The organism is Filomicrobium sp. (assembly GCF_025698805.1).
Classification (GTDB): Bacteria; Pseudomonadota; Alphaproteobacteria; order Rhizobiales; family Hyphomicrobiaceae; genus Filomicrobium; species Filomicrobium insigne.
This window is the reverse complement of record NZ_JAILWT010000005.1, coordinates 1-115,343: the sequence shown is the minus strand read 5'-3', so window position 1 is coordinate 115,343 and position 115,343 is coordinate 1. Positions and strand designations below refer to the sequence as shown.

Annotated in this window: 107 protein-coding genes, 2 tRNA genes and 2 pseudogenes (1 of these 111 running past the window's edge); 50 read left to right on the top strand and 61 right to left on the bottom strand. The window is 56.7% G+C overall.

The annotated features are described in order from the left end of the window. The 8 genes in view from K5845_RS14045 to cysG are tightly spaced (at most 60 nt apart) and all read right to left on the bottom strand, a layout consistent with a single transcriptional unit that may run on beyond the window. On the bottom strand, positions 1-560 hold the 5' portion of the coding sequence (locus K5845_RS14045; RefSeq protein WP_197540881.1) for a sulfite exporter TauE/SafE family protein. It extends 190 nt beyond the left edge of the window; the window shows 560 of its 750 coding nt (coding positions 1-560); it begins with the start codon at positions 558-560; its stop codon lies off the left edge, out of view. Between the two features lie 39 nt (positions 561-599). Then, positions 600-2,102, bottom strand: coding sequence for a GTP-binding protein (locus K5845_RS14040; RefSeq protein ID WP_287959276.1), 1,503 nt, complete (start codon positions 2,100-2,102; stop codon positions 600-602). A 1-nt stretch (position 2,103) separates the two neighbouring features. Beyond that, positions 2,104-3,009, bottom strand: coding sequence for a sulfate adenylyltransferase subunit CysD (cysD, locus tag K5845_RS14035; protein ID WP_046476965.1), 906 nt, complete (start codon positions 3,007-3,009; stop codon positions 2,104-2,106). A gap of 60 nt (positions 3,010-3,069) precedes the next feature. Continuing rightward, positions 3,070-3,852, bottom strand: coding sequence for a phosphoadenylyl-sulfate reductase (locus K5845_RS14030; protein WP_090230551.1), 783 nt, complete (start codon positions 3,850-3,852; stop codon positions 3,070-3,072). Next, positions 3,833-4,369 carry a DUF934 domain-containing protein gene (locus K5845_RS14025; RefSeq protein WP_090230553.1) on the bottom strand — a complete coding sequence of 179 codons (537 nt, stop codon included), beginning with the start codon at positions 4,367-4,369 and terminating at the stop codon, positions 3,833-3,835. The genes K5845_RS14030 and K5845_RS14025 overlap by 20 nt, the downstream gene beginning before the upstream one ends. 2 nt (positions 4,370-4,371) lie before the next feature. Continuing rightward, on the bottom strand, positions 4,372-6,066 hold the full coding sequence (locus tag K5845_RS14020; RefSeq protein WP_287959275.1) for a nitrite/sulfite reductase: 1,695 nt from the start codon (positions 6,064-6,066) through the stop codon (positions 4,372-4,374). Between the two features lie 19 nt (positions 6,067-6,085). Next, on the bottom strand, positions 6,086-6,352 hold the full coding sequence (locus K5845_RS14015) for a DUF2849 domain-containing protein (RefSeq protein ID WP_287959274.1): 267 nt from the start codon (positions 6,350-6,352) through the stop codon (positions 6,086-6,088). Then, complete coding sequence (gene cysG, locus K5845_RS14010; RefSeq protein ID WP_160298683.1) at positions 6,345-7,811, bottom strand: siroheme synthase CysG; 1,467 nt, start codon at positions 7,809-7,811, stop codon at positions 6,345-6,347. Before cysG ends, K5845_RS14015 begins: the two co-directional genes overlap by 8 nt. Positions 7,812-8,314: 503 nt before the next feature. Between cysG and K5845_RS14005 the strand changes: the two genes are divergently transcribed. Next, positions 8,315-9,370, top strand: a complete 1,056-nt coding sequence (locus K5845_RS14005) for a Fe(3+) ABC transporter substrate-binding protein (RefSeq protein WP_046476971.1) — start codon at positions 8,315-8,317, stop codon at positions 9,368-9,370. Positions 9,371-9,440: 70 nt separating this feature from the next. Here K5845_RS14005 and K5845_RS14000 read toward each other — a convergent pair whose 3' ends face one another. Both K5845_RS14000 and argB read right to left on the bottom strand, forming a co-directional pair. Then, a complete protein-coding gene (locus K5845_RS14000; protein ID WP_082101012.1) occupies positions 9,441-10,202 on the bottom strand; it encodes a pyrimidine 5'-nucleotidase in 762 nt (253 codons plus the stop codon). 71 nt (positions 10,203-10,273) lie between these two features. Next, entirely contained in the window at positions 10,274-11,191 is a 918-nt protein-coding gene (gene argB / locus K5845_RS13995; RefSeq protein WP_046479954.1) for an acetylglutamate kinase, read from the bottom strand. Between the two features lie 243 nt (positions 11,192-11,434). Between argB and K5845_RS13990 the strand changes: the two genes are divergently transcribed. Beyond that, on the top strand, positions 11,435-13,279 hold the full coding sequence (locus tag K5845_RS13990) for a Clp protease N-terminal domain-containing protein (protein WP_046476973.1): 1,845 nt from the start codon (positions 11,435-11,437) through the stop codon (positions 13,277-13,279). Between the two features lie 11 nt (positions 13,280-13,290). On the opposite strand, the gene yihA is transcribed toward K5845_RS13990, so the two are convergent. The 4 genes from yihA to rpmH all read right to left on the bottom strand — a co-directional run bounded on the left by yihA (position 13,291) and on the right by rpmH (position 16,552). Next, positions 13,291-13,914, bottom strand: coding sequence for a ribosome biogenesis GTP-binding protein YihA/YsxC (gene yihA, locus K5845_RS13985; protein WP_046479955.1), 624 nt, complete (start codon positions 13,912-13,914; stop codon positions 13,291-13,293). Positions 13,915-13,967: 53 nt separating this feature from the next. Beyond that, entirely contained in the window at positions 13,968-15,800 is a 1,833-nt protein-coding gene (yidC, locus tag K5845_RS13980) for a membrane protein insertase YidC (protein WP_046476975.1), read from the bottom strand. A gap of 149 nt (positions 15,801-15,949) precedes the next feature. After that, the gene (gene rnpA, locus K5845_RS13975; protein WP_287959273.1) at positions 15,950-16,360 is read right to left on the bottom strand and encodes a ribonuclease P protein component; all 411 of its coding nucleotides are present in this window, start codon (positions 16,358-16,360) and stop codon (positions 15,950-15,952) included. 57 nt (positions 16,361-16,417) lie between these two features. After that, positions 16,418-16,552, bottom strand: coding sequence for a 50S ribosomal protein L34 (rpmH, locus tag K5845_RS13970; RefSeq protein ID WP_076605281.1), 135 nt, complete (start codon positions 16,550-16,552; stop codon positions 16,418-16,420). A gap of 401 nt (positions 16,553-16,953) precedes the next feature. Here rpmH and K5845_RS13965 point away from each other — a divergent pair, with 401 nt between their 5' ends. The 5 genes from K5845_RS13965 (at position 16,954) to K5845_RS13945 (ending at position 22,122) form a co-directional block, all read left to right on the top strand. Further along, the gene (locus K5845_RS13965; RefSeq protein WP_287959272.1) at positions 16,954-17,937 is read left to right on the top strand and encodes a DUF547 domain-containing protein; all 984 of its coding nucleotides are present in this window, start codon (positions 16,954-16,956) and stop codon (positions 17,935-17,937) included. Beyond that, positions 17,934-18,740 (top strand): TVP38/TMEM64 family protein, encoded by an 807-nt coding sequence (locus K5845_RS13960; RefSeq protein WP_287959271.1) that lies wholly within the window; start codon positions 17,934-17,936, stop codon positions 18,738-18,740. Before K5845_RS13965 ends, K5845_RS13960 begins: the two co-directional genes overlap by 4 nt. Next, a complete protein-coding gene (locus tag K5845_RS13955) occupies positions 18,727-20,265 on the top strand; it encodes a dihydrolipoyl dehydrogenase family protein (RefSeq protein ID WP_287959270.1) in 1,539 nt (512 codons plus the stop codon). The genes K5845_RS13960 and K5845_RS13955 overlap by 14 nt, the downstream gene beginning before the upstream one ends. 8 nt (positions 20,266-20,273) lie before the next feature. Continuing rightward, entirely contained in the window at positions 20,274-21,839 is a 1,566-nt protein-coding gene (locus K5845_RS13950; RefSeq protein ID WP_287959269.1) for a sensor histidine kinase, read from the top strand. Between the two features lie 206 nt (positions 21,840-22,045). After that, positions 22,046-22,122, top strand: a tRNA-Arg gene (locus K5845_RS13945). Positions 22,123-22,675: 553 nt separating this feature from the next. Here the strand turns inward: K5845_RS13945 and K5845_RS13940 are convergent. The 4 genes and pseudogenes from K5845_RS13940 to K5845_RS13925 all read right to left on the bottom strand — a co-directional run. Beyond that, positions 22,676-23,653, bottom strand: a pseudogene (locus K5845_RS13940) (recombinase family protein); the annotation flags it as partial. 41 nt (positions 23,654-23,694) lie between these two features. After that, positions 23,695-24,006 carry a hypothetical protein gene (locus tag K5845_RS13935; protein ID WP_287959268.1) on the bottom strand — a complete coding sequence of 104 codons (312 nt, stop codon included), beginning with the start codon at positions 24,004-24,006 and terminating at the stop codon, positions 23,695-23,697. A gap of 123 nt (positions 24,007-24,129) precedes the next feature. After that, the gene (locus K5845_RS13930) at positions 24,130-24,480 is read right to left on the bottom strand and encodes a hypothetical protein (protein ID WP_287959267.1); all 351 of its coding nucleotides are present in this window, start codon (positions 24,478-24,480) and stop codon (positions 24,130-24,132) included. Then, positions 24,473-26,149, bottom strand: a complete 1,677-nt coding sequence (locus K5845_RS13925) for a type IV secretory system conjugative DNA transfer family protein (RefSeq protein ID WP_287959266.1) — start codon at positions 26,147-26,149, stop codon at positions 24,473-24,475. The genes K5845_RS13930 and K5845_RS13925 overlap by 8 nt, the downstream gene beginning before the upstream one ends. Here K5845_RS13925 and K5845_RS13920 point away from each other — a divergent pair. The 4 genes from K5845_RS13920 (at position 26,149) to K5845_RS13905 (ending at position 32,945) form a co-directional block, all read left to right on the top strand. After that, a complete protein-coding gene (locus K5845_RS13920) occupies positions 26,149-27,150 on the top strand; it encodes a hypothetical protein (RefSeq protein ID WP_287959265.1) in 1,002 nt (333 codons plus the stop codon). The genes K5845_RS13925 and K5845_RS13920 overlap by 1 nt on opposite strands. Before the next feature lie 110 nt (positions 27,151-27,260). Then, positions 27,261-28,169 carry a hypothetical protein gene (locus K5845_RS13915; protein WP_287959264.1) on the top strand — a complete coding sequence of 303 codons (909 nt, stop codon included), beginning with the start codon at positions 27,261-27,263 and terminating at the stop codon, positions 28,167-28,169. A 608-nt stretch (positions 28,170-28,777) separates the two neighbouring features. After that, positions 28,778-30,658: an ATP-binding protein gene (locus tag K5845_RS13910; protein WP_287959263.1), complete on the top strand. Its 1,881-nt coding sequence runs from the start codon at positions 28,778-28,780 to the stop codon at positions 30,656-30,658. A gap of 19 nt (positions 30,659-30,677) precedes the next feature. Beyond that, entirely contained in the window at positions 30,678-32,945 is a 2,268-nt protein-coding gene (locus K5845_RS13905; RefSeq protein WP_287959262.1) for an ATP-binding protein, read from the top strand. Between the two features lie 185 nt (positions 32,946-33,130). On the opposite strand, the gene K5845_RS13900 is transcribed toward K5845_RS13905, so the two are convergent. The 4 genes from K5845_RS13900 to K5845_RS13885 all read right to left on the bottom strand — a co-directional run bounded on the left by K5845_RS13900 (position 33,131) and on the right by K5845_RS13885 (position 35,590). Then, complete coding sequence (locus K5845_RS13900) at positions 33,131-33,310, bottom strand: hypothetical protein (protein ID WP_287959261.1); 180 nt, start codon at positions 33,308-33,310, stop codon at positions 33,131-33,133. Positions 33,311-33,571: 261 nt separating this feature from the next. Further along, positions 33,572-33,853, bottom strand: coding sequence for a hypothetical protein (locus tag K5845_RS13895; RefSeq protein WP_287959260.1), 282 nt, complete (start codon positions 33,851-33,853; stop codon positions 33,572-33,574). A gap of 22 nt (positions 33,854-33,875) precedes the next feature. Then, positions 33,876-35,180, bottom strand: coding sequence for a relaxase/mobilization nuclease domain-containing protein (locus K5845_RS13890; RefSeq protein ID WP_287959259.1), 1,305 nt, complete (start codon positions 35,178-35,180; stop codon positions 33,876-33,878). Next, positions 35,177-35,590 carry a hypothetical protein gene (locus tag K5845_RS13885; protein ID WP_287959258.1) on the bottom strand — a complete coding sequence of 138 codons (414 nt, stop codon included), beginning with the start codon at positions 35,588-35,590 and terminating at the stop codon, positions 35,177-35,179. The genes K5845_RS13890 and K5845_RS13885 overlap by 4 nt, the downstream gene beginning before the upstream one ends. Positions 35,591-36,069: 479 nt before the next feature. Between K5845_RS13885 and K5845_RS21280 the strand changes: the two are divergent. The 6 genes and pseudogenes from K5845_RS21280 to K5845_RS13860 all read left to right on the top strand — a co-directional run. Continuing rightward, positions 36,070-36,207: pseudogene (locus tag K5845_RS21280) on the top strand (competence protein CoiA family protein); the annotation flags it as partial. A gap of 39 nt (positions 36,208-36,246) precedes the next feature. After that, positions 36,247-36,858 carry a competence protein gene (locus tag K5845_RS13880; protein WP_502814142.1) on the top strand — a complete coding sequence of 204 codons (612 nt, stop codon included), beginning with the start codon at positions 36,247-36,249 and terminating at the stop codon, positions 36,856-36,858. A 124-nt stretch (positions 36,859-36,982) separates the two neighbouring features. Continuing rightward, positions 36,983-39,763, top strand: coding sequence for a class I SAM-dependent DNA methyltransferase (locus tag K5845_RS13875; RefSeq protein WP_287959256.1), 2,781 nt, complete (start codon positions 36,983-36,985; stop codon positions 39,761-39,763). 74 nt (positions 39,764-39,837) lie between these two features. Further along, positions 39,838-41,550, top strand: coding sequence for a DUF262 domain-containing protein (locus K5845_RS13870; RefSeq protein ID WP_287959255.1), 1,713 nt, complete (start codon positions 39,838-39,840; stop codon positions 41,548-41,550). Beyond that, a complete protein-coding gene (locus tag K5845_RS13865; protein ID WP_287959254.1) occupies positions 41,547-43,610 on the top strand; it encodes a DEAD/DEAH box helicase in 2,064 nt (687 codons plus the stop codon). Before K5845_RS13870 ends, K5845_RS13865 begins: the two co-directional genes overlap by 4 nt. Continuing rightward, positions 43,603-44,790, top strand: a complete 1,188-nt coding sequence (locus K5845_RS13860; protein WP_287959253.1) for a GIY-YIG nuclease family protein — start codon at positions 43,603-43,605, stop codon at positions 44,788-44,790. Before K5845_RS13865 ends, K5845_RS13860 begins: the two co-directional genes overlap by 8 nt. A gap of 324 nt (positions 44,791-45,114) precedes the next feature. Here K5845_RS13860 and K5845_RS13855 read toward each other — a convergent pair whose 3' ends face one another. Then, positions 45,115-45,687, bottom strand: coding sequence for a terminase small subunit (locus tag K5845_RS13855; protein WP_287959252.1), 573 nt, complete (start codon positions 45,685-45,687; stop codon positions 45,115-45,117). Between the two features lie 375 nt (positions 45,688-46,062). On the opposite strand from K5845_RS13855, the gene K5845_RS13850 reads away from it, so the two are divergent. Together K5845_RS13850 and K5845_RS13845 are read left to right on the top strand one after the other, a co-directional pair. Beyond that, positions 46,063-47,199: an AAA family ATPase gene (locus K5845_RS13850; RefSeq protein ID WP_287959251.1), complete on the top strand. Its 1,137-nt coding sequence runs from the start codon at positions 46,063-46,065 to the stop codon at positions 47,197-47,199. Next, positions 47,199-49,427 carry a S8 family peptidase gene (locus tag K5845_RS13845; RefSeq protein ID WP_287959250.1) on the top strand — a complete coding sequence of 743 codons (2,229 nt, stop codon included), beginning with the start codon at positions 47,199-47,201 and terminating at the stop codon, positions 49,425-49,427. The genes K5845_RS13850 and K5845_RS13845 overlap by 1 nt, the downstream gene beginning before the upstream one ends. Before the next feature lie 265 nt (positions 49,428-49,692). Here K5845_RS13845 and K5845_RS13840 read toward each other — a convergent pair whose 3' ends face one another. The 8 genes from K5845_RS13840 to K5845_RS13805 all read right to left on the bottom strand — a co-directional run bounded on the left by K5845_RS13840 (position 49,693) and on the right by K5845_RS13805 (position 57,395). Beyond that, on the bottom strand, positions 49,693-49,998 hold the full coding sequence (locus tag K5845_RS13840; RefSeq protein WP_244512366.1) for a hypothetical protein: 306 nt from the start codon (positions 49,996-49,998) through the stop codon (positions 49,693-49,695). A 217-nt stretch (positions 49,999-50,215) separates the two neighbouring features. After that, complete coding sequence (locus K5845_RS13835) at positions 50,216-50,899, bottom strand: Fe2+-dependent dioxygenase (RefSeq protein WP_046476981.1); 684 nt, start codon at positions 50,897-50,899, stop codon at positions 50,216-50,218. 117 nt (positions 50,900-51,016) lie between these two features. Then, positions 51,017-52,111 carry an FAD:protein FMN transferase gene (locus tag K5845_RS13830; protein WP_287959249.1) on the bottom strand — a complete coding sequence of 365 codons (1,095 nt, stop codon included), beginning with the start codon at positions 52,109-52,111 and terminating at the stop codon, positions 51,017-51,019. After that, positions 52,108-52,977, bottom strand: coding sequence for a DUF4198 domain-containing protein (locus K5845_RS13825; protein WP_090227186.1), 870 nt, complete (start codon positions 52,975-52,977; stop codon positions 52,108-52,110). Before K5845_RS13825 ends, K5845_RS13830 begins: the two co-directional genes overlap by 4 nt. Before the next feature lie 17 nt (positions 52,978-52,994). After that, entirely contained in the window at positions 52,995-53,510 is a 516-nt protein-coding gene (locus tag K5845_RS13820) for a DUF2271 domain-containing protein (protein WP_046476986.1), read from the bottom strand. 14 nt (positions 53,511-53,524) lie between these two features. Beyond that, positions 53,525-54,160 (bottom strand): PepSY-associated TM helix domain-containing protein, encoded by a 636-nt coding sequence (locus tag K5845_RS13815; RefSeq protein ID WP_287959248.1) that lies wholly within the window; start codon positions 54,158-54,160, stop codon positions 53,525-53,527. After that, positions 54,157-54,930 carry a tetratricopeptide repeat protein gene (locus K5845_RS13810; protein WP_090227183.1) on the bottom strand — a complete coding sequence of 258 codons (774 nt, stop codon included), beginning with the start codon at positions 54,928-54,930 and terminating at the stop codon, positions 54,157-54,159. The genes K5845_RS13815 and K5845_RS13810 overlap by 4 nt, the downstream gene beginning before the upstream one ends. 71 nt (positions 54,931-55,001) lie before the next feature. After that, the gene (locus K5845_RS13805) at positions 55,002-57,395 is read right to left on the bottom strand and encodes a TonB-dependent receptor (RefSeq protein ID WP_287959247.1); all 2,394 of its coding nucleotides are present in this window, start codon (positions 57,393-57,395) and stop codon (positions 55,002-55,004) included. 257 nt (positions 57,396-57,652) lie between these two features. Between K5845_RS13805 and K5845_RS13800 the strand changes: the two genes are divergently transcribed. Both K5845_RS13800 and K5845_RS13795 read left to right on the top strand, forming a co-directional pair. Beyond that, the gene (locus tag K5845_RS13800) at positions 57,653-58,243 is read left to right on the top strand and encodes a rhodanese-like domain-containing protein (protein ID WP_046476991.1); all 591 of its coding nucleotides are present in this window, start codon (positions 57,653-57,655) and stop codon (positions 58,241-58,243) included. 220 nt (positions 58,244-58,463) lie between these two features. Continuing rightward, positions 58,464-60,497, top strand: a complete 2,034-nt coding sequence (locus tag K5845_RS13795; protein ID WP_287959246.1) for an O-linked N-acetylglucosamine transferase, SPINDLY family protein — start codon at positions 58,464-58,466, stop codon at positions 60,495-60,497. Positions 60,498-60,512: 15 nt separating this feature from the next. On the opposite strand, the gene K5845_RS13790 is transcribed toward K5845_RS13795, so the two are convergent. From K5845_RS13790 to phnC, 8 genes are all read right to left on the bottom strand, one after another. Then, the gene (locus K5845_RS13790) at positions 60,513-61,256 is read right to left on the bottom strand and encodes a glycosyltransferase family A protein (RefSeq protein ID WP_052743698.1); all 744 of its coding nucleotides are present in this window, start codon (positions 61,254-61,256) and stop codon (positions 60,513-60,515) included. Between the two features lie 362 nt (positions 61,257-61,618). Beyond that, positions 61,619-62,968, bottom strand: a complete 1,350-nt coding sequence (locus K5845_RS13785; RefSeq protein WP_287959245.1) for a sensor histidine kinase — start codon at positions 62,966-62,968, stop codon at positions 61,619-61,621. Between the two features lie 339 nt (positions 62,969-63,307). Beyond that, entirely contained in the window at positions 63,308-64,669 is a 1,362-nt protein-coding gene (locus K5845_RS13780) for a fatty acid desaturase family protein (RefSeq protein WP_046476993.1), read from the bottom strand. 230 nt (positions 64,670-64,899) lie between these two features. Beyond that, positions 64,900-65,757, bottom strand: a complete 858-nt coding sequence (locus K5845_RS13775) for a LysR family transcriptional regulator (protein ID WP_287959244.1) — start codon at positions 65,755-65,757, stop codon at positions 64,900-64,902. Between the two features lie 29 nt (positions 65,758-65,786). Then, positions 65,787-66,779: an NAD(P)-dependent oxidoreductase gene (locus K5845_RS13770; protein WP_287959243.1), complete on the bottom strand. Its 993-nt coding sequence runs from the start codon at positions 66,777-66,779 to the stop codon at positions 65,787-65,789. Positions 66,780-66,789: 10 nt separating this feature from the next. Continuing rightward, positions 66,790-67,593, bottom strand: coding sequence for a phosphonate ABC transporter, permease protein PhnE (gene phnE, locus K5845_RS13765; RefSeq protein ID WP_046476997.1), 804 nt, complete (start codon positions 67,591-67,593; stop codon positions 66,790-66,792). 6 nt (positions 67,594-67,599) lie between these two features. Beyond that, positions 67,600-68,472: a phosphate/phosphite/phosphonate ABC transporter substrate-binding protein gene (phnD, locus tag K5845_RS13760; protein ID WP_046476999.1), complete on the bottom strand. Its 873-nt coding sequence runs from the start codon at positions 68,470-68,472 to the stop codon at positions 67,600-67,602. A 29-nt stretch (positions 68,473-68,501) separates the two neighbouring features. Further along, entirely contained in the window at positions 68,502-69,263 is a 762-nt protein-coding gene (gene phnC / locus K5845_RS13755) for a phosphonate ABC transporter ATP-binding protein (protein ID WP_287959242.1), read from the bottom strand. Positions 69,264-69,478: 215 nt separating this feature from the next. Here phnC and K5845_RS13750 point away from each other — a divergent pair, with 215 nt between their 5' ends. After that, complete coding sequence (locus tag K5845_RS13750) at positions 69,479-70,948, top strand: AMP nucleosidase (protein ID WP_502814140.1); 1,470 nt, start codon at positions 69,479-69,481, stop codon at positions 70,946-70,948. Between the two features lie 10 nt (positions 70,949-70,958). On the opposite strand, the gene K5845_RS13745 is transcribed toward K5845_RS13750, so the two are convergent. Further along, a complete protein-coding gene (locus K5845_RS13745; RefSeq protein ID WP_287959241.1) occupies positions 70,959-71,414 on the bottom strand; it encodes an SRPBCC domain-containing protein in 456 nt (151 codons plus the stop codon). 51 nt (positions 71,415-71,465) lie between these two features. Here K5845_RS13745 and K5845_RS13740 point away from each other — a divergent pair, with 51 nt between their 5' ends. Together K5845_RS13740 and K5845_RS13735 are read left to right on the top strand one after the other, a co-directional pair. Next, positions 71,466-71,795 carry an ArsR/SmtB family transcription factor gene (locus K5845_RS13740; protein WP_046477006.1) on the top strand — a complete coding sequence of 110 codons (330 nt, stop codon included), beginning with the start codon at positions 71,466-71,468 and terminating at the stop codon, positions 71,793-71,795. Positions 71,796-71,836: 41 nt separating this feature from the next. Then, positions 71,837-72,319, top strand: a complete 483-nt coding sequence (locus tag K5845_RS13735; protein WP_483099028.1) for a GFA family protein — start codon at positions 71,837-71,839, stop codon at positions 72,317-72,319. Positions 72,320-72,343: 24 nt separating this feature from the next. Here the strand turns inward: K5845_RS13735 and K5845_RS13730 are convergent, their stop codons facing one another. Continuing rightward, the gene (locus K5845_RS13730) at positions 72,344-73,081 is read right to left on the bottom strand and encodes a DUF4336 domain-containing protein (RefSeq protein WP_287959240.1); all 738 of its coding nucleotides are present in this window, start codon (positions 73,079-73,081) and stop codon (positions 72,344-72,346) included. Between the two features lie 430 nt (positions 73,082-73,511). Between K5845_RS13730 and K5845_RS13725 the strand changes: the two genes are divergently transcribed. Continuing rightward, positions 73,512-75,110 carry an OpgD/OpgG family glucan biosynthesis protein gene (locus K5845_RS13725; protein WP_287959239.1) on the top strand — a complete coding sequence of 533 codons (1,599 nt, stop codon included), beginning with the start codon at positions 73,512-73,514 and terminating at the stop codon, positions 75,108-75,110. Between the two features lie 90 nt (positions 75,111-75,200). Here the strand turns inward: K5845_RS13725 and K5845_RS13720 are convergent, their stop codons facing one another. Further along, the gene (locus K5845_RS13720; protein WP_046477017.1) at positions 75,201-76,349 is read right to left on the bottom strand and encodes a putative sulfate/molybdate transporter; all 1,149 of its coding nucleotides are present in this window, start codon (positions 76,347-76,349) and stop codon (positions 75,201-75,203) included. A gap of 283 nt (positions 76,350-76,632) precedes the next feature. Between K5845_RS13720 and K5845_RS13715 the strand changes: the two genes are divergently transcribed. From K5845_RS13715 to K5845_RS13705, 3 genes are all read left to right on the top strand, one after another. Continuing rightward, positions 76,633-77,559, top strand: coding sequence for an ABC transporter ATP-binding protein (locus tag K5845_RS13715; RefSeq protein WP_287959238.1), 927 nt, complete (start codon positions 76,633-76,635; stop codon positions 77,557-77,559). Then, the gene (locus K5845_RS13710; RefSeq protein ID WP_090227153.1) at positions 77,556-78,317 is read left to right on the top strand and encodes an ABC transporter permease; all 762 of its coding nucleotides are present in this window, start codon (positions 77,556-77,558) and stop codon (positions 78,315-78,317) included. Before K5845_RS13715 ends, K5845_RS13710 begins: the two co-directional genes overlap by 4 nt. 72 nt (positions 78,318-78,389) lie before the next feature. Then, positions 78,390-78,465 (top strand) — tRNA-Arg (locus K5845_RS13705). A gap of 75 nt (positions 78,466-78,540) precedes the next feature. Here the strand turns inward: K5845_RS13705 and ppk2 are convergent. Then, positions 78,541-79,470 carry a polyphosphate kinase 2 gene (ppk2, locus tag K5845_RS13700; RefSeq protein WP_287959237.1) on the bottom strand — a complete coding sequence of 310 codons (930 nt, stop codon included), beginning with the start codon at positions 79,468-79,470 and terminating at the stop codon, positions 78,541-78,543. A 307-nt stretch (positions 79,471-79,777) separates the two neighbouring features. On the opposite strand from ppk2, the gene K5845_RS13695 reads away from it, so the two are divergent. From K5845_RS13695 to K5845_RS13675, 5 genes are all read left to right on the top strand, one after another. Then, positions 79,778-80,380 carry a 2-hydroxychromene-2-carboxylate isomerase gene (locus K5845_RS13695; protein WP_287959236.1) on the top strand — a complete coding sequence of 201 codons (603 nt, stop codon included), beginning with the start codon at positions 79,778-79,780 and terminating at the stop codon, positions 80,378-80,380. A 180-nt stretch (positions 80,381-80,560) separates the two neighbouring features. Beyond that, positions 80,561-81,016 (top strand): ATP-dependent zinc protease family protein, encoded by a 456-nt coding sequence (locus K5845_RS13690; protein ID WP_197540882.1) that lies wholly within the window; start codon positions 80,561-80,563, stop codon positions 81,014-81,016. 55 nt (positions 81,017-81,071) lie between these two features. Continuing rightward, positions 81,072-81,977, top strand: coding sequence for a 30S ribosomal protein S6--L-glutamate ligase (gene rimK, locus K5845_RS13685; RefSeq protein ID WP_046477038.1), 906 nt, complete (start codon positions 81,072-81,074; stop codon positions 81,975-81,977). Positions 81,978-81,980: 3 nt separating this feature from the next. Continuing rightward, on the top strand, positions 81,981-83,018 hold the full coding sequence (locus K5845_RS13680) for a succinylglutamate desuccinylase/aspartoacylase family protein (protein WP_287959235.1): 1,038 nt from the start codon (positions 81,981-81,983) through the stop codon (positions 83,016-83,018). A 24-nt stretch (positions 83,019-83,042) separates the two neighbouring features. Further along, complete coding sequence (locus K5845_RS13675) at positions 83,043-83,453, top strand: (R)-mandelonitrile lyase (RefSeq protein WP_046477046.1); 411 nt, start codon at positions 83,043-83,045, stop codon at positions 83,451-83,453. Between the two features lie 4 nt (positions 83,454-83,457). Here the strand turns inward: K5845_RS13675 and K5845_RS13670 are convergent, their stop codons facing one another. From K5845_RS13670 to K5845_RS13655, 4 genes are read right to left on the bottom strand one after another with little or no spacing between them, the layout of a single operon-like run. Next, positions 83,458-84,102, bottom strand: a complete 645-nt coding sequence (locus K5845_RS13670) for a histidine phosphatase family protein (protein WP_287959234.1) — start codon at positions 84,100-84,102, stop codon at positions 83,458-83,460. A gap of 44 nt (positions 84,103-84,146) precedes the next feature. Continuing rightward, a complete protein-coding gene (locus K5845_RS13665) occupies positions 84,147-84,632 on the bottom strand; it encodes a hypothetical protein (protein WP_287959233.1) in 486 nt (161 codons plus the stop codon). Between the two features lie 18 nt (positions 84,633-84,650). After that, positions 84,651-85,031, bottom strand: a complete 381-nt coding sequence (locus tag K5845_RS13660; RefSeq protein WP_210184001.1) for a DUF6152 family protein — start codon at positions 85,029-85,031, stop codon at positions 84,651-84,653. A gap of 49 nt (positions 85,032-85,080) precedes the next feature. Then, positions 85,081-85,836: a dienelactone hydrolase family protein gene (locus K5845_RS13655; RefSeq protein WP_287959232.1), complete on the bottom strand. Its 756-nt coding sequence runs from the start codon at positions 85,834-85,836 to the stop codon at positions 85,081-85,083. A 186-nt stretch (positions 85,837-86,022) separates the two neighbouring features. On the opposite strand from K5845_RS13655, the gene K5845_RS13650 reads away from it, so the two are divergent. From K5845_RS13650 to K5845_RS13640, 3 genes are all read left to right on the top strand, one after another. Beyond that, positions 86,023-86,178, top strand: coding sequence for a DUF3309 family protein (locus K5845_RS13650; RefSeq protein ID WP_197540907.1), 156 nt, complete (start codon positions 86,023-86,025; stop codon positions 86,176-86,178). 43 nt (positions 86,179-86,221) lie between these two features. Next, complete coding sequence (locus tag K5845_RS13645) at positions 86,222-87,136, top strand: hypothetical protein (protein ID WP_287959231.1); 915 nt, start codon at positions 86,222-86,224, stop codon at positions 87,134-87,136. A gap of 232 nt (positions 87,137-87,368) precedes the next feature. Then, positions 87,369-87,932: a type 1 glutamine amidotransferase domain-containing protein gene (locus tag K5845_RS13640; protein ID WP_170832413.1), complete on the top strand. Its 564-nt coding sequence runs from the start codon at positions 87,369-87,371 to the stop codon at positions 87,930-87,932. Between the two features lie 16 nt (positions 87,933-87,948). On the opposite strand, the gene K5845_RS13635 is transcribed toward K5845_RS13640, so the two are convergent. Beyond that, complete coding sequence (locus K5845_RS13635; RefSeq protein ID WP_287959230.1) at positions 87,949-88,935, bottom strand: glutathione S-transferase family protein; 987 nt, start codon at positions 88,933-88,935, stop codon at positions 87,949-87,951. A gap of 253 nt (positions 88,936-89,188) precedes the next feature. On the opposite strand from K5845_RS13635, the gene K5845_RS13630 reads away from it, so the two are divergent. Continuing rightward, positions 89,189-90,472: a GTPase family protein gene (locus tag K5845_RS13630; protein WP_287959229.1), complete on the top strand. Its 1,284-nt coding sequence runs from the start codon at positions 89,189-89,191 to the stop codon at positions 90,470-90,472. Then, entirely contained in the window at positions 90,469-92,043 is a 1,575-nt protein-coding gene (locus K5845_RS13625; RefSeq protein WP_287959228.1) for a GTPase family protein, read from the top strand. Before K5845_RS13630 ends, K5845_RS13625 begins: the two co-directional genes overlap by 4 nt. 60 nt (positions 92,044-92,103) lie before the next feature. Here the strand turns inward: K5845_RS13625 and K5845_RS13620 are convergent, their stop codons facing one another. From K5845_RS13620 to K5845_RS13610, 3 genes are read right to left on the bottom strand one after another with little or no spacing between them, the layout of a single operon-like run. Beyond that, positions 92,104-92,511: a hypothetical protein gene (locus tag K5845_RS13620; protein ID WP_046477063.1), complete on the bottom strand. Its 408-nt coding sequence runs from the start codon at positions 92,509-92,511 to the stop codon at positions 92,104-92,106. A gap of 21 nt (positions 92,512-92,532) precedes the next feature. Beyond that, entirely contained in the window at positions 92,533-92,763 is a 231-nt protein-coding gene (locus tag K5845_RS13615; protein ID WP_052743706.1) for a glycine zipper domain-containing protein, read from the bottom strand. Positions 92,764-92,820: 57 nt separating this feature from the next. Continuing rightward, the gene (locus K5845_RS13610; RefSeq protein WP_046477065.1) at positions 92,821-93,111 is read right to left on the bottom strand and encodes a DUF883 family protein; all 291 of its coding nucleotides are present in this window, start codon (positions 93,109-93,111) and stop codon (positions 92,821-92,823) included. Positions 93,112-93,334: 223 nt separating this feature from the next. Here K5845_RS13610 and K5845_RS13605 point away from each other — a divergent pair, with 223 nt between their 5' ends. Both K5845_RS13605 and K5845_RS13600 read left to right on the top strand, forming a co-directional pair. After that, positions 93,335-93,838: a DUF883 C-terminal domain-containing protein gene (locus K5845_RS13605; RefSeq protein WP_046477067.1), complete on the top strand. Its 504-nt coding sequence runs from the start codon at positions 93,335-93,337 to the stop codon at positions 93,836-93,838. A 66-nt stretch (positions 93,839-93,904) separates the two neighbouring features. After that, positions 93,905-95,062 carry an AI-2E family transporter gene (locus K5845_RS13600; protein ID WP_052743707.1) on the top strand — a complete coding sequence of 386 codons (1,158 nt, stop codon included), beginning with the start codon at positions 93,905-93,907 and terminating at the stop codon, positions 95,060-95,062. Positions 95,063-95,107: 45 nt separating this feature from the next. On the opposite strand, the gene K5845_RS13595 is transcribed toward K5845_RS13600, so the two are convergent. Together K5845_RS13595 and K5845_RS13590 are read right to left on the bottom strand one after the other, a co-directional pair. Further along, on the bottom strand, positions 95,108-95,575 hold the full coding sequence (locus K5845_RS13595; RefSeq protein ID WP_046477068.1) for a DoxX family protein: 468 nt from the start codon (positions 95,573-95,575) through the stop codon (positions 95,108-95,110). 129 nt (positions 95,576-95,704) lie between these two features. Continuing rightward, positions 95,705-96,409, bottom strand: coding sequence for a pirin family protein (locus K5845_RS13590; RefSeq protein ID WP_046477070.1), 705 nt, complete (start codon positions 96,407-96,409; stop codon positions 95,705-95,707). A 125-nt stretch (positions 96,410-96,534) separates the two neighbouring features. Here K5845_RS13590 and K5845_RS13585 point away from each other — a divergent pair, with 125 nt between their 5' ends. Next, positions 96,535-97,440 carry a LysR family transcriptional regulator gene (locus tag K5845_RS13585; protein WP_046477072.1) on the top strand — a complete coding sequence of 302 codons (906 nt, stop codon included), beginning with the start codon at positions 96,535-96,537 and terminating at the stop codon, positions 97,438-97,440. A gap of 24 nt (positions 97,441-97,464) precedes the next feature. Here the strand turns inward: K5845_RS13585 and gcvT are convergent, their stop codons facing one another. From gcvT to K5845_RS13570, 3 genes are all read right to left on the bottom strand, one after another. Beyond that, positions 97,465-98,643 (bottom strand): glycine cleavage system aminomethyltransferase GcvT, encoded by a 1,179-nt coding sequence (gcvT, locus tag K5845_RS13580; protein WP_090227122.1) that lies wholly within the window; start codon positions 98,641-98,643, stop codon positions 97,465-97,467. 358 nt (positions 98,644-99,001) lie between these two features. Next, positions 99,002-100,573: an inorganic phosphate transporter gene (locus K5845_RS13575; RefSeq protein ID WP_287959227.1), complete on the bottom strand. Its 1,572-nt coding sequence runs from the start codon at positions 100,571-100,573 to the stop codon at positions 99,002-99,004. 70 nt (positions 100,574-100,643) lie between these two features. Further along, entirely contained in the window at positions 100,644-101,063 is a 420-nt protein-coding gene (locus K5845_RS13570; RefSeq protein ID WP_046477076.1) for an NUDIX hydrolase, read from the bottom strand. 353 nt (positions 101,064-101,416) lie between these two features. On the opposite strand from K5845_RS13570, the gene K5845_RS13565 reads away from it, so the two are divergent. The 5 genes from K5845_RS13565 (at position 101,417) to K5845_RS13545 (ending at position 109,287) form a co-directional block, all read left to right on the top strand. Further along, positions 101,417-101,698: a hypothetical protein gene (locus K5845_RS13565; protein WP_046477078.1), complete on the top strand. Its 282-nt coding sequence runs from the start codon at positions 101,417-101,419 to the stop codon at positions 101,696-101,698. Between the two features lie 267 nt (positions 101,699-101,965). Beyond that, positions 101,966-103,096: an efflux RND transporter periplasmic adaptor subunit gene (locus tag K5845_RS13560; protein WP_052743708.1), complete on the top strand. Its 1,131-nt coding sequence runs from the start codon at positions 101,966-101,968 to the stop codon at positions 103,094-103,096. 14 nt (positions 103,097-103,110) lie between these two features. Then, positions 103,111-106,245, top strand: a complete 3,135-nt coding sequence (locus K5845_RS13555; protein WP_046477080.1) for an efflux RND transporter permease subunit — start codon at positions 103,111-103,113, stop codon at positions 106,243-106,245. A 417-nt stretch (positions 106,246-106,662) separates the two neighbouring features. Continuing rightward, positions 106,663-107,115, top strand: coding sequence for a nucleoside diphosphate kinase regulator (rnk, locus tag K5845_RS13550; RefSeq protein WP_046477082.1), 453 nt, complete (start codon positions 106,663-106,665; stop codon positions 107,113-107,115). Positions 107,116-107,499: 384 nt separating this feature from the next. Further along, positions 107,500-109,287: a potassium/proton antiporter gene (locus K5845_RS13545; RefSeq protein ID WP_090227115.1), complete on the top strand. Its 1,788-nt coding sequence runs from the start codon at positions 107,500-107,502 to the stop codon at positions 109,285-109,287. Positions 109,288-109,353: 66 nt separating this feature from the next. Here K5845_RS13545 and K5845_RS13540 read toward each other — a convergent pair whose 3' ends face one another. The 4 genes from K5845_RS13540 to K5845_RS13525 form a co-directional block, all read right to left on the bottom strand. Beyond that, positions 109,354-109,770: an autotransporter outer membrane beta-barrel domain-containing protein gene (locus K5845_RS13540; RefSeq protein WP_287959226.1), complete on the bottom strand. Its 417-nt coding sequence runs from the start codon at positions 109,768-109,770 to the stop codon at positions 109,354-109,356. Continuing rightward, positions 109,767-110,429 (bottom strand): hypothetical protein, encoded by a 663-nt coding sequence (locus K5845_RS13535; protein WP_287959225.1) that lies wholly within the window; start codon positions 110,427-110,429, stop codon positions 109,767-109,769. The genes K5845_RS13540 and K5845_RS13535 overlap by 4 nt, the downstream gene beginning before the upstream one ends. After that, the gene (locus K5845_RS13530) at positions 110,401-110,703 is read right to left on the bottom strand and encodes a hypothetical protein (protein ID WP_287959224.1); all 303 of its coding nucleotides are present in this window, start codon (positions 110,701-110,703) and stop codon (positions 110,401-110,403) included. The genes K5845_RS13535 and K5845_RS13530 overlap by 29 nt, the downstream gene beginning before the upstream one ends. A gap of 266 nt (positions 110,704-110,969) precedes the next feature. Continuing rightward, a complete protein-coding gene (locus K5845_RS13525) occupies positions 110,970-111,389 on the bottom strand; it encodes a DUF2267 domain-containing protein (RefSeq protein WP_090227103.1) in 420 nt (139 codons plus the stop codon). A gap of 518 nt (positions 111,390-111,907) precedes the next feature. On the opposite strand from K5845_RS13525, the gene K5845_RS13520 reads away from it, so the two are divergent. Next, positions 111,908-113,167, top strand: a complete 1,260-nt coding sequence (locus K5845_RS13520; RefSeq protein WP_287959223.1) for a site-specific integrase — start codon at positions 111,908-111,910, stop codon at positions 113,165-113,167. Here the strand turns inward: K5845_RS13520 and K5845_RS13515 are convergent. Further along, on the bottom strand, positions 113,061-113,282 hold the full coding sequence (locus tag K5845_RS13515; protein ID WP_244466778.1) for a helix-turn-helix domain-containing protein: 222 nt from the start codon (positions 113,280-113,282) through the stop codon (positions 113,061-113,063). The genes K5845_RS13520 and K5845_RS13515 overlap by 107 nt on opposite strands. 80 nt (positions 113,283-113,362) lie before the next feature. Here K5845_RS13515 and K5845_RS13510 point away from each other — a divergent pair, with 80 nt between their 5' ends. The 3 genes from K5845_RS13510 (at position 113,363) to K5845_RS13500 (ending at position 115,320) form a co-directional block, all read left to right on the top strand. Beyond that, positions 113,363-113,857, top strand: a complete 495-nt coding sequence (locus K5845_RS13510; RefSeq protein ID WP_287959222.1) for a hypothetical protein — start codon at positions 113,363-113,365, stop codon at positions 113,855-113,857. A gap of 110 nt (positions 113,858-113,967) precedes the next feature. Next, positions 113,968-114,405 (top strand): hypothetical protein, encoded by a 438-nt coding sequence (locus K5845_RS13505; protein ID WP_287959221.1) that lies wholly within the window; start codon positions 113,968-113,970, stop codon positions 114,403-114,405. A 561-nt stretch (positions 114,406-114,966) separates the two neighbouring features. Next, positions 114,967-115,320 carry a MobC family plasmid mobilization relaxosome protein gene (locus tag K5845_RS13500; RefSeq protein ID WP_287959220.1) on the top strand — a complete coding sequence of 118 codons (354 nt, stop codon included), beginning with the start codon at positions 114,967-114,969 and terminating at the stop codon, positions 115,318-115,320. The last annotated feature ends 23 nt before the right edge of the window (positions 115,321-115,343 follow it).

Sequence of the window (115,343 nt, the reverse complement as noted above, 5' to 3'; positions counted from 1 at the left end):
GCTGAAATCACGGCCGTCACGAAGAACTCGACCAAGTTCACCGAACCTATTGCGTAACGGGCTTCAGCCCCACGGCCGATGAGCGTCGTCGCAACCATCGGACCCCAACCACCGCCGCCGACCGCGTCGAGGAAACCTCCGAAGAAGCCCAATGGAAGAAGATGCCGATGCCCGATATTGCTGCGGGAACGAGCGTTACGTGCCGCCCGCAAAATGATCAGCACGCCAAGGATGAACAAATAGACGCTGATATACGGCCGGATCACATCGCCGGGCACTTCCGACAGCAGATATGCGCCGAGCGCTCCCCCGATCATTCCAGGCAGAGCGAGCCGCCGCACCAGCCGCCAATCGATGTTACCGACCCGCCAGTGAGCGATACCTGAAGCTGCGGTGGTGAACGTCTCCGCAGCATGCGTACACGCACTTGCCGTCACAGGAGGAACGCCCGCACTGAGCAAAACACTGGTCGAGACGATCCCAAATGCCATCCCGATGGCACCATCGACCATCTGCGCCACAAATCCGATCGCGACGTAGATCAGGATGTCTTCCCACACGGCGGCACCCTGCGATGTTTCTGCGCGGTAGCTAGTGACCTAGACGTCTATTGACGTCTTCACGCCGGCAGCCCTCAAAATGAGAGCGACCTCGGCTGCGCGTCGTTTAAATTCCGCGCGATCCTCGGCGCTACTGCCAAGATCGCGGCAAAGTCCGGCCGCCAGCCGCGTACTGTCGAGAACGAACTGCGCGCCGGAACTACGCTCGGCTTGACCGAAAGGTTCCAATACGATTCCGCCAGCGACCGATGCCCCAGTGATAGCATCGACGATCATAAATGCACCGGTTTCGCAATTCTCTGTAAAAGCGTCGAGAACAACAGGACGTCCCAACGCGATCTTCGCAACCGCGATGTCGTTCGTCGTGCACACGGCGCTAGGGCGGACTGTCAGCGTCTCAAGGTCCATCAACGCCGCAAGCTCAACGCTATCGATGGGCACCAGATCCGTAGCGGTCCGCAAGAGATAACCGGCGTTCGCATCAAAAGATTGCTCCGCCAGCCAGACAAACTGGGCAGTCAAACCATCGGCGCGAGAAGGCGGCGCAACAGCTGCTGCAAGAACGTGTCCACGCGCGACGTCGATATCCCTATCGAGCCCGATAACCACCGCCCGTCCGGGCTCAGCCGATGTGAGTTCACCATCGAAGGTCGCGATGCGTTGGACCCGCGCACGTTTGCCGCTCAGAACGTCGACGACTTCATCGCCGATCTCGACGCGACCGGAACTGATCGTACCCGCCAACCCCCGAAAATCTCGACCATCACGCAGCACCATCTGCACCGGCATACGGAATGCGCCCGCGACAACTGCAGCCCGTGGCGGCAAAAAATTTAAATGCTCCAGCAAAGTCGGCCCGCGATACCATTCCGTCCGCGCTGACCGCGTCGCGACATTGTCGCCGCTGACCGCAGCAACCGGAATGCTTACCGCGTTCTGAAATCCAAATCGCAACGTCAGAGCACGAAACTCTTCTGCGATTTCGTCGAAGACAGACTGCGACCAGTCAACGAGGTCCATCTTGTTGACGGCGAGGATGACGTGCTTGACGCCCATAAGATCCAAAATGGCAGCATGCCGTCGCGTTTGCGGCTTAACACCGTGACGCGCATCTGTAAGCATGATCGCAACGTCGGCATGACTGGCGCCGCTCGCCATATTCCGCGTGTACTGCTCGTGGCCCGGACTATCAATAATGACGAAGCGCCGCTGGTTTGTGTCAAAGGTTCGCCACGCAATATCTATCGTGATGCCCTGTTCGCGCTCGGCGGCAAGACCATCGACAAGGCGGGAGAAATCAGGCCCAGCGCCCGCGCTTTCCGCTCTGCGTTCGATCATCTCTCGCTGATCGATAGCGAGATCCGATGCATCCCAAAGCAATCTGCCGATGAGCGTCGACTTACCGTCATCAACCGAACCGCAGGTCAGGATGCGCAAACTTTCATTTGGTGCCGCACCGAGCACTTTCTCGGCAGCGAACTCAGACACAACCGGTGCGCCCGTCTTGGCGGGGTCGTCCGGCGTCAGCTCCGAAGCATGCATCTCAGAAGTACCCTTCCTGCTTCTTTTTCTCCATCGCACTGGCTTGATCGTGATCGATCAACCGCCCTTCCCGCTCAGACGTCCGCGCTGAAAGCGTTTCGGCAACGACCGCCTCCATCGTCGTAGCAGTTGAGGGAACTGCGGCCGTCAGCGGCCAGCAGCCCAGCGTGCGGAACCGAACGCTGCGCAATTTCACCTGTTCGCTCGGTAAAAGCGGCATCCGATCATCGTCGAGAACCAAGATCTGGCCGTTGCGCTCAATAGTGGGCCGCTCTGCCGCCAGATAGAGTGGGACAACGTCGAGCTTCTCGCGCAGCAGGTAGCGCCAGACGTCTTTCTCCGTCCAGTTGGAGAGCGGGAAGACGCGAACCGTCTCACCCATGCCAAGTCGCCCGTTCAGCAACCGCCACATCTCAGGTCGTTGCCGTCGCGGATCCCAGCGATGTCCGGTTGAGCGAAATGAAAAGATGCGTTCCTTCGCACGGCTCGCTTCTTCGTCGCGCCGCGCTCCTCCGAATGCGGCATCAAACCCATGAAGGTCGAGCGCCTGCTTCAGCGCCACCGTCTTCATAATGTCCGTGTAAACCGATGGCGTATGGTCGATCGGATTGATGCCCTGCGCCACACCATCCTGGTTGGTATGTACGAGAAGATCGAGTCCGTACTTCTTCGCAGTCGCATCCCGGAACGTGATCATGTCGCGGAACTTCCACGTCGTATCGACGTGAAGCAGTGGAAACGGTGGAACCTGCGGCCAGAACGCTTTGCGCGCGAGATGCAGCAGAACCGTGGAATCTTTTCCGATAGAGTAGAGCAGAACAGGCTTACGGAACTGTGCCGCAGCCTCGCGGAAAATATGAATGCTTTCCGCTTCGAGCAAATCAAGGTGTGAAATAGGCGCTGTCATACCGACGACTTCTTTCCTGACCGAAGAGCGAAAAAATTTCGAACAACCGGCAACGACCGGCTAGCAGGTCGTGGGCGCCGGCTTCTCCTGGGAAGGGAGGCGGGCAGGTCGCGAATGCAGACCACACTCCTTGCCGTCTTCGTTCTCCCACCACCAGCGTCCGGCACGGATATCCTCACCCGGCTTGATGGCGCGCGTGCACGGCTGACACCCGATAGAGGGAAACCCACGCGCGTGAAGCGTGTTTACTGGGATCGAATTGTCAGAGATGTAAGCTTCCAAGCGATCCAGAGACCAATCCGCGATTGGATTGATCTTGATGAGATTCATCGCACCATCCCAAGAGGCGAATGACACCTCATTGCGGCCTTGGGATTGCGAGCGGCGTAGTCCCGTAACCCAGGCCGCAGCCCCGGCGAGAGTTGCCGCAAGCGGACGCACCTTGCGAACGACACAGCAGGCTTTTCGAGCATCGATCGACGTTCTGAAACCGAACACACCGTCACGCGCAATAAGCTCTTGGGTCTCGCCGGCATCCGGCGAGACCATCCGGATCATCTGCCCATAGCGCAACTGACTGGCGTCCAGCGTCTCGAGCGTTTCCGGAAAGTGGCGACCGGTGTCCAACATGAAGACATCGAACACTCGTTGTTCGTGTGCGATTGCATGAAGGACCGCCTGATCCTCCAATCCGAGACTGGTGGAGAAGCTGATACGTCCTTCAATCGCCCGGCCGATAAATGCGATCCGCGCCTCTAGGGTCTCGAGCTTTCCAATATCGGCATCGAGTTTGGCAACCGAAACCGATTCCGGTGCCCTCCGTTCAAGCTTGACCTGCACCATCGTTTTGCTCCTGCGCAACCTGGCGTGACGCTTGAGAAGGACGAACTACGGTTGAATACCTGCGACTGCCGCCGACTGGACGCTGATAACTCAGCGCTAGTCCCGGCAAATACCCACGCCCCAACGCCGCGATCGTCGGCCCATGCGTAATCTCGAAGGCATCGAACCCACACCGCAACATCAACGGGATTTGGTCGAGAAGAACGTCACCCGTCGCGCGGATCTCACCTTTGAAAGCATGACGTTCCCGCAACGCACGGGCCACTGAATAGCCGCGTCCATCCGTAAACTTGGCAAACGTGATGACGATGAGCGGCGCGTCCACCAGACCGTCAGCAATGACGTCGGGCTCTTCGCCTGCGCGCAGGATGACGCCAACATTGCCAGTCCTGAGCTGCGGCTCGGAACGCCACCGTTCAAGTGAAACTATGACATGCGCTCCGCGATCCGCGACTTCATCGTCGCCGAGCACCCGCCAGGTATCATCGACAAAGGCTCCACCTCGATAGATCGGCATTCTCAAGCCTCCTGTAATTGTTTGCGAGACGAAGCTCCGGAGTTGGGCGCTCCATAAAGCGCCTCCTTGAACGGAGCCTGGCCAATACGACGGTAGGTCGCGAGGAACACCTCGCCCTCACGGCGATGCGCGCGATACGTCGCAACAATGGTTTCAATTGCATCCGGCACAGCTTCAGCCGGGAAGCTTGGACCGAGGATGGTGCCAACCTCAGCGTCATCGCCCGGGCTACCGCCGAGCGTGATCTGATAGTGTTCGGTACCCTTCTTATCGACGCCCAGAATGCCGATATTGCCGGAGTGGTGATGACCACAGGCATTAATGCAGCCAGAGACATTCAGCCGAAGCCGGCCGATATCTTCCGCCACACTCTGATCGGCGAACCGCTTCGCAATCTCCAGCGCCACCGGAATCGATCGCGCATTGGCAAGGTTGCAATAGTCGAGACCCGGGCACGAAATGATATCCGTAATGAGCTCGTAATTGCCCACGGCGACTCCCGCAGCAACGAGCCCGTCATACACTTTGACGAGATCGACGAGCGCGACATTGGGCAGAACCAAATTCTGCTGATACGTCACGCGGATTTCATCGTGGCCATATGCACGCGCCAGCGCTGCCACAGCCTCCATCTGATCGGCCGTTGCGTCACCGGGAACCTTACCCGGTTCCTTCAAGAGAATGTTGACGATGACATGCCCGGCAACACGATGCGGCAGCACATTGTTCCGCACCCAGGAATCGAACGACGCATCTTCACGCCGTCGCTTCTCGACGCCTGCGTCGGTGATCGGTCCGGGAACCAAAGGCAACGGGGCAAAGTAGGCCGCGATACGGTCGTATTCCTCTTGCGGCAGATCGATACTGACATGATCGATCTTCGACCATTCCTCCTCGACCTGGCGGCGGAATTCCTCAATGCCTAGCGCTTTGACGAGAACCTTGATGCGGGACTTGTAAAGATTATCGCGGCGACCGTGCAGATTGTACACGCGCATAATCGCTTCGAGATAAGACAGAAGTTGCTCCTTCGGCAGGAAGCTCCTCAGCTCGTCCGCAACGTAGGGCGTCCGTCCCTGGCCGCCGCCGACATAAATCGCAAAACCGGTTTCGCCACCTTTCCCTTTCACGATGCGCATGCCGATGTCGTGATACAGGATCGCCGCCCGATCTTCCGCGGCACCTGTAATCGCGATCTTGAACTTGCGCGGCAGGAACAGGAACTCGGGATGTACGGTCGACCACTGGCGAATGATCTCGGCCCAAACGCGAGGGTCTTCGATCTCGTCGATAGCGACACCGGCGTAAGGGTCCGTCGTCGTATTGCGGATGCAGTTTCCGCTCGTCTGGATCGCGTGCATATCGACGTCAGCCAGCAGATCCAGAACGTCAGGCGTCTCTTCAAGCCTCGCCCAGTGGAACTGAATGTTGGTGCGCGTCGTGAAGTGCCCGTATCCACGGTCGTGCTTGCGCGCGATACGCGCGAGCTGCTCGAGCTGTCGCGCTGACAGCACGCCATATGGAATAGCGACACGGAGCATGTACGCGTGAAGTTGAAGATAAAGACCGTTGTGCAGTCTCAGTGGCCGGAACTGCTCCTCCGAAATTTCACCCGCCAGCCGGCGTGCCACCTGGTCCCGGAACTGCGCCGTGCGGCTCCGGACAAAAGCCGCGTCGAATTCATCGTAGCGATACATCGCCAATCTCCTCTTGGCGTCAAACGGATGGGCCGAGCGCGGCGCGAATGCGCTCACGCACGGAACGTGGCTCGGGACGTCCATTGACAAGCTCGACGTCCATGGCGTAGACGGAAATCACACGTTGAGACTCCACGTCGCGCTGTGCCGTCTTCTCAAGCTCGGAAAGTTCGTCCTTGTCCTTCGCGACCGTCGCATCACCGATTTCGCGAACCCAGTTGTTGAGGCCTGCGAAGTAGACGACATCGCCTGTCCGCAGCAGGTTGGCGGTTATGATGTTAGGCATGAGCGAAATCCCCCTGAGAACGTATTGAAAGCACCGGCTGAAACTGAGGATCGATCTCTGCTGCGATCCGTTCGACGGCGCCCGCCGGGGTTAGACCGGCAATTTCCCCGACGATCAGAATCGCAGGTCCGCTCAGAGCAAGCCGCTTGGCATCATCAGCGACAACATCAAGTGACGTAGCAACGCGCCGCTCATTGGCATGGCTTGCGCGCTCCACCGCCATCACCGGAGTAGCCGGCGACCAACCCGCATCGATAAGCGTTTGCGCCAAAGCACCGGCAGTTGCCACGCCCATGTAAACAGCGAGCGTGTTGCTCCCTTCACCGAGAGCCCTGAAGTCGACGTGGTCGAAATTCGCCGCCCCATCCCCGGCAGAGTGGCCGGAGATAAAAGTCACCGAGTGCGAGATATCGCGGTGGGTCAAAGGAATTTGCAGGGAGGCCGCGGCCGCTGTGGCTGCCGTGATCCCAGGCACGACCTCGCAGGCAATGCCGGAAGCCCGCAGCGTATCCACTTCCTCACCCCCACGTCCGAAGATAAAGGGGTCACCACCCTTCAGGCGCACAACCGTCTTTCCGGCCTTGGCGTGTGTGAGAATGAGGGCATTGATCTCAGCCTGCGTTTTCGAATGGCGGCCCTTCGCCTTGCCGACAGGAATGATCTCAGCCTCACGACGCGCATGTTCGAGAACGCCCGTTCCCGCCAGGTTATCGACTAGGATCACGTCTGCGGCCTTAAGCGCACGGACCGCTTTGAGTGTCAGCAGTTCCGGATCACCAGGCCCGGCACCAACAAGGATGACCCGGCCTACGCGAGGTGCCGTTGTGTCTTCTTTGTCGAGTTCGGCTTCGATGCGACGAACACCCTCAGCTTCGTCGCCCGCCAGGATCGCAGCAGAAGCAGGCCCGCTGAAAACCCGGTCCCAGAACACGCGGCGTTGCACGCCAGGCCGCAGTTTCTGCGCGACACGATCACGGAAATCACCCGCAATTCTCGCAAGCGAACCCAGCTGCGGAGAAAGCTCTTGCTCGAGCCACGCGCGCAGTCGTGTCGCCAGCACTGGGGCATCGCCTTCCGTACCGATCGCAAATGTCACCGGATACCGATCAACGATTGCAGCCAGCGAGAATGAGCAAAGCTCGGGCCGATCCGGAACGTTGACCGGAACGCCGATTTCGCGAGCGAGATGCGAAATACGCGCATCTTCTGCATCGTCTTCCGTTGCGGAGATGACGACCGGACGCCCGCGCAACGTCTCCACATCGGGTACACCGCTAATGCGCTCCGCTCGTCCTTCGGCAACGAGCTTGGCAATGCCCGGAACAACACGATCCGCCGCGAAGAGGACGCGGTTAGCCCGCTTCAAAAGCAGCCGGGCTTTCACAAGGGCCAGCTCGCCACCTCCGACGATCAAAGGTGGGGTACGCCCCAATTCCACAAATATCGGAAATCCAGCCATGCTCAGATCACCCCGAAACAGGTTGCAGAGACCTCTACCAACCGGACTGACTGGCCCGATTCCGTGCGCCTCCTTCGTTACGGGGAACATAAGGAAATTATTTTCCTCGTGATACCACTCAAATCAAATAAACATAGAAATTCATTTCTATATGCGCGTTGTGAAGGAAAATACTTCGATACCCCACAATGAGAGAAACGGGTTGCTCATGCGTATGGTGCCGTGCAACGCCGTTGCCGGAGCTCACGCATGATTATGATGATGCAGGAGCAAAAAGAGCCGCGATTTCATCGCTTAACGCGTCAGTTGCAACGTGTCCTTGGAAAGCCGTATCGCGCCTCGCAAAGGCAACCGACAACGTGGGATGCAGCCGTAATATTGACTTGACAGATCAACAATACTTCCTGTCTTCTGTGTCCCACATGTGGCCCCTTTCCGGAGCCGCGTCGTTCAAAATTTTCAAACGAAAACGGGGCCTTGACCCCCGTTGATTGGAGCACGTCATGACCATCAGCCGTGCCGCATCTTGCGGCGTCGGTGCGCTGGCGACGATCATTTCCGTCGCCGCCGCCAGCTTCTCTCCCGCCATCGCCGCAGATGAAGTCAACATTTACTCTTATAGAGAACCCGGCCTTATTGCCCCGCTCCTTAAAGCCTTTACAGACAAGACAGGCATCAAGCCGAACGTTGTCTACGCCAAGGACGGTTTGATCGAACGCGCGGCTGCCGAAGGCGCGAATTCCCCATTCGACGTTCTTCTCACCGTCGACATCGGTCGTCTCACAGAAGCCGAAGACAAGGGCATCACCCAGGCGATCAGCTCCGACACCGTTAAAGCCAATATCCCCTCGACCTACCTCGACCCGCAGGGCCACTGGGTAGGCCTCTCTAAGCGCGCACGCTTCGTTTACGCCTCCAAGGATCGCGTAAAGCAGGACAGCATCACATATGAAGAACTGGCCGATCCGAAGTGGAAAGGAAAGATTTGCGCACGCTCAGGTCAGCACCCCTATAACATCGCGCTGCTCGCCTCGATCATCGCGCATTCCGGCATTGAAAAGGCAGAAGCCTGGGCAAAGGGCGTGAAGGAAAATCTGGCGCGCAAGCCTGCCGGCGGTGACCGCGATCAGGTGAAGGGCATATATTCTGGCGAATGCGATCTGGCCATCGGCAACAGCTACTATATGGCTGCGATGCAAACCAACACGAAGAAGCCTGAACAGCAGGAGTGGGCGAAGTCGGCCAAGATCCTGTTCCCGAACGCCGATGATCGCGGCACCCACGTCAACATTTCCGGCGCAGTTCTGGCTAAGCACGCACCCCACAAAGACGCAGGCGTAAAGCTCATTGAGTTCCTGACGTCGGAAGAGGGACAGAAAATCTACGCCGAGATCGTGAACGAATATCCGCTCAAGGAAGGCGTGCCGATTTCTGAGCGCGTCGCGAGCTGGGGAACCCTCAAACCTGACAAACTCCCACTCGAGGAAATCGCCAAGCATCGCGCTGAAGCCTCGGCCATCATGGACCGCGTTGGCTTTGACGCCGGCCCAGGCGCGTAACAGGCAACGCCCTTCTCTTCCTTCCTGAAAGTCGAAACCCGCCGCTCATTTGTGGCGGGTTTTTTCGCGCCTATTTGAATTTGATGCCTTGAAGAAACCCGCACAGGTCCCGGGTCAAGTGATGCACATGTTCAGGTAGCTCCTGCCAAGTCTTCACCTTGAGCTGCGCGGGATGATCCACATAGTCCGAATGCACCAGAACGGTCGTCATCCCCAGCGCGTGTGGCGCTTCAAGATTGTGGGGCATGTCTTCAAACATCGCTGATTGTTCGGAGCTAACGCCGTGTCGCCGCACCATGCGATCGAAAGCTTCGGCTTCCGGTTTGGGCACGTACTCACACGTTTCGATCGAACAGATATCTTCGAACTTGTCGAGAACCCCGAGTTTCCCCGCAACGCGTTCGGCGTGACGGCGCGACCCGTTCGTGAAAATGAGTTTGCGGCCAGGCAACCGTTCGATAGCCTCAGCAAGATCGGGGCATTCCGGCACGCAGGTGAGATCGATATCGTGGACGTAATCAAGGAAAGGCCCCGGCTCCATTCCGTGCACTTGCATCAGCCCGGATAGCGTTGTGCCGAATTGCCGATAGTAGCTCTTCTGCAAATGACGCGCGTACTCAAAGGGCACACCAAGCTTCTTGGCAATGAACAAGCCCATGCGCTGATCGACTTGGTCGAACAGATTGCATTCCGCCGGATAAAGCGTGTTGTCGAGATCGAAAACCCAGATAGCGGTACGATCAAACCCGCGGCGCGCATCTGAAACCACTTGAGGCTTCACACGAACGTCCTCTTCGTTAGAGGTCGCCGGCATATTGTCCTTCTCCGCCATCGCAGATCACGACTCCAAGACACAAACCACCTCACGGCTCAAATCAAAACAGCCGCCACTTTGGTTTGCATTCAGATCCTATTTTCTTGTCCAACGAGCGTTCCAATTCCGTGCTCGGTAAACAACTCAAGCAACACGCAGTGCGGCACCCGCCCATCGATAATGACGACCGCCTCGACACCCGCCTCAACGACCTCAATACAGCCCTCGACCTTCGGGATCATGCCACCCGAAATCGTACCATTCCGAATGAGTTGCCGCGCCTCGTCGACCGAGAGAGACGCGACGAGGTTTTTATCCTTGTCGAGAACACCCGCCACGTCAGTCAGCAACAATAGGCGTTTGACCTTCATCTTGGCCGCCAGCGCAGACGCAAAGCTGTCAGCGTTGATATTAAGCGTCTCACCGCTCCGCGAGAGGCCCACAGGGGCAATGACGGGAATGAGGTCCGAATTCGAAATGACATCCACGATATGCGGATTGACCTCAACCGGATCGCCCACATAGCCGATATCGACAGCCTGCATCAGATTGGATGTCGGATCGGGTATTTCCGTGATGCGTTCGGCAATCATCAGATTGGCATCCTTGCCGCAGATTCCAACCGCCTTGCCGCCTTGCTGATTGATCGCTGACACAATCTCTTTGTTGATCGCGCCCGCCAAAACCATCTCCACGACTTCAACTGTCGGCTTGTCCGTTACACGCAGGCCATTCACGAAGCTCGATTGGATAGCAAGCTTATCCAGCATCCGTGCGATTTGCGGTCCGCCGCCGTGTACGACGATGGGATTTACGCCTGACTGCTTCAGATAGACGATATCCTGGGCAAACGCCTGCGACAGCGCCGCATCCCCCATCGCATGCCCGCCGAACTTGATGACGACGTACTGCTCATCGTAGCGAATCAAATGCGGAAGAGCCTCGGCAAGAATACGCGCCTGGACATGGGCGCTAATTCCACCGTTTTCGTAGTCTTTCCCCACCATTTTTTGCGGCTGCGACATCTTATCTGACATGGTCTTGAACGGTCCGTTGCAGTTCGATATTGACTAAAATGCAGCCGCTGAAATCGTAATCCGCCGCCGCGTGTGTGAGTTATCCTACGCGGGACTTATATCCGTGCCGAAGCCTGCGACAACGGATTTCCCTCACAATCGGTTGCTAATAGCGCTAAGACACGGTGCGAGGGGCATCGGCTGCTGCGATGAGCGGCTGGTTGGGAGAAGGGCATGACAGCGCCGTTCGTTGAGAGTTTGGGACCTATTCCGATGTCACCGACGTTGGCGTCTACGCTGGCTCGGGCGGCAAATTATGCCCAATCTCAACAACATATCGAAGTTACACTTGAACATTTGTTGCTGGCTCTAACCGAGGATGACGATGCTTGTATCGTCATGACGTCTGCCGGCGTCAACCTCGACCAGCTCAAAACGGATGTCTCAAATCACGTCGGACGCATAGAAAACCGGCTTCCGACGGACCATCCTGGTACCGCCGCTATATCAGACGAGCTCCGGCGTATCCTCAATGCCGCTGCAGCCGCAGCCAGCGGCCGTCGCAATGACATAAACGGCGGAATCGTGCTCGCTGCGATCATTGGTGACGCCAACAGCAGCGCTGCCGGGCTGTTACAAGCCCACGGGCTGACCTTCGGTGCGGCAATTGAAGTGGTCAAACAGCGGTTTGGCCCCGAAGCCGAAACCCAGCGACAGCAACCGCACCCTACACCACGTCCGGCCCCTCCACAGCCCGAGCAAAGCAACCGTCAGCAATCGGACGCTGATTCCTTCCTGGCCGACGCGCGCTCGCGCGTAGAGCACCGCCGCGGGGGACCACCCTCTCCGGAAGGCGAAGCTCAATTTAACGCGCCACCCAGCCCTGCGCCTCAACCACAACCAGCGCCGGCGCCCGTTAAATCCCCCGCCCCCGAACCGCAACCCAACTTCGGCGCCCCGGCACCCGGCGAACAAACGCCCGCTGCTCCCCCTACGGCGCGGCCCTCACCGCAACCAGCCCCTGCGACGCGAGATCCACACCCGCAGCAACAGCCCCCACTACCTCAACAATCTCAACCCGGCCAGGCTTGGACGCCACCGCCCTCGCACGCGCAGCCTCAGTCGCAACCGCGGCCTTATCGCGCGCCCCCTCCCCTGAGCCCTGACGTTGGTATGCGGCCACCGCCACCGACGGGTCCGTTTCGTACAGAAACCGATCCTGCTCCCAACCCTCAACATCGTCCAGGAGGGGCTAGGCCTCCCGTGCCCGCAGGTTCTCCTGCGCCCGGGCCATCACATCAGCAACGTCCTGCACCAGCAGGAGCACAGGCCAGACCGCAAACGCCACTTCCTTCTGTGGAGGAAGTTTTTGGTGGTCCTCCGACCGCAGAGCTCGAACGCGCGCAGACGACAGCGCGCCGGCAAGGCGGAGCTGACCGGGCTCCAGCCCCCGCACAGACCTCACAAAAAGCCGCAGCGCAGAACCGGGCAGGCAGCGCACCGGCTAAGAAGCGCCGCCGCGCCCGCACTGATAGCGTGCAGGCAGGCCAGCTTATCGAAAACATTCCGCGTATTATGCGCGTCGCCCTCCCCTCGCTGGTGGAAGCGCGGATCGCCAAATCCGAAGTTAAGAACCTCGCCGATGGCATGATCGGCGAAGGAGCCGCCTATCGGCACGATGTTCTCATTACGCGCGCCATGTCTGTGAGATTGCGAGCACCCGATGGCGGCTTCTTTATAGAAACCTCATCCCCCGAAACGCAGTGGATCGAGAACGCGCTCGGCTTGATGGCGGATGACTACGCAAGCTGGCGTTGGACAGTGACTCCAAAGGCGAGGGGCCGGCGCCGCCTTCAGCTGATCGTTTCCGCGCGCACCGTTGGTGCAGACGGGCTTGCAGCCGAGACAGCACTACCCGACCAGATTGTCGAAATCAGAGTGCGCACCAATTATGCACGGACTCTTACGATCTTATTCGGGTGGCTCGCGGCAGCCGTGGCAGGCGGCATTCTCGCACGCTTTGGCGAGGAGCTGTGGACGTCAATCAGCGGCTTCTTGAAAACGCTTGGCGGTCCGTAAGCGCGTGACCGTCAAGCAATCAGCCCTGCGATCGTAGCCTTGAGCTCAGCCATTCCCTGACCCTTCTCCGCCGACGTCGCAAGCACGTAAGGAAACGCCGCCGGATGGGTTCTGAGTTCACCCAGCGTTGTCTCAGTCAGCGCCTCTAGCTTGAACGGATTGATCTTATCGGCCTTGGTGAGCACGACCTGATAGCTGACAGCTGACGTGTCCAGCATCCGCATTAGCTCTTTGTCGATCGCCTTGATCCCGTGACGGCTATCAATAAGCACAAACACACGCTTCAGCGTTGGACGGCCTCGTAGATAGTCTTTGATCAGGTCCGTCCAGGCTTCAACCTTCTCCTTCGGAGCCTTCGCAAAACCGTATCCGGGCATATCGACGATGCACAGCGGCACGCGCTCGCCCGCATCAGGAGCAAAAATATTCAGCTCCTGCGTTCGCCCAGGCGTGTTTGACGTGCGCGCCAAACCCTTCTGACGCACAAGCGCGTTGATAAGGCTCGATTTACCCACATTGGAACGCCCGGCAAAGGCGATTTCCGGGATGTCCGCCGGGGGCAGGTGCTCTAATCCGACGACACCTTTGACGAACCCCCACGGCAGCTCGAAGAGCCGCTCACCGGCAGCGAGCATCTCCTTGGAAAATTCAGGTTCCACAGCTCACAACCGCCTGGGCGGCTCTCCCCTTATTCGCTCTTTCGCCCGCCGGGAACCAACGATCGCACTGACAGCAATGTCTTCTTGATATTTCCCATCAACGGCACCTCGACGCCTTGCCGCTTCATAATCAGATACTGCTGTGCCAGCGACAGAACGTTGTTCCAGGCCCAATAGATCACGAGCCCTGCCGGGAACGTGGCAAGCAGGAACGTGAACATCACCGGCATCCAGTTGAAGATCATCTGCTGGGTCGGATCAGGCTGCGCAGGGTTGAGCTGCATCTGCAGCCACATCGTCACGCCCATGATGAGCGGCCAAGCTCCGACATGCAGGAACTCGGGCACCATGAACGGCAGCAATCCGAACAGATTGAACACCGACGTCGGATCAGGCGCGGAAAGGTCCTGAATCCAGCCAAAGAACGGCGCATGGCGCATATCGATGGAAACGAACAGCACCTTGTAGAGCGCGAAGAACACCGGGATCTGCAAGAGGATAGGCAGACAGCCAGCCAGAGGATTGATCTTCTCCTTCTGGTAAAGCGCCATCAGCTCCTTTTGCTGCCGTGCTTTGTCATCCGGGAAGCGCTGCCGCATTTTTTCCATCTCGGGCTGCAGCTTCTTCATCTTGCCCATGGACTCGTAGGCCTTGCTGGCCAGCGGATAAAACGCCGCCTTCACGATGACCGTCACCGCAAGAATAGCCAGGCCAAAATTGCCAAGGTGTTTGTAGAGCCAGTCGAGCAGGTAATAGAGCGGCTTGGTAATGAAGTAGAACCAGCCCCAATCGACAAGATAGTTGAACTCCAGAATACCGAGATCGGCCTCGTATCGATCGATCGTCTGGACTCGCTTCGCACCGGCAAACAAGTGCCCGCTCACGTTCGCTGAGCCTCCGGCCGCGACCGTAATGGCAGACCGCATATAGTCAGCCTGAAAAGCTTCACGCTGCGTATCGGTCCTCTGATTAACGGCCCGCATATTTGCGGTGTACGGCACCGATTGATCGGGCACGAGTGTCGCGGCCCAGTACTTGTCCGTGAAGCCAAGCCAGCCACCGGTCTTATCCGTGAACTTCTTGGCGCCGCCCTCTTCCAGCGCACCCGAATAGGTGATCTCGTTCAGACCGGCCTCACCGACCCAGCCGATGAGACCTTCATGCTGAATGAAGAAGCCTTCAATCTTGGGCGTACCGTACCGGTAGATGCGCGCGTACGGATGCAGGGTAATGTCACCCGACGTGTTGTTTTGAACCTCGTCGACGATCTTGAACATGTACTCGTCGTCGACCGAGATCGTGCGCTTGAAAACGAGTCCCTCGCCATTGTCCCAGGTCAGGGTGACCGGAGTTTCGTGCGTAAGCTTCGCACCCTCTGGAGCGGTCCATACGGTATCCCGTTGCGGAAGTTTGAACGTTGAACCGGCCGCCGCTGGAATCCACCCATACTCGGCAAAATAGGCCCGTGATGTATCCGCAGGCGCGAACAAAACCACGTTGGGGCTGCTGGGGTCGACAGTCTCGTGATATTTGACGAACGTCACATCATCAATGCGACCGCCAAGAAGTCCGATTGAGCCCTTGAGCGATGGCGTCGCGAGCGGAACGCGACCGGCCGCCGGAGCCGTCCCCGCACCGCCACCAGGAACTTGCGCAACACCAGAACTACCAGCGGCGGGTGCTACGGGCGCCGCCGGCACCTCACCCGTCTTCGTCGGCTTCTGTGTCTCACTGTGCTCGACAGCAGGTTGCTGTGGCGGCTTGGGTGGCGGGAAGAAAAACTGCCACACCAGCAGTACAGCCATCGACAAGACAATAGCTATGATGAGGTTGTTGGAATTATCCGGTTTTTGGCTGAGCATCAGGGCCTCGACTCGCGGGGTCACTCTGGCCGGGCCGCGATCGTTCGGCAAATTACGAACGAAGTCTAGGCCGACCGTGCATATTGGCTGACGGTATCCGCCATCACCGACTTCAGCGCAACCGTGACATATCGGTCATCGCGTGGAATTTAACTCACAGGGCCTCTTGGACGCTTTGAACTCCCACGCCCATCCACCGAACTCATCACACGGTTAACCCGGATGAAAGCCTGCTCCAGATCACCACAAAGACTTGCGAAAGACCTCGTCTCCGCACTCGATCGCGCTACAAGCACATAATCACAATCGGAACGCGCGCAACGTGGTGCCAGTGCGTCTACCGCGGCCTTTAAGCGTCGGCGTATCCGATTGCGAACAACAGCCGAGCCCAATTTCTTTGTCGCTGTGAACCCGAAACGGGCAACGTCGGATTCTGCACCGAAAACGGTCCGGGCTCGCCCGGGTGTACGCGGCTTAGCCTCTAGCACAAACGCCGGAGTCGCCCAGCGCGCTCCGCCGCGTATACGTAAGAATTCCGAGCGCTTCTTGAGCGTCTCCACAGCTTCCAAACTTTAGATCGACGGAGCCGCACACGCTCGGTGTCGCATACGGACAGATTATGCGGAAAGACGCTTGCGGCCCTTCGCGCGCCGACGGGCGAGAACCCGCAGGCCACCCTTAGTAAGCATCCGCTTGCGGAAACCGTGGCGGCGCTTGCGAACCAGCCGGCTCGGTTGATATGTGCGTTTCACGTTCTCGTCTCCACCACGTCAAGCCGGTTGCGCGCGCAAAAGGGCGCAAGCCAGCCGAAAAATCTGATTGATAGCGCTTCAGCCGCAGCCAAAGCTGAGCGTCTCCACAAACGCCCACGAAGGGCTGAAGGCGGGAATTGGCCGCTTATAGGGGTGGCCCCGGCTAAAGTCAATCGTCACGACGACGGCAAATGCAGGTACGCGCCGCGCCAAACACTCGATAGCATGCGGCCCAACAGCGACCATCCAGCGACGTCGCATTCAGCCATCACGTACAATCACGAAGTAATATCAAATATCACGACTGATTGAGATACCATTTTCTTTTCAACTGAACTTAGTCATCTAGAATTCAAAACGGATCAAACTAAGAAGACTCCGCGAGAAGCTCGAAAAGCACCATGTATCGAAGAGTTATTTACCAAAGCTCACATCTGGCGGTGCACTCCTTCACCGAACAATCCGGCACGAAACGTGGCCAGCGACGCGCGATTTTGCGTGCGTCGCTTTTCATCATCCCGGCAATAGTTGGCCTGGCCCTGAAAACAACTGACACCGCCGCAGCGCAATCGATTACGCAAAGCTTCGCGGTTCATGACCGGAATGCAAAAGCCCGGGTCGACCACACAGCCTGGTCGATGCTGCTTAAAGAATTTCTCGTCGAAGGCTCCGACGGGATCAATCGCATTGCCTACGGGCCATTCAAGGAAACCAAACACTCCAGCCTCAAAAGCTACGTTAAAAGCCTGGAACGGATTGATCCCCGGACGTTGAGCCGACCAGAACAGTTTGCCTATTGGGTCAACCTGTACAATGCCAAGACTGTCGATGTCGTCCTGGACAAGTATCCCGTGGCGTCAATTCGCGACATCTCTATATCGCCGGATCTTCTGGATTTGCTGAAGCAGAGTGTTGGCGCTGGTGGACCTTGGAAAGCAGAAATCCTAACAATCGCCGGAGTTGCATTGTCACTCGACAACATAGAGCACGATATCCTGCGCCCGATCTTTAAGGACCCACGCATCCACTACGTAGTCAATTGCGCGTCATACGGATGCCCCAACCTGCCAAGCGAGGCACTCACCTCTGCCAACCTCGAAGCTCAATTGGACGCAGGCGCCAAGGCCTACATCAATCATCCACGCGGTTTCCAAATCACGTCCGGCCAAGTGACGGCGTCATCCATCTATCAATGGTTTCAAGCTGATTTCGGCGGAAACGCTGAGGCGGTTCTGCTGCATGCTTCCAAATATGCGGAGCCAAGCCTTAAAAACAGGCTCCGAGGCATTACGACAATCGACAGTTACCGATACGATTGGTCACTCAATGACGCGGCACCGGCCAGCGGTAACGGGGCTAGCTCTCAAGGGGTGACCGCGCGATGAAATGCTCAGATGGCCAATGCGCTGACGTTCCTACACCACCCAAAGGCAAATGGCGCAAATGGCTACCGCTCATCGCGATCATCGCTCTCATGGTGTTCGTCTTTGCCATGGGCTGGCACGAGCATCTTTCCTTTAAGACGATTGGGCTGAATTACGAGCGTCTTATGGACTTTATCGAGGCCAACTTCGCCACCGCGCTCTCGATCTATGTTCTCGCTTACATCGTTGTCGTCGCGCTCTCGTTGCCAGGCGGACTGATCATGACCCTTGCCGGTGGGCTTTTATTCGGCTGGGTAATCGCGGCACCAGCAACGATATTCGGCGCAACCGTTGGAGCGACTATCATTTTCCTCGCCGCGAGATCCTCTCTGGGTGAGGCACTCGCCGCCAAGGCGGGACCGTGGGTCTGCAAATTGAAGAACGGCTTCCAGGAAAATGCCCTGTGCTATCTCTTATTCTTGCGGCTCCTGCCGGTGTTCCCCTTCGTCGTTGTCAATGTGGTGCCCGCGCTGCTAGGCGTGCCTCTCGGCACATATATCCTCGGGACACTTCTCGGCATTATCCCCGGCACCTACGCATTCTGCGTCGCCGGTGCCGGACTGGGGAGCGTCATCGACGCGCAAAATAGGATTTACAGAGATTGTCTCGCAAATAACCCGGAAAATGCCTCAGCCTGCCCGTATACGGTTGATACGTCCGCTCTAGTGACCAAGGAACTCCTGTTAGCGTTTGCACTCCTTGGTATCGTGGCGTTAATTCCGGTGATCATCAAAAAATGGAGCAAGCGCAATGCCGCCGTCTGATCCTTCCACCGCCGCTTATTCCAACCAGCTCGGCGTTGGCTCGGACAATCATGCGGGCGCGGGCAACGGTGGTAGCGCAGATGTCACGACGAAAGGTGCCCCGACTGATCTTCTTCAATGTGACATTTGCATCATTGGCGCGGGCTCCGGTGGCCTATCGGTTGCAGCCGCCGCTGCGGCCTTCGGCCAGAACGTCGTTCTGATAGAAAAGCACAAGATGGGAGGCGACTGCCTCAACTACGGGTGTGTGCCGTCTAAAGCATTAATCGCGGCTAGCCGTCGTGCGCACATGATCCGCACCTCGGCACAGTTCGGGGTCATGGCAAGAGACCTGCAAATCGATCCCGAAGCGGTCAGCGAGCACATCAAAGGTGTTATTGCCGCAATCGAGCCCAACGACTCGATCGAGCGCTTCACCGGTCTGGGCGTTCGCGTGATCACCGCCGCTGGTCATTTCACCGATAAGTCGACAGTTTCAGCCGGCGGCTACCGTATTAAAGCGCGCCGTTTCGTCGTCGCCACCGGATCGTCCCCGCTCGTCCCGAACATACCGGGCCTTAGCGAAGTCCCCTATTTCACGAACGAAACGATCTTCGACAACGGCACACACATCGACCACCTCTTGATTATCGGAGGTGGCCCGATCGGGCTGGAACTCGCACAGGCCTATCGAAGGCTTGGCAGCAAAGTCACGGTGCTCGAAGCCGCAAGAGCGATGGCCAAAGATGATCCGGAGATGAGCAAGATCGTTCTCGATCATCTCCGCGAAGAAGGCATCGATATCCGAGAGAAAACGAGCGTCGAGGAAGTCGACACCAGGTTCCGCAACGTCACCCTTACCTTGAAAAAGGGAGACAGCACCGAGGTTATCGAGGGCAGCCACCTGTTGATCGCAACCGGCCGCAGGCCCAACGTCACAGATGTCGGCCTCGAGACCGCGGGTATCAAGTACTCAGACAAAGGGATCAAGGTGAACCGCGGGCTGGTCACTTCAAACCGTCGCGTTTACGCCATCGGCGACGTCATAGGAGGTGCTCAGTTTACGCACATGGCGAATTATCATGCAGGCATTGTCATCCGGAAGGCCCTCTTCCGTCTGCCTGCAAAAACTGATGCCAGCCTCATTCCCTGGGTAACCTTTACAGATCCTGAATTGGCCCAGGTCGGCCTTCAGGAAGAAGACGCCGCCAAAAAACACGGCAAAGTAAACGTGCTGCGTTGGCCCTATCATGAGAACGACCGCGCCCAGGCGGAACGCGCAACAGTCGGTCATGTTAAGATTGTCACAGACAAATCCGGTCGCATTCTCGGCGCCAGCATCGTGGGCGAACAGGCTGGCGAACTAATCCAAATGTGGGCCTTGGCGATTTCCCAGAAGATGAATATCAAGGCAATGACAGGTTGGATCTCCCCCTATCCGACCTTAAGCGAGATTAACAAGCGCGCTGCCTACAAGTTCTACTCCAAGGCGCCATCAAGTCCGCTCATTCGGAAGGCAATCGGATTCCTCGCTAAATTCGGCTAAAAGGGGGCGTGAAGAAAGCCTCTGAGGACCGAACCGTATTGCAGCGTCACGCCAGCCATAGCGATGATGAGAACGTGGGAGAGGAGCTCTCTCCCGCGCGTATTGCGATTCAAAACGGACTGACAGCCCCGAAACAGGCTTGGCTGAAGCTAGGCCTGCCGATGAAGCTTCTGGTTTTAACCGTGATCTTCGTCATGCTGGCTGAAGTCCTCATCTTCGTCCCGTCAGTCGCCAATTTCCGCGTGAACTGGATCAACGACCGATTGATGGCCGCGCATTTGGCAGCCCTGGCTGCCGATGCAGTCCCGGGTGGCAATATTCCCCCACCGTTGCGCGAGGAATTGTTGACGACAGCCGAGGTGCAAGCGGTCGCATGGCGGCGCGATGGCCGCCGCCGTCTCGTTTTGCCGCCGAGAGCACCCCTAGCTGTTGACGCCCACTTCGACCTGCGCAGCCGACCCGAGTTAGGCACATCACATGAGATCTTGGTCCGGCTCGGTTTGATTGGCGACGCGCTGAGAGTTTTTGTGGGCTCCGGCCAGCGCACACTCCGCGTCATCGGCCCTCTGGGCAATAACGCCGACGACTTCATCGAAGTCGTCATGCCCGAAAAGCCTTTACGGGCCGCAATGTATCGCTTCGGCCTCAACATCCTGGGGCTGTCAATCATAATCTCCTTCGTGACCGCAGCCATGGTCTACATTGCGCTCTCACGCCTGCTCGTTCAGCCAATGATGCGCATCTCGCGCAACCTCGTGCGATTCAGCGAGAATCCAGAAGACCAGAGCCGCATTATCGTCGCGTCCGAACGCAACGACGAAATCGGCACCGTCGAGCGCGAACTCGCGGACATGCAGCAACAGCTTACGCAATTGCTCCGTCAGAAAAATCGCCTAGCGCAATTGGGACTGGCCGTGAGCAAGATCAATCACGACCTGCGCAACATGCTGGCCAATGCACAACTGATCTCCGACCGCCTCAGCGCCCTACCCGACCCGACGGTGCAACGGTTCGCCCCGAAGCTGATTGCCTCGCTCGATCGGGCCATCAATTTCTGTAACGACACGCTGAGGTTTGGCCGTGCACAGGAAGCCGTTCCACGCCGCGAATTGCTGCTGGTGAAGTCAATTCTCTCCGAGGTCGGCGACAGCCTCCTCCTGCCGCGCGAGAACTGCATCGCCTGGGAGATGAGCATTACGCCGGCGACCTTGCGGATCGACGCCGACCGCGAACATCTCTACCGGGTGCTGAGCAACGTCTGTCGGAACGCCGTACAGGCCCTGGAGTCCGCAGAAGGAGACCGTTCAGGCGGGCGCATTTCCGTGAAGGCCTGGCGCGACGGGCGCAAAGTTGTCCTGGACGTGGAAGACAATGGCCCCGGCATCCCCCCTCGTGTCCGGGAGACACTGTTCCAGGCCTTCCGGTCCTCGCAGCGCATCGGCGGCAGCGGATTGGGCCTGTCCATCGCAACGGAACTGCTCGCCAGCCACGGCGGAACAATACGGCTGTTGGAAACCGAATCTGGCACGACATTTCGCATCGAGATCCCCGATCGAAGCCCCCACGAACTTTGAGCCTGGAACGACGTTAAATAAAGCGCCTGCGGCATATTTTCCGGCGACCCGCCACGCCCTTTGCGGACCGGCGTTTTCGCCAAATCCCATTCCTGTAGGATTATTGGCCGAAGCGCTTGCACTCCCGATCGCAAACCATTAGAAGATGCGCTTCTGCGGCGGTTCAATCCGTCCGCCAGCCATCCGTCGCAACGCGATAGGCTTTAGCACCGGTAGCTCAGCTGGATAGAGCACCAGACTACGAATCTGGGGGTCGGGAGTTCGAATCTTCCCCGGTGCGCCATCTCGCTTTTAGGGGGTGGAAAATCACCTAATATCCTGAATGGAAAGGATAAATTAGGTGTTCGAAGTCCTTCGATCCGGCTGTATGCCAAAGGCTCCAGAAACGCCAGTCTAAGGACGGTTTTCTTGCCGATCAAATCGGCATTCATCCATATTTTCCAAGGACTTGAAAGAAAATGGAGTGCGTGTTCGAACGACTCCTCCCAGGTCATGCGCGGTTTGCCGTTCGCGGCGAGCTTTTCCTGCGCCAGAGCCTTTTCCCGCTCCAGTTTCGTGATGCGCTTTTCAAACGCGGCGATCACCGCTGAGCTATCGGTCTCAACCATGCGGTCGAGCGCCGTCTCGATCTTCTTTTCGATCTCGATGACGTTGGCCTTCAGATGCTTCGTGGCGTGCTTCGCCTGCGCGAGGCGCATGTCCCAGGCATCCTTGAACATGGCCTTTGCCAGCTTGAACAGGTTCTCGGACGGCTCCAGACGCTCCAGAAGGCCCTCGAACGAGCTTTCCAGCTCCTCGCGCTTGATCGACTTGCGATAGCTCTCGCAGCCCTTGGTCGGGCATAGATAATAGGGGTATTTTTGGTTCTTGCCCTGCGACCAGCAGGCGGTCAGCGGCTTCTGGCAATCGTCGCAGAGGATGAAACCTCGCAGCGGGAAGTCCGCATTGATATCCTTGCGCGCCGGAGCCTTGGCCGTGCCATTGAGGCGCGTCTGTATCTTCTCGAAGGTCTCGAAGCTGATTAGGCCCTCGTGCTTGCCCTTGCGCAGTGTGACGCCCCAGCCTGAGGATTCAATGTACCCGGCATAGACGACGCGCGTTAGCATGTCGGTGATGCGCTGATTACGGATTTCGCCGTTCGGCAAGTCTTTCGGGAAAGACGGCTGACGCTCCAGAAAGCGTTTCACTTCGACCTGCGTCTCGAAGCGCCCGGAGGCATAGCCTTCCAGCGCTTCTTGCAGGACGGAGGCATTCGGCTCATCGCGCACGAGGATTTTGCCATGCCCGCTTTCGCGCTCATAACGATAGCCGACCGGAGCCTGATGCACCCAATAGCCATTTTGCATGCGCGCACGCATGCGGTTGACGGTCTGCTCGCCGTTCTTCTGGCGCTGGTGCTGGGAAACGGAAGCGAGAAGGTTCTCGACAAGCTGAGAGTCGGAATCTTCGCCGAATTCGATAGAGGGGCTGACAAGGACGCCACCGGCATCGCCGATCTTCACCCGTAGCTCAAAATGCGCCATCAGCCCGCGCGCAAGGCGGCTGATGTCGTCGATAATGACCGCGTGCGGTTCTTTGCGGTGTTGGGAGAGGAAAGCCAGCATCGCCTGCATGCCGGGGCGAGACGTCAGGCTTCCTGAGCTATCATCGCGGAAGACTTCAACAACCTCATAGCCCTTGTACTTGGCGAACTCGCGGCAGCGCGTTTCCTGGGAGCCGAGGCCGTCGCCGCGCACGGTCTGTTTCGTGCTCGACACGCGGCAATAGATGACGGCCTTGCTGATATCCTGCTCTGGTGTCTCGTGTATGTTCATGTCTGCCTCCAGTCCGCCCTTCATGTTCAAGGGGCTGGAATCTAAGTGTTTTCAGGTTCCTCTAAAGGCTTCGATTTTACCTGATCGAAGCCTCCTTTTGCGCACGGACAGGACTCTTCCGAATCTTGTCCACATACTTCTTGCAGGGGATGAACGCCGAAGCCGAGGTCTACAAAGGCAACCATGATAGACCAGATCGCCTGAAGGAACTCCTCTTTCTGTTCTTCACTCAGGTTCGGATCGTCGAGATACGCCTGATACTTTTCCACATCCACAGTAACGATAGGCCGTGCTGACGCATCGAAACGACCGGAGAGATTGCGGTTACCGCCATTCGTGTTATCACCCAACATATCGCACCCCTTCTATAATTTTACTACTAAATGTAGTAGTCGATCAAATTCTACATCCTTCGATAGTCTGTCTGAGACCACTCCACTCCTTTTGAATCCGTTTGAGTCCGCTTCGACCCGCCGTCATTCTTCGGCGAGCTTGTCCCAATCGGGCGGGATGAGTTTAAAGAGACCGCAAGCCTCGCTTCCGACCGGCACGACCACGCGCCGCCCCTGGAAGCCGTGGTAGATGCAATAGTTGAAGGACTGGCACGGCTGGCCCGAACGTGTCGGATAGCGGCACTGATACTCGCTGCCGATATGCGGCGTGCCGACATTGCAGGCGAACCAGATACCGCCGAGAAGCATCAGAACGCGCGGACGCTTGAGCGCCGCCACCGTCAAATCCCAAGGCGCATCGAGAATGCGCAGTATGATATGCGGGCGCTTGTGCGGCTTCTTCGTACCAGTGACCTTCACATCGTAGTCATTCATGGCCGTTGTTCCTCTTGCTATAAGTCAGCCGCAAATGCGGCCTTGGCTGCGGATAGTCGCCTTCGACGGGATTGCGCGCGGCCCAACCCGCCCAAGGCGAGACGAACCAGAAGGGCAGACGCTGCGCGCGGATCGGCGGCAGCGCCTTGATGAGCAGAAGCTGCTCGTCTCCCCCCATGAGGCGGATTTCATCGGGCGACATGAGCGGCCTGCCGGTCTCGCCGAGGCTTTCGCCGATCTCGTCGTCTTCAGTGCGTCCGAGATTGAAATTGCGGGCTTTGACCGTGCGCTGGCCGAGCGCCGCTGAGAGCGTTTTCGCAAGCTGGTCGTCCTGCACGGCGAAGAACTGCTTCACTTCGGCCTGCGAGAGCACGGTGCGCGCGGTGTACGGGCCGTAGAGCCGGATCAGCTCCGATAGCTCCTGCACGAAGGCCCAGACGCGCACGCCGAGGCCGGGAAGTGCGGTCAGGCTTTCGGCGAGCCCTGCAAGCTTGCCCATGTTGGCGAACTCATCGAGGACGAACAGCACTTCGCTTTGCCCGGAGGATCGCGCAACGGCGGCGATAGCCTGCCGCGTCACCAGACCGAGCCAGGCTCCGTGCGTGGCGATCCGATCCTGCGGGATCACGAGATAGACGCTGGCCTTGCCTTCCTTCAGATCACGGAAATCAACATCGGAGCCGCTGACCGCCGCGCCGAGGAAGCCAACCGGATCGAAGATATCGAGCGCCTGGATCGCCCCTTGCCGGAAGTCGGCAAACTGATCGGGGTTGCCTTCGAGTTGATAAGCCAAGTCCTGGCCCAGATCGGCGACCATGCCGAACAGCGCATCGGAAGCGGTCATCTGATCGACCAGCCTCTCGATGCGCTTGGTGCTGGACAGCACGCGCCACATCTCCGGCAGCGTGCAGGTGGCCGGAGCGCCGCGCGTGGCCAGATGCAGCATGACAGCGCGCAGGATGGTGCGCGCACCTTCGCGGAAATAGCGGTTCCGGGAATCTTCCGGCTCCGGCAGGAGTTGGAGCGCGAGCGCCTTGGTTTCGTCGGCAACGCCCCGGATCAGCGCCGGATCGTTCGCCGCATCGAGCAGGGGCTGCAACGGATTGCAGCGATGCTGCGGCAGGCCGTGCAGGCCCCAGGGGTTCAGCACATAGACCTTCTGGCCGAGACGTTCGGCGCGGTGCGCCGCCGTCACTGCCGCCAGCTCGCCCTTGGGATCGGTGACAAAGACTGAGCCCTGGAAGTGCAGCAGGTTCGGAATAACGACATTGATGCCCTTGCCCTGGCGAGCGGGAGCAGCCGTCAGCAGGTGCGCCTTGCCAGAATAGAACAGCGGCTGGCCATCCAGCACGCCGAGATATAGCCCGCGCGGATCGCACAGGCCCACCGCCGCGCAGTCGCCGAGCGTGGCAAAGGCCGCGCCGCCGAAGGTGCCGGAAGGCAGCTCGGCCAGCTTGCGCTTCGCGCGCTGTTGCCAGAGCTTGAGATAGCCGCCGACGCCGATCAGCATGGCCGTCGCGCCGATAAACTGGAAGACGCCGAGATAGAGCTGATCGGCGGCGTTAAGGTGCGCGCCATTCTCCGGCCCTGCGGCAAACGCCAGTATAGCCGCACCGATCAGCAGATTGCCGAGCGGTGCTCCCGGTTTTTGCTTGTTCTGGCCCGACATTGGACTTCCCCTACAGCGCGTTCGATGAAGGAAAAGCTGGTGATGCTGGAAAACCCGAAACAGAAAGGAAAGCGAATTTCTTCATCCGCATTTTTCGTGCAAAGCTCCGCACTGATGCGGAGATTTGCAGATTCGGATGCGTGATGCCCTGGCAGGAAACGGACGAGCATAACAGGCGGCTGCACGAGGCCCTGAGCGAACTTGCCGCCGAGAAGGGCGCGCTGGTGCGCCTTGCCGGGGCGCTCAATGCCGACCCGCGCGCTACCGCGACCGATACCACCCGAAGGGGCGGGCAGCATCAGGACAGAAAAGACCTGATCGCCGCCTCGACATTGGCGCGATGGCAGCAGGAAGGGCTTGCGCGCCTCACAAACGCGCAATCGCACAAGAAACGCATTGTCTTCGAGTTCCTGGAACGCTCCGAGAGCTTTCGCACGTCGATCTACAACCCGGCCCCCGACCTGCCGGAAGGCTTCGCCGCCTTCATCGCCGCGCAGCAGAAAACGCTATCGCAGCTCCGATTCAGTCGTCTCAACAATCTCGACGGTACATACCGCCTCTATCCCCGCGCCTGGACGACCCCGGCACGGCGGGATCGCGTGCTGATTTCCCGCCTCATCATCACGACCGTGGGCGGGCTGACCCGCTATCGCGAGGAACAGACCTACCGCGACGAGGCGCGCGGCGGCATCCTGATCGAGGAAGCCGACGAGGGGCTGGTCTTCAACTCCGGCACCAATCTCTTCCTGTTCGGCTTCGGCGAGGAGGAGCCCCGCGTGAAGTTCTACGCCATCCACGCCTGGCGACCGATGGTCGATGGAAACAGGCCGGTGCAGGAGCTGCGTGGCACGGTGATCGCGGTTGCCTGGGAAGGCCCGCATACGGGCTATAGCTTCGTGGCTTATCGGGCTGAAGATCCTGAGTTTGCGCCAGAGATCGTCCCTGCGAGCGTTGTTGATTCCGAAGTTCGCGAGTGGATTGGCTGTGACACAAATATATAGGCTCTTTGCGGCTTGAATTAGATGTACAGGAATATGTTCCTTGTGAAGCTGAACTCGTGACGCTGCTATGTTGAAGTCAAATAGCTAGCTTGGCAGAGAAGGAGAGAATATTGGGCAGAAGCATTCGCGCCTTCGCACGATGGGAGCCGCACGATAAGTCAACATGGGCGTTCCAAGTGTACCGCAAATATAATAGAGAGCTTTACAGAATCATAGAGGCGCATCGTGCATCGGTATTCTATACGTATCGCCAACTAAAGTGCGCAGGTGCAAATTGGTCTGACCCTATATCTCAAGCATTTCCGGGATGCCCTACGGGCGTCGACAATTTCGATAGTCTCCAATCGTGGTCCGATGGCTTCAACGATTTTGATAACTGGGTAAACCTCAGCAACGTCACGACGATTGCCTCCAATCTCGAAACGTATTTGGCATCTGTCGTTTCGTTAGCCATCATGTCGGACCCAAGCGTTCTTATCGGTGCTCCTGCGAAGTCTATCGATGGAGCATATGTGCTTAAGCATGGCTCAGGACCAAGAACCAATCTTGAAGAGCATGTGACAGCATGTACTAGGGGTGATTGGAGTGCACGACTTTCAGCCATGGAGCGGCTCTTTGGGGCTCTTCCCAAGAAAATCAAAAGTCACCATAGCGAATTGGAAACTGCACGGAATGTCCGGAATCGTTTCGGGCATGCTTTTGGTAGGGATATTGAGGCATCTAGAGCACACGGTCAGATAGAGATTGCTCCAATGGAGAAAGTAAGTCGACAAACCGTGGCGCGCTTGGGGGCTGCGGCTTGGCGTTTTGCTCAAGCGACGGACGAATTCCTGCTGCATCACCACATCGGTGACTTCGAAGCCGTAAGCTATTACGCGAAGCTTTATCCCGCGAAACTCGCGTCAGTCGCGCGAGGACAGAGGGCGGTAGATTTCAAGAAAGAAATAGGAAAATTTGGAGCCGGGTTAAGAGGAAAAGCGTATTGTCGAGGGCTGGTTGACTACTGGGAATCGCTTTAACTCACTGCCTCTTACCAAGCCTACGCCTCTCCTGTTTCATGATCTGCCGAAGATCTACAATCCGCAAGATGTGTTTTGTAGTACAAAACCATCTTGGCAAGGGGGCCGCTGCGCGCCCCCGTTGCATCCCCCAAGCCGTGGCTCTTCCAGGGCATTTAACCCATTCCAGAACCATCAGACCGTATCGCCGGTCAATCACTCGCGGGAGACTTCGCTCTCCCTGCACCCATCGACTTGAGGGCGTTCCTGCCCCCAAGGCCCCAGAACATTTCATGGAGACCATGAAGGGAGCATTCGCGCTACCCTTCCTTGGAACCATCCCACCGAGCAGGAGCCTTCGAGCCCCTTGCATCCCTGACCAACCGTCCGCCGATTGGATGCCGCCAGCGCATCGCCGCTGAACCCGACCGGGCGGCAGCTTAGGTGTGGGCGAATTGTTCTTTGTGGTTGATTGGCCGAACTCTAATATTCTATTTTTGTTCTCATATGTTCTATGCTTTTGCCGTCGCAGGCCCTGCAGGGCATTCACCGCGGACTTAGCGAGGACGGGACAAAGTGGTTTCGCCGAAGTATCCAATCTTCGATTCTTACGCTCTGGGGGGCGGGCAATGCGACTAATCGGTGTAACAATAGAGAATTTTCGGTGCTACGAGAGCCCCGTTAGCGTTCGGTTTGACGATCTGACGGCGCTTGTTGGTCGTAACGATGTCGGCAAGTCCTCGCTAATGGATGCGCTTGCCATTTTCTTCGAGGCGGCTACGCCGGATAAGGATGACGCGTGCAAGTCGGGTAATCCGAAAGCAATGCGCATTACCTGCGAGTTCGATCAACTCCCGGCGCATCTTGTCGTGGACACCGACTTTCCAACAAGCCTAGCAGCCGAGCACTTACTCAGCCCTCGACAAACATTGATACTCCGGAAAACCTACAATGGTTCTCTGGCTACGCCGAAACCCTCGGCCATTGAAGCTATGGCTCTCCATCCAACGGCGGCAGGATACAATGACCTACTCACCCTAAAGAAGTCTGATCTGGCCTCACGGGCGGCCGAGTTGGGGATTGATCTTCAGGGAGTCGATAAACGGATCAACTCTGCAGTGCGCGGAGCAATTTGGGAGTGTTGTCCCGATCTCGAACTTGCAGAGGTTTCGGTGCAACTTGAAGAAGAAGGTGGTAAGCAAGTTTGGGCTGCATTGCAGCCCTACTTGCCGACCTTCGCGCTCTTTAAATCGGACCGCGCCAGCACCGATCAGGATGCAGAAGCGCAAGACCCACTTAAGGCGGCCATCAGGGAGGCCGTCAAGGCTGTCGAACCGAAATTGCAGGAAGTGCAGGAATATGTTGAAGCCGAGGTGCGGAAGATTGCTGCCGCAACCGTCGAAAAACTGCGCGAAATGGATCCTTCCGTGGCCGAAACACTTGATCCGGTAATCTCCACCAAAAAATGGGAAAGCCTATTTTCTACTAGCATCACTGGAGACGAAGGCGTTCCGCTGAACAAGCGTGGAAGCGGCGTCAAACGCTTGGTACTTTTGAATTTCTTTCGCGCAAAGGCTGAGGCTGATGCTCTGAAAAAAAGTGCGGGTTCAATCATCTATGCCATAGAAGAACCAGAAACGAGTCAGCATCCACGCAACCAGCGACTCCTTCTAACCGCACTACGTGATCTGGCGAGCGGCGAGGGCAGGCAAGTCATTCTCACCACTCACACACCAATGCTGGCGCGCTACCTACCGGCGAGCGACCTACGCTTTATTGAGCGCCGCGATGACGGAACAAGGCAAGTGAGTGAAGGCCATCCGGACATATTGGATAGGATTGCGGCATCCCTCGGCGTTCTTCCCGATCACAACGTCAAAATCTTCGTGGGCGTGGAAGGGCCGAATGACATCGCCTTTTTGAGAGGCATCGCAAAAGTCTTGCGCAACGCAGGTGAGGATGTCCCCGATCTAGACCGCCTCGAACTTGATGGGGAGCTAATTTTCATACCGCTTGGAGGCAGCAACCTAGCTTCCTGGGCTTCGCGTCTAAAGCACCTAAACCGCCCGGAATTCCATATATGCGACCGCGATAATCCGCCGCCGGACGAACCCAAGTATGCTGCGCACATGGCAGAAGTTAACAATCGGGATGTATGCAGAGCGGTAGCTACGCAAAAACGCGAAATGGAAAATTACCTGCATCACGAGGCCGTGCAAGAGGCATATCAGCAAAACGGTCATGCTATCAACTTAGCGCAGCCGTTTGGCGATTTCGACGATGTGCCGACCATCGTTGCACGAGCTGTTCACGTAGCGAATGGTGACGAACCTTGGGACGAGCTATCCGAAGAAAAGCGACGCAAGAAGGAATCCAGGGCGAAGTCCCAGCTCAACAATGCCGCCGTAAGGGTAATGACGGCAGAGCGCTTGAATACGACTGATCCGGCTGGTGAGATTAGGAACTGGTTCGTGACTATCAACCAGATGATGGCCGAGGTGAACCAATAGAGCGACGTTCGGCGGCCATATGCTAAATCTCGAAAATCTATCGTCTATCGATTTTGAAGAGCTTTGCCGTGATCTGGCTGGCGCTGAACACGGGTGTCGTTTCACAGCATTTGGGCCTGGACCGGACGGCGGAATTGATGGTCGGCATTCGGCTGGCGACGGTGCGATCATCCTACAATGCAAGCATTATGCTGGCTCGACTTTCTCCAAGCTTAAATCCGCCCTAAAAGCAGAAGTCAAAAATGTCTGCGCTCTTAAACCTAAGCGCTATCTATTCTTTACCTCTCAATCTCTGACTCCGGCAAAAGCCACGGAATTGGCATCCATCTTGGATGAATATCTTTTGTCGCCAGATGATATTTGGGGGCGTCAGGATATTGAAGCGGCTTTGAAACGCAATCCAGAAATCGTGAAGGCTCACATCAAGCTTTGGCTAACGAATACCGCAGTCTTAGAGCGTGTTCTGCACTCCGGTTTGGAGGCTTTTACGCAGGCTACCAAAGACGAAATTCGAGACGAGCTACGTGTCTATGTAACCAATCCAAGTCTGACCGAAGCAGCAAAAAAACTGGAAGAAGAGAAGGTATTGATTATCTCCGGTGCGCCGGGAGTAGGCAAGACCACTTTAGCCAAAATGATAACCTATCAATATCTCAACAATGGCTGGAGGTTCTATGCCATCAATTCCCTTGATGAAGGTTTTGCGAAAGTCGAGGATTCACGCCCAACTATCTTCTTTTTTGATGACTTCCTAGGCCGTATTGAGCTGGATAAACAGTCCCTTTTGCAAAGAGACACCGCATTGGCGACTTTCGTTAAGCGAATCCGCAGATCGAAGAATGCGCGGTTTGTACTGACGACCCGCGCGCATATTTTTGAGGAGGCACGCCGTATTTCCGATCATGTCGATGACCGGAGACTACAGTTGTCGAAATATCTCCTGGACGTAGGTAAATATACCAGGCGTATCAGATCGTACATTTTGTTTAATCATCTGACTGCCTCCGAACTTACCGAAATGCATTTTAATGCGCTTCTTCATGACGATTGGCTAAAAAAAATCGTTGACCATAGGAATTATAATCCCCGCGTGATCGCATCAGTGTCAAGCGAACTAATCGGAGATGTAGAGCCTGACGAGTATCCCGGACATATTTATCGTGCTCTGCAAGACCCAGACCTGATATGGAGTAAGCCGCATCGCGCCTTAAGCATAAGTGCAAAAAATCTGCTCGTAGCGTTGTATTTCGGAGGGCCGTTCGGTCAGGACATAGATGAACTTCGCATCAATTTCCTTGCAATGCACCATACCGTTTGTTCACACTACGGCCACACGGCAACACCGGACGATTTTGAAGAAACTTTGCGTTCGCTCGAAAGCGGATTTATCGTCATTAGCGGAAAGCAAGTTGACTTCGTTAATCCGTCGCTGTCGGATTACATGAAGAGCTACTTGACTGAGCATAATTTTCTTGCGCTTCTCCCTTCTGGTGTGCGGCGGGCCGAATGGGCGCAAAATTATTGGTCCCACGTAAAGGCGCAGTTTAAAGCGCGCCCGGAGATTTTAAGGCAGCTCGCCAATGCGTTCGTAGAGTATTTGCCTAGAATTGAAGCTACACCCACAGAGAAACACGAGGTCCGAAATGGAACTCGGTACACGACTCGAGACGACATCTCTATGACAGACAGGGTGTATTTGCTTCTCGATTGGTGGGAAGCCACTGCTCAAGATATGTTTCTCCAGAGGGCCTTTGATCTCCTAACATCTGGAGCGTTGGAATTGCGGGCTTGGGCCGATGGACGCGATCTGCCCGGACTCCATTGGCGCGTATATAATTTCGTGCCGAGCGATCATCCGCTGTACGAAGGCCTGTTGCTGCATATCGAAAAGCATTTGCTACAAATTATCCGTGGCTATCCTCCAACGGACGAATTGGTTTCGATCATTGAAGCTGTGAACGAGCATATGGCTTCAATGGATATCACGGAACTTGACGCTGCTATCGATCGGGCCGTTCGCTTTGAACTTGAGGAAACTGCCGATGCAATCAGCCACCTCGACTCGGAAGATAGCTTATCCGAACAATCGGAACATGTTGATCAGCTCGCAGCATTGACAGGACGCAGTCCTGAAAAGGCAAAAAAGGTAATTGCGGAACGCATCGGTGAAATCGAGCAGCGGGATTATTCCGCGCATCAGCCAAGCCTATCATCAAGGTCCTATGGGTCCGAGGATCGCTTTAGCGATGCAGAACTGAAAAGCCTGTTTTCCAGTCTTCTGAGTTGACGACGCGCCATACAAAGGCACTCATCAATGTTCATGGGCGTCTTTGCCAACTGCGGACATTCCGCTAAGCGCCACAGATAGATAGGCAAATGCACCGGGCGTGCCTATCGACCGATATGCATGACGAAGCTACTCTGAAGCCTGAACGGTAGTATGCGGCTGGCCGTCAAGCCAGCCGCACCGGCTTAGAGCCGTGGAGCGCGAGACGCCAACTCATGCTCAATGTTGCGAATGGACTCCAGCGCATCGTGGCGCTCTTGCGAGCCGCAGGCGGCGCGGTTGAAGGCGCGTTTTGCCTCTCCGAGCAGACCGTGCAATTCGGCGGTGCCGCGTGCTGCCGCTTCAAAACGTGAGACGAGTTTCATCGTATCCTCCTTCGCTTCAAGGAGACCCCGAACCACTCAGGGCCTTTCGGCCCCGGCACACATCATCGGCCTGGGAAGGCCTGATGGTTCGGGATCGGATTGAGACGGACAGGAAGATTCAAAAACGAGACGCCCTCACGGATTGAGGCGTGCAGCATCGCGCGCGGCAGGATTGTCAAAGGGTGGTGGGGAGCGAGACGAGGCTTCGCCCCGCGCCGGATGCGCGAGGCCGGTGCCACAGAGCTGTAGCCTAGACGTACATCAATGGATTTGTTGCGGCAGGACAGTTACCACACGCACAAAGCCGGGATCGTCGATGATGACAATTTCGTATCGGTACTCAGAGCCGATGCAATATTCCTCCATCAGGAAGCGCCAGACCTCGCCCCAAAAGGCCCGCCCCGATTTTGTTGGCCAGTGCGTCATGCGCCATTCGACCTCGCCAATCGGGGAAAGGTTGGCCCTTTCACAAGCGGTCTCCAGTGTCCGGGCGGTGTCATAGACACGGCGTGGCACATATGTAGTCCAGTCCGGATTTTTCATCTCAGGCTCCTTTCAGCTTTCGTCATTCCATGCGCGGGCTGCGCGTTCTCCTGCGCCTGCCGGAACGGCTGCGGCCCTCGCGTTCTGATTTGTTGTCTTCGCGCTCGCGTTCCGGCGCGGCCATGTCGTGGTAGCGGGTGATGTCCTGGCGGAGGAGGAGCAGGTCGGCCTGCTGCTGTTCGCACTGGCCCTGTATTTCCTGTTGCAGGGCGCGGCGCTCATCGAGTTGGCGGACAATCAGGCTTTCGCGTTCGGCGCGGTCGCGCAGCGTGGCCTGCCAGGCTTCGTGCTCGTTCTGCTTTTTGATCCGGCCATAGCGGCCCGTGATCCGGTGCCAGATGCCGGAGAAGCCGCGCGGCAGGCGGGCAGCGCGCTCTTTCGTCTCGGCGAGCCAGCGCTCTTCATGCGATTCTTTCAGTGCTTGCCGTTCATGACGGTGCCGCCCGGTCATTTCGCTGCGGCGGAAGAGCAAAACCTTGAGCCCGCGTTCGGCTTCGCGTTCAGCGTCCTTGATGAAGCTCTGGAGCTGTTCGGTCATTTGCGCGGCCATTGCGGCGCGCGCTTCGTCGGCAGACGGGAGTTTCTTGGGGTCGCCAAGGCGGGCAGCGACTTCCTTGGTCTTCGCCCCTGTCAGGCGGGTGATGCTGTAAATCTCGCCGCAATAATCGACGGCAACAAAGCCGCGCCGGTCGCCGCGTGCGAGCGTGAAGCCGCGTACCTTGAGCGCATTTTCAAAGGCCGCGCCGGAATCCGACTGCTTCCAGCATTTCTGGAAAAGCGCCTTGAGCTGCTTCGGATCGAGCCCCGCACGGCGGGCCTGCTGCCATTCGGCGCGGGTGAAGTTCAGCGGATCGCGCAGGCTGCGATCCTCAAGACCGCGCGGCATATCCCAGCCATGTTCACGGTAGAGCTGCTGCGACACGTCGCGCAGCTTGACCTTGTAGTGCGCCATGTTGAGCGCGCGCATGCGGTCGGCATCGATGCGCGACCAGACAACATGCGCATGCCGCCGCCCGTCCTTTTCGTGGAAGACGATGGCGCGCGGCTGGTTCGCCAGACCGAGCTTTTCTTCAATTTGTGAAATGGCCTGCTCGAAGGCTTCGATGCTGACATTCTCGTCCGCAGGCGGATTGAGGCTCATCGAGAAGAGATGCTTGCGGCAACGTGTGCCGCTGGCGATGGCGTCGGCCTCGTGGAAGGCCCCGAGCAGATCGTCGCTCGCAAAGCCGCGCACGTCATGCAGCTCGACATGATCATTGTCGCGCATGGCGAGCAGGTAGCGGGCAAGCTGCGGGCCGTCCCCGCGTTCCTTGGCTTTCAGGATCATGGCCCATCCCCCGGATTCTTGCCGAGGGCGCGCAGCAGATCGGCCCGCAGGGCGGATATGTCCCGGCAGGCTTGCTGGAGATCGGCTTCGGTTTCAGGGGTGACGGGCAGCGAGCCCGTATTCACGGCCTTGGCGAGCTGGTTCAGATTCGAGGACAGGCGCGACTGGCCGAGCGCCGCCAGGACGCGCGCCAGCGCCTCATGATCCTTAACCGGGCTGTTGCCCTGGCGCTTGCGCGGTGCCGCATCCTGGCCGAACAGCCGCTCGCGGATATAGACGCCGAGCGGCTTGCGGCCAGCTTCCGCCAGCAACTGCGCCTTCTCGGCATAGGTCAGCCGCAGCGAGAAGGGCGAAGGATATTTCGCCGGTTTATCAGCCTGTTGGTGAAACTCATGGCGAAGGATCGTCATGGCCGCACCTCAGACCCTTAGCCGGGTCTAGCTGTGCGAGATGGCGCTCCCATTCATCCAGCACCTCGAAGAGAGTGTTCGAACTCTCTCCTTCGAGGTGCGCCATTATCCTGTGTTTTATTAAGCAAAATCAATAGATGAGCAAATTTGCTCCCACATTTACTCCCACACCGTGACTTGGAATGCGGCGGAATTGGGCGGCACTAAACGGCACATCTACGCGCTCAATATATAGCGAAGCGAACTTGAAGGTCTCGAGCTCTCGCTGTAGCATTCGAGTCGTTTGAGAGTAAAAAGGCGGACTCCAGAACACCGCCCTCAATAACCAGCGCCAGAGCTAACTGGGCAACGCTGAAGAAAATTAAGAACCGCCGCCGGACACGATCTGGTCGAGCTGGCCCAATCAAAACTCCCATCTACGACAACGCTATTGCGCGTGACGCGTCGTTGTGCGCGCGCGCCAGAACGTGGAGACAAGCATGCGATATGCTTTGGTTGACGGCCAACGTGAAGAAGCGCGACCCGGCCTAGTGGGTATCTGTCCCCGATGCGAAGAACCAGTGATCGCCAAGTGCGGACCGTTGCGAGTTTGGCACTGGTCGCATCGTGGCAAACGCACATGTGATGTTTGGTGGGAACCGGAAACCGAATGGCATTTGGGTTGGAAAAATCGCTTCCCGCAAGATTGGCAAGAGATAGTTCACCATTCAAACGATGGCGAAAAGCACATCGCCGACGTGAAGACACCGCTTGGGCTTGTCATGGAATTTCAACATTCCTTTTTGGATATCCAAGAGCGTAACTTGCGTGAAGCGTTCTACCGCAACATTGTTTGGGTGGTGGATGGCAAGAGGCGCAAGCGCGACAGGAAGCGGTTCTTCGACGCCCTGAAGTCGTCGCGGCAAATAGGCAACGCGGTTTTTCTCGTTTCCTTTGTCGAGGAAGGCTTGCCAAGGGAGTGGCTGAGTTGCGCTGTTCCGGTTTACTTCGACTTTGGCGATGACAATGAGCCGGGTGACCCATTTCCAATTGTGTCGCCGGTAGTGTGGTGCCTTCTGCCGCGACGGGCCATGGCGCGCGCTGTCATCGTCGCCATCAACAAAACGCACTTCGTCTCTGCTTCTCAGAGGGGTGACCCAGTCTTTGATGGCAACAAACTAATATCCGCCATCGAAGCAGACATTCGGCGTCGACAGAGCGCTGAGTATGCAGCTTTTGCGCTACAGCAAAGACTCAAGAAGCGACCTCGGCGTTATCCTCGTTTCTGACCAACAGCAGCAGATGGCGGGCCTTTTGCCCGCTCCGCCCCGCCACTACTGTTACCGTCCGTTCCTACGCGTGCTATAGGCGAACGTCGGGAATCATGTTGCGGGGCTGGGGCGCGACCGATCTATGAACGCTGTTGAAATCGAAGAGGCGATCTCCAAGCTGGCGGAGGAGCCGTTCGATGCGGAGAACTTCCCATTCCAGTTCCTTGAAGCTTTCGGCAACAAGGAAACGACGATTAAACGCCTGCGCAAGGGCGAGTCGAACAAGTCAGATCTGGGCGGTGTCCTTCAGACCAACAACATCCACATCGCTGTCGCCGCTCCCGGCGAGGTGACAAAAACCCTGGTCGCGCTGAAGGCCAGCCCGGCGACTGCCAGGGCCAAGGCGAAATTCGTTCTAGCGACCGATGGGAAGACCTTTGAGGCTGAGGATCTGGCGACCGGCGAGACGGTTGCATGCGCCTATGTCGACTTCCCGGATCACTTCGGCTTCTTCCTCCCGCTTGCCGGCATCACGACGGTCAAGCAGGTCCGTGACAGTTCCTTCGACATCCGCGCCACCAGTCGCCTGAACCGGCTCTATGTCGAGCTGCTAAAGGACAATCCCGAATGGGGCACGGCCGAGCGCCGCCCGGACATGAACCATTTCATGGCACGGCTGATCTTCTGTTTCTTCGCGGAGGACACTGATATCTTTAACGGTACGGGTCTGTTCACGGCCACGATCGAACAGATGAGCGCACGGGACTCGTCCAACACCCATGAGGTTATCGGCGCGTTGTTTCGGGCCATGAACACGAAGATCGAAGATCGCACGAGCGCGAAACTGCCGCGCTGGGCCGACGCCTTCCCCTATGTGAACGGTGGGCTTTTTTCCGGCAACATGGACGTGCCGCGCTTCAACCGGATCGCGCGCTCCTACCTCCTCCATATCGGCGGCCTTGATTGGAAGAAGATAAACCCGGATATCTTCGGATCGATGATCCAGGCGGTGGCCGAGGACGAGGAGCGTGGCGCGCTGGGCATGCACTACACCAGCGTACCGAATATCCTGAAGGTCTTGGATCCACTGTTTCTCGATGATCTGCGCGAGAAGCTGGAAGAAGCCGGCGACAACCAACGAAAGCTTCTCAACCTGCGCAATCGCATGGCACGCATCAGGGTGTTCGATCCGGCTTGCGGCTCTGGCAACTTCCTCGTCATTGCCTACAAAGAAATGCGTGCAATCGAGGCCGACATCAACCGACGGCGGGGTGAAGTGGGACGGCGCACTGACATCCCTCTAACTAACTTTCGCGGCATCGAGCTGCGTCACTTCCCTGCGGAGATTGCGCGCTTGGCCCTCATCATCGCCGAGTATCAATGCGACGTCCTCTATCGCGGCCAAAAGCTGGCGATGGCTGAGTTCCTGCCTCTCAATGCGCAGAACTGGGTCACTTGCGGAAATGCGCTTCGACTCGATTGGTTGAGCATCTGCCCGCCGTCTGGAACCGGCGTAAAGCTGCACGCCGATGACTTGCTGCAGACTCCGCTCGATCAGGCGCAGATCGACTTCGAGAATGAGGGTGGGGAGACTTACATCTGCGGGAACCCGCCGTATAGGGGTGGAACTGAACAGGACAAATTACAGAAAGACGACATGCGTTTCGTCTTTGCAAAAAGACAATCCACATGGAAATCTTTCGACTATATATTAGGTTTTTTTCAGAAGGCCAGAGACTACCTCGATCATTGCAATGCCGCAGCTGCTTTCGTTACCACGAATTCGATTTGCCAAGGCGAACAAGTCTACCGATTCTGGCCAAGTTGCATATCGGACAGAGTCCGCATTTCGTTTGCTATGACATCTTTCAGGTGGTCCAACTTAGCAAGCAAGAACGCGGGCGTGTCCGTCTGTATTGTTGGAATTCAGCGCAATCCAACTAAGGTGCGATTATTCCAAGGGGCTAACGGTCTGGTTCGCGAAGTGGAAAATATCAATGCGTACCTTATTCCATTTATGGATGTATATGTTAAAAACCAAATGAAACCCCAGAACGGCATGAGCCCTGTCGTTAACGGGAGTAAACCTGTCGACGGTGGAGGGCTTGTTTTTGACCGTGATATTGCCGAAGAACTAAAATCTGCGACTCCCGAATACGCAAGAGTTATTCGCCCATACTTTGGCGCCCATGATGCAACCCATGGGGTTGGCCGTTATTGCATTTGGGCGACGCGCGAAGAGTATGAAGAGATAAAAAACATTAAAGCGTTTCGAGAGCGTTTCGCAATTGTCTCGGAGATGCGAGCGAAGAGTACCAAAGCGCTGACAAAGGCGGGGCAGAATAATCCTTTTGCGTTTCAGCAAGTACGTCAGACGGGAACAGAAATCGTATTTCAAGTCCCTATGCATTCATCAGCAACGAGAGAATTTTATCCGGTTGCTGCTTTACCCCGTGGCTCCATCGTAAGCAATGGTGCCTTCTCCTTTTATGATCCACCGCTTTGGAATATTTCGGTTTTTGTCTCACGCCTCTCGCTGATATGGATTGGGACAATATGCGGAAAAATCAAAACGGACTTTAGATTTTCCAATACACTTGGCTGGAACACCTTTCCCGTCCCTACGCTGACCGAGAAAAACAAGTCCGACCTAACCCGCTGCGCCGAAGATATCCTGCTGGCGCGGGAGGCGCATTTCCCGGCGACCATCGCCGACCTCTACGATCCCGACAATATGCCCGCAGACCTGCGCGAGGCGCATGAGCGCAACGACGAAGCGCTGGAGCGAATCTACATCGGCCGCCGCTTCAAGAATGACACCGAGCGGCTAGAGAAGTTGTTCGAGCTGTACACTAAGACGACGGCGGAGAAGGGTGGGACCAATAAGGTCGTGACAAAGACGAAGGTCCGCGAAGAGAACTGACTTTTCGGCAGGCACAACGGGCACAGACCGGATCCGCTCGCAGCAGCAGATCCAATTGGGGGAAGAGGGGGACAATGGAAGCGCGTAGCAAAACAATCGAGGCATGGTTCTCGATGATCGAACAAGGGCAGATCAACCTGCCCCGCTTCCAGCGACACGAGGCATGGCGTCCCGCGCAGATCGCCGGTCTGTTCGAAAACATAATGCGTACTCCGCCCCTGCCGGTCGGCGTCCTTCTCATTTTGGAAGTTGGCGACAAAGAACTGTTTCGTTCGCGACCTATTGTTGGTGCGCCGGCCTCGAACGTCAGGCCGAGCATGCATTTGCTCGATGGCCAGCAGCGGATGACCGCCCTGTGGCGCTCGCTGACGGACAATTACGACGACATCCGGGTTTTTGTTCGCCTACTAAAGGAACGGGACGGGGCGGAGGACGACGACGCAACGGAGTCCGAAGAAGTCGAGCGCCCTCTGGTTGAGATCGTCAAACGGTGGGATCGCAAGGGCGTTATGCAGCCTGTTTGGGCAGACGATGACGTGGCCTGCATCAAGCGCGGGTTGGCCCCGCTTGCCATCCTGCGCCCAGGTGGAGCGGGGGAGACTGCGTTTAAGGCATGGCGTGACCGCCTGCGCGAAGCAAAGGCTTACACGGACGATATTGGCGATTTGGCCAGTGAACTACGGAAGCGTGTGCAGGGCTATGTATTACCGTTCCTGTCGCTGCCAGTGGCGACCTCGCGTGAGACAGCACTGGAGGTCTTCATCAATATGAATACCTCTGCGTCGCCGCTCAAGGATTTCGACATAGTCGTGGCGCAGGTCGAAGAAGCTGCCGGTGAATCGCTCCACGATAAGATCGCGGAGCTGTTGCGTTCGATACCGGCAGCCAAGGACTATGGCCGCATTGAAGGCATTCTTCTCTCGGTTGCAGCCCTTCTGCTCGACAAACCCCCTCTGAAAAAGACCTATCTGGGAGAGGAATTTGGCACCGACCTGATGAGGATCTGGCCGCAAGTGGCTGTCGGTCTTGAACGTGGACTTCAATTCCTCAGCGATGAAGCTTTGTTCGACGAGAAATCATTGCCTAGCGAGGTGGCGGTTTATCTAACCTGTGCCCTCTGGGCCGCTGCCGCCAGCCTGCGACTCGACCAAGAGGGCAATGCTCGCAGCCTGATCCGCAAGGTCCTCTGGCGTGCCTGCTTCACCAATCGCTATGGCAAGACCTCTGCGACGCGCGCCTATTCTGATTTTCGAACGCTGCATGGCCTCATAAAGGGTGACGATTCGCCGGCTTGCGAACTTTTCAATGAGACCGTGTTTCGGCTACCTGACATCGAGGAAATCAAGGCTGCGGGTTGGCCGGGTCGCAAGGACCGTCTACCACGGGCTATTCTTGCGACGTCACTTCGCCGGAAAGCACTCGATTTTGCCGATGGTGCGCCGATCAACAAAAGCAATATTGCCGCCCGTGAACTCGATCACCTCTATGCCTGTGGCTTCCTGAAGGTAGGACGCGACGACCCACTGGTGAATAGGGCACTCAATTGCGCTCTGATCACCTCTGCGACCAATCGCAACAAAAGTGGCTCGGCACCTAGCATCTATATTGCAAAGCGCGCCCAAGCGGCAAATCTGGGAGCAGACGTAGTGCGCTGGCGTCTGGCGACGCATCTAATCCCCTACGAAGAAGTCATTGCAGACGATTACGAGGCATTTTTGAATGCTCGTGCCGCACTTGTCGAGGCCGACATGAGAGCTCTCTGCAACGGTATGGAGCCGACTGCATGACCGACCAGAACAAGGCCATCCCCTCCGTTTCGGTTTCCTATGCCCGCAACGGCAGCTCGACCAAGTCGAACGAGTTGGGCATGCGCTCCATGCAGGAGCGCGCTTACGAAAAGCGCGGCGAGCAGTACCTCCTGATTAAGTCGCCGCCAGCGTCGGGCAAGAGCCGAGCACTGATGTTCATTGCGCTCGACAAACTGCACAATCAGGGGCTCAAGCAGGCCATCATCGTTGTGCCGGAAAAGTCTATCGGCGCGAGCTTCAACGACGAGCCGCTGACAAAATTCGGGTTCTGGGCCGACTGGCATGTGCTGCCGAAATGGAACCTGTGCAACGCACCTGGCTCAGACAACGGCGGCAAAGTGAAGTCGGTTGCCGCGTTTCTCGACAGCGACGACAAGGTGCTGGTGTGTACCCACGCCACCTTCCGTTTCGCCGTCGACCAATTCGGCGTCGAGGCCTTCGATGACCGACTGATTGCCGTCGACGAATTCCATCACGTCTCGGCCAATCCAGACAACAAACTCGGAACGCACCTGGGCCAGTTCATCGCCCGCGACAAGGTGCATATCGTAGCCATGACTGGCTCCTACTTCCGGGGCGATGCCGAAGCGGTGCTGGCGCCGCAGGACGAGGCGAAGTTTGATGTCGTCACCTATACCTATTACGAGCAGCTAAACGGCTACGAGCATCTGAAGCACCTAGACATCGGCTATTTCTTTTACTCGGGCTCCTATGTCGACGACATTCTGAAGGTGCTCGACCCCGCAGAAAAAACAATCATCCACATTCCAAGCGTTAACTCGCGGGAAAGCACGAAGGATAAGATCAAGGAAGTCGACCACATCATCGGGGCCCTCGGGGAATGGCAGGGTAGCGACCCTGTCACCGGCTTCCAGTTGGTCAAAACGCGGGATGACCGCATTCTTCGCATCGCTGATCTGGTCGACGACGACCCGAACAAGCGCGACCGCGTATCCGCTGCCCTGAAGAACCCGACTCAGAAGAACAACCGCGGTCATGTCGACATCATCATTGCTCTTGGCATGGCCAAGGAGGGATTTGACTGGATCTGGTGCGAGCACGCACTGACGGTCGGCTACCGTTCGAGTCTTACCGAGATCGTGCAGATCATCGGCCGCGCCACGCGCGATGCTCCTGGCAAAACTCGCGCACGCTTTACTAACCTGATTGCAGAACCGGATGCCTCCGAGGAAGCCGTCACCGAGGCCGTCAACGATACGCTCAAGGCGATCGCGGCGAGCTTGTTGATGGAGCAGGTTCTTGCGCCACGCTTTGAATTCAAGCCGAAGCACCCCACGAGCGGTCCCGCGGATGGGTTCGATTATGGGGAAGGAGGCTACGACCCAAACGAATGCAATGTCGGCTTCAACGAGGGAACCGGAAGGTTCCAGATCGAGATCAAGGGTCTAGCCGAGCCAAAGAGCAAAGAAGCCACTCGAATTTGTCAGGAAGATCTAAACGAAGTGATCGCCGCCTTCGTTCAGGACAAGACGACAATCGAGCGCGGCTTGTTTGACGAGGAGCTGGTACCCGAGGAGTTGACCCAGGTCCGAATGGGCAAGATCATCAAGGACAAATATCCCGAGCTTGACGCGGAGGATCAGGAGGCGGTGCGCCAGCATGCGATCGCGGCGCTCAATCTGACGCAACAGGCGAAGCAGATTGCGCTTGATGTCGAAGAAGGAGACGAACAGCAGAGGGCCAACACCGCCCTGATCGATGGCGTACGCAGGTTTGCGATGGACGTGCGAGAGCTGGACATCGACCTCATCGACCGCATCAATCCGTTCGGTGAAGCCTATAGCATCCTTGCCAAGACGATGAGCGAAGACAGTCTGAAGCAGGTCGCAGCAGTGATCGCTGCCAAGCGCACGAATCTCTCTCCAGAGGAAGCGAAAGAGCTTGCTCTGCGTGCCGTCAAGTTCAAGAAGGAACGCGGGCGATTGCCGGCCATCAACTCGCAGGATGCTTGGGAACGTCGCATGGCAGAAGGTGCTGCAGCGTTCGTTCGCTTCAAGGATGAGGGCCGTTATGAGTGAGCCCGATCTCGACGAACTGCGCTCCGAACTCGACGACTTCGCACAGCCGGAGAAAAAGGGCGGGCGCTCGGCGCGCGAAGAGCGCATCATCGCCGGCTTCGAGGAAATTCAAAGATTTGTCGAACAGCAGGGGCGCATGCCACAGCATGGCGAGGATCGCGACATCTTCGAGCGGCTCTATGCCGTACGCCTCGACCGTCTGTGCGCGCTTGAGGAGTGTCGCACGCTTCTCGCGCCGTTCGACCACCAGGTGCTCTTGGCAGGAGCGGGGGATAGCTCCGCTGCACCGGCGGAGACGATGGACGATGACGAGCTTCTCGCCGAACTGGAGGGCGCGGCGGGCTCATCCGACATTACAGAGCTTCGCCACGTCCGCAACGCCGCCGACAAGCGCGCGGCCGAGGAGATCGCCAATCGCGAGAAATGCGAAGACTTCGACAACTTCAAGCCGCTGTTTCTCCAGGTTCAGGCGGAGATCGAAAATGGCATCCGCCAGAGCCGACCCTTTGAGCTGAAGGCGGAAATCAGATCGGGCACTTGGTTTATCGTCGGAGGACAGAAGGCCTACGTAGCCGAGGCTGGCGAGGTATTCACGAACGCGCAGGGCCGCACCGATGCGCGACTTCGCGTGATCTTTGAAAACGGCACTGAAAGCAACATGCTCATGCGCTCGCTTCAGCGGGCGCTCAATAAGGATGAGGCAGGTCGACGGATCACCGATCCGGTCGCGGGCCCGCTGTTCGCGGGGGAAAGCGAAGACGGCGATCAGGCGAGCGGCACTATCTATGTGCTGCGAAGCAAGTCAAATCATCCGATAGTTTCCGCCAACCGTGATCTCGTTCACAAGATCGGCGTCACCAACATGAGCGTCGAGCAGCGTATTGCCGGTGCGCGGCTTCAGCCAACCTTTCTCATGGCCGATGTCGATGTCGTCGCGACCTATGAGCTGTTCAATATCAACCGAAGCCGGCTCGAGAACCTGATCCATCGCATTTTCGAGCCCACCCGGCTCGACATCGAGATAAAGGATCGCTTCGGCAATCCAGTGATCCCGCGCGAATGGTTCCTCGTGCCGCTGTTCGTTATCGATGAGGCGGTGGAAATGATCAGGGACGGGAGCATTACCGGCTTTGTCTATGATCCGAAGACCGCCGCCTTGGTGCGCGCCGGGGCAACGTGATGCATTGTTGCCCGTTGCGCATGATTGCGCGCACCACAAACCTGCTCACATCGGATCCAATCATCCGCTTCCGTAGACGGCAAAGCGACACCTTCAACGCGCTATACATCGCGCTCGGCGATGGTCCGCCGCCCGGATCGTCGCGGTACATGACGCCGAATATTCTCTCGCTGGGAACTGGGTATCCACGGCCGCGCCAGACAGCTTCGAGAACCGCCACCTCGCGGGGCGGGATGCCGTAGCGATCGATGAACATTTCAAGCGATGGCGCGGCCACCCTCTGCTGGCAGCATGGGCAGGGAATTTCGGGCCCAACAGCCACTGTCACTCCTCCTCCATGTCAGATGGGACGCCTGCGTCAGGAAGGTGTTGGATGTGACCTGCCCGCTTGCGGGCGCGATCCAAGCGAACGGCAAGTCCTTCAAGGCTCTTGTGCTGCACGACCTCTTGGAACGCGTTCACGGCCACGTGCTTACCGATCATCTCTAAGCGACGTACCCGATCCGAGAGGCGGAGTTTTTTGACTGTCGCGACTGGCTCGCCTTCGACTTCAACAACGTGAACGTCGATGCCCTGCACCAACCCCTGACGCCAGATGTGAGGCCATTCCTCTACCGGCCGCAGATCACCCTCATCGTCGTATAAGTCGGCAACATCCGCTTCGGCCTCAGCCACGAGGCGCTGCAAAACCCAGTCGGCATCGATCTTCGTGCGCTCGCTGCGGAGGGCTTTTGCAGCATCGATTGCTGCTCGCACGTGTAAGCTATCGAGAAGTTTCGGACCGATCTGATTTGCCGTCTTCGCTGAATATCCTGCACGGATTGCCGCTTGCGTAGCGTTCAAATCCCGCAAGAACTCTTCGACGAACCGCGTCTGTTTTTCCGTTAATGACCGCATCCGAAGTCGAGCCCTGTTTCCAGGGCCGACAATAGGATCAAGACGGTTACGGCGATGTCCAATACCAATAATCACCAACGCGGTAGCGACGCGGAGAGGAGACGGCGCAACATGCGATCCGCACTGTAAATGCAAGAGGGCTGCGCGAGGTTAGCGCCTCACTCCGCTTCTGCAGGCCGGCATGATGTGTTCGCAGGTGCTAGCCCCCACAGGGTGATTCGTGTCCTTGGCATCGAATGCCTTTGATGACTTCGCAGCTGCCATAAAAAATCATATTGAAATCCGTCAATTAACAGCAAGATGGACGAAAATTGCATGATCGTTGAAATTTTCGTCCATCCGTGTTATTCACGTTTCAGAAGGAAGACTGATAACATGAATGACTCCCCACGCACCTCCGACCTTATAACACTCGCTAGAATTGCGCTGACCGGTCGTCAGCAGGATGTTCAACTGCTGCTGCGGCGCCTGGCGAAAAAGCACCGCGTCTCGGATCCGCGGCTTGCAGACCAATTGATGGCGCTGTTGCAGGAATCGCCAACACGGGCCTCCCCGCTCCGCCGCCAGTCGGATGTTCCGCTTCCCGTGGATGGAGATACGCGGATTCATCTCCTGCGCATAGAAGACAACCCCATGCTCGACGCGGAACCGGTCTACACCGCCGATGTGCAGCAGACTTTGGATCAACTGGTCAAGGAGCGCCGCAAGCCCGAACTGTTATCGCGCGCCGGACTGGAGCCAACGCGCACAGCTTTGTTTGTAGGGCCGCCTGGCGTCGGAAAAACTCTAGCCGCACGATGGATTGCACGCGAACTTGGCAAGCCGTTGCTCATCCTCGATCTGGCTGCCGTTATGAGCAGCTATCTAGGCCGCACCGGCACCAACCTCCGGCAAGTCCTCGACTATGCCAAGTCCCTTGACTGCGTTCTTCTTCTTGACGAGCTTGATGCGATCGCCAAGCGACGGGACGATCACAGCGAAATCGGAGAGCTCAAGCGTCTCGTCACCGTGCTTATCCAGCAGATCGACGACTGGCCTTCAACTGGACTGCTACTTGCCGCCACCAACCACTCCGATCTTCTCGACCCCGCAATCTGGCGCAGGTTCGAAAGTATCGTAAGCTTCCCACTACCTCACGCCGACGCCAGATCTGCATATCTGTTCTCGCTAATAAGCGAGATCGAGCCCCGCGCTGCCGAGTGGAGCAAGCTGCTTGCCATTTCGTTGGACGGATCATCCTACAGCGATATGGAACGCGCTATCGCGAATGCGCGTCGACACGCGGCTCTCTCAAGCGATCCTTTGGAAGACTTTCTTGGCCGCCTGATCGATGTCGAGCGGATGTCCAAGGCCGACCGGATCGCGTTAGCTGAACAACTGATTGCCAATGATATCCTCTCACAACGCCGCGCTTGCGAGCTGACAGGCGTTGCGAGAGACACCGTGCGTAGCCGCATGCAGGCTACCGTCAAGTCCAAGCCACGGACGCGTAACAAGCGGAAGGTGGCGTGATGCCCGGACCGAACTTCCTTCTTGGCAAAGCCGAACGCCTAGTGACCGATATCTCGGGAACATCAGGTCCGCCCAATAAAGAGCACCCGTACTCTTTCGTCGAGGCACAAGCCAGGCTCTCTCCGATGCTTGGCAATGTATCCAGAAAACTCGATAACCTTCCAGATGATGCCTGCCCCAATGACCAGGCCGTCGTGTCGCTCATACTCAACCCCGAATACATCGCAAAATCATACTTCCCGAAAGAGTTGTTCCGGCTGACGAACCTGCAACCGGTGGGCTCCCGACCAAAGCGAATTACACCCGAGAAGAAGTCCAAAAACCGGCTACCGGAGGAGACAATAACGACCGAATATTTTGTCATGGGTCGACGGGACGACTTTCGGCATTGGGCGCAAAGCATCAACCGCTGGACAGAGAATACGCGCGGCGCTGTAGATATTCGAACCATCGAAACAATCGATGCCGCCGACGTTGAGGACAAGCTCAAGGGCCCGATCCCCAAGGGTGGCGAAGTGGTCTTCGAGGTGGTCTTGCATACTGACGAGTTGATCGGCGAAGCGCAGCTCTTGCCGACCTTCCGCGATTACCTTGACGGCTATGGGATCAAAACGGATCTCGGAAACAGGTTCTATGCAGGCGGTCTTTGCTTCGTCGAGATCAAGGCGCCCGCCGAAAAGTCGAAAGATATCGCTATATTTACCCCGGTCCGCGCATTGCGACAGATGCCTGAGCTGCGGATGTTGCGGCCTACGATCAGGTCGGCGGTTATGCCCAGTCAAAGCGTCACGCTGCCTGACGCTGATCCGATAGATCCCACGGTTCGCGCCGCGATATTCGATGGCGGATTGCCGGAAGACCATCCCTTGACCCGTTGGGTCACACCGATCGACGCACTCGACGTCGGAGACAGCAGTTCCGAGCTTCTCGATCATGGTGTTGCAGTAACATCTGCCTATCTATTCGGCTCGATCGACCCTTCAACTCCAATTCCTGTCCCATTTGCGCCTGCAGATCATTATCGCGTTCTGGACACCGCACCCGGCCAGAATTCGCATGAGCTCTATGATGTGCTGCACCGGATCGATGACGTCTTGAGTTCTCGTCATTACGAGTTCGTGAATTTGAGTCTGGGACCGCGTTTGCCGATCGAAGATGACGAGGTGCATGCATGGACCGCTGTGCTCGACGATCGTTTATCCAATGGCCACACGCTTGCTACTGTCGCTGTTGGAAATGACGGAGAAGGGGACGCCTCGCTCGGCTTTAATCGTATTCAGGTCCCATCGGATTGCGTCAATGCTGTGGCCGTGGGGGCATGCGATTCCCCTGATGCGGACTGGAAGCGCGCACCCTACAGTTCTGTTGGGCCTGGCCGCAGCCCCGGTCTGATCAAGCCGGATCTGGTCGCCTTCGGCGGAGCGATCAACCGTCCTTTCATCGTGATTGCAAACTCAGACACGCCACAGCTCGATGCAATTGGGGGAACCTCATTCTCTGCGCCGAGCGCATTGCGGATGGGAGCAGGGGTAAGATCGCATTTCGGCAGTGATCTCGAGCCTTTGGCGATCCGGGCGTTGCTAACCCATTGTGCCGAATCCTCGGAACATTCCATAGATCAGGTCGGCCGCGGCCGCCTTGCAAAACAGCTTCAGGACATCGTTCTAACCGACGACGATACAATCCGAGTCGTCTATCAGGGCGAGATCACACCGGCGAGATATGTCCGGGCGCCCATTCCGGTTCCTGGCGGCAGCTTGAGTGGCAAGGTGCGGGTGACCGCTACGCTATGCTATGCGACTTCTACGGACCCGCACCATCCCGGCAACTACACCCGCGCCGGCCTTGAGCCGGTTTTTCGACCAAACGAAAACAAGCGGAAGAAGCCGGAACAGGTTCACGCGGACACTCAATCATTCTTTGGCAAAGGCAAAGGTGGGCTCTCCGAGGCAGAGCTCCGTCATGACGCTTGGAAGTGGGAAAACTGCCTTCATTCCTCTCTGCGTTTTCTGGGCAGCAGCCTCGTCAACCCAGTCTTCGACATCCACTACAACGCACGCCTCGAAGGACGTGATTTCAGACCCGAAGACAAGCTTGCTTACGCCCTTGTGGTGACTGTGCGTGCCAAACGCATTCCCGACCTCTACGACCAGATCGTGCGGCGCTATGCCAATCAGCTTGAACCTCTGAAGCCTAGAGTTGACCTGCCGATCACAAACACCCCGTAGCAATACTCTTTTCCCAGCAAGGTCTTCGCGCGTTTCCCTCATGCGGTTTCGATCCGCTGTTGGGGCCATCCATAAGGCGGGCTTGGGGCGTATCGGCACTTCACCGGGCATTGTGTTGCATCAGAAATTACAAAGCGCCTACAATGACATAGCGGTGCCCAGTTTCATTCTGTCCGGCGCGCCACTTCCTGGCTCGGTGGCGAAGAAAATATCACCTCCTACGAGACGGCGGGCTGTGCTTGGGCCGAACGTGCAGGACAACGCTTTACTGCGTTTCTGTGTCTAAGCGCTCCACCTTTGCGCCCATATTCGGGACAAGGCGAACCCGGTAGGCGTCCTGCTCACATTGCAGAACCCATACGGTTTCGTTGGCACTCGATAGTTTCTGATCTCGCGTTGCGCTCTTCGGCTTATCGCAAGCGAAGCCTTGCCGACGAATCTGGCTCGCTATGATATCCTTGGGATCCTCACCGCTGGTCTGAGCCTGAGCCGGAATCACCGCACAGACCAAAGTCAAACCCGCAGTTAGGGTCGCGGTGAGACGTCCTCTCAAGTTCCTGGATTCGAACATGACACGCATCCTGTTCTCGACAGGCGGCCCAAAGACTATGGGACCAATCCGTTGACCGAACAATTGTGTCAGGAAACCAGCAAGATACCCCCTGTGCCAAGCGTATCTTCCAATGATGGTAAGTCTTTACCTTAATTCATCAGATGACTGCAGTTTTCCGACACACTTGGAGGACCTCAGACCAACCCGGCGCACCAGCGCAACAATAAGTTTCTGGTCACAGCTCGCCCCAACGACGCAACAGATTATGGTAATGGCTCGTCAACGCCACGACGGCACGATTGTCATCCGGCAATTGCTGACGCAGTTCCATGATGGCTTTGTCGAGTTCAAACATCTCGGTGCGCTTGCCGTCATCGCGCACCATCGATTGGGTCCAGAAGAATGAGGACCAACGGCTGCCGCGGGTAATCTCGGTTACATAGTGGAGACTGGTCGAAGGGTAGACGACCATGTCCCCCGCCGGCAGCTTCACCTTATGACTTCCGTAGGTGTCCTCGATAACGAGTTCCCCACCGTCGTAGTCTTCCGGAGCTGTTAGAAAGAGGGTCGACGAGACATCCGCACGCATACGGATGCCCACACCGGGCACGGTGCGCACAGCGCCATCAACGTGCGGATCGAATTTCATACCGATATCATACCGATTGAACATCGGCTGTAGGACGCGATACGGCAACGCCGCGGAGTTGAACGTAGGATTTCGCCCCAACGCCCGCAGGATCAGTTCTCCAAGTTCACGCGCTGTTTGCGAATCTTCTGGGATCTGCAAATTCGTTTTGGCTTTGGCCGCCTGTTCGCCGGCCGTCACTTTGCCATCAACCCAAGCCGCTGCTTCGAGAGCTTGGCGAGCGCGTGCCACCTCTTCAGGAGTGAGGACTTGAGGAATACGAACGAGCATTTTTAAGCTTCCCGGAACAGCGACAAGAGATCGTAAGAGTTAGGAAAAGCTACAACATGACTATTTTTGTCAAGTTTCAAGGCGTGCAACGTTGCCGCTCCCAAGCATTCGCACTCTTCAGTCGAGCATGGCCTTGGCGTAAGGAGTTAAACGAAGCTCCAGGCCATCGCCTTTATCGATAGTGAAGACGGCAGCCAGCTTCTTGCGACACGCATAGGCCGCACCCTCATCCGCACCGAGAATACAGATCGCCGTCGCCTCAGCGTCCGCAAGCATGCAGGACTTATGAAAAACTGTGATGGACACGATCTCGTTGGCAACGGGATAGCCGGTGCGCGGATCAATAAGATGGCTGACACGCTCCCCACCGACATCACGGTTGCGAATGCCGGTCCCGGACGTGGCCACGGAGAAACCGTGTAAAGCCACAACCGGATCGGCGAAAAGCATGCTCTCAGCTTCACCTGCCAGACCCTGCGGGGACAGAGAGACCCACCAGGGTAATCCGTCGGGCTTTACACCCTCACCGCAAAGCTCTCCACCAACCTCGACCAGGAAGCTGCGAACGCCGTTGGCCTTAAGCAACGCGGCAACCGCATCAACCGCATAGCCTTTGGCGATGGACGACAGATCCAACCGCAAACCACCCGGTTGCGTAATGGACAATCCCTCCGGATCGAATAACAACCGCTGCCAACCTGAAGACTGCAATACGCTCTGCACATCTGCGGCGGACGGCTCCTCCCCATTCCAGGGCTTCGCTCCAAATCCCCAAAGATCCACAAGCGCGCCTGAGGTCGGATCATAAGCGCCACATGTCTCTCGCGCGAGCCGCAGCGCTGCATTGAGCACGTGGAAAAATTCCGTCTCGAGCGCGTGACAGCTTCCGGCTGGCCCGTCGTTGAAACGGCTAATATCGGATTGCGAGTCCCACGTGCTCATTTGCGCGATGATACGCGCGAACACACGCTCCACCCGCCCACGCACCTGCTCCAACACAACGGCATTGTTCACGACGGCACGCATCGACCATGTGGTTCCCATGGTCTCGCCAGCGACTTCGTGGACGGCGCCGCCGCTCCGCACCCGAGCCGGTCCAGATGGGACATGGGGTGGAATCAGTACGATCCGCTCGTCTGCCGTAATCGGCACAGGCGAAAGAGCGCCGGACGGATCCGGCGCTGCTTCCAGGCCCTCAGACGAACCGCTCACTGCGGCAAGACTTCCAAAGTCGCCGCATAACCGGCGCTCATTTGCCGGCCCTTGGGCTCAGACGCTTCGCGACGGGCGGATGCGGAGATGAAGTACATTCCCGGCTCCGGCCACGTCACCTTGACGGTTCCATCGTCACCAGTCGTCGCTTCAATCTCGCCGAGCGCGTCCCGATAGCGAATACCGCCACGGATGACCGAAACCTTAATTCCCGCTGCAGGCTTTCCGTCTAGAAGAAACTTAAACGTCGCGGTCTCTTTTGCGTAAAGATCATTAGGGTGCGTTACCGGCTCCAACTCCAGACCGGCACCGGTAGGTTTGAGAACGTCCTTTGTCGGGTTCCCGACCGTGACAAAGGTCTCGACCCGGCTAGACCGATCGGTAACCCGTAATTCTTCTGCGTCTTTCGGAATCTCTTTTTCGAAAGTTTCTTCCGTCCCGCGCCACCGCTTCTCTTCGCCGTTGAGCTTGTAGCGCGCAAACATTCCCGTTTCGAAAACCGACATCTTGTAGGTGCCGCTCTTTTCCAGGGGAACATCAAAAGTCGTACGGAAACGCCCGACATGGCCGAACTTCGGATCGAGCTTTCCACCGTCAGGAGCGGAAATTTCTATGGCCGGTGCAGCACCACGATTACGCCGACGCATCTTGGCGAGCTCTTCAGGCTGCGCATCAACATTGCTCAAGAGCATGGGAAAGTGATCGAAGTAGAACAGATCATTCGACCGCGCCGCGTCAATCGAAACCCAGCTGCCCGCTTTGGAAAAAACCGTCGAAGACGGGAACAGCCAGGACCGATGCGCCTGAGCCGCCGTCGGCAGCAACAGGCAAAGAGATACGACAAGTAGCTTGCCCGGAAACTTCATTTGAATCGCTCCTCGGTTTATTTGGGCTGGACGCGCAGAGTGATCGCGCCGAGTTCTTCGGCTCCGCTCACCGTCTTGCTTTCTTCAGCCTGCGGAGGCCATTGGAAGGGAATGCGCACGACCTCGCGTCCGCCCACTTCTCGCGCGGCCTCCACGACCAGCGCATACTGACCATCGGCCAGTCCCGCGATTTTAGGTTCAGCGAACGTAAGGTCGACGTCGTGTTTTCCAGGAGGACGCGTCGGACTACTCAGGCCATCGACAGGCATTTCGAGGGCGCGACCCGCGCGACGCCACCAAAGCCGCATGTCTTTGAGCCACTTGTTCCCGCCATTGTCTCGCTGCGCGGTGTCGTACCAGACACCCAAATTCGCAACGAGCCCGCCATCGCTGGTCTCAATCCAGGATGCGACATAGGGACGATGATATTCGGCAACCTTGAGCTGCGGCACTTCAATCGTGACGGCGAGTTCCGCAGCGAATGCGGGACCAGTCGCAAGACTGGACAAGCCGAGGGTCAGGAGTTTGCGCATCGTATAAGCCTCGTTCAGTGAACAAACAGAAGAAGGATTGCCACCGGAACTGCGATGCCAACGCCAACCATCGGCCACGTCGACGGACGTCGCACAGCGTGCATTTGCAGAAGGAACAAACCGGTGAAACAGAAGATCAGACAGGCCGCTGCAAACGCGTCGATAAAGAGGGACCAGACGAGCCCTGCATTCCGGCCTTTGTGAAGGTCATTAAGGTACGAGATCCAACCCCGGTTGGTGACCTCGTAAAGAACGGCGCCCTGAGCGCGATCAATCGTCAGCCAGGCATCTCCGCCCGGACGTGGCAGGGAGACATACACCTCCTGTTCCGACCACTCGGCAGCACGTTCACCGACGCTAATCGACAGCTCTCGACTGAGCCAATCCTGGACCGAGTCCGGGAGGGGTCGCTCTTTCTCGCCTTCCTTCGTGGCAAGCTCTTTAAGAAGGGCAGGCGGAAGCGTCCCCTCCCGCGATGTGACCTGCGGACCCGCCTCAATCTGCCGGGCATGGTTCAAGGTAATTCCCGTGATGGCGAACAGCATCATCCCCACCAAGGAAATTGCCGCGCTGATCCAGTGCCAGCGATGCAGGTGACGCAACCAGAATGGGCGATCGCCGATGTGCAGAAATTCACGTAACTGTTTCATTCGGCGGCCCGCTCCCGTGGCGCTGTCTTAAGTCGCTCCATCGCCGCGAGACCAACCGAGCGAATACGCGGGTCGGCATGACGAGCTAAATAGGGCGCGATTTCGATTGAGAACTCCCGAGGTGCGCTTTCGAGCGAAGCCTGGAACCAGGATGTAGCTTTTGCGACTTGCCCTTCGTCCGAGAGAAATCGGCCAAAGTGGAACTGCCCGCGATAACACCCCCTGATCGCAGCACGCCAATACCAACGACGCGCCGAATTCAACTTGACGCGGCCGACCCATCCTTCCTCGCGATAACGCCCAAGCATGTTCATGGCCTTTGCGTTGCCGCCGCGCGCCGAACGCACGAACAACGCAAGGGCGTGCTGTAAGTCGGCGGACACGCCCTGCCCGTGAAGGAGCAAGCTTCCAAGGTTGAACTGGGCCCAGGTATGGGAGCGATCAGCGGCGCGGCGATACCACGTCGCGGCCTCGGCAAAATCTACGGGAACGCCCCAACCACGTTCGTAGCAACGCCCGACCATGTTCATCGCGTCCGCAGAGTCATCGCGTGCCGCGTCGAGAAACGCGCGATAGGCCGCGGCGTGATCCGCAGTCACACCATGCCCATTGAGCAAGAGATGACCCAGGATCAGTTGAGCCGCGGAACTTCCGCCACACGCTTCCGAACGCGCCCATTGCGCTAGGTAGCCTGGCGAAAGTCGCAATTGCTGCTGCGCATCCAGCGGCAAGTCGTAAGCCGAGATGGCAAAAGTGCTAGGTATCGACATTGATGTAACCGTGAGTGTTGGCAGGCAGCACGAGGCCGACCCGCCAACAAGATTGCCAACGCAAGGATGTCTTAGAATTTCACCGCACCGGTGACAGTGAAGGTGCGCCCCTTTGACGGAACAGCACGACTTGTCCAGAGCTGGTCGTAGTTCAGCTCGTCCGTAAGGTTGTAGCCATTGAGCGTGATCTTGTAGTTGTTGAACTCGTAAGACGTCATCGCATCGAAAGTGAAGCTCGACGGCACCTTCAGACTGTTGTCGGAGTTCAGGAAGATCTCACTCTGATAGCGAACGCCGGCACCCCACAACCACTCACCGGTCAGACCAGCAGGACGCAGCAGCCAATCGGATGCATCGTAAGTCGCCCAAAGTGATGCTGCATGTTCGGGAACGAGCCACATCTGATTGCCGACATTGGGCTCTCCCTGTCCGTTGTCGACAATTTGTGTATCCAGGTAAGTGTAGCCACCGAAAATCGTCACGTCAGGCAGTACCCGCCCCGTAACACCAAGCTCCACACCGCGGATCTCATAACTCTCGCCACGACCACGACTATCGTTGATGAGACCCGAATCCGGGTCGATACCGTAGGCGTTATCCTTCGTCACCTTAAAGATCGCACCTGTGAACCCGAGCTTTCCATTTAGGAAGTTCAGCTTCGTACCAACCTCAAACGTCTCGGCTTCTTCTGGCTCCAGAACAGAACTCGAAACCCTTTCGCCCGTGATGTAGGACCCTTGCGGGCTCTGGGCTCTTGCCCACGAGAAGTAAAGGTTCTGGTTCGGCACCGGTTCCCAAATGACGCTCGCATTCGGGTTCGTCATTTCATTATCTGTTTTCGTGATCGTGCCGCCGTTATTGGTTTCGGCTTCGAAGTCGTCCCAACGAACGCCACCGACGACGGAAAGCTGCGGTGTCAGCCAGAGACGATCGCTCACGAACAGACCGAGATTTCTGCTATCGGACTCCCTCTTGGTGCCGAGCTTCCACCTGAAAGGTGAGGCATGGCTAGGATCAACGATCGTGCCATCCGGTCGGGCTGGCGAATAGCTATATCCCTGACGCTCATTGCTTTCGCGAACGTAGTCGACACCGGCAACAAGCTCGTGACGGAACACGCCTGTATTGAACTTGGCGACAGCCGACGTCACGTTCTGGAATGCCCAGCCATCCAGCTCGTAAGGCGACGGGCCGGTACGCGTTACGCCGTTATAGTCGCCGGTCGTGAAGAAACTATCGGAACAGGCCGTTGGCACAGTGCCAGACCGTTGGCAGTTCGCCTGAGTTGCGGCGAACGTCCGATCATACCCCGTCACGCGCGTATCGTTGTACACCGTGAAGAACGGGTTGAAGGTGTGCTTGAACTTGGCGGTCAGCGCATCAACCTGAGTCTTATCGGTATCCGTATCAAACCCGTAGAAGTTTGAGCGCGGAACACCGTATTCCGAAAGCGGCTGTCCGACCGTTGAGCCCGGTCGCAGCACGCCTGGGATACCGTAGTCAGGAACGCGGTCTTCCTTTTGGTGGAAGTAGTTGACGACCAGTTCGGTATTCGTGCCAAGTCCCAGACCAAGAGACGCAGCCACACCCCAGCGGTTGGACTCGATCAGGTCGCGATCGGGATTCTCGTCATCCTGGAACATACCGTTGATGCGAATAGCCGAGGTCTCATTCAGCTGGTAGTTGCCATCAACTGTCGTGCGCTTCAGTGAGCCACTGCCAAGCGAGACTGCTCCACTGGAGAAAGTATCGAGCCGCGCCGTCTTGGACTGCGTATTAATTGCGCCACCGGCCGTACCCTGACCGAAGGTCCCAGATGAAGGCCCCTTCAAAACCTGAACGGATTCATAATTGAAGGCATCACGCGTGAAGATACCGAAATCACGCAAACCGTCGGTGTAGATGTCGCCGCGCGCTTCAATACCGCGAATACGGAACTGGTCACCGTTGGGCGGACCGCCTTCGCCAATCGCGACAGTGACACCCGGTACATTTTGAAGGGCACGCTCAAGCGATTGAATACCCTGCTGCTCCAAAATCTGCTGAGGCACAACATTCACAATCTTGGGCACATCTTGAACCGTACCCGGCAACCGTCCAATACCCGTCCCGGCCTGCGAGGTGTTGCCACTGGCTGGCGTCAACGCAAATGTCGAATTGCCGCCTTCCGAAGCATTCGTAACCGCGGGTGCAGGCATCACCTCGGCCGGCTCATATACAGGTGCCGGTGATGGCTTTTTTGGCTTAGCGGCCTTCTTTTTCGGGGCTTGCCCCTCAACAACAAGTTCTGGAAGAGGCGTAGCTGTTGCGTCCTGGGCCTGAGCGGTCGAATAAGCACTCGGCAGCGTCACAAGCGAAGCGACACCGGTCGAAACTTTGAGCCCCTGATAGGCGAGTGAGATTGGTTTTTTCGCTTTTCCACTGGAACTCAACGCTTCATTATCAAGGCAGGTGCCGGTCGTCATAGCAACGCACTCCATCGAAGAATAATTCTCAAGATCAGCGCGTTACATGCCAAGCACTCATCCATCGGAACGCTGATCATCAACCTTATGGAGCATATCTATACGTTTTTAGTCAACTTTTTGAACACAAGCCGGCCTCAATCAGAATCTGCTGTGTCTCAATTGCATCGACATGATCGATGATCGGAAGGCTCTTATAGATTTCGGCTATCCCAGCCACTCAATCGGAAAAGTCGTGCCAGAAAAGGACCACCCCCATGTCCCGCCGCATCGGCATCATCCTTACACTTCTTGCTTTTGTGATCGCCGCCCCTGGGCACGCAAACGCAACAGCTGAAGTCCCAACCTCAAAACAGACCGTGCTTAAAAAGTACTTCAGCGCGAAAGAAGCTTTCGACGAAGTGACAAGCAATCGCTCGAAAGTCTTATTCGTCGACGTGAGAACCAGCGCGGAGTTGATGTTCGTTGGCGCAACCGGCGAAATTGATACACACGTTCCGTTCGTCGAGATGATCTATCCAGCGACGTGGGATGCAGCAAAAAACAGATTTAAACTTGCACCCAACACCTCGTTCGTCGCCAACGTCGATGCGGCGCTCAGCCAAAAGGGCCTGAGCAAATCCGACATGGTTATCGTCATGTGCCGCTCCGGAGACCGAAGTGCAAAATCCGTCAATGCCTTGGCCGCAGCTGGCTACACGAACGTCTATAGCGTTTACGACGGGTTCGAAGGCGACGCGTCAAAAGAGGGTCGACGAACCATCAACGGTTGGAAGAACGCGGGCCTGCCCTGGTCTTACAAACTCGATGGCGCGAAAATTCCCGCCGCGCACATAACCGCCAAATGACGGCACGATCCGCTGAGTCAATCTCAGGATAATCGTCACAAGAACTTGGGGGCACAGCAGGCGTGAAGAACTCGCGCCTGCATACCTCCACGTGCGAATTTGCGCTCAAGTACCTGTGGGTTATCTTCGCCCCTCTAGAGAGGCACCTTATCCTCCGCTACCATCACGCAGAAGCCCAGCCACTCACCGGTGAGGCTCAGCGACACGCGGCGGAGATGCGATGCGAAAACCGAAATCACGTCAGCAAGTCGCCCAACTGCGCGACAAAGCTATAGGCCTTCACCGCCGCGGCGATCTCCGCGGCGCGCAAGCCGCGTACGTCAAGTATCTTAAACTCGCCCCCCATGACGGAGAGGTCCTGGGATACTTAGCCATCACCAGGTTCGAACAGGGCTATCCCAGCGCCGCCCTCGATCTCATGCAGCGCGCAATTAACTCCACCCCAAGCGACGCGGGCTTGAAATTCAACTACGCGACCATGTTGTACAAGCTCCAGCGCTTCAACGAAGCCGAGCTAATACTCAAGGACTGCCTCCAAAGGGACCCCGAATTAGACGTAGCAGCAATGACCCTGGGTCTCGTGCTCTTGGAAACAGGCCGCCTCGCCGAAGCCATAGATCACTTCACAAGTGCCGCCAAGCGTTGGCCAAAACACGCCAGCATGTTGTTCAACCTCGCGATCGCATTCCGGCGCGATTACCAATTTGAGAACGCCGAACTGGCCTTTCAGCGCGCCTGCGCTCTGGCCCCCACCGATATTGAATTCCGGCTCCAGTTTGCTAAGCAGCTATACCGCAACAAGAAATTCCCTGCCGCGATTGAGCAGTATTCTTCAATACTGAAACATCAGCCTGAAAATGTTGCGGCCAGAAGTGGCTTGATGCTTGCGCGGCTCAGAATCTGCGACTGGACAAACTACCAGACAGAGTCCGAAATGCTGCTCGCAGCATTAGACCACCCTCCACCTGAGAGCCGTTCGCAAACGAACAACGGTGCGCCTAGCCCCTACCTGATCACACTAATCAGCGGGGATGCGTCCGCTTGCTTTAAGGCGGCGCGCGCGGCTTCTCACACGCTCACCTCGACAACGGTTCCCCGAACTACATCCGCTCGAAGAGCAAACACCGGCAAGATCCGCCTTGCCTATGTCTCCGCTGACTTTCGCGAACACGCAACGGCATACCTCATTAGCGAACTCATTGAACTCCATGATCGCGAAAAGTTTGAGGTTGTCGGAATATCCTATGGGCCCATCGAAAAGACTCCGATGCGACAACGCATGGAGACGGCTTTCGATAAGTTTGTGGATGTCTCAAACCTATCCAGTCCACAAATTGCACACGCCATGAAGCAGCTCGAGCTAGACATCGCGATCGATCTACAGGGCTTTAACCAACACAACCGCATGGAGATTTTTGCGAAGCGGCCTGCACCGATCCAAGTTCTCTACCTCGGCTGGCCAGGCACGTCAGGGAGTGCATGCTATGATTATGTCCTCGCTGACCCCATCGTGATACCGCGCGAAAACGCTCATAACTTTGCGGAAAACCCGATCTGGCTGCCAGGGCCATACCAGCCAAACGACCGAAACCGAAAGGTCAGCGAACTGCCACCAACTCGCGCGGAATGCGGATTGCCAGACAACGCATTTGTGTTTTCGTGTTTCAACAACGCATTCAAAATCACGCCGGAAATATTCGATGTATGGATGCGTATCCTCAAGGCCGTCCCCAACAGCATCCTGTGGCTGCTCGATAGCGCGGCTGAAGGCCGAGAGAACCTCCGCGAAGCAGCAGTACTTCGCGGCGTCGAACCGGAGCGTATTGTCTTCGCCCCGCGTGCGTCCAATCCGGATCACCTGGCGCGTCACGCCCACATTGACCTAGTGCTCGACACCCTGCCCTACAATGCACATACGACGGCGAGCGATGCTCTCTGGATGGGCATCCCGATCCTAACCTGCACAGGGTCATCCTTCGCAGGCCGCGTCGCCACAAGCCTTCTCACGGCGTGCCAACTACCCGAATTAATAACTGCCGACATCGCTGCCTACGAAAACACTGCAGTGCAACTCGCGCACAATCCTTCAGCGCTCAGAACGCTAAAATCGAAGTTGCAAAGCTCACGTCACACAAGCGCGCTTTTTGATACGCCAAGAACCGTTCAGCACGTCGAGCATGCCTATGCCGCGATCATATCGCGCCATGCGAATGGCGAACCGCCGTCCCCACTTGATCTCTCTTCATTGAACTGATCCGCGAGGCGCAAATCACTGCGTGGCTTTGCTCAGCGGACTCCACGGAAGCCCCATAGGAAAGCGCCGCTCCATAACAGCATTGCCTTTCAGAAAGAAACTCGCTCTCACAGATGTGGATGTACGCCCAGCGCAATAGTTCAAAGAGTATCGGTAATTGCTGTCGAAACGCTGAGTTTTCTCGCGCAACACCTTGGTAAGCACCCGGTCGACTTCCGATACACCGGGCGTACGCGCTTTCCGATACCACAGCGGCGTCAGCTTCAGGGCAAGCACCTTTGGCAACATAAAACAATTAACATCAACCAAGTAGTCTCGATCGGACAATACACTGGGCCACTTCCCAAGAGACTCGCAGTTATCAAAACAAACAAGATTCCCATCTTGATCAACAATCTTCCTTAAAGAATAGGCCCATTCATTTCCTTTCATCAGAACATTCACAAGACTTTCGATATGATCTCGATCCATCCAATTGTCTTCGTCTAGAAAACATACGACGTCACCACGACAGAGAAACGTTCCGGCTCCGTAAATCCTATGACCATTGAACTTATCTCGCCCCGTCGCATACGGTAGCTCGATAACATCAACGGGTCGGCCGGCTATAATCGACCGCGCTGGCGCGCCACACTCCGCCCCATCGATAACGACCATATGCTGGATCGGCTTGTAACTTTGAGCTGCGACACTCGCCATGGCGCGCGCCAGAAGCGAGCATCCTGTCGTGGGCGTAATCACGGTTACGAGAAGAGTCATCCGCGTCACCGAAATACTATGTGTTTATAATAAAAATTATTCGTTCCGATCAGACGATCGGAAAAATAAAAATAACTGTGATTATTTCCAATATAAAACTTCAAACACGAACATAAGGCACGAGAATTAAACTTAGTTATCCAAATCAGCGCTTCGGCAAATTATGTCCGCCAGCTGAAATTAATCGAGCTGCCGTATTATTCTCGGGACGCAGGAAGGCACGCAAATCACATCCCGCCACTTCGCTACGTTTTTTGAAAAGCGTGGCAAAACTGCGCTCATTCGAACATTGCTATACAGTTCCGTCCCACGAACCCGTACGTCTATCGGCTAAAAATTTTCATTTAAAAGATACGCAGTCGCTATAAATCAGTCTGCCAAGAGCAACGGAAACCTTCTGGCCCATACTCGGCTTCAACTTCCTTGAGTGTGTATTCAATAAGGCGCGAACCAAACCCCTTGCTGCTCGGCGGGGACGCCGGAGGCCCACCCGTCTCGCACCAGAACATATTCACGCGCGAACCGTCATCCAGTTCTAGCATCTTCCAATCTAGACTTATGGTCCCCGTCCCGTTGGACAACGCTCCATACTTGGCAGCGTTGGTCGCCATTTCGTGCAGCGCAAGCGTAAGCGTCAACGAATTGCTAGCCGTCAGCCAAACCTCTGGCCCGGAGACCCGAAATCGCGTCGTATCGAAGGCTGACAGCGCACGGTCCACCACAGCGTGCAGAGGCGCACGATCCCAATCGCCATTGTTGAGCAGGTCATGGGCAGCCGCCAAAGTCTGGAGACGTGCCAAGAACACCTCACGGTCTTTCTCCGGAACATTCCGGAGAGATTGAGTCGCGAGTGCTTGAACTGTCGCAAGTGTATTCTTAACACGATGCATTGCTTCCCGAAGGAGTAGCGTCTGCTGCTCTTCCGCCCGCTTCCTATCGGAAATGTCACGAGCGATCTTGGACGCTCCAATGATACGCCCCCTGACATCCGTCATGGGAGAGATCGTCAGCGAGATATCCAAGAGTGATCCATCGCTGCGGCGTCGAACAGTCTCGTAGTGATCGATGCGCTCGCCACGCTTTATCCGCTCGATGATCTCGGGCTCTTCATTATCTCGATCTTCAGGGATTAGGATGGTGATCGATTTTCCAATCACCTCTTCTGAGGTGTACCCAAATATTCGCTCGGCGCCTTTGTTCCAGCTCCTGATAATACCATCAAGATCCTTGCTTATGATCGCATCGTCGGAAGACTCAACGATAGAGATGAGGCGTTGCTCCATCTGGCGCCGGTCACTCAAATCGACCAGCATATTGACCGCGCCGACGATCGTTCCTTCACCGCTGAAAAGCGGGGTCGGAAAAGGCAGAACCGGTACACGCGTACCATCGGGTCGTTCACCGATGAACTCTATTCCCCGTACAGGCTGCCCCTGCTTCAAGGCCAGTGCCATGGGCGATTCGACGAAAGGCAGTGGACTCCCATCCGGCCAGAAAAGCTGCCAGAACCCATCGAGTCCCGTTGTGTTATGCTCCGGCCTATGGCCCCACAGCTGAACCGCAGCCTCGTTGAAATATGTAATCCGCCCCGACGTATCAGTGATGTAGATCGCCGCATTCAAAGCATCGAGAATCGGCCTTTGCCGCGAATGGATGTCAGCCTCAGTAACTAATGTCCCGGGTGCCAGATGTAACACATCGTTTTTGGGCACCCCGCCCACGACCTCCATAACCGCGTCCCCAATACCAAAACACGTGATGATTGATACCGACAAACGTTCCACTCGCCGCACGTCTTTGAGGGATTATGCGTCGACGGCTTGAATACCACCGAGACTCCATAAGGCCAACAACCGCATCTTTGGAGCTTCCGTCACCATTTAATAAGACCAACCTGCAAATTTGTCAGCAAATCAATGTAGTGACCCACGTCAATGGAGCGACATGCAAATTGCGGTTCCCGGGGGTAAAAACTCGTTGAGCCGGTACGTATCACAGATCACTGACGCGAACTCTCGGAACATCCTTAGCATTCCGAACCGGCGGAAAAATTACCAAACCCGCCCACGCTGAGAAGCCTCGACGTGCTCCTTGATGCGCGCAGCGTCCTTTATCTCAGCATCCTCGAGCGTACTCTCATTGATAAAGATATCATCGCCATGAATGGCATATTCAGGCCCAAGAACCTCGACGATTGACGGGTTGCCTTCGCGACTGACACCCGTCCAACCCTTCACGATCCTTCCCTTCTCCGCATACTCAGGATCACGCAGTAAGAGGCTGTGTAGATCCTTCAGTTTGTAGTGCGGAACCGACGCGAAGAGGTGATGCGGCAGATGGTAATCCATACCCAATGGGAACACCGCGTAGCGGCTGATAGGATCGACGAGAAAAACACGCGAATTGGTCAAACGTCCCCGGTCGGCATTGCCATGCTGAACCCACTCTCTGAGAACCATGAATATGGGGAACGTCGTGAAAAGCGGCAAAATCCACAATAGCCCATAATAACCCCAGGCGGGCGCGCCCGTCAGATACTCAGCCAGTGTCAACGCTCCGTAGACAACCGCCAAATAACTCATGCGTCCGATAATCGTCGCGCGATCTGAGATGACCGGCCGAACCCGGCTTCTTGGAAAATGCGACTCTGGGATAAATGCGTAATAGGCCACCATTGCAATCCAGGTCACGCCGAGAAAGATAGCGGCCGCAGCATAGTAGCCAAACGCAACCAAGCCTACCATTACGAGCGGAACTCCGACGGCAAAGAGTATGCCGATCTGAGTCGCCAACGGGCTCGCCACGTGGTCACCATCAGAAAACGGATTGCTATCCTGCGGCATTGCGCTGTGCTTGGCGCGTGAGACCATGTATTTCAGTAGGTTAACCGGCCAAACGAGCCGAAAAAATCCCTTCGCGAGCTCCATGTGGGTGACTGGAAAGTCGAGCCAGTGTCCGCTCTCGGCTGCCTGCGTCGCGATGGGATCGCGGTCAGGATCGTTCACAAACTGATGGTGTGCAAAATGATGCAAACGATAGGCTTGCGTTGAAGTGTAGATTGGAAAACCGCCCAACCAGTCGGAAGCGAGCTCATTCAGTTTCCGGTCGGCAAAAAGGATGTAGTGCGTCCCCTCGTGAATAACGCCCCCCAATTGATGTTGAGACGCGCCCATCGCAAGAACCGCAAGAATCGTGATCGGTATCAACCAAGCGAACGCGAGCGCACCAGCAGCATACGACTGATACGCCCATATCGTAATCACAGCGGTACCGATAATTACCGCGTAAATACCCGCGATATAACGAAAGTTCGTAACGTTATCGCGCGCCTTAAGAGCTTGGATTTCCTCAGAAGAATAGCGGCGACCCGTTGCTCTAGGGTTATCGGTTGCAATGGCAGGACTTGTGCTCATGCTGACGCCTTTCTGTAGGCACTTTCGCTTGCACCAACGCCCAACTCCGCACAACGTTGCGGAATTGGGCATCAATCTACCGGATTCAAGTTCGGCGATGTATACGCCAACTTATAGGGTCTAATTAGGTGAAACGAGTGGGACCACCTGCATAGGGGCCGACTGCGGCAATAATTTTCAGTTGCAAATATGCTTCACAAAAGGCGCTGACTGAACAAAGAACTGAAATTTTAGTTCACGCATGTTGCCAAAAATTTCATCGCCGGAGCCGTCGACGGCAAAGCATCAGGCACAATAACCTTTATCTCTTTTGCAAGTTCAATCCCTTCCAAGGGCAGCATCACGAGTTGACCGCTTGCCACCTCATCGGTCACCGCTGCTTCAAGAACGATTGATGCGCCGCGCCCCGCACGAACTGCCCGCTTCACGGCTTCCGTGCTTCCAAAGCCCTCGGTCGTCCTCAAGCGATCTGCCAACGCCCCAAACTGCTGTTGCAGCAACCGGCCGGTCCCAGTGCCTGATTCCCCCCCGAGAAGCGGTTCCGTCACCAACTCCTGGACATTCACCGCCTCGAGGCTTGCCCATCGATGCTCAGGTCCGACGATGACAACCAGCGGTTCACGCGACCATGTTTGAGCGACAAACCCCTTTCGCGGCTCCCACCATTCCATCACGGCGAGATCGGATTCACCTCTTTGGATCCGCTCCGCAACGTCGATATTCCGGCCAATCCACATTTCGACTTCAATGTCGGTCTCTCTTTGGAAAGCTGCAACGGGTTGCTGCAGCATATATGTGCCGATGTTGCTCGCGGCAGCTACGCGCAGCCACGGTTGATGTACGAGGATGCTCAAACGCTCCGCCGTCGTCACTAACGCACGCGCCAGAGGAAGCAAACGCGCGCCTTGTGGCGTTAGGCCGAACGCACCGCGATCGCGCGCGATCAGCGGCGTCGCCAGTTCTTCTTCCAATTGCCGGATGTGATCGGCGACTGTTGAGGGTGCCAGATCGAGCTGGCGTGCAGCCGCTCTGACACCACGAACCTCAACGACCGTCAGGAACGTACGTGCATGAATCAGATTGAGCATCTTCTTCGTTGTTTGCGAGGTTAAACCGCTTAAAGACGCGGCTTGTTAACGGCACCACTCGGAACTACGCCTGCGAGCGCTTCCTTTATACTTCTGGCCGCAGACAATTCGATTTCACGACGCACCGTATCTACCGCTGAACCGATATGGGGCGTCAGCACCGTACGTGCCTGCGGCGCCGTCAACCTCGGATCAATTGTACGGGGCCTATCGGCACGCGCCCAATCTTCGCATTCGAAGACGTCCGCCGCGTACCCGCCAAGATGCCCACTCTCCAGCGCATCCGCCACGGCACCCTCATCAACCAGCGAACCGCGCGCCGGATTGACCAGCAAAGCACCTGGTTTCATTTGACGGATCGCATGCGCACCAATCATGCCCATTGTGTCGTTCGTCAGAGGCAATCCAAGAATGACAACATCCGACTGACTAAGAACCTCTGGTAGATTGAGCCTTTCCACCCCGGCCACACTCCCCAAGCCGCCATGCGCATCAAACGCAACGATGCGACACCCGAAACCGGACAGACAGCGCGCAATGGTTTGCCCAACGCGTCCAAATCCGATGATGCCGACCGTGGCGCCATTGAGCCCCGTACCATAGTGCTCGGGCCGCCAGCCATGAAACCCGGATTGGCGGATGGACGCATCACCGAACCGGACATGTCGCCCGAGAGCGATCGTCAGTCCAACCGCCAGCTCCGCAGTCGGCTCAGTCAGGAGATCTGGCACGATAGTCACCCAGATGCCGCGTTCGCTGGCCGCCGCGACATCGATATTGTCAAACCCCTTCAATGCCGCACCGATGACCTTGAGTTTTGGGCATCGATCAAGGAACGCACGATCAATACAGTCCGGCATAAAGGCCATGACGCCGGTAGCATCTTCGCACCGCGCCACAACGTCGTCGTAAGCCCAAGGCTCGGACTGGCCGTTCGCAACAAGGCGTGCAACACCATCAAACGCTGTGCGTGTTTCAGAGAAAGTACGATTCGTCAGAACGACGAGCGGAAGTTCATTCATCGGGTCACCGTTACTTGAGAGATTTACGTAGGTAAGCGCCGATACTGTCGACAATCACCACGCAGACGAGAATTGAAAGCAAGATGGCCGACACCTGATCGTAAGCCAGCAGTCGAAGCGCTGCCATGAGTTCGAATCCGATGCCACCCGCACCGACAATGCCGAGAACTGCGGAGGCACGGAAATGGTACTCCCAGCGATAAACCGTGACGTCGGTCAGTTGCGGCAGAACCTGGGGCATTACCGCATGTAGGATGACTTGCATCGGCGTCGCACCGGCTGCCCGCGCCGCTTCCAGCGGCTTAGGGTCGACGTGCTCAATGGCTTCCGCATAGAATTTCCCGACCATGCCGACTGAGTGCAGAGCCAGCGCCAATACGCCGGGAAGTGCCCCGAACCCCACTGCCGCGACGAACAGCACCCCCAGAATGATTTCCGGCACGGACCGCAAAAACGCAAGCAACGTCCGCACCACGAACAAAACAACAGAATGGGGACTGGTATTCGGCGCCGCGAGGATCGCGAGCGGTAACGAAAAGACAACGGCGAGAGCCGTGCCTGCGATCGACATCGCAAGGGTGTCGAATAAAGGTTTCACCCAAGACTGCCATCGGCTGAAATCCGGAGGCATCATCTCGGAGGCAAGTTGAAGGATCGCCGGCCCACTTTCCGCAAAGCGTTCGGCATCAAAAAAGCCGGTGATCGCCAGTGAGGCGAGACACGCGGCGAGGACCGCTGCGACGAGCCCCACCCCGCGTAAAGCGGAGCGGCGCTCCTCTGCCAGGATCGACTCATAAGAGCGCGTTACTGACATCGATCATTACAGCTTGGCGACATCGAGGCTGAGGACTTTCGCCATGTCGCGCAACACGTCGTAGTCCTTGTCGCTTGCCGGAGCCAAAGCCTCGACACGGAAGAGCTGAAGGATTTCCGGATCCTTAAGTTCAATGAAAGCCTTTCTGATTTCTTCTTTCAGCTCAGGTTTCAGATAACCCTGCAGCGTCATTGGATAGTTCGGTATCGGGTCGGACAGAGCAAGCTGGCGTAGTTTCGAAGGATCGATCTTCTTGGTTTCGACCAACACGCGATAAATCGTCTCCGACAATGCTCCGGCAGGGGCTTGGCCCGCGGCAACAGCGCGTGCAACGGCGTCATGCTTGCCCAAGTGAACCGGTTTGTAATCGGTATCGCCAATAAGACCGTTCTTCGCGAGCAGGGCGCGCGGAGCGAGGTGGCTCGACGTGGAAGCCTGATCACCAAAAGCGAAAGGATGACCTTTGATGTCGGCGAGCGTCTTCACCGGGCCATCGACGTTTGCAATCAGGATCGATTGATAGTTTGGCTTACCCTTTTCAACGCCAACAGCGAACGGCTCGATTTCCGGCGCCTTGGACTTTGCGAGCACGTAAGAGAACGGACCGAAATAGGCGACCTCGATACGGCCAAACCGCATGGCCTCGATCATCGACGAATAATCTGTAGTAACAATGATCTCTACGTCCTTTTTGAGCGTCTTTTCCAGATACGCCTTTAAGGGCTGCGCGTTCTGGATGATCGTTGCAGCATTCTCATCCGGAAGGAGCGCGACGCGCAGCTTATCTGGGTCGGCTTTGTCGGCGGCCATGGCCTGCTGCCCCGTGAAGGCGCAAAGACCAACAAGGATCGAAGCCGCGATGAAGTGACGGCGCTTCATGATACTACCTCTCACGATTTTGAAGGGTCCTACTCTGCCGCTTCCGCCAACCGCGGTTGATCGGCATGGTAGATTTCATCGAGCGCATCCGGCCTGAGCGTGTCCGGATTACCCTCGAATACGATGCGCCCCTGGGCCAGACCGATCACGTGATCGGCATACCTGCGGGCAAGATCGACTTGGTGGAGACTGATGATCGCAGTGATTCCGTCTTCACGGCAGATGCGATGCAGATCGTCTAGAACCTTGACAGCCGTAGCGGGATCCAAACTCGCTACAGGTTCATCCGCGAGAATTGTCTCCGGCCTTTGCGCCATAGCGCGCGCGATACCAACACGCTGTTGCTGCCCCCCGGAGAGCTGATCGGCGCGATGAAGCGCGCGGTCAACGAGACCCACGCGCCCCAGCGCTTCCAATGCGATCATCCGATCTGCACGCGGCAGTGGGAGCATCGATCGGAAGGTGCTGTGCGCCGCGAGGCGCCCCGTCAGAACATTCTCAAGCGCGGTCAACCGGCCAATGAGATGATGCTGTTGGAACACCATACCGGTCGAATGGCGATGCGCTCTCAAAGCTGAACGTCTAGCGAAAATGGAACCGCGTCCCTCGACGCGAACCTCGCCGCGCGTCGGCCGGACAAGACCGTTGAGTGTCCGCAGCAAAGTCGATTTGCCCGCTCCTGACGCTCCGAGCAACACGATGAATTGGCCGCGCTTAAAGGTTAGACTGGTCGGATGGAGAGCGGTAACGCCGTTGGAATAGGTGACCGCGACGTCATGGACTGAAAGCATGAAAGCATCCCCTCTGTCCGTCGCTTACGTTGATCGGATAATCCGAACAATATTAAGCAACGTTCGGTTATGCCGATTACCAACCCTACATGACACGCCAATGACAGAAAGCGCTCTTCGTTGAAGCCCGTGAGTGATTATCTTCTCAGGCAACATGCCCAGCGCGGAGCACACCTAGGAAGAAGAGCGCAGCAATTTCCAGATTGAAGGCCGTGGTGACAAAACTGAAAACGTTCAGAAACCTCAAACCTGAAGAAGCCGTTGAACACCTTGAACGGCTCTACCGAGAAGCAACGAGCGCACTCGAAAAAGCCCTCGATAGATATCTTCTCGAACGGCGCGTGCCCTCGCCGGAAGAACGCAGCGCATTTTGCTACCCACGCCTGCGCGTTCTCTACAAGGACGTACCACAGCCGCCGCCGGTAAGTCGGCGCGCGTTCGCAAAGCTGCAACGGGCCGGAATCTACGAAACGACCATCACACATCCCGGCTTCTTCCGCGCCTATCTGCTGGAACAACTCGGCCCCTTGGTCGATGAATACGGTGCTGCAATCGAGGTCACCTCAAGCAGCCAGGAAATTCCCTACACCTACGTTTTCGAACGCACAGACGAAATTGCAAAAGCGGGCGTTACGGCAGGAGAGCTCGCGAGATATTTCCCGACGCCGAACCTCGCCGCCGTCGGCGACGAAATCGCTGACGGATTGATCGAACCGAAGCCTGGACGTGCCTATCCGCTCATGCTCTTCGACGCGGCTCGAGTCGACTACTCGCTACGCCGCCTTGTTCATTACACGGGCAGTGATTGGCGACACACGCAGCGATGGGTACTGCTCACCAACTATCACCGCTATATCGATCAGTTTGTTCAGCTTGCGATCGGACAACTGCTGCCAAGCGGTCAGTTCCAAAAGTTGATCATGCCCGGCAACATCGAGATCACGGCCGGCATGGAACAATCGGAGGCAGAGGATCGCATCGCCGCCTCCCAATGGCATCGATATCAGATGCCCGCCTACCATCTGGTCGCGGAAGGAGGTGAAGGCGTTTCGCTCATCAACATCGGCGTCGGGCCCCCCAATGCGAAGAACATAACCGATCACCTCGCTGTACTCCGCCCGCATTGCTGGCTGATGGTGGGCCATTGTGGTGGCCTACGCGAGAGCCAGTCCATCGGCGACTATGTGCTGGCACATGCCTACCTGCGCCAGGATCACATCCTCGACGCCCTGATTCCACCAGACATCCCCATACCCGCCCTAGCCGAGATCCAGGTTGCCTTGCAGGACGCCGCTGCTCAGGTGACGGGACAATATGGCGATGCCCTGAAACAGCGATTGCGTACCGGCACGGTCGTGACCAACGATGACCGCAATTGGGAGCTCCGCTTCGCGCAAGAACGCAGACGCATCAACCTCTCGCGCGCCATAGCCGTCGACATGGAAAGCGGTACGATCGCGGCCCAGGGATTTCGACTTCGGGTGCCTTATGGAACCTTGCTCTGCGTATCGGACAAGCCCCTGCATGGTGAGATCAAGCTGCCGGGCGCCGCCAACGCATTTTATGAAACCGCTGTCGCACAACACCTCGAAATCGGCCTGACCGCGATTGAACTTCTCAAGGATCGTCGCGAATCCCTCCACTCACGTAAACTGCGCTCGTTCGACGAGCCGCCGTTCCGCTAAGCGACGACGGCTACGCCGTCTCCGCTCCGCAAACACCGCCTGTCCTCAGGTTGATGCCAAACTCAAGGTAAGCCTTCAGGCAGCACATCATGTGCATCCATCCACCGGCGTTGCCATAGGAAGCCTCAATGCCCGTGGGATTGGGACGCCACCCCGACTCTTTGATTAGCACCAACGTGCTTTCATCTTCGACCGCAAGGAAGGTCATCTCTACACATGTGCGGTAATCGCCGTCTTCCGCAGGCCACTCGAAAACAATGCGTTCGCTTGGGCGTACCTCACGAACAACCACGTCAATGGCCTCCGGCACTTCAGCGAATTTCCATCGCACCGTCACACCTTCCACCAACGGCCCATTCGTGGACTGAATGAAGTAGCGTGTGAGCTTGTCGGGATTAACGACAGCATCAAAAACTTCAGCCACCGGCTTTCCGATTTTAAGCTGAACTTGGAACTTCGGCTCCATCGACTGACCTCCATTTGCGACGGCTCCGAAGATATGTTATAGTTTTATAACATGTCAAACATCGATACCGACGATCTGATCTTTAAGGCACTTGCGGATTCGCGACGTCGCCAGATTCTGGATCTGCTCAAGAGCGCTCCGCGTACGACCGGCGAACTGTGCGATCATTTTAAAGATGCGCTCGACCGATGCACTGTGATGCAGCACATGAAGGTGCTTGAACGTGCCGGCCTGATCGTTGTTCGACGGGAAGGCAGAAATCGCTGGAACTACCTGAACGCTGCCCCATTCAAGGAAATCCACGATCGCTGGATTTCGCCCTACGCACATGAAGCTGTCGAACTGCTCGCCCGGCTCAAACACGACTTGGAAGGAACTTAAGCGATTAGGACACATGCCGCGGCGCTGCTAGCATTACGGAGTTGCCTGAACTACCATCGTTTGCATCGCTCCAAAAAAAGCGACACAAATCAAGGGAGGTAAAATTGCAAACAATCAACGCCGAAGGAGGATGTCTATGCGGTGAAATCCGGTTCCGGGTGAACGGGCCATTGCTAGGCTCCGCCGCATGTCATTGTCGTGATTGCCAACACGTATGTGGTGGTGCGCCAGCCTATGTAGTCGTGGTCTCAAAATCATCACTGAACATCACCAAAGGCCAGCCTGCGAGTTACGCCAACACCGCCGAAAGCGGTGCCCAAAGGACGCGGCAATTCTGCGGCACCTGCGGCAGCCCACTGTTCGCCACCGACACCAGTTTTCCCGATGTTGTTTCAATCAAGGTCGGCAGCCTGGATGATCCATCCTTGTTCAAGTCCGAAGCTCAGTTTTGGACGGGATCGGCGCCACCCTGGCACCTGATTGATCCCAACGTTCCGCAGTTTCCGAAAGGACCCGAAAGTTAAGACTGCAGATCATTCCAACGCGCTTCAATTGAGTATCCACCTGAAGGCGCGCCGTAACTCGGCCGCGCCATTCGCTGGATACCATCGTCCGTGAGCGATGATGACACGCTCTGGATCCCACGAGATCATTGTCTCGATGGCCGCGCGAAGCTGCAGTTTCTGCCGCACAAAAGTCAGTCGCATATCGCGCGGCATCTGGCCGTCGGGATCTTGCACACCGCCGACCCAGGTCAGCATACGCATGACCAAACCAAGTTTCTGCGGTTCGAAGTTCTCGATGAAATCCGTCAGAATGAGTGTCCGGCTGGCGCGGTGAAAGAACTCGACTTCCGTCATGAAGTCCCCCACGACCGGCAGTGTGTCGATGGCCTCGTCCCAGGGATATCCGTGCTCAGCCTCAAGCGGTAAGGCAGCGAAATCGATGCGGTCTCCCGCTTGCTCCTTTATGCGCGGCGCCAGATAGACATCCGCATCAGCAAAGGCATCCCGCCACTCCGGAATCCACCAATAGTGGATCCGGTTGGGTCCGATGATCCAGCGCGGACAACCCAACGCTTCGACTTCGGCTTTTAAATCGCGCGTCAGCGGGGTGGGAGAATGCACAAACAGATCTCCACCCGCCAGCCGGACAATGCTCATGCGGGTTGGAAAAGGCATCTTGAACATGGGCATGCCGAAGCGAATGAGTGGCCCATCCACAATCCATACGTCGTCCGCCACCGGCTTCAGAGTATTGAGAGGGGCGTACTGTTCGACGGCCATGGTTATTGGTTATCTCTGGGACTCGAAGGGCGAAGGTCAAATCTTTCGGCAAATTCGGATATCAGACCCGCGTCATCCTGACACGGGCAGGCACTATCTCCACACAGAAGTTCCGCTCTACACCAAACGTCAAAATTTGTACGTCAATTCAATGAAGTTATGGCTGGATAGTCCCCCAAAAAACGCTGGGTTCAACGACAGTTAGTTAGTTAATTACAGCCACGAATATGCCGAAGTGTCCTTTTAAGCGCTGAATTAACCAATAGGTAAACGGAACCTAGCCAGCCCTATGGCTCTTTGGCACCCGGTTTACAGATCTCGCGAGAGCACGCCGATCTAGAAGAACACCTGGAAATTCACCGCCCGCTATCCAAATATCCGCCAAAGTTCCAAATGCGAGTCCCCTATTAGATAAGGGCACGAACGCGCCATGACCTCACTAAACCGACGAGACCTTTTCCGCACCACTGCCGGCCTAGCGGCCTTTATGGGACTTCCCCCCGCTCTCCGCCCGGCACTGGCGCAAGAAGCACCCGGCACTCCATTTAGCTACGAGGAACTCGTCGCAAGAGCACGCCGTATGGCGAAAGAGGCCTACGTGCCGCCCTACCGCCCGATGCCGGACGTCATTCAACAGATCGACTATGAGCAGCATGGCAAGCTGAAGTTTAAGCCCGATCGCGCTCCGTATGCGAATGGAGGCGGAGCCTATCCGCTCAACTTCTTCCACCTGGGCCAGTACTTCGGCAAAGCCGTCAAAATGCATCTCGTCGAAAGCGGTATCGCCCGCGAGGTCCCATATAACCCATCCCTATTCGAAATGCCGGAAGACAGCCCCGCGCGCAAATTGCCTCCGGATTCCGGTTTTGCTGGCTTCCGTTTGCAAGAATGGAACGGAGCCTCGGATTGGCGCACGCAGGATTGGGTAGCTTTTCTTGGTGCTTCCTACTTCCGAGCCATTGGCGCACTCGGCCAGTACGGTCTTTCGGCACGCGGAGTTGCCATCGATGCAGCTGTTCCGAACAAGGCCGAGGAGTTTCCCGACTTCACGGAGTTCTACATTGCAGAACAGGCCGACCCCGAAACTCCGGTGATTGTCTGCGCACTTCTCAATGGTCCAAGCATTACGGGAGCGTTCCGTTTTGCGTTGAAGCGTGGCCGCGACCGTAGCAAGGGCGTGGTGATGGACATCGAATCCGCCCTCTACCTACGGCGCGATGTCGAACGGCTCGGCCTCATTCCGCTGACCTCTATGTTCTGGTACGGCGAATACGGTCGCGAGCGTATCCGTGATTGGCGTCCGGAAGTCCATGACTCGGATGGCTTGGCGATGTGGACAGGAAGCGGCGAACGAATTTGGCGCCCGCTCAACAATCCGCCCTCCGCCACGGTCTCTGCATTCGAGGACAACAATCCGCGCGGTTTCGGCCTCCTGCAACGCGATCGCAATTTCGATCACTACCAAGATGGCGTGATGTACGACCGCCGTCCGAGCTTATGGGTTGAGCCGCTCAAACCGCTTGGGAAAGGCTCCATCGAACTTCTCGAAATTCCAACCGACGACGAAATTCACGACAACATCGGCGCATTCTGGGTTCCAGCAGGCAAGGCAAAAGCGGGCAACGAGTACACGCTGAACTACCGCTTGCATTGGCTCGCGGACGAACCCTATCCCGCCGAAAATATAGCCACCACGACAGCGACACGGATTGGCAACGGTGGGGAACCAGGTAAACCGCGTCCACCAAACAACTACCGGTTTGCCGTCGAATTCAACCGCCCATCGGTTATGACGAAAATCCCATATGGCGTCTTCCCGGAAGTGAAGGTCACAGCCTCAACGGGCAGAGTTATCCGGACGTTCGCAGAGCCCGTACCGAACGGGAATATCTGGCGCGCAGTCTTCGATCTGGAGGTGGAGCCACGCGAAATCGCCGAGCTACGCATGTATCTGGAGCTAAACGGCGAGCCACTGACGGAAACATGGCTCTATCAATTCGATCACCGCAACATCTCGACCTTTGGCTGAGCTAAGTTTGACCGCCGGTTGCCATGTCCGGTGACGCAAGCCAACAGGTAGTGGGCTGGGCCGCGCCACCGGCCCACATCACCTGATTGATCAGATGTTCGCACGCTTCTGAAGGTGACGGACGACAGCCACACGAACAAGCTCAGCACCCGATCCAGCGACGAGGCCCCAGAACGGATCGAACCACACCGTTACACCAGCTGTTGCGGCGATCACCGGCCAGCACGATGGCTTGCAATCAAACAGCCGCCGCGTCAGCGCCAACTCTCCTGCAGCTACGATCAACAGTGCCCCAAGTCCGGCCGCTGGCACCGCCGAAATAGCATCGAGGCCAAGTCCGCCCGGCAAAAGAGCAAACATAAGCAGCGTGACACCGATCAGAAGAGGCGCAGCCCCGCTTCGGGCACCAAAGCGATAATGCGCCGCCAAGCCTCCGGCTCCATGGCACATTGGCAGCGCTCCAAACGGCGTCAGCAACAAGTTCGCCAGCCCGCTCGAAATCGACAAACGCCCCGGCGTCACGTGCGAAGCACGTTCTCCGAAATAGTCCCCCGCGATAAGCGCTGTCAGGACCACGGCATTGGCGAGCGTCAGCGGGAGCTGCGGCAGCACATACAGCGACAACGCTTGTTGGATGTCCTCCACGGAAGGCACGGACGGAACAGAAATCATCGCCGACGCCGCGATGTTCCCCGCGATCCCTGGTACATCGAACACCTGCGCCAGAACCACCGCGACAGCGACTGCGATCAGTGCCGAAGGATATCCTGGGAGGCGACCCAGGCCGAGTACCAGGCCAAGCGTCACAAAGGCCAAAAGCGGCGCGGTCGCCATTAATCCGAGGCTCACCAGGGCAAGGGCGATACCGAGACCAAGTTGAAGCCCCGCAAGCACCGACTGCGGCACGAGCCGAGCCAATCGCGTCATCCACCCTGTCGCCCCCAGCAGGAGCAGGACGGCACCGATAATGACACCGCTGGCAACAAGCGTTTCGTGGCTGAGTTGCGCCGTCAGCAGCACGGCCGCCACAACTTTCATAGGTTGGACAGGAATAGGCAGGCGATAATAAAGCGCGGTCCCGATGTAGAAGACCGCAAAGCCGAGAAGAACTGGCATCGGCGCCAATCCAGCAACCGCAATGGTCCCAAGAGTCAGCGGCAACAAGGTGCCGAGGTCACCCATGGCACCGTTGACCTCGCGCAGATTGAAAATGAACCTCTCGCCCTTTTGCACCACCACAGCCTCAGTTTTCCCGGTCCCGAACACAACGGATCAATAAAACGCTCAAATAGGAGCCGGCCCCCTTAATCTGACTTACTCCTTTCTCGCCGCGAAATGAATACCCCGAGAAAAAGCTCATCGGAGACGACGTCTATTGTCGGACTTCTCATACACGCCCCGGTGTGTTAGCCCCAGCCACCAATCATAAGCGCATCGGCTAACACGCCTTGGAAATAACAACCCGCTACCCCAAGTAACTCGCCGCCGAGCCATTCAATCTCACCTCCTTAAGCAGATCTTCATGCCTCCAACGATTTCCGTTGCCAATCTGTCCAAGACCTATGCCTCGGGCTTTCAGGCCCTCAAAGGCATAGATCTTGAAATTCGTTCCGGCGAGATCTTCGCGCTGTTAGGCCCCAACGGCGCCGGCAAAACCACGCTCATCAGTATTATCTGCGGGATTGTCTCACCGAGCGGCGGCTCGGTCCACGTGAACGGCCACGACATCATTACGGACTATCGCACAACGCGCTCCTTGATCGGCTTAGTCCCTCAAGAATTACCCAACAACGCCTTTGAATCCGTCTGGGACACTGTCGCCTTCAGCCGCGGCCTGTTCGGAAAACCGTCAAATCCGGCACACATCGAGAAAGTCCTGCGCGATCTTTCGCTTTGGGACAAAAAAGACAACAGGATCATGACGCTGTCCGGCGGCATGAAGCGGCGCGTACTGATCGCCAAGGCCCTGTCTCATGAGCCACGAATCCTTTTCCTCGATGAACCGACAGCAGGCGTCGACGTCGAACTGCGAAAAGACATGTGGCGGATTGTGCGGGATTTACGTGATTCTGGTGTCACGATAATTCTGACGACGCACTACATCGAAGAAGCTGAAGAGATGGCCGACCGCATCGGCGTCATCAACAACGGCGAATTGATACTCGTCGAAGACAAATCGACCTTGATGCACAAGCTGGGCAAGAAGCAGCTCATCTTGCAGCTTCATCACCCGCTCGAGAAGATCCCATCTGCGCTTGCCTCACGCGGACTCACCCTTTCAGACGACGCGATGGAACTTGTCTATACCTACGATACGCAGGGAGAGCGCACCGGCATCACGTCCTTGTTGGCTGAACTCAATGAAGCAGGCATCAAGTTCAAGGACCTCAGCACAACACAAAGCTCGCTCGAACAGATCTTCGTCAGCCTGGTGAAACGACCCTCATGAATTTCCGCGCCGTACAAGCAATTTATCTCTTTGAGCTGGCCCGCACGTGGCGCACGCTGATGCAAAGCATCGTCTCGCCGGTCATATCGACGTCACTCTACTTCGTAGTGTTCGGCGGGGCCATCGGCTCCCGCATCACGCAGATTGACGGGATCGACTACGGGTCATTCATCGTACCGGGCCTGATCATGCTCCAGCTCTTGACGCAGAGCATCGCGAACGCATCATTCGGCATCTACTTCCCGAAGTTTACCGGCACGATCTACGAGCTCTTATCCGCCCCCGTCTCTTACTTCGAAATCGTTTTAGGATACGTGGGCGCCGCTGCCACCAAGTCCATAATTCTGGGGCTGATTATATTGGCGACTGCCGGCCTGTTCGTTCCGATTCAAATCGCCCACCCAATCTGGATGATTGCCTTCTTAGTACTCACCTCTGTCACCTTCAGCCTCTTCGGATTCATTATCGGAATTTGGGCTGATGGCTTTGAGAAGTTGCAGATCATTCCTCTGCTCGTCGTGACGCCGCTAACGTTTCTGGGCGGAACATTTTATTCGATAAACATGCTTCCACCCGTCTGGCAGACGGTGACGTTGTTCAATCCCGTCGTATATCTCGTCAGTGGCTTTCGTTGGAGCTTCTTCGGCGTCGCCGATCTTAATGTTGGTCTCAGTCTGACAATGACGCTGGCCTTCCTGGTCCTTTGTCTGGTCATCATCGCCTGGATCTTCAAAACCGGCTACCAGATCAAGAACTAACCAGCCGCCCCAAAACACTGGACTCTTGCTGGAAGATCATGAGACACCACAAGGGAATAGATTTGTAGAACCGGTCCCGTAGCTCAACGGATAGAGCACTTGGCTTCGAACCAAGGGGTTGGAGGTTCGAGTCCTTCCGGGATCGCCACTAGCGCACCAAAGACAACACAAGAATGCACCCTCGATGCCCAGTCAAAGACATCGAGGGCTTTGAGCTGCGCAATCAGAAAATCTTAGGAACGTACAGCTCCGGCGGCAGCGTCTTCCGGTCGTAGTCCGGATTGAAGATTCGCTCAGGCAGTTGGACCTTGTCCGTCGGCACGTCTTCGTAAGGTATCTTAGAGAGGATGTGTTCGATGCAGTTGAGGCGTTCACGCTTCTTGTCATTGCCTTCAACAATATACCAAGGCGCTTCCGGGATGTTCGTGCGCTCGAACATCTCCTCCTTTGCTTTAGTATAATCCTCCCATCGCGCGCGGGACTGCAAGTCCATCGGTGAGAGCTTCCATTGCTTCATGGGATCTTCAATACGGATCTTGAATCGCAGCTGTTGTTCCGCATCCGTGATCGAAAGCCAGTATTTGAGAACGATGATGCCAGAGCGCACGAGCATGCGTTCAAACTCAGGAACGTCACGGAAAAAGTCTTCCACCTGGGCTTCGCTCGCAAACCCCATCACGCGTTCCACACCGGCGCGATTATACCAGGAGCGATCAAACAGAACCATTTCGCCGCCAGAGGGTAGGTGAGGCACGTAGCGCTGAAAGTACCACTGTGTCTGCTCACGCTCCGTCGGCTTCGGCAGCGCAACGACACGAGCAATACGTGGATTAAGCCGCTGGGTGATGCGTTTGATTACACCGCCTTTGCCGGCCGAATCGCGGCCTTCAAAAATAATCAGAATCCTTGAGCCGGTATACTCGACCCACGTTTGCAGCTTGATCAGTTCAGCCTGAAGTCGAAGCAAGTGTACGATATACGTGCGCCGGTCGAGCGCATTGGGATGCGCCTCACGGTACATGCGGCGAAGCTCCGCACTCAGCATAGGCTCCGAGAGCTCAGCCTCAAGCGTTTCATCAAGCGTCTCTTCGAGTTCAGCTTCAAGCCAATTGGGATTGGCACCATCACCCATGTCTTCGATCCAGTCCTGCATGTATCCGGAAAAAAATCGACACTTTCCCACGACAACGAAAGTGCTTTGTCGTGGGACAGTTTCATCGCGAATTTTAAAGCTTTCATGTCACTGCGCGAGCCGTGACACAATTTCACAAATTCCGTGCTCGGATACCCCAAACCAAGACATTGATTACAATAAGAAACATGATATTTTCCGTCTCAACCGAACGATACAAGTTTCCTTACACAAACTCCGCTTTAGAACAGCATCTAACACCGAGCGCGCATGTCATATGACAGCTGCAAACGCGTACGGGTCTATTGACAGAGCGAGGGTCTAGCCCGTGACCAAGCCTATAGAATTCTGGTTCGATTTCTCTTCCGGGTATGCGTTCTTCGCCGCGGCACGCATTGAAGCTCTCGCAAAGCGAGTCGAACGTCAGGTGCTGTGGCGCCCCTATATGCTCGGAACGGCCTACCAGGCGACCGGCGCACGCGGACTGTCATCCACACCACTCAAACGCGACTATGCACGACGTGACTGGGCCCGTCTTGCACGCGCAGAAGGTTTGGAGTTTCACCTCCCCAAAAACCACCCCCTGATCGCGTTGGCGGCAACCCGAGCATTCTATTGGATCGAGTCTCAAGATGCGGCAGCCGCACCCCGTTTTGCCCAACGTGTATTCGCCGAATATTACGGCAACGGGCTGGACACGTCCGACATCGTCGCAGTCTCATCCTTGGCACCTGAATTTAACGCCACGCCCGAAGCGCTTGTGCAGGGAGCCCAGAGTCCGGAAATTAAGGCACATACAAAATCCCTGGCAGAAGGAGCCATCGCCCGGGGCGTCTTCGGATCACCCTTTTTCTTCGCGGACGACGAACCCTTCTGGGGATGGGACCGTATGGGCATGATGGAGGATTGGTTGAAAAAAGGCGGTTGGTAACCGCGTTACCCACCCATCCGCTGACCGGGCCGCATTCTAGGGTGGATGCGTGATTCAATGCCCAATCTTATGCATTGTGCGCAACGAACATCCTCACACGCAGGCATTGCTTGCCAGCATCCCGGAATCGGAGCTCCAAAGATGGGCCAAAACCGTGAAGAGATCAGACCCCGCGGCTCGGTGGCCAAACCTCAAAGAAAACGTAGCGATAAACCCCGTATTGGCTGGCGCGAGTGGGTTCAGCTACCGGAACTAGGCGGCGCCATAGTTAAAGCGAAAGTCGATACCGGGGCACGCACCTCGGCTTTGCATGCATGGAATATCAAAACCATAACCCGCAACGGAAAACGCTTCGTCCAATTCGACCTCCACCCCCTGCAGAGGAATGATCAACACGCTCTATCCTGCGAAGCACAACTGCTCGACCAAAGGTCAATCCGCAATTCTGGCGGACAAACTCAAATTCGCCACATAGTTCGCACCCTGGTGCAGCTGGGCCCCTACACTTGGCCGATTGAACTGTCACTCACGCAACGCGACGAAATGGGCTTCCGCATGCTCCTTGGCCGATCGGCCGTACGTAGCAAATTCCTCATCGATCCCGGACGTTCGTTCATTCTCGGCCAGCAAGCCTGAGAAACTATACATCCCCATAGCTGCCCACCTTTGAGAAGGTGAACAGGAGACGGCAATGAAGATCGCGCTCATGTGCGTGAACCCAAAACTCTATACGCACCGCCGCCTCATAGAAGTTGCTGAACAACGTGGGCATCAGATCGATGTGATCCCGACCCTGCGGGTGACGATCAATATCGCTTCTCACAAGCCCTCGCTTTATCTCAACGGACAACTTCTGAGCGGTTACGATGCCGTCATTCCGCGCATCGGCGCATCCATCACGTTCTTTGGACTGGCCGTATTGCGCCAGTTCGAAATGATGGGCGTCTATCCTCTAAACGAATCCGTCGGCATCGGCCGTTCCCGCGACAAACTGCGGTCCATGCAGCTCCTGTCCCGCAAGGGTATCGGCCTGCCTGTAACAATTTTCGCGCAAGATCCTAAAAAGGCGGCTGAAGTCGTGGAGCTCGCAGGCGGGGCACCGGTCGTGATCAAGCTCCTGGAGGGAACACAAGGGATCGGCGTTGTCCTCGCTGAAACTCCGAAATCGGCGCAGTCTGTTATCGAAGCCTTTGCCGGCGCCAACGTAAACATCCTTGTCCAGGAGTTCATCAAGGAAGCTGGCGGCAGCGACATCCGCTGTTTTGTCATCGGAGATCGCGTCATCGCAGCTATGCAGCGCCAAGGGGCTGAAGGTGATTTCCGCTCAAACTTGCACCGGGGCGGCACGGCAACCCCTATCCGCATCACGCCACAGGAACGCGCAGCAGCTGTAGGTGCCGCGAAAGCCATGGGCCTTAACGTCTGCGGCGTCGACATGCTGCGCGCGAACCATGGACCGGTTATTATGGAGGTAAACTCATCTCCCGGAATTGAAGGCCTGGAAAAGGCCACAGGTATCGATGTCGCCAGCAAAATGATCGAATTTCTCGAAACACACGCAAAGCCTGGCAAAACCCGAACGAAAGGCCGAGGTTAACGCGTGCGAACTCCATTCAAAATCGGCGGGGCATCGGTGACAGCAGGTAGCCAAGGCCTCGTCGATTTGCCGGTCGCACACCTCTCGAACCACACGCCGGTTACCCTGCCAATACGCGTTGTACATGGCCGCCGCGACGGACCCACACTATTTGTCAGCGCAGCCCTACACGGTGATGAAATCCTCGGAGTAGAAATTATCCGGCGGCTGCTGAATACGCCGGGCCTGAAATCGCTACAGGGCACGTTGTTGTGTGTGCCTATCGTCAATGTGTTCGGCTTCCTCAGCAAAAGCCGGTATCTGCCCGACGGCCGCGACCTAAACCGGATGTTCCCCGGCTATCTCCATGGCTCACTCGCCGCTCAGCTGGCGCATCTCTTCATGGAACAAATCGCACGGCGTTCGGACTTCGGAATTGACCTCCATTCCGGCTCCAACAATCGCGCAAACCTCCCACAGCTTCGGGTGGACGTCGTGACGCCGGAGTTGAGAGATCTCGCGGAAGCTTTCGGCGCGCCCGTCATCCTGCAATCCGGTCTGCGTGAGGGATCATTGCGCAAAGCCGCACGCGAAGCTGGGTTGGAAGTCATCGTCTACGAAGCCGGCGAAGCCCTGCGTCTCGACGAGTTTTCCGTACGCGGTGGCGTGAGAGGCATTTTGCACGTGATGCATCATCTGGGCATGCTCGGCCCAAAACACGCGAACCGCCAAAAACACAGATCCGTCTTTGCGACGTCCAGCAGATGGATACGGGCACCGGATGGAGGGATTTTTCGCGCCCTCAGAGGCTTGGGCGACAGCATCGCCGCTGGTGATGTCATCGGCGGCATCACCAATCCATATGAAGGCACCGATGTCCCCGTCCTCGCTGAAGTAGACGGCATCATCATCGGCAGAACGAATGTTTCGGTTGTGAATCGCGCCGATGCCTTGTTCCATGTCGCGAAGGTCGCGCATCCGAAACCAGCAACCGGCCAGATCGGTGGAATCTCCGATGCGATTGGAGAAGATCCGATCTTCGACGAGGACGAAATCGTCTAAGATAAGAAACAGGGAATAACCACAATGGAAATCCGCAGATCTCCTAGCGCTCCGACGAGACGCGCACCCGAAAGCTACTTCACCGGAACGGTCTGGCAGGATCCTATTGTCGATGCTCCGCATCCAGCCCGCATCAAAGGCTTTCTTGTCACCTTCGAAGCCGGAGCGCGCACTGCTTGGCACACGCACCCGCTCGGTCAAACGCTCTACGTGGTCTCAGGCGTCGGTCGCATACAGCTGGAAGGGGAACCGGTCCGCGAGATCCATGCCGGCGACAGTGTGTGGATCGCCCCAAACGAAAAGCACTGGCATGGCGCCTCTCCGACAAAGCCCATGGCACACCTGGCATTCCAGGAAGCGTTGGATGGCTCTCAAGCCGTGTGGCTCGAACAGGTTTCCGATGATGACTACACGGCTGAACCCCAATCAGCGTGATCTCTCACTCATCAATCGCACGCGCAATAGCCGAACCGACAACCCTAAGCTGATCGGGAGCTTCGCGATGCATCACGATAATCTCGCCCGAGCGCGTCGACGTGTCGGCAAGCCCCGAAATCACAACCTGATGCGTCACCAGCACCGCAGGACGGCTAAGATCCATCGCAGCAATATCAGCACGCAACTGTGCAATCTGCTCCTTCTCCCGATCCCATTCTCGGAAAAACGAATTCAAAGACTCCATCGGAACAACGCGACCCAGCTCGAGCAGCCGTGCGGTTTCAAGACAACGACACCAGCGGCTCGAAAAGACTTTAACGTCCTTGAGTCCAAGTGATCGAAGCATCTCACCCGTACGCTGTGCCTGTCGCCGTCCTGCTTCCGAAAGATTGCGTTGGGTCGAGCAATCATCAATTTGAAAGTTTCCAGGATCGCCGATACCAGGAGCCGTCGCATGCCGCATAATCAGAAAATGTCCCGGCGTGTTGACGAGCTTGCGAAGCGCATTCTCCCCCAGGCGTTCCGCCGCCCAAAGTCCGGTCTCAAGAGAACCCAATGAGCAGAATAAGACGGCAGTAAGCGTTGCTATGGTGATGGCTCGGGAACGTAGCAACGCATGAACGACTGCAAGCGCCCCGATGCCCATAAGCTGCCTCCCTTACACCTGCAAATATACGTCGTCGTGTCCGCTTACTCAGCGTAAGCAATCATACGTCCGAACACGATTGCACAGGTCCACAAACCAATCGACATCAATCCCGCGACCCTAAACCGTAGAGGTGGCGCGACGTCGGTATCAGCTTGTGACGCACGCCACTCCGCAGCAATATGCAGCAACATAACGTTCGTCAGTGCAGCCAAAATCACAAGAGCCTTGATCTGGAAGAATGCCATTGCCGCGTACTTCTCGGCACGCACCGCGAACAACAATCCACCCATTGCAATTGCGATCAACAGACCCGAAAGCGCGACAGGCAACAGCACACGCGACAGCGTTCCTATAGGAACGGATCTCCATAACCCCAGCAATCTCAGATCGAGCGGAACGATCGCCCCGAAAAGCAGGGCGATGCCCAAAATATGTCCGGCATTGACGAGGGGATAAGCCCAGCGTGACCGGTGCAGCTCCATGACAAACGACAAGTTCTGCAGGTCGCCGAGAACGTCGGTCAGCATATGTCTGGCTCGCGCGGTCTAGTCTCGGTCGGGATAAAGGTCGAAGGTTTTGCCGTCGATCACGATCCGCTCCGCCTTCAGCAGCTTCTGATCTGGTTTCGCTGAACGATGCCCTTTTGCAGTTAGGGTTACGCCAGGCGACATCATTGCGTCCGTCAGGCCAGCGCGTTCGTTACGCCAGGGTTGCCCAACCTCAACCTGCCAAACCTCACCTTTGACATCGAGCGTGACGATACCATGGGGATTACCCAACTCGGCCTTCGTCACCACACCGGTGACTTCCGAGTTGCCATGTTCAGCCCAGCTCCAGCCATGATGAGCCAACAGCGGTGTAGTCATCGCCGCCGTCGCCAAAGCCATAATGATCACCGCAAAGAATTTCCCAAAGCGTTGCCTCATGTGTCTTCTCCTGGAAACAATCGAGACGATAGGACGCCGACGGCGAACGTCAGTCGCCAAGATTTGTTTCAAGAAAGTCCTCGAACGCAGCCCAGGATTTCCGGTCGGCCCGTTCCTGATAGCGATCGCTTCCGATCACTGTAAAAGCGTGTGGCGCACCAGAATACACCTCAATATCGTAGGTCACCTTGGCCTTCTCCAACTCGCCCGACAACGCCGCCACCTCCTGCATCGAAACAGCCGTATCGCCTCCGCCATGGGCAATGAGAATGGGTGCCGTATCTGTCGGATAGCTTTGTCCTTCAGGCGTAGCGAGCCCGCCATGAAATGAAACGTATCCGCGAATGTCTTCACCCTCGCCTGAACGAGCGAGTTCGAGCACAGCAGCACCGCCGAAGCAGTAACCGATCACCATGACATTCCCGCTGCTAAGGCGATGTGCCTCCTTCAACCCACCGAGAATACGCGAGCGCATGGCGGCCCGGTCCTTATAGAGTTTTCCAGTTTCGGTTTTCTTCGCTTCGAGTTCGACGGGACGGTTTCCCTTACCGAAAAGGTCGATAGCGACCGCGTCATAACCGAGGTCGGAAATCATGTCGGCACGCTTGATCTCGTAGTCAGTCAGGCCATCCCAATCATGAATGATCACGACCAGCCCCTTGGACTGAGAAGATTGCGCCTTCGCGAAGTATCCTTCGTAAGCCGACCCGTCGACCTCATAGGAAATCGTCTCCCCTGCATATGCCGATGGCGCCATCGGCAGCATCATGCCCGTCAAAAGAAGTCCCGCAGCGATCACTCTCATGGCTTTCCCCTATCTCGTTTTTCGACATATACGCGTCTTTTCAGCACTTGCCCGAAAAGTATATCGGCAATTCATATCGTCAGAGTGAGATAAAAATTTAAGCCTTCGAAAGGCTTGGATTCGGAACAGATTGATCAATAGGCGCGTTGAAGAAGCTCATACTTTATGAAAACGGAGGCGCCGAATTTGTTGGAAACAATCCTTATCATTCTTCTTGTCCTACTGCTCATCGGAGCCTTACCCGCATGGCCCTACAGCCGGAGCTGGGGACCAGCCCCATCCGGAATAATCGGCACAATACTCATAATTCTGGTGGTTCTAGCCCTTCTCGGCCGTATCTAATCGCGGAAGCTTCGGTGCGCTCCAACTCCTAGCGAGGCACACCATGGTAACCACTTCGTTCGACCCCAACGCGACCACAGCCGTCGTTACCGACGTCGAAGTAACCGGCAGACGACCATATCTCGACTGGGCGGCAGTTGTCGCCGGCGCGGTAATTGCAACCGCCATGTCCCTACTACTAACAATGTTCGGCTCCTCCGTGGGGTTATTCGTAGCTTCACCATGGTCGGAAAACGGCATATCGGCCGAGTCCATCGGCATCATCGCAGCTATATGGTTCGCCTTTACGTATATCTATTCCATTGGAATGGGGGCGTACTTCACCGGACGTATGCGCGCTCGCATGAGCGGATTTAAAAGCGACGAAACGGGCTTCCGCGATGGAGCTAATGGGCTCGTCGTGTGGGCGCTTTCTCTCATCATTGGGGCATGCCTCGCCGCCATAATCGGAAGTTCCGTCGCCAATCTCGCGACCAAAACCGCATTGTCGGCCGCCCGCAGTACGGCCGAGATCGTCGCGCCCGTGGCAGACGATGCCGGTGATGCACTGTGGCGCGAATTCGCTCCCGAAAGTCCTGCCAACCAAACGCAACAACCGCCTGCGGGACAACCCGCAACCACCACTCAGACAGGACCGTCCAGAGCACAGCGCGAGGAAGTCGTGCGCATCCTGCGGGAGGGCCTCATCAACGGTGAGATTAAAGAGGAAGACCGCACCTATCTAGCGCGCCTCATACAGAGCAAAACTGGCCTCACACTTGAACAGGCCGAACAACGCGTTCGCTCAACGGTGACCGGAGCAATCGACAGAGCGAAAAGTGTCGTGGAAGCCGCAAGGAAGGGTGCCGCATTTGCCGGATTCTGGGCATCCCTCGTTTTGCTTCTTAGTGGCGTCGCTGCGTGGTGGGCAGCTTCTCTAGGTGGCAGCCATCGCGACGAGCAAACCCTCGCGACTTAAGGCTCAGCGCATCTCACAACGCAAAGCGGAAAGGAGACTTTAAAAATGCTTCCCGGAGTAATCATGTGGCTGTTGGGCGTACCCCTCGTGGTGATCGTTCTTCTGTATTTGATCTTCTAAGTGAACGATCGAGACATGCTGGGATTATCCCAACCTACGTGGAGCGCTACTCCAGTCGCTGGAATGGCGTCCGTGCCCAAAATAAGAAACATTAGTGATGATTGGAGGCCGTATGAACATCGCAAGGTCAAAAATCGCAATCCTCGCCACGAACGGATTTGAGCAATCCGAACTGCTCGTACCTCTGCGCCGACTGAAGGAGGTCGGCGCGCAGGTCGATATTGTTTCCCCAGAAGAGGAAAAAATCCGTGGTTGGAACGGTGACGATTGGGGCGGCAACGTCGATGTGGATGTAAACTTGTCCGACGCAGACCCAGACGATTATGACGCGCTCGTACTCCCAGGTGGCCAGATCAATCCTGATCTGCTTCGCGTCAACGAAAAGGCCGTTCAATTTGTCCGCGCCTTCGCCAAATCCGGCAGGCCAATCGCAGCAATCTGCCATGCTCCGTGGCTTTTGATCGAAGCCGATATCGCTCGCGGGCTACGCGCGACGTCTTACCAGTCCATCAAGAAGGACATGATGAACGCCGGCGCCGAATGGGTAGACGAACCCGCTGTGGTGGACCGCAATATTGTGACCAGCCGCAACCCTGGCGATCTCGATTCTTTTTGCTCAAGCATCATCGAAGTCATGGAGCGTAGCGCAACGCCACAACATCACGCTGCGGAGTAACGGGCGGTCAGGGCCACTACGATAACGTCGCTCGATCGTGGGGCGCATCCAGATCAAATTCAGGCCCTACCGGAACAATCCGCGTCGGGTTGATCATTTGATGTGACGCGTAATAGTGCGTCTTGATGTGATCGAAATGTACAGTATGCGCCACCCCCATATGCTGGTAGAGATCACGCAAGTATCCTGACAGGGCGGGATAGTTGCGGATCTCGCGCCAGTTGCACTTGAAGTGACCGAAGTAAACCGCATCAAAGCGCACCAGCGTCGTGAACAAGCGCCAATCCGCCTCCGTCGGAGTGGAATTAGCGACTGCATACCGCTGGTGGCTCAAACGGTCATCCAACCAATCGAGCGTAGCGAAGAGTTCACGGAAGGCCTCTTCGTAAGCGCGTTGCGAGGTCGCGAACCCCGCCTTGTAGACGCCATTGTTGACCGTGTCATAGACCCTGGCATTAACATCGTCGATCTTTTCACGCAGCGTGTCAGGATAAAGATCAGGTCCTGATGCGCCTGCATCGTCGAAGGCGGAATTGAACATCCGTAGGATTTCAGAGGACTCGTTGTTGACGATTTGCCGTGTTTGTCGGTCCCACAACGTTGGCACCGTGACGCGTCCCGTGAATTTTGGATCAGCGAGCAGATAGACCTCATAAAGTCTTTGGGTATGGTTGACACGATCGCCCGTCGCGCCGTCGAAGTCCGCCGCAAACGTCCAACCGTCCTTCCCCATGACCGGATGCACAACATCGACCGAAACAATATCGTCAAGCCCCTTCACTTGCCGCGCGATCAGCGTTCGGTGCGCCCACGGGCAAGCGTATGAGACATAAAGATGATACCGACCCCCTTCGGCCTTGAAACCGCCGTCACCAGTTGAGCCGGCCGAACCATCAGCAGTAATCCAATTTCGAAACTGAGAGGCTTGGCGCTCGAAACGTCCACCCGTCTTTTCAGTATCGTACCAGCGATCCTGCCAAGCGCCGTCGACGAGAAGACCCATATCGCACCTTCCTTTGCATATGCGAGCCGCGCAACCTATGTCCCGTTGGCCACCGCTCAAGTAACGTGGCTCCCGCTAGAGGACTGACAGCTTAAGCTGTGGTTTCCTGACGAGAGGGAAAACGTCAACTGCCGCTAACCAGAAGCCACCTGAACCTTCAATGAAGTTGCCACTTTCAAACGAAACGAAAGCACGCTTCCAGGAGTTTTCAATAGAGTAGCGCGGACACGCTGCTCCCGATCATCGAGGTCGAATGCCCAAATCAGACAACGGTGTTTTCGCGCAGGCCTGGAAGCGTCTACCCTGGTCCCAACGTTCGCGGAACACCGAAACAGACCGGCAGAAAACCGCTCAGGCTCAAGAACTGAGGGAAGATGAGCGCGTGGCTGAACAGGCTCGATCCCTGGCGCCAGTCGTATGGCTTTTAGGCAAGGTCCAATCGGGCAAAAGTTCGATCATTCGCGCACTGACCCCCACGGCCGACGCGCCCGTAGGTTCCGGCTTCCGGCCATGCACTGCATCAGCGCGAATTTACGACTTCCCACCCGAAGCACCTCTCATCCGCTTCCTCGACACGCGCGGTTTGGGTGAAGCGTCCTATGACCCCAGTGAAGATCTTGCCTTTGCAGAAGCCCACGCGAACTTACTCATTGTTGTCATCAAGGCGCTTGATCACCAGCAGCAAGCGATTATCGACGCTCTGAAGCAAGTCCGTCAGCGTCACAGCTCTTGGCCCATCATCGTTGCGCAAACCTCGCTCCATGAAGCTTACGATCCGTCGATGCAGCATCCGGACCCTTATCCTTTCGCGACGACGGATCAGTCCAAACTCGCAGCTGCAGGCGTCCCGAACGATCTGATCCGAAGTCTCGCTCATCAACGTCGTATGTTCGAAAACCTGCCAGGCGACGGGCTGATCGCATTCGTACCCATAGATTTCACCAAACCAGAAGATGGCTATAAGCCGGTCGAATATGGCTTGACCGCACTTCACGAAGCTCTCGAACGGATAGCACCTCAAGCTCTCGTTACAGCGCTCACCGAAGCACGCAGTGACGCCGACGAACCAATACGGCGACGCGCCCGTCCCTATATTCTAGGTTACGCCACAGCGGCTGCGGCTGCAGACGTGGTACCCATTGCAGGCGCGGTCGCGGTCCCGGCTGTACAAGCGAAGCTTCTACATAAGGTCGCTGAGCTCTACGGAATACCGTGGGACCGAAGAGCCTACGCTGAGTTCGCCGCTGCTCTGGGCGGCGGTCTCTTAGCGCGTTACGCCGGCAGCTACGGAATACGCCAACTCGCAAAGCTAATCCCCGTGTATGGACAAACAGCAGGTGCCGCAGCAGCCGCGGCCATGAGCTTCACCACGACATACGCTCTCGGCCGTGCCGCCTGCGTCTTCGCACGACGCCGAAAAGCCGGATCAAGCGAACCAGGGGCTGTACGTCTGGCTTATGCAGAAGCGCTGGCCGAAGCTCTGCGCATGGTAAAGGATCGGGAATTTCCTAACCCGAGCGGAGACTCCAGCAAATGACCGATCGGAAGACGAAAAGTCAGTGGGGTGCAACCTACGTGCGCGCCGCTATGCTGCTGATCGCATTGGTCTTGCCAATCACCTCACTCGTAATACTCGGCAGCATTTGGCTTTGGCAGAACAACGCGATCCTAATATGGGCCGCCGCGGCATGCGGGGTTACATTGGTCGTCTATGGGCTTGAGCGTTGGATACTTGGAAGCACGATTACCCAAGCCGACAAACTGGCCCAAAAGGACCCCGCGCGCTCAGAATCCGACATCCCCGCGGATACCGACCCAATGTGGACAGCCCGCGAACTCGAAGCCTGGGACGACGTGAATACTTTGGCGGAAAATGTTGCGACTGACCGTCTGACAAACCGCGACGCAATAATTGAACTGGGAACGAAAACGGTAGAAACCGTCGCGCGCCGGATGCATCCATCAGCGAAAGATCCGTTATGGCGCTTCACCGTCCCCGAAGCTTTGGCGTTAGTGGAACGGGTCAGCGGCCAGCTTCGTGGCTTCTTTAACGACTCGATACCTTACGGCGATCGTCTCACCGTCGCCCAGGCACTCAGCATTTACAGGTGGCGATCAGCCATCACCATTGCCGAGCGGGCGTACGACATCTACCGCATCATACGGGGCGTCGTGAATCCGCTTTCCGCAATCGGTGGCGAAATGCGCGAGCAAGCACAGCGGCAGATGCTCGACAACATCCGCATCGCGGCCTCAAAGAAGATTGCGCAAGTCTACGTCAAGGAAGTCGGCCGCGCCGCGATAGATCTTTACAGCGGACGCATGAAGGTGACCGCGAGAGAACTCGAAACAACCGTAACCAACACCACGCGTGTTGATAGAGAAAGCATGCCAGCGCTTGCAGAACCGGTGCGCATTCTGATCGCAGGCCAAACGGGTGCTGGCAAATCGAGCTTGGTCAACGCCCTCTGTGGCGACGTGAGCGCCGCGATAGATGTGCTGCCCACACCTGCCGGCTATACGTTTCACGAGCTACGCCGCGACGACGCCCCCGCGGCACTTCTCGTGGATGGCCCCGGGGTCACTGAAGAGGGTGAAGCGTTGGCGCGCTTGATCGAGCGTGCAACAGCCTCCGACCTTGTGGTGTGGGTGATCTCAGCGGCCCGGGCCGACCGCGAAACCGACCGTAAAATTCTCAGCATGATTAGAGATAAGCTCCAAGCATTGACGGATCGCGCACCCCCGCCTGTCGTGTACGTATTAACGCACATCGATAAACTGCGACCTTTCAAGGAATGGAACCCGCCATACGATCTTGCCAAGCCCTCAAGCCCTAAGGCTGTAGCGATACGCGAAACTATGGGCGCAGTGGCTGAAGATCTCGGCGTTCTCCCGGAGGAGATCATCCCGGCCGTCCTAGCTCCCGAGCAGACCTACAATGTCGACGCGATTTGGGGACGTATGTTGGACGTAATGCCCAACGCGGAGCGGTCGCGTCTTCTGCGCTGCCTAACCCAATCGGCCTCCGATCGCCCGCGTTGGCGCACGCTCTGGTCACAGGCAGTGAATGCTGGTCGAGTTCTCACGACAAAGCTGTCACGAAATTAGCCCACCGGACAACAATCCGATGGGCTATGCAGACAACTGATACGCCGATGTACGCCGTCCTTACTTGCGCATACCCCGAACACTTCGACCAGCGCTCAGCCCCAGCATGAAGGCGCTCAATCCAACCTGCAGCGGTCCAAAATAATCAACAGCCGCATGGGCCTCTTCATCGACGGCATTCATGGTGCCGTTTTCCTCGCCGTGTGCCTGTCTTTCAAGCCAGGTTAAGATCGACGGCGCGAAAAACGCCGCGACGCCGAAAACCGCGCAGATCAAAGCTAAGAGCACTGCACTCCACACAGGCCCGAGCCACGGCGAAAGATACAGGTATGCTGCCATCATGAGGAATACGAGCGCGAGCGTACACAAGACCGCACCGGTTGCGCCCCACACGACCTTCCGCTCAATATTATCGACGGTGCGTTTAGCAACACGTGTGCCGAGGTAGCCGACGAGGTTTGTCAACATGGATATCCGTTTCCCGACTATTTATCGACGGGCAATGAGCGCTAAGACAAAGCCAACTCCGGCCGCGATACCTGCGGCTGCAAGGGGATTCCGCCGGATTGCATCTTGCAGCTGATCAAGCTGCTCTTTGGCTTGATGCTGAGCTTGTTCGATTGCTTCGCCGGCTTTGGCTTGCAGACCTTGAAAGTCCCCGTTGCCTGAAAGCCGCGAACCACTCTCTGTGCTTGCTATGGGGTCACGATAAGTCGCCATTTCACTGATACCTTATGAAAGATGAAAAACGCAGCGGAAGTCCTTTGACATTCACGCTCAGCGAACGATCAACAAACCAACAAGAAAGCCCACACCTGCTGCGATCAAAGCCGCTTGGGTTGGCTTCTCGCGGATAGAGCGCTCCAGCTGACCAAGGCGCATCTGTGCACCTTCTTGCGCGTCCTCGATAACGCCGCCGAATTCCGAACCCGCGAGTTTCTTCACCGAGCTCGCAAGGTCTGCGATATCGGCGCGAATAGCTTCGTAGTTATCTTTAATCTCTCGCCGGGCTTCCTGCGCCTCAGGCTTTGCTTCAGCATTCGAAGCGGGATTGAATTGTGCGGACATGGGAAAGATCCTTTCTGCTCTGCCAGCGCCAACATGAAACGTGACTTGAGAACGTTCGACAGCCTGGCGAGTTCCGCACTGACAAGAGCGGTCCGCACAAACAACATGGTCTCTATTGGGGAACCTCTCGCACGCTCGCACGTTGTTCGGTTCACTATTTATAAGTCGTAGGTTCGCCTCGCCCTGATCTTCCGGAACTCCAAACAACTAAAGGGATCTCGATATGTCGAATCCGCAATCAACCGGTTCCTTTTCTGCACAGTCAGGATCGACGATGAATGTCTCGGACACCGCTACCAACGACCGCGGAACGGATCTCAATCTCAAAGAGATGCGTGAAGATCTGACCCAACTTGCCGGCGTCGTAGCCCAAGTTGCTGACCGCCGCATGGCGCGCGCACGTGCAAAAACTGAAGTCGCGATGCGCGAGCATCCCTGGACAACTGTATCCCTTGCCGCAATCGCCGGGTGCTTATTGGCATTGGCAATTACGCCAAGGCGTCGTCAACAGACATCCGCCTTCTCGAGATTGCCTGACTTTCAATTGCCTGACGTCAGTCGTTACATTCCCGTCTCGGCGATTCCGCAGTATAATTTCAAGCCAATTACGTCGCGTCTTGAACAGGTCGCCGATTCAATTTCGCGCATTGATACCGAAGCCGCCACGCCGGCGATTGAAAAAATTCGGGATTGGTTCAGTTCCGCAATGTCTCGGCTCCGCACCTGATTTTATCGAGGGGTAGATCGTCGCGGAACATCAGGTGACAAGTCAATAATACCGGAAAAAATTTTCATGGCGCAAAATACGGTGGGTAGTGCGCTTCCCTCAGCGGCGGAGCGCGCTGAAGCGCCGACTGGCCCAAACTATGACACCGCCCCTCAAGCTCCCGCTGAGGTGAGACGGTTCACACAAAGCTTCGTGCAATTCTCAACCATCGCCCTGTTCGTCATGGCGCTGGGCATCTGTCTGTATCTTGGACAGTACATTTTTGCCCCTGTCGCAGCTGGCGTTCTGGTTGGCTTCACGTTCGGACCGATATCGAGCTGGTTGGAACGGCGCGGCATCCGTCCGAGTATAGCGGCCGGCGGTATTGTCCTGAGCCTAGTGACATTGGTCGGGTTTTTGATTTTCGCACTCGCTGTCCCGCTGGAAAACTGGTCGAGCCGCCTGCCCGAAATCACTCACGCCATCGAACGTCAGTGGCTAAAGGTCAAAGAGCCAATCGACAAACTGAAACAGGTCGAGAAGCAAGTCTCGGATGCGGCGAAATCAGAGCAAGCCCAACCGATGGAAGTTACGGTCAAACCGCAGGGGATTATTACCGATCTTATATCCTCAGCGGCGGACATGGTTGCGAGATTGCTGATTTTCGTCGCAACATTCTATTTCTTTCTCGCGACGCGGACGAATTTGAAACGTAGCGGATTGCGCTTCCTTCCGACACGAAGACTTCAATTTAGCGTTGCACGTATTGTGCGCGACACCGAAGCTTATTTGTCCCGCTACGTCGCAACGATCACAGCCATTAATTTCGGCCTGGGCGTTTGCGTCGGAATCGCCATGTACGCCATCGGCCTCCCGCAGCCCTACATGTGGGGAGCGCTGGCCATGGTTCTCAATTACGCGGTCTACGTCGGACCAGCCGTTATGGCGGTCATCCTACTCGGCGTCGGACTTCTCACATTCCCCGACTCGGTAATGGCCTTGGCGCCACCCATCGCGTACATCGCCCTCAACGGACTCGAGGGACAATTTGTAACCCCAGCCATTCTCGGCGGACGGCTGACGCTCAATCCGCTCGTCGTCTTCGTCTCTATTGCATTCTGGCTTTGGCTTTGGGGACCGATCGGCGCGTTCCTCGCCGTTCCAATTTTGATCATCGGTTCAATGACGCTCTATCATCTCGTACCGAACGTGAAACGACGCTCTCGCCCAGCACCAACGAAATGATCAAGCCAGACTGCTTCCCGGCTCGATCACTTAGAGGCAACACGCTCAGTACTTCCAGCCGACGGCACGATCCACCGAGTACTCCCCGCCGCCACGAATGACGATGGCAAGCGCCACCAACCCCCAAAGCAACGGATACTCGATGCCACCGTTGGTCCAGAAAAAGCCGTTGCTCCAATGAACTGCGATGACGGCATAGCTCATCAGCGCGACAACCGCGGCGGCTGAAAGCCGGGTCAAAAACCCAATCGCCAGAAACAGACCACCGACAAATTCGGTCAGTCCGGCGGCGCCTGCAAACAAAAGGCCGGGATGCAAGCCGAAGGTTTGTTCGAAATATTGCGCCGTACCAGAAAGGCCGCCGCCACCAAACCAGCCAAACAGCTTTTGTGCGCCGTGAGGCATTAGAATTAGACCCGTCGCGACACGCACGATCGTCCAACTCAATTCCGCGCTGGCCACGGATACACGGTCATCGGCGATAGCTCGACTGGTATGGATATTTGTATTCATCTTCGTAGCTCCTGAAGGAATTTCCTGAAAGAACCTCCGAGAACCGCCGCCCGCGCGCCGGTATCCACACCGGACTAAACCGACAAGGTCACAGGCTCACGACCGGCGATCTCGGTAGAGTAACCGCAATTAGATGGCCATATCGAACAACAAGATCTCAGCCTCATCGGAAGTTCCTGTCAGCTCGATCTTGCCCGGCTGCCCAATCGCAGCGCCATCTCCAGCTTTTAGGTCTTCTCCGTTGACCGACGCGGAACCGCGGGCGATATGAACCCACCCGATACGACCCCGCGCGATCTCATGCGTGATCCTTCCGCCCTTTCCAGGCAACGTCGCATAAAGATCGACGTCTCGATGAATGATCACAGAACCTTCACGGCCATCCCCCGAACCAACGAGTTTCAGAACACCGCGCTTGTCATCGTCGCTGAAGTTTTTCTGCTCATAGCTCGGTTCAAGTCCGCGAGACTCGGGAATGATCCAGATTTGCAGGAAATGGACCTGCTTATCTGCAGACGCGTTGAATTCACTATGGCGGATACCCGTACCGGCAGACATCCGTTGGACGTCGCCAGGACGTATCACGGATCCCGTGCCGAGGCTGTCGACGTGTTCCAAAGCACCATCCAGCACATAGGAAACGATTTCCATGTCGGCGTGCGGGTGTGTGGGAAACCCACCGCCGCCAGCGACCCGATCATCATTGATAACGCGCAATGGACCAAAACCCATGTGTTTGGGATCATGATAGTGACCGAACGAGAACGTGTGCCGGCTGTCGAGCCAGCCAAAGTTGGCACGCCCGCGCTCCTCAGCTCTTCGCAGTGTCAGCATGGCAAACCTCTTCATTTTGCATCCAGGCCATAGCGCCCAGCATCTGGAGAGATATTTGACATCCGTGACGCATGGATACAATTGGGAGGATCAAACCCAAACTGCTTCCAAAACGGAACCAATAAATGGATAAGCTCGACGCCATGAATGCCTTCGCGAAGGTCGTTGCCACCGGCAGCTTCGCCGAGGCAGGCCGCGAACTGGGGCTGACACGATCGGCCGTCAGCAAAGCGGTGATGGAACTGGAAACGCTCCTCGCCGCTCGGCTTCTTGATCGCACCACGCGCCGAGTAAGCCCGACAGAGGCAGGCCTGGCCTACTATGAACGCTGCATTTCGATCCTGGCCGAGGTCGAAGAGACAGAAGCCCAAATCTCGCGTCTTCATGATGAACCGCGAGGCATCCTCAAGATCAATGCTCCAACATCGTTCGGAACGCTTTACCTGGCCGAAAGCATCGCCGAGTTCATGCAGCTCTATCCGGATTTATCCGTCGAGATGACGCTCAATGACCGCTTCATCGATCCCATCGCCGAGGGCGTCGACATAACGATCCGGATTGGAGAACTCACCGACTCAAGCTTGATTGCGCGACGACTTGCACCCGCACGTCTGGTACTCGCAGCCGCGCCGGCATATCTGGAGAAGCGCGGGATTCCAACGCATCCCTCAGAGCTATCCCGCCACGACTGCCTGACATACGGCTACGCCACAGCCATGCAGCGATGGCGTCTACGAGACGGCGAAAAACTTCTCACGGTCCCGGTAAACTCAAAAATGTGCTGCAACAATGGAGAGATCCTGGGCGTTGCGGCCATCGCCGGCCACGGTATCACCAGCCTGCCAACATTCATTATCGGCCCAGCGATCCGGGCAGGCGACCTGCAAGTCGTACTCGCAGATTATCCACCAGACGATTTGAGCATATCGGCACTCTATGCACCGAACCGATATCTCGCGGCGAAGACGCGCGTCTTCATCGATTTCCTGGTCAAACGCTTTGGTTCAAAACCACCCTGGGAAATTGACTGAGGAACAGTGCCCTAAGCACCGACATCACTTAGACCGTAAACTGTTCCCATTTCCACGTCTGTAGTGCGGGGCAACAAACGGCAGCTCAACAACCATAGCCGGCAAGAATTGCCCGCGAACTTCCGCAACGACCCCGGCACCCGGAACGGCAAACGAGGCATCCACGTAAGCCATAGAGATTGGCGCACCGCCAAGGCTTGGACCAAACCCGCCCGAAGTGACGTTTCCGACAGCCAGTTCGTCTTCCTCCTCAGCGACCAGGAGAGCGCCGGTGCGCAGAGGTGTCCGCCCGAGAGGTCTTAACCCGACGCGACGCCGCCCTGTACCATTCTCGAGCTGCTGTAAAATCACGTCGGAACCGGGAAATCCTGCAGGGCGAGTGCCACCCGGACGACGGCATTTCGCAATAGCCCAACTCAAGCCGGCCTCTACGGGTGTTGTCGTTTCATCGATGTCACAACCATACAGGCACAAGCCCGCTTCCAAACGAAGCGAGTTGCGCGCACCCAATCCAATCGGGGCAACGGCCTCGTGCTCGAGCAACGCCTCGGCAATCTCACGGGCTCTGTCGGCCGGAACGGAAATCTCGAAACCATCCTCACCGGTGTAGCCTGATCTGGAGACCACACAAGACGCACCAAGAATTTCGAACTCCGCGGCCTCCCTGAACCGCAGCTCGGCACAACGCGGTGCGACATCGGAAAGGGCGACCTCGGCTTCGGGCCCCTGCAATGCGATGAGCCCGCGGTCGAGAGGCTCAATCGAGCACTCATCTGAAATGTGCTGCTGCAGGTAGGCTTCGTCAGCACTCTTGCGGCCCGAATTTGTCACGAGCAGAAAATGGTCTCCACCATGAATGACGAGAAAGTCATCAAGGATCCGTCCGCGTGAGTTCGTGAAGAGACAATAGCGCATCTGGCCTACACTCAGGCCGGCAATGTCAGCCGGAACGAGCCGTTCCAGGGCTTCCGCGGCATCTGCCATATGGCCAGATTTTGGGCGTATCCGGATCTGTCCCATATGCGAGATGTCGAACAATCCGGCCTGGGTGCGCGTGTGTAAATGTTCCTTCAACAGCCCATTACCAAAGTGCAACGGCATGTCGTATCCGGCGAACTCCGCCATATGACCGCCAAGCTCTATATGCAGGTCATACAAAGGTGTAATTTTCAATTCCTCAGTTTCAACCGAGTCATCACTCATAGTTAGGCTCCCGGATACATTCGGCGCGCGCCGACCCCTTAGGGATCTGCAAGCGGAGCCGAAGCCGCTCCCGTCCATACATGTTCGGACCGTTACTGCCTAATGCAGTATTCTATCATTCTTGACAGGGTCTCGGCCAAGCCGGCGCCCTCCCAGTGTTGGCTCTTCGGATCGTTTCTCGATTTCCGGTGGCATATTGAGACACACGGTTCTGCCACGGGCCAACTTACATTGCGGTGCAAGGATGGTGCGCCTGCCTGTCGCAGTCAACCCTACTAGAGCTCAAATTGCTTCAAACACGCGGCTCTTACGTCGTTCGTTCAAAAATTTTGATATCATTCGATAAACAAACAGCAACTCAACCCTGCCAAAGCATAATGACGGTATAGAGGATGGCCGAAAGGGTTGCCGCTGCGGGAACCGTTACGAGCCAAGCTGCGACAATGACCATGAAGTGCGAGCGGCGAACAAGCTTCCGGCGCTGCAACTTTTGGGGGTCAACCACGTAGTGGCGCGCCGTCTGTTTTTTCCCTTTGTTCTTCTTGAGCATGTACTCGCGGCGGCGGCGGCTGTGGGTCGTATAATATTCACGGAAAAACCCAACCCCGAAAACCGCACCGACCGCGATATGCGTGGAACTAACCGGCAAACCCAGCGCTGAAGCGAGAATAACGGTGATCGCCGCGGACAGCGCGACGCAATAGGCGCGCATCGGATTCATCTTCGTGATCTGCTGACCGACCATTCGTATGAGCCGGGGCCCATAGAGAAATAGGCCGATACTGATACCCAGCGCTCCTATGAGCATAATCCAAACAGGGACATCCACAGCCGCCCCGACAGAACCTTGCTCGACTGCATTGAGAATAGCTGCAAGGGGGCCGATCGCATTCGCAACATCGTTGGCACCGTGGGCGAACGACAACAATGCTGCCGAACAGATGAGCGGAACATGAAAGAGCTTTCGCAAGGACCTGTTACGGTTCTCCATCCCCTCCGATTGCCGGCGAATGAGAGGCCGCAGAACTGCCAATGACACGAAAAACGTCGCGACGGTGGTAAGTAAGAGCATCGTTCCGTCGGGCTTCCAAATGTGATTGAGCCCCTTCATTATCAGATAGGCCGTAAACGACGCGGCCATGATCGCAATAAGGATCGGGACCCAGAAACGCGCCGCATCAATCTTGTCGTCACGATAAACAATGTACGTTTTAATGAAGGCTAGAAATATCGCGGCGATCACGCCGCCCAGCAAAGGCGATATAACCCAGCTTGCCGCAATTGCCCCCATCGTCGTCCAGTTCACTGCACCGAAGCCGACTGAGGCAATGCCCGCGCCCACGACTCCGCCAACAACCGCATGCGTCGTCGACACTGGCGCACCGATATAGGTCGCGAGGTGAATCCAAAGTGCTGATGACAACAATGCGGCCATCATAGCCCAGACAAACTGCTGCTCACTCGGCAGAACGCTGGGACTGATAATCCCTTTGGCAATGGTTTCGACGACGTCTCCACCCGCGATAAGCGCACCAGCGCACTCGAAGATCGCCGCAATAATAAGTGCGCCAAACAACGTCATCGCGCGTGAGCCCACCGCGGGGCCAACATTGTTGGCGACATCATTCGCGCCGATATTGAGGGCCATATAGCCGCCGATAACCGCGGCAGCTATGATGACGACAGCGTTCGGTTCCGCACCGATGTAAATTGCAGCAACGCTTCCAGCAAACGCGAGAAACAGCAGCGCCAAGCCTGGAGCCATAAGCCCGAAGGAAATCGACCGGGTCGCTTCCTCAAGGTGTGCGATCTTTCGCAGATCTTTATCAAGAGAGTCTTTGCGCAAGACCGGCTGAGCCACATCGCCCGCCTCGTCGGTTGCAGGTGTTGCGCTCCCTCGAACCAGTCTGCCGTCGTTGGAAATTGTCATTGAACTTTATGGACCATCGTCAAGATCGCGGCGTCAACGCTCGGCTTCAAAGGAATTACGGTCGTGCGCCTCATACTTCCTCGTATGCGAACGCAGCAATCAAATTGGCTAAACCGCGTTCGCTGACACGGTTTGCAGCGTCATGCGGAACAAGCCAAGCAATTTGACGTTGCCGCCGCTCCGGCCAATCGAGAAGTTGACGATCGACATGCAGCGCGAAAACGCTAACTCGACACTTTGCATAAGCAAAAGCATGTAGTTTCTTACGATATTCGTACGATCCGAGGACTTTTTCGCTTATCGTCCCTGAGACGCCCGCTTCCTCGAAGGCCTCCCGTGACGCGACCGTCGAGTCCGGCATACCGACCTTCGACCAACCTTTCGGGATGATCCATCGTTTCGTTTCCCGAGTGGTCACAAGACAAATCAGTGGCTCGTTGTCGACAACGACGTAAGGCAAAGCTCCGTATTGTACGAGTTCGGTTTTCATAACGCCTTTTTCAGGTTCCGCCGTGGCGCAACCTCCCTCCCGTAGCCCCTAAGGACCTCGGACAACGCAAATCCTAATTGACACGGCGACTGATGCGACCGCCACCCGCTGTCCCGTGCCCTATTCCGCCCTCTATGTGCATCATCCTGCGCGGCAGGTCATCCCAGAACAGTCGATTTGTCCAATCTGACTAAAAGCCTTTTAACAAGTTATCTCGGTCAGAAAAGGCGAACGAAGCGCGAAAAAACCGACAAATCAGCCGTGCGCGCACGCACGAGGAAACAGCCAGCATCCCCCTTGCCAGCCACGAATCAGGTATGTTTTGCCGATCGGCCAAATCGGAGAGACGAGCCATGTCCGTGAAGACGACCCTGGTCCTACCCGGCAAAAAGTTGTCCGTTCCGCGGTTCTTCAAAAGACTTATCCAAATCGCTTCCGCCGTAGCATTAACGGCGTTGGTCGTATTGGCCGTCGTCGTAGGCAATGGTCTGTTGGTCGCTAAAGGCAAGACCTTCAAAGGATTCGACACTTGGCTGGCCTTTATCTACCGAACTGACATTCTGGCCACGATGATCCTCACGGCGGTTGTCACCGTGCTGTTTGTATATTGGCAACGCGATCACGAACGTCGCTGAGGCCCTAGCCCCTCACGCAACAATAAGTTTACCTACTCTCCCTGGACCTCATCCGTCTGCGCACGTATGTCATTGTTTGGCCCGTGAGACGACGCTTCACGGGCCAAACATTATGCGCTGGAACCGCGAAACTCAGCTTGGTTGAGCCCCGCCTCTATCGTAGGTTAGCCCAGCGTGCCGTTGCCGGCACCTTCCGAGCCAATCTTGCTTATAAGGTCTAAACGGGTTTTTCCCTCAGCCATTGAACTCCTGTGAGGAGCCGTCTGAATGACGCCGAAGCCTATTCTCACCGTTCTCGCCATATGCCTTTCGGTGTGTTCGGTATGGCCAAAAGAAGCGCGCAGCCAAACGCCTGGAGCCAATCAACCGCCACCAAGCGTTATCGTGGACGCGGTACACAACCAGGAAATCTCGCCACAACAGACGTTCACCGGACGTGTGCAGGCCATCGACAAAGTCACGATTAAGGCGCGAGTTTCAGGCTTCATAAAAAGTCGCGGCTTCGAAGAGGGGGCCGAAGTCAAAGCCGGACAAATCCTGTTCGAACTGGAACGTGAACCCTATGAAGCAGCTGTTGAGTTGGCCAAAGCCAATCTCGCCAGCGCTCAAGCCGGACAAGCGCTCGCCCAAGCCACATACGACCGCATTAAGCCTCTGACAGACAAGGGAACGACGTCTCAAGCTACGCTGGACGACGCCGACGCGAAGCTGTCGCAAGCCAAAGCCGCCGTCGAAGCCGAAAAAGCTAATCTAACGAAGGCACAACTCGATTTGAATTACACGGTCATCCGATCCCCTATGGACGGAAGAACAGGCCGCGCGACTTATGCAGTCGGTGAGTACGTCACGCCCAGCAGTAATCCCCTCGTGACTGTCGTCCGGCAGGACCCGATGTACGTCGCGTTTGCGGTGCCGCAACGCGTATTGCTCCACGCCCGCCGTGAAGGCTTCAATTCAGATAACGTCATTGTCCGGCTAACGCTTCCGGACGGCTCAATTTACAAGCACGATGGTTCCATTAGCTTCGCCGAAGTGGAAGGCAATGCGGGCACGGACACGGTGACAATTCGCGCGTCCATTCCCAATCCAGAGCGCCTCCTCGTCGATCAGCAGCTCCTTGGCGTATCGGTTATTTCCAAAACAGCCGAAAAGAAGCTGGTGATGTCTCAATCAGCCGTCCTACTCGATCAGGAGGGGGCCTATGTTCTTGTCGTGAACAAAGATAACAAGGTTGAGATGCGACGCGTTGAGCTCGGAGACCAAGTCTCGCCGAACGTCATCATCAATAAAGGCCTGGAGGAGGGTGACCGCGTGATAGTCAGTGGACACCTGAAGGCACGGCCGGGCTCGCTCGTCGAGCCACATCTCGCAAAAGCAGACATCTCGGCTCAGAACTAAGGCGGCGCTCAGCGATGATTTTTGACGTCTTCATTCGTCGCCCACGTCTGGCGATGGTCATTTCCATCGTGATGACCCTCGCTGGGGTCATCGCTACACTTGTTATTCCTGTCGCGCAGTATCCAGACATTGCCCCACCAACGGTTCGTGTCAGCGCCAACTATGGCGGTGCAGACGCGGTGACGGTGGAGGAAAGCATCGCTCAGCCGCTCGAGAACGCCATCAACGGCGTCTCGGATATGCGCTATATGAAGTCGACCTCGTCCAATGATGGCTCTTACAGTCTGACGGTCGCTTTTACGCTCGGAACCAACCCCGACATCAACACGGTCAACGTTCAGAACCGTACGGGTCTCGCAACTTCGAAATTACCCGAAGAGGTCCGCCGTACAGGTTTGACGGTAGCCAAGGTTTCAACTGACCTTTTGCAGGTCTTTCTGTTCCACTCACCTGACGGCAGCAAAGACCAGCTCTTCCTCTCAAACTTCGTAAACATCTCCATTCTGGACGAGATCAAACGCGTGCCCGGCGTTGGCGATGCCTCCATCTTCGGTGCGCGCGACTACTCCATGCGTATCTGGATTGATCCCGAGCGTCTGGCTAACTTCGATCTCTCGGCGCAGGATGTCATCCAAGCGATCCAGTCGCAAAACGTGCAGGCCGCAGCGGGCCGCATTGGTGCCGCGCCATTGTCTTCTGACCAGCGCATGCAGCTTTCGATCGTCACACAAGGCCGTCTTGTGTCCGAAGACGAGTTCGCAAACATTATTGTCCGCGGCGGTGAAAACGGCGCCTTCGTCCGTGTGAAAGATGTGGCGGACGTCAAGCTCGAAGCCGCCTCGTTTGACTCCGAAGCCCGTTATCAAGGAAACCCCGCCGCCCCTGTCGGTGTGTATCTATCACCGGGTGCAAACGCCGTGTCGGTTGCACAGGCCGTTACTGACAAACTCGAATCCCTGAGACCGCGGTTCCCCGAGGGGGTCGAATTCGAGTATGTTTACAACACTGCTGAGTTTGTCGGCGCCATGATCGAGAAGGTAATCAGTACTCTTCTCGAAGCGTTCGCACTCGTGGCTATTGTCGTCTTTTTGTTCCTCGGCCGTTTCCGCCCAACAATCATTCCGCTCATTGCCGTTCCCGTAGCGATCATTTCGACGTTCGCGGTCCTGCTTGCCTTCGGCTATTCGGCCAATACCATTTCTCTCCTGGCTCTCGTTCTCGCCATTGGTATCGTCGTCGATGACGCCATCATCGTCGTCGAGAACGTCGAGCGCGTCATGCACGAGGAGCCGCACCTCACACCGGCCGAAGCCACAAGCAAGGCCATGTCGCAGATTGCTGGACCGGTCATCGCAATTACGCTGGTACTATTGTCGGTGTTCATTCCTGTGGCGTTCTTGCCCGGCTCATCAGGTGTCCTCTTCCGCCAGTTCGCCGTCACCATTTCGGCCGCGATGGTCATTTCGGCCATCAACGCTCTGACGTTGTCGCCGGCTCTGTGCGCCGTATTCCTGACACCCGGCGCTCCAAAAGGCATCATGGGCCGGATCACGCGCGGCATCGATCACATCGGGGATGGCTACGCAGCGCTAGTCTCTAAGGCAGTCAGAGTCGCGATGCTAAGCATCGTGGCGCTCGCGGCCGTAGCCGGTCTGACCTATTGGTTCTTCTCTCAAACGCCCTCTGGCTTCCTCCCCGACGAGGACCGCGGGTTCATCATGGCCATCGTTAATCTTCCTGCCGGTGCGTCGCTGAATAGAACTTCTGAGGCCGCCGCCAAAGCAGAAGCGATCGTTTCAAAAGATCCAGCCGTCGACGGCGTTACCACAATTCTTGGTCTCGACTTCCTCGGAGGCGGCGCCGCTTCCAACGCGGGCGTGATGTTCATTCGCTTGAAACCGTATGGCGAGCGCGAAGCACGGAACATGGGTTCTACAGCAGTTGTTCGACGGCTCTATGGACAGCTCTCGACGATTCCGGATGGCAATTTCATACCGCTCAACCCCCCATCAATCTCTGGTCTTGGTCAGGTAGGTGGCTTTGAATTCATGCTGGAGGCCCTCCAGGGACAAGAAGCCTCCGACATGGCGGGGGCTATGCGCGGGCTCATCGTGGCTGCAAACCAGCAACCTCAATTGACCTCGGTCTTCTCCACGTTCGACGCTGAAACACCGATTGTCCGGCTCGATATCGATCGCGATAAGACACGGGCGTTGAACATCAACCTCGCCAGTGTCTTCGCTGCACTCCAGTCAACACTCGGCGGCTATTATATCAACGACTTCAACCTTTATGGCCGCACCTGGACGGTACGCATTCAAGCCCAGCGCCAGTTCCGCGGCGCTATCGACGACATCTACGGCGTGTACGTCAAAAATGCCGCCGGAGAAATGACCCCTATGTCGGCCATTGCCACCGCGCGACTAGATGTCGGCCCCCGTACCCTCACGCGCTACAACAACTACCGTGCGATCTCGATTAACGGCCAGGCTGCCCCTGGAATTGGCACAGGTGAAGCCATCACGGTCATGGAGCAAGTCGCAAAGAGTACCCTGCCCCCAGGCTATTCGTTCGAATGGACGGGACAGGCGCTCGAGCAGATCCAATCCGCAGGCCAAACACCGATCGTGCTCGGACTCGCAATAGTCTTTGCTTTCCTTTTCCTCGTAGGCCTTTATGAGAGCTGGACGATCCCAATTCCCGTGGTCCTCTCGGTAACTGTCGCCATATTCGCCGCACTTCTTGGACTGTGGCTCGTCGGTCTGAGTTTCACGCTTTATGCCCAGATCGGCATCGTCGTGTTGATCGCTCTGGCTGCCAAAAACGCTATTCTGATCGTCGCGTTTTCCGTCGAAAGACGCGCCGAAGGTGAAAGTGTTCTCGAGTCTGCGATCAACGGTGCCCGCCTGCGTTTCCGGCCGGTTATGATGACGAGTATCGCGTTTATCATGGGTCTGATCCCACTCGTACTGGCGAGTGGGCCCGGCGCCGGTAGCATGTTTGCCGTTGGCGTCCCGGTCCTGGCCGGCATGCTTGGCGCGAGTATTCTCGGCATCTTCATCGTGCCACCGCTCTACGTGATCTTCCAGAAGATGAGAGAACGCTTCCACCGAGCGACCGGAAGAAAACAAACTTCAGAGACGACCTGATCTCACATCGGCGCGCAAGCTGAGCTTGGCAGTTGGCGAGGATCGCCTCTCCAACCTCAGCTTGTCCGCTGCCAAATTCAGCCTTTTTTTCCTGCGACGATCTAAACTTCGTTGCAGCCGGCCCAGAAACAGCACTGCAAGCTCTGGCTTGACAACAGTCGCGGAAACCCCAAACTGATCGTTATGAAAACTTTGGCCAGCATTAGTGCGCCACGTGCGCTTCGGATTCTGCTCATCGCAGAATAGTAACCCCAGCTCGGCCAACGCGCACCCTCCGAGCCTGGGGCGCGTCTTTCCGATACGCAATTGCTCTTAGCGGAAAGTTCCGCATATCGGCCTCGGTGCGCAACCGCCTCAACCATTTCATTTGAACCGTAGGACAAGTCCACGGACAAATATCGCAAGGTGCGCCTAGCCATGACCGACACCATTCAATTTCCAAAAAAGCCCGGCATCATTGTCAGTGACGCAGATCAGCGCCGCTTGACGACACTCGCGACAACGGCACTCGATCGAGCGCCGGAAGTTGCCGAAGAACTCCTCAACGAAATGGAGCGTGCGGAAGTCGTTCCCGCTCAATCCGTTCCCCCGACAACGGTGCAGATGGGCTCAACCGTCCTCTACAAAGCCGACGACGGGCGCGAGCGCCGGGTCTCACTTGTCTTTCCAGGCCAGGCCGATATCGCGGAAGGAAAGATCTCGATTCTGACACCAATCGGTACGGCCCTCATTGGACTGTCCGAAGGGCAATCTATTTCATGGATGACGCGTGATGGTCATCGCCGATCCATGACCGTCGTCAAGGTTGAAGGAACCATCGACACACTTCCACCGACGGACGATACGGACCCCGGTCCTGCTGCCGCATAGAGAAGTCTGATGCCACGGAGACCGGCGCAACGCCGGTCAATCCTTTCTCGCTCCGGAAGTTGTTCTCACAATCGCTTCCCCCTGCTGCGCCTCAGTTCAATTTCAATTCAACTGCGTATCAATCTCCCAATTCTGCCTCGTCCCCCGGCAAGAGCCTCAATTTTTCTCAAACTTCCAGTAACCGTGCGCATTTTTCCCAGTAACACGGTGTTCTGACCTCTAGACAGAACCGCACGGTCACGTACGATAGTTCGGGCATTCCTCGCATCGATAACGTCGCTGGTCTGTCGTCCTAACGGGACTTCCGACTGTTGGTTTGCGACGATACGCTCGCCGAGATCGGATCGCTTTAATGAACAAGCCGGAGAGGAGATCGAGAACGCAATGCTGACGTCCATGTACGGAATAATCATAGTAGGATCTTCACTACTGATTATTTCGGCATTGACGAGCATCATCGCTTTCCGCTTCGGTGCCCCGCTTCTTCTCGTCTTCCTCTCCATCGGCCTGCTTGCTGGCGAAGACGGTATAGGGGGTATCCAATTTGACGATGCAGAATCCGTCTATTTCTTCGGCAGCATAGCCCTCGCCATCATCCTCTATGACAGCGGTTTCAACACCAAACTGCAGTCCTTGAGGCTCTCGGCAGGCCCATCCCTACTTTTGGCAACTGCAGGCGTGGTCATCACCGCCAGTATCGTCGGGCTCGCCGCACATTTTGTCTTCGGCTTCTCATTACTGGAAGGCATGTTGCTTGGCTCGATTATTGGATCGACGGACGCCGCCGCGGTCTTCTTCCTTCTTCGCGTCGGTGGCGTGACAATCCGCGACCGCGTGCGTTCGACTCTGGAAGTCGAATCGAGTTCGAACGACCCGATCGCTATCCTACTCACCACCGTATTTGTCGAACTTCTCGCACGTCCTGATACACCCTCAGGGCTGCTCGCCTTCGCAATAACCGCGTTCCAACAAGCCGGGTTGGGCTTGGCATTCGGCGTACTCGGGGGCTTCGTAATTATTCAGGTGGTCACCAGGCTAAACCTCGAAGCAGGCCTCTACCCCTTAATTACATTGGGATTGGCGGTGCTCTGCTTCGGTATAACCGGCATGGTCGGCGGCAGTGGCTTTGTTGCCGTTTTCGTCGCTGGTGTCATTGCAGGCAATGCCAAATTCAGCGGCATCATCTCGCTCCGTAAATTCCAGGACAGCCTGACTTGGGTTTTCCAGATCGCAATGTTCTTGTTACTGGGGCTGTTGGCTAGTCCCTCCCAGTTTCCAGACGCCATCGTGCAGGGCATTGTCGTCGCTGCGGTGCTGACCTTTATCGCCCGGCCCATCGCCGTCTGGTTATGTCTACTCCCCTTCAACTATCGGCCACAGGATACCGCGTTCATTTCCTGGGTCGGCCTGCGCGGCGCCGTATCGGTGTTGCTTGCCGTGCTACCAATCACAGGCGGCCTGCCAAGCAGCCAGCTGTATTTCAACATTACATTCATTGCGGTGCTGGTATCACTGCTTCTGCAGGGTTGGACCATACGTCCGGTCGCCCGCTGGCTGGGGCAGATCGTGCCACCGAAAACCGGTCCGCTGGAAAAGATAGAACTCGAGCTCCCCGGCGGCACATCCCATGAGCTTGTATCTTACCGTATCGTCCCCGACAGCCCCATCGCAACTGGCGCAAGGTTACCGCGATGGGCCCGGCCATCGCTCATTCTCCGCGATGGCGCTTCCCTACGATTGCATGATGCCGGACGGCTCCAGACCGGCGACCATATCTACATCTTCACGCCACCGCGTCTCGTCCCAATGCTCGACCGTCTCTTTGCCAGCGCCGCAACGAGCGTGGATGAAGATGATCCGACACTGTTCGGGCAATTCCAGCTGGACCCAACGCAGCCGTTGGAGCGGCTGGCAGACATGTATGGTGTGCGTTCAAAGGTTGGTTCAGAATTGACCATTGCCGAATACATGGAAGACCGTCTGTCAGGGCCACCCGAACCCGGCGACCGCGTGGATTTCGGGAGTATGGATTTGATTGTCCGCGACATCGACGGCTCGGGACGCATTAAAGCGGTTGGCCTCTATCTTGGGCCCGAATACGAGCCCGTCGACAATCAACCGTTCTTTATCCGGTGGCTTGAGGCCCTGCACTCATTCCGCTCGAAAAAATAGAACGCCGACAAAGCCCCATCGCCCCCATTCCGGCAGCGGCAGCCAGTTCGGATTTCGGGCCGCAGATCAGAATCGCACGGAGAGAACGGCGTTCACTCCGTGATCGTACGCGTCCGAGGCAAGCTGGCCGGAATAAGAAAAGTTCAAGCTGGAGTTTACAGCAAGATTGAAGTCGATACCCGCCTCGATAAGCGCTGTGTCATCGGCAATAGGAGCTCCGGCAATTAAAAAAGAACCGCTGCCGACGACACTGTGCGCGGCCAGTGGGACAGTGTCGCCGAAGGCGTGGCGCCAACCGAGCAGACCATGCGCAGCAGCCGTAACACTGCCGAACGTCATCATCGTGGAAGCTCTGAGACCGATGCCAATCGAATTACCTGGTGCCAGTGTACCGTTATTGATCACACCGCCGCCGAGAGTACCGTTGCCACCCAATACGCCACCGGGTCCAACCATCACTTCGCTGGCAAGCGAGCCGTTCACCAGCAAGGTTCCATCGTCGACCGTGGTGTCAACTGTTTAGGTCCCGGCGCCGGTAAACGTCCAGGTCCCGCTTCCGATCTTGCCGATGGCGCCGAAGCCCTGGTACTGGCCGCCGGGGCCGACCACTGACGCGTCAAAAGTGCTGTCGGAGTTTCCGCCAAAAGACAACGTGTCCGCGGCGCTGAATGCAACGACGTTCCCGTTATCGTAGAGCCTGCTTCTAGGATTAGCGTGTTGGTGCCGCCCGTAAAATGAATCGCATCTGCGCGGGTAGCCACATCTCCATCCAACCCTCCGGCGATGGTACCGCTATTCGTGATCGTCAAATCGCTGCCGACGATACCAATGCCCCCCGCACCGTCGGAGCCATCGCTCCCGCCAGCACCGCCTACACCTCCTGCACCTCCTGCACCGCCCCGAATCGAACCGCGATTGACGATAGCAGCTGCGCTTCCGGCCCCTCCGGCACCGCCAATTATCGTCCCGAGATTCTCAAAGGTGTCATCACTAGTCGCCTCGAGCACGACAGCCGCTCCGCCAGTGCCGCCCGAACCACCATCATCGAACAACGCATCGACGGTCCTAGGAAACGGTCCGGGAAATCCGAGCGCAGTCACTGGCGTGTTATTGTTATTCATGAGGGTGAAGTCGTCGATCACCGTACCCCCCCTGACCAATGGTCAGGGTATCGTTCGTGCCGGTAGTGGTCGCCGAGACTTCGAGAGTTGGAAACGCCGCTTCAATCTTGGCCGCAATATCTGAAAGCGTGTCAGCTGCGTTAATTGTGATTGTCTGGGTGACACCGTCGACCGTTACGTCAAGCGAATCTCCCGCAGCAGTCCCAGCCTGGCCGGCAAGCGCAGCGGTACCGTCGAGACCGAGGGTGGTGCCGATAGCTGATTGGACATCTCCCGCGATAAGCGAGCGAACCACAAACCTGAGCCACCGTTCATTTCTCAGCCCCTTCTATGCCCCGGGGCATTTAATACGGAATCTGCGTCCCTTGACTTCAGCGCAACCTTTCAAGGTATCGCGTTATCGACCCGGCCTACCTGCCAAATCGGACACACCCTCCCGCAGCCCATCATAGAGTTGACAACGGGACGTGATTCGCTTGCAGAACTCAATGTCTTTGTGCAGAGGAATGCCGGAGGTTGATCTGCACATTGTCAAGGCCGGTGACTCGACAGGACGCTAACTCATCGCCGCCAAAATTCGGATGCCTCTTGCGGAAGGGATGCGATAACCTGCTCGAAGGCCTCCTCATCGATGTTCTTGCGCAAAGCTATTGCGACATCCCGAATGGAAGTCTCCGGTGAGAAATTGTGATCCTTTCGAAGGGCCTGCACTTCGCGCGTCATTTCGCTCCGACCATCAAACGGACGCTGCGGCTCATCCGTGTCCCAATCACTGACGAAAATCGCGCGCAAAAGAGGAGGAAGCACGCTGGCGAAGCGTATGCCATCCTTCAAGCTAAGACGACGACGGAACACCAACATCACGCCTTGAACCATCGTGTAGGTCTGATTGCGCGTCGTGAGCCCGGATGCATCTCGCGCATCAGCAAGAAACTTCTCGAAATCCTTTGAGGCACACTGCAGGTCCATCGGTATCGTCATAACGGTTACGCTTTTCTCCGGTTCAATTCACCCTGAGACCACCGTACGAAAACACGCCGGAACGAACCAACGCACCGGTCGTCAATCCACAGTCCTTAACGACCAGATCAACGCGCCAAAGAAGTTGGCTCTCTCAAAGAGTACAGTTGAGACGATCGAGCGCAAATCGCGCGGCCGCACCGGGGGCGGGCCAAGGCACAAATAGGATAAACCAGCCTCCAAAACGGACTGGCTCCGACTTGCATGCACCGAAGAAATGGTGACCCCGACAGGATTCGAACCTGTGACCCTCAGATTAGGAATTGGTGACCACCATCCCTGAGGGTTACGGACTGTTACGGTACGCCCCTGAACTTACATGGTTTTTCGGACTGACCGATATTATCCGACAACGTACAATACGCCCTGTTACCGCTTTGCCCTGGTAGCCCATTGGTAGCCCGCCGCTTCCACCATCATATTGCGTGGTAGCCCGGCCCCAAAAAGCATCAGGCAACCCCAAGCCGACAGGGCCGATCATGAACCTTATCAAATCCGTTACCCAATCCGCCATCAAGACCCTCGAACCCGGCGATACCATCCGCGATACCAGCCTCAGGGGATTTGGTGCGCGCCGCCGCAAGAACACCGTCACCTTCTTCGTCAAGACACGCCACAGGGGCAAGCAGCGTTGGATCACCATCGGCTCCCATCCGGCATGGTCAGCCGAAAGGGCAAGGCAACAGGCCTCCGACATACTCCGTAATGTCGACAGGCACTTCGAGCCAACAATCGACAAAGACAAGTCAGAAACCACTGCAATCACGTTCAAGGAGGCCTTCGACAGGTTCACCGCAGCTCACGGTCCCCACATCAAACCGAGCACCCTCAGGGAATACACACGCATCACCCAAAGGGTCATCGTGCCCTACTTCAAAAACAAACCCCTCAAGGATTTCAAACGGGCCGATTGTCAGGCACTGCATCAATCGCTCGTTATGGCCCCCAGCGCTGCGAACCACGCGCGCGGCATCATCAGCGTCGTCTTCAACTGGGCTATTGTCGAGGAACTCATCCCCGATGCGCTAAACCCCACCAAAGGCGTCCGCAAATACAAGCAAATCAGCCGCGCCCAGTTCCTGTCACAAGATGATCTCCGACGTCTGGCAAAAGCCCTGCACGAGGCCCTGCTGCGGAACGAGGCCTCCCGCATCCAGGTGGCGACCATCCTATTGCTTCTCTTCACCGGAGCACGGCGCAACGAAATCTTCACGCTCAAGCGCAGCTACGTAGACCCCCACCGCATGATCGCCTACCTGCCCGACAGCAAAACCGGCAAAAAGGTACTTCATCTCGGCCCCTACGCCATGAGCATTCTGGACTCAATTCCCGAAGTCGAAGGGAACCCCTACTACATGGTCGGACGCAAAGAGGGCACGTGCATCAGCGAAATCAAGAAGCCGTGGGACAAGATCCGCAAGCGGGCCGGACTTGAAGGCTTCCGCCTGCACGACTTCCGGCATTCGTTCGCCAGTTTCGCAGCCGATCAGGGTGCCTCGGCCCGCGCGGTCGGTGCGCTCCTCGGTCATGCCAGCATCGAAACCACAAAACTCTATCTGCACATTTTCAACCAGAGAGCCAAAACGACCTCTCTCCAAACCGGACAAGCCATCGACAACATCCTGTCCGGCGCTATGATTCTTCAAACGTCGCCGCCACCTTCCGGGAATCCAGCCACGCATTCAGATCCGCAAGGTCATACAGAACAGGGCTCCGTTTCCCCAAACCAAGCCGAATGAACACGGGGCCACCGCCCTTGATCCGGTAATCCTCAAGGGTCCGTGGGCTGATATGCAGATATGCCGCCGCCTGTGCCGTTTGCAGCAGCGTCTTTCTCTCAGGAATATCCGCCACGGGCCCTTGCTCTTGCGTTTGAATCCCTCTGCCTGCAGATTACAACGTGAACGCCGCTTCGCAACACGGGAGTCCACAAGGTGGCCCCTTTAAACCTGACAAAGCTTCAAGCCGCCTGCACCGCCGCGCATGACGAGTATCGCGCGGCACGAAAAACCTTGGCCAGCGCCATCGGCAAAGACGAACGCAGCAACGCGATGCTCGAGATGATCGCCTCCACCATCGACATCGGGCTCAACGCAACCCTTCACCGCCTCAAAACCGACGACCCGAAGATCATCGAAGCGGTTGAACGGTTGAGCGAAGCCTCCCATCACCTCGGGCTCGCCATCAACGCCCGCGAAGAAGCCCAAATCGAGAACAACCCGAACCATCAGCGCGTTTACGTCGATGATGGCCGTGAATTTACCCTTGACCTGAAAACCGGCACGTGGACCTACCTCGACGCCCCCGACAAGCCCATCAAGCTCTCCTTCGTCAAATCCGAAAAGCTTCCCTACGAATTGCCGGGCTTCGAACCCAAGATGGACCCGCCGAAACCAACCAGAAGCCGCAAACGCACGCCCCGCATGTAGACTTGGCTGCAACACTCCCGGTTGTTCTTGTGTTGCTGAAGCTACCGGATGCCTACGCCGTGGGCAGTGCGCCTTGCCGCCTCCGGTGGCTGCCGAGGTAGGCTCCCGTCATGATCATCACCCACACCGTCAACCATCAGGGAAAGCACCGCGTTTATCTCGGCGGCAATTTCTCCCTCAAGGCCTGGCTCGAGCAGAAGGACGACACACCGGCCTGGACGTTTGCCTTCGACGCCTCAGAAGCCCCAGCCCACATGTCCGACCCCGATGCCATGCGCCAATGGGCCCACGGGTTGCTCTGCCAATTGGCCGAGGTCCTTAATGTTCAGCTGAGCGACCTCGTGACTGTGCCCTTCGATGTCATCGCGAGACTGCACACCACGTCCGCCCTGCACGACAAGCGCATCCCGTCACCCCAGCGCGAGGTCATCGAAACCGGCTACATGCCAACCCCACCCGCCATCAAACGCTCCAAGGCCGACTTCACCGCGAGCGATTTCAAGGCCTACCACGACAAGGGACGTTCGCGTAGCAAACGATACTCGTAACCCGTCTCAACAAATAAGGCCCCGCGTTTAGGGCGGGGCCCAATGGAGAAGGCCGCAGTCCTTTCGGTGGCCCATCACCGGCACGGTCATCGCCTCTTCAAGCTGTACCGCGCCACCATCTTAGCAATATCGAATGCGTCGCAAACCCCGCGCGCCTGCCCCATAAGCACCCATTTGCTGTATACACTCCATCACCGGCCGGAACTACTTCACGGGGGGTCCGGGGGGCGTGAAGCCACCCGCGCTCACGGTCTGTATTCCGATTCCTGCATGCACTTGCCTCTCACGAAGCCACCCTGATGCCATCGAGATGAAGCGCAAGCCGTTGGAAAGACGAAGGATGGTTTTCATGTAGGCACGGAACGTGGCGTCGATGCACCGATGCTGCCCATACACAGAGCATACGACTGGTATGCAAAGTGAAGCTAAGAGAAGGTTGAAAGGAACGGAGCGAGGTATGCCTTTGACCACAATTTTGATCAAAGGCGGCGCCTTCGGCGCCTGTGGCGCCGGGGCAAGCCCCGGCTCCCCGCTCCGTTCCTTTCAAGGAAAGCCATTAAGATGCCGCGCAGATGTTCAAAACGGGCCGACAAGGAAGAAAAGGTGGTCAAGCCACGATTCCTCAAGGCAAGGCTGAGTGAAGACGACCATCGCCAGATGCACCGCATCGCCGCCGAACGCGGCATCAAGATATCCCGGTTGACCAGAACGATTTTACAGGCGCACCTGAAGGGCATACCCGTGCGGCTGCCACATCCGCGCGGCATCACCGATGAACTGGTCCACCAGCTGGCCCGCATCGGCAACAACTTGAACCAGCTCGCCCATCAGGCCAACATTGGCTATGTCGCCGTACCCATGCAGGAAATCCGCAGCTGCATCGACGCCATCAACCAGAAAGTGGCGCAACTCTGATGCTGGCGAAGGTCGCGCCAACG

Excerpts from the sequence above, each read along its gene's own strand:
- K5845_RS14040 (WP_287959276.1), bottom strand. The coding sequence starts at position 2,102 with ATGCATGCTTCGGAGCTGACGCCGGACGACCCCGCCAAGACGGGCGCA.
- cysD (WP_046476965.1), bottom strand. The coding sequence starts at position 3,009 with ATGACAGCGCCTATTTCACACCTTGATTTGCTCGAAGCGGAAAGCATT.
- K5845_RS14030 (WP_090230551.1), bottom strand. The coding sequence starts at position 3,852 with ATGGTGCAGGTCAAGCTTGAACGGAGGGCACCGGAATCGGTTTCGGTT.
- K5845_RS14025 (WP_090230553.1), bottom strand. The coding sequence starts at position 4,369 with ATGCCGATCTATCGAGGTGGAGCCTTTGTCGATGATACCTGGCGGGTG.
- K5845_RS14020 (WP_287959275.1), bottom strand. The coding sequence starts at position 6,066 with ATGTATCGCTACGATGAATTCGACGCGGCTTTTGTCCGGAGCCGCACG.
- K5845_RS14015 (WP_287959274.1), bottom strand. The coding sequence starts at position 6,352 with ATGCCTAACATCATAACCGCCAACCTGCTGCGGACAGGCGATGTCGTC.
- cysG (WP_160298683.1), bottom strand. The coding sequence starts at position 7,811 with ATGGCTGGATTTCCGATATTTGTGGAATTGGGGCGTACCCCACCTTTG.
- K5845_RS14005 (WP_046476971.1), top strand. The coding sequence starts at position 8,315 with ATGACCATCAGCCGTGCCGCATCTTGCGGCGTCGGTGCGCTGGCGACG.
- K5845_RS14000 (WP_082101012.1), bottom strand. The coding sequence starts at position 10,202 with ATGGCGGAGAAGGACAATATGCCGGCGACCTCTAACGAAGAGGACGTT.
- argB (WP_046479954.1), bottom strand. The coding sequence starts at position 11,191 with ATGGTGGGGAAAGACTACGAAAACGGTGGAATTAGCGCCCATGTCCAG.
- K5845_RS13990 (WP_046476973.1), top strand. The coding sequence starts at position 11,435 with ATGACAGCGCCGTTCGTTGAGAGTTTGGGACCTATTCCGATGTCACCG.
- yihA (WP_046479955.1), bottom strand. The coding sequence starts at position 13,914 with ATGCTCGCTGCCGGTGAGCGGCTCTTCGAGCTGCCGTGGGGGTTCGTC.
- yidC (WP_046476975.1), bottom strand. The coding sequence starts at position 15,800 with ATGCTCAGCCAAAAACCGGATAATTCCAACAACCTCATCATAGCTATT.
- K5845_RS13965 (WP_287959272.1), top strand. The coding sequence starts at position 16,954 with ATGTATCGAAGAGTTATTTACCAAAGCTCACATCTGGCGGTGCACTCC.
- K5845_RS13960 (WP_287959271.1), top strand. The coding sequence starts at position 17,934 with ATGAAATGCTCAGATGGCCAATGCGCTGACGTTCCTACACCACCCAAA.
- K5845_RS13955 (WP_287959270.1), top strand. The coding sequence starts at position 18,727 with ATGCCGCCGTCTGATCCTTCCACCGCCGCTTATTCCAACCAGCTCGGC.
- K5845_RS13935 (WP_287959268.1), bottom strand. The coding sequence starts at position 24,006 with ATGTTGGGTGATAACACGAATGGCGGTAACCGCAATCTCTCCGGTCGT.
- K5845_RS13930 (WP_287959267.1), bottom strand. The coding sequence starts at position 24,480 with ATGAATGACTACGATGTGAAGGTCACTGGTACGAAGAAGCCGCACAAG.
- K5845_RS13925 (WP_287959266.1), bottom strand. The coding sequence starts at position 26,149 with ATGTCGGGCCAGAACAAGCAAAAACCGGGAGCACCGCTCGGCAATCTG.
- K5845_RS13910 (WP_287959263.1), top strand. The coding sequence starts at position 28,778 with ATGCGACTAATCGGTGTAACAATAGAGAATTTTCGGTGCTACGAGAGC.
- K5845_RS13905 (WP_287959262.1), top strand. The coding sequence starts at position 30,678 with ATGCTAAATCTCGAAAATCTATCGTCTATCGATTTTGAAGAGCTTTGC.
- K5845_RS13900 (WP_287959261.1), bottom strand. The coding sequence starts at position 33,310 with ATGAAACTCGTCTCACGTTTTGAAGCGGCAGCACGCGGCACCGCCGAA.
- K5845_RS13895 (WP_287959260.1), bottom strand. The coding sequence starts at position 33,853 with ATGAAAAATCCGGACTGGACTACATATGTGCCACGCCGTGTCTATGAC.
- K5845_RS13890 (WP_287959259.1), bottom strand. The coding sequence starts at position 35,180 with ATGATCCTGAAAGCCAAGGAACGCGGGGACGGCCCGCAGCTTGCCCGC.
- K5845_RS13885 (WP_287959258.1), bottom strand. The coding sequence starts at position 35,590 with ATGACGATCCTTCGCCATGAGTTTCACCAACAGGCTGATAAACCGGCG.
- K5845_RS13875 (WP_287959256.1), top strand. The coding sequence starts at position 36,983 with ATGAACGCTGTTGAAATCGAAGAGGCGATCTCCAAGCTGGCGGAGGAG.
- K5845_RS13870 (WP_287959255.1), top strand. The coding sequence starts at position 39,838 with ATGGAAGCGCGTAGCAAAACAATCGAGGCATGGTTCTCGATGATCGAA.
- K5845_RS13865 (WP_287959254.1), top strand. The coding sequence starts at position 41,547 with ATGACCGACCAGAACAAGGCCATCCCCTCCGTTTCGGTTTCCTATGCC.
- K5845_RS13860 (WP_287959253.1), top strand. The coding sequence starts at position 43,603 with ATGAGTGAGCCCGATCTCGACGAACTGCGCTCCGAACTCGACGACTTC.
- K5845_RS13855 (WP_287959252.1), bottom strand. The coding sequence starts at position 45,687 with ATGCGGTCATTAACGGAAAAACAGACGCGGTTCGTCGAAGAGTTCTTG.
- K5845_RS13850 (WP_287959251.1), top strand. The coding sequence starts at position 46,063 with ATGAATGACTCCCCACGCACCTCCGACCTTATAACACTCGCTAGAATT.
- K5845_RS13845 (WP_287959250.1), top strand. The coding sequence starts at position 47,199 with ATGCCCGGACCGAACTTCCTTCTTGGCAAAGCCGAACGCCTAGTGACC.
- K5845_RS13840 (WP_244512366.1), bottom strand. The coding sequence starts at position 49,998 with ATGTTCGAATCCAGGAACTTGAGAGGACGTCTCACCGCGACCCTAACT.
- K5845_RS13835 (WP_046476981.1), bottom strand. The coding sequence starts at position 50,899 with ATGCTCGTTCGTATTCCTCAAGTCCTCACTCCTGAAGAGGTGGCACGC.
- K5845_RS13825 (WP_090227186.1), bottom strand. The coding sequence starts at position 52,977 with ATGAAGTTTCCGGGCAAGCTACTTGTCGTATCTCTTTGCCTGTTGCTG.
- K5845_RS13820 (WP_046476986.1), bottom strand. The coding sequence starts at position 53,510 with ATGCGCAAACTCCTGACCCTCGGCTTGTCCAGTCTTGCGACTGGTCCC.
- K5845_RS13815 (WP_287959248.1), bottom strand. The coding sequence starts at position 54,160 with ATGAAACAGTTACGTGAATTTCTGCACATCGGCGATCGCCCATTCTGG.
- K5845_RS13810 (WP_090227183.1), bottom strand. The coding sequence starts at position 54,930 with ATGTCGATACCTAGCACTTTTGCCATCTCGGCTTACGACTTGCCGCTG.
- K5845_RS13805 (WP_287959247.1), bottom strand. The coding sequence starts at position 57,395 with ATGACGACCGGCACCTGCCTTGATAATGAAGCGTTGAGTTCCAGTGGA.
- K5845_RS13800 (WP_046476991.1), top strand. The coding sequence starts at position 57,653 with ATGTCCCGCCGCATCGGCATCATCCTTACACTTCTTGCTTTTGTGATC.
- K5845_RS13795 (WP_287959246.1), top strand. The coding sequence starts at position 58,464 with ATGCGAAAACCGAAATCACGTCAGCAAGTCGCCCAACTGCGCGACAAA.
- K5845_RS13790 (WP_052743698.1), bottom strand. The coding sequence starts at position 61,256 with ATGACTCTTCTCGTAACCGTGATTACGCCCACGACAGGATGCTCGCTT.
- K5845_RS13780 (WP_046476993.1), bottom strand. The coding sequence starts at position 64,669 with ATGAGCACAAGTCCTGCCATTGCAACCGATAACCCTAGAGCAACGGGT.
- K5845_RS13775 (WP_287959244.1), bottom strand. The coding sequence starts at position 65,757 with ATGCTCAATCTGATTCATGCACGTACGTTCCTGACGGTCGTTGAGGTT.
- K5845_RS13770 (WP_287959243.1), bottom strand. The coding sequence starts at position 66,779 with ATGAATGAACTTCCGCTCGTCGTTCTGACGAATCGTACTTTCTCTGAA.
- phnE (WP_046476997.1), bottom strand. The coding sequence starts at position 67,593 with ATGTCAGTAACGCGCTCTTATGAGTCGATCCTGGCAGAGGAGCGCCGC.
- phnD (WP_046476999.1), bottom strand. The coding sequence starts at position 68,472 with ATGAAGCGCCGTCACTTCATCGCGGCTTCGATCCTTGTTGGTCTTTGC.
- phnC (WP_287959242.1), bottom strand. The coding sequence starts at position 69,263 with ATGCTTTCAGTCCATGACGTCGCGGTCACCTATTCCAACGGCGTTACC.
- K5845_RS13745 (WP_287959241.1), bottom strand. The coding sequence starts at position 71,414 with ATGGAGCCGAAGTTCCAAGTTCAGCTTAAAATCGGAAAGCCGGTGGCT.
- K5845_RS13740 (WP_046477006.1), top strand. The coding sequence starts at position 71,466 with ATGTCAAACATCGATACCGACGATCTGATCTTTAAGGCACTTGCGGAT.
- K5845_RS13730 (WP_287959240.1), bottom strand. The coding sequence starts at position 73,081 with ATGGCCGTCGAACAGTACGCCCCTCTCAATACTCTGAAGCCGGTGGCG.
- K5845_RS13725 (WP_287959239.1), top strand. The coding sequence starts at position 73,512 with ATGACCTCACTAAACCGACGAGACCTTTTCCGCACCACTGCCGGCCTA.
- K5845_RS13715 (WP_287959238.1), top strand. The coding sequence starts at position 76,633 with ATGCCTCCAACGATTTCCGTTGCCAATCTGTCCAAGACCTATGCCTCG.
- K5845_RS13710 (WP_090227153.1), top strand. The coding sequence starts at position 77,556 with ATGAATTTCCGCGCCGTACAAGCAATTTATCTCTTTGAGCTGGCCCGC.
- ppk2 (WP_287959237.1), bottom strand. The coding sequence starts at position 79,470 with ATGCAGGACTGGATCGAAGACATGGGTGATGGTGCCAATCCCAATTGG.
- rimK (WP_046477038.1), top strand. The coding sequence starts at position 81,072 with ATGAAGATCGCGCTCATGTGCGTGAACCCAAAACTCTATACGCACCGC.
- K5845_RS13675 (WP_046477046.1), top strand. The coding sequence starts at position 83,043 with ATGGAAATCCGCAGATCTCCTAGCGCTCCGACGAGACGCGCACCCGAA.
- K5845_RS13670 (WP_287959234.1), bottom strand. The coding sequence starts at position 84,102 with ATGGGCATCGGGGCGCTTGCAGTCGTTCATGCGTTGCTACGTTCCCGA.
- K5845_RS13665 (WP_287959233.1), bottom strand. The coding sequence starts at position 84,632 with ATGCTGACCGACGTTCTCGGCGACCTGCAGAACTTGTCGTTTGTCATG.
- K5845_RS13660 (WP_210184001.1), bottom strand. The coding sequence starts at position 85,031 with ATGAGGCAACGCTTTGGGAAATTCTTTGCGGTGATCATTATGGCTTTG.
- K5845_RS13655 (WP_287959232.1), bottom strand. The coding sequence starts at position 85,836 with ATGAGAGTGATCGCTGCGGGACTTCTTTTGACGGGCATGATGCTGCCG.
- K5845_RS13645 (WP_287959231.1), top strand. The coding sequence starts at position 86,222 with ATGGTAACCACTTCGTTCGACCCCAACGCGACCACAGCCGTCGTTACC.
- K5845_RS13640 (WP_170832413.1), top strand. The coding sequence starts at position 87,369 with ATGAACATCGCAAGGTCAAAAATCGCAATCCTCGCCACGAACGGATTT.
- K5845_RS13635 (WP_287959230.1), bottom strand. The coding sequence starts at position 88,935 with ATGGGTCTTCTCGTCGACGGCGCTTGGCAGGATCGCTGGTACGATACT.
- K5845_RS13630 (WP_287959229.1), top strand. The coding sequence starts at position 89,189 with ATGCCCAAATCAGACAACGGTGTTTTCGCGCAGGCCTGGAAGCGTCTA.
- K5845_RS13625 (WP_287959228.1), top strand. The coding sequence starts at position 90,469 with ATGACCGATCGGAAGACGAAAAGTCAGTGGGGTGCAACCTACGTGCGC.
- K5845_RS13620 (WP_046477063.1), bottom strand. The coding sequence starts at position 92,511 with ATGTTGACAAACCTCGTCGGCTACCTCGGCACACGTGTTGCTAAACGC.
- K5845_RS13615 (WP_052743706.1), bottom strand. The coding sequence starts at position 92,763 with ATGGCGACTTATCGTGACCCCATAGCAAGCACAGAGAGTGGTTCGCGG.
- K5845_RS13610 (WP_046477065.1), bottom strand. The coding sequence starts at position 93,111 with ATGTCCGCACAATTCAATCCCGCTTCGAATGCTGAAGCAAAGCCTGAG.
- K5845_RS13605 (WP_046477067.1), top strand. The coding sequence starts at position 93,335 with ATGTCGAATCCGCAATCAACCGGTTCCTTTTCTGCACAGTCAGGATCG.
- K5845_RS13600 (WP_052743707.1), top strand. The coding sequence starts at position 93,905 with ATGGCGCAAAATACGGTGGGTAGTGCGCTTCCCTCAGCGGCGGAGCGC.
- K5845_RS13595 (WP_046477068.1), bottom strand. The coding sequence starts at position 95,575 with ATGAATACAAATATCCATACCAGTCGAGCTATCGCCGATGACCGTGTA.
- K5845_RS13590 (WP_046477070.1), bottom strand. The coding sequence starts at position 96,409 with ATGCTGACACTGCGAAGAGCTGAGGAGCGCGGGCGTGCCAACTTTGGC.
- K5845_RS13585 (WP_046477072.1), top strand. The coding sequence starts at position 96,535 with ATGGATAAGCTCGACGCCATGAATGCCTTCGCGAAGGTCGTTGCCACC.
- gcvT (WP_090227122.1), bottom strand. The coding sequence starts at position 98,643 with ATGAGTGATGACTCGGTTGAAACTGAGGAATTGAAAATTACACCTTTG.
- K5845_RS13575 (WP_287959227.1), bottom strand. The coding sequence starts at position 100,573 with ATGACAATTTCCAACGACGGCAGACTGGTTCGAGGGAGCGCAACACCT.
- K5845_RS13570 (WP_046477076.1), bottom strand. The coding sequence starts at position 101,063 with ATGAAAACCGAACTCGTACAATACGGAGCTTTGCCTTACGTCGTTGTC.
- K5845_RS13565 (WP_046477078.1), top strand. The coding sequence starts at position 101,417 with ATGTCCGTGAAGACGACCCTGGTCCTACCCGGCAAAAAGTTGTCCGTT.
- K5845_RS13560 (WP_052743708.1), top strand. The coding sequence starts at position 101,966 with ATGACGCCGAAGCCTATTCTCACCGTTCTCGCCATATGCCTTTCGGTG.
- K5845_RS13555 (WP_046477080.1), top strand. The coding sequence starts at position 103,111 with ATGATTTTTGACGTCTTCATTCGTCGCCCACGTCTGGCGATGGTCATT.
- rnk (WP_046477082.1), top strand. The coding sequence starts at position 106,663 with ATGACCGACACCATTCAATTTCCAAAAAAGCCCGGCATCATTGTCAGT.
- K5845_RS13545 (WP_090227115.1), top strand. The coding sequence starts at position 107,500 with ATGCTGACGTCCATGTACGGAATAATCATAGTAGGATCTTCACTACTG.
- K5845_RS13525 (WP_090227103.1), bottom strand. The coding sequence starts at position 111,389 with ATGACGATACCGATGGACCTGCAGTGTGCCTCAAAGGATTTCGAGAAG.
- K5845_RS13520 (WP_287959223.1), top strand. The coding sequence starts at position 111,908 with ATGAACCTTATCAAATCCGTTACCCAATCCGCCATCAAGACCCTCGAA.
- K5845_RS13505 (WP_287959221.1), top strand. The coding sequence starts at position 113,968 with ATGATCATCACCCACACCGTCAACCATCAGGGAAAGCACCGCGTTTAT.
- K5845_RS13500 (WP_287959220.1), top strand. The coding sequence starts at position 114,967 with ATGCCGCGCAGATGTTCAAAACGGGCCGACAAGGAAGAAAAGGTGGTC.